The organism is Collibacillus ludicampi (genome assembly GCF_023705585.1).
Classification (GTDB): domain Bacteria; phylum Bacillota; class Bacilli; order Tumebacillales; family BOQE01; genus Collibacillus; species Collibacillus ludicampi.
The window spans coordinates 57672-173014 of the sequence record NZ_BOQE01000001.1; the positions used below are offsets into that span (position 1 = coordinate 57672).

At 46.8% G+C, this 115343-nt stretch carries 123 protein-coding genes, 3 pseudogenes, 2 riboswitches and 1 other annotated feature (2 of these 129 cut by a window edge); of the genes and pseudogenes, 16 read left to right on the forward strand and 110 right to left on the reverse strand.

The features are described from left to right. The 4 genes from DNHGIG_RS00315 to DNHGIG_RS00330 all read right to left on the reverse strand — a co-directional run. Positions 1-60 carry the 5' end (the start) of a hypothetical protein gene (locus DNHGIG_RS00315; RefSeq protein ID WP_282197790.1) on the reverse strand. Its footprint begins 267 nt before the window's first position, so only the first 60 of its 327 coding nucleotides appear in the window; its start codon is at positions 58-60; the stop codon falls past the left edge of the window. 13 nt (positions 61-73) lie between these two features. Further along, positions 74-298 (reverse strand): helix-turn-helix domain-containing protein, encoded by a 225-nt coding sequence (locus tag DNHGIG_RS00320; RefSeq protein ID WP_282197791.1) that lies wholly within the window; start codon positions 296-298, stop codon positions 74-76. A 244-nt stretch (positions 299-542) separates the two neighbouring features. Further along, positions 543-1316: a sigma-70 family RNA polymerase sigma factor gene (locus DNHGIG_RS00325; protein WP_282197792.1), complete on the reverse strand. Its 774-nt coding sequence runs from the start codon at positions 1314-1316 to the stop codon at positions 543-545. 91 nt (positions 1317-1407) lie between these two features. Further along, complete coding sequence (locus DNHGIG_RS00330) at positions 1408-1662, reverse strand: hypothetical protein (RefSeq protein ID WP_282197793.1); 255 nt, start codon at positions 1660-1662, stop codon at positions 1408-1410. Between the two features lie 169 nt (positions 1663-1831). Here DNHGIG_RS00330 and DNHGIG_RS00335 point away from each other — a divergent pair, with 169 nt between their 5' ends. Beyond that, positions 1832-2443 carry a hypothetical protein gene (locus tag DNHGIG_RS00335; RefSeq protein ID WP_282197794.1) on the forward strand — a complete coding sequence of 204 codons (612 nt, stop codon included), beginning with the start codon at positions 1832-1834 and terminating at the stop codon, positions 2441-2443. A 205-nt stretch (positions 2444-2648) separates the two neighbouring features. On the opposite strand, the gene DNHGIG_RS00340 is transcribed toward DNHGIG_RS00335, so the two are convergent. Beyond that, entirely contained in the window at positions 2649-2804 is a 156-nt protein-coding gene (locus DNHGIG_RS00340) for a hypothetical protein (protein ID WP_282197795.1), read from the reverse strand. Between the two features lie 431 nt (positions 2805-3235). On the opposite strand from DNHGIG_RS00340, the gene DNHGIG_RS00345 reads away from it, so the two are divergent. Continuing rightward, the gene (locus DNHGIG_RS00345) at positions 3236-4204 is read left to right on the forward strand and encodes a site-specific integrase (protein ID WP_282197796.1); all 969 of its coding nucleotides are present in this window, start codon (positions 3236-3238) and stop codon (positions 4202-4204) included. Between the two features lie 1042 nt (positions 4205-5246). Further along, on the forward strand, positions 5247-5678 hold the full coding sequence (locus DNHGIG_RS00350) for a helix-turn-helix domain-containing protein (RefSeq protein ID WP_282197797.1): 432 nt from the start codon (positions 5247-5249) through the stop codon (positions 5676-5678). Between the two features lie 63 nt (positions 5679-5741). Here DNHGIG_RS00350 and DNHGIG_RS00355 read toward each other — a convergent pair whose 3' ends face one another. Together DNHGIG_RS00355 and DNHGIG_RS00360 are read right to left on the reverse strand one after the other, a co-directional pair. Next, positions 5742-6731 (reverse strand): hypothetical protein, encoded by a 990-nt coding sequence (locus tag DNHGIG_RS00355; RefSeq protein ID WP_282197798.1) that lies wholly within the window; start codon positions 6729-6731, stop codon positions 5742-5744. 122 nt (positions 6732-6853) lie between these two features. Then, a complete protein-coding gene (locus DNHGIG_RS00360) occupies positions 6854-7066 on the reverse strand; it encodes a helix-turn-helix domain-containing protein (protein WP_282197799.1) in 213 nt (70 codons plus the stop codon). 186 nt (positions 7067-7252) lie between these two features. On the opposite strand from DNHGIG_RS00360, the gene DNHGIG_RS00365 reads away from it, so the two are divergent. The 6 genes from DNHGIG_RS00365 to DNHGIG_RS00390 all read left to right on the forward strand — a co-directional run bounded on the left by DNHGIG_RS00365 (position 7253) and on the right by DNHGIG_RS00390 (position 10343). Then, a complete protein-coding gene (locus tag DNHGIG_RS00365; RefSeq protein WP_282197800.1) occupies positions 7253-7474 on the forward strand; it encodes a hypothetical protein in 222 nt (73 codons plus the stop codon). A 15-nt stretch (positions 7475-7489) separates the two neighbouring features. Beyond that, positions 7490-7720, forward strand: coding sequence for a hypothetical protein (locus DNHGIG_RS00370; protein WP_282197801.1), 231 nt, complete (start codon positions 7490-7492; stop codon positions 7718-7720). A gap of 74 nt (positions 7721-7794) precedes the next feature. After that, complete coding sequence (locus DNHGIG_RS00375) at positions 7795-7965, forward strand: hypothetical protein (RefSeq protein ID WP_282197802.1); 171 nt, start codon at positions 7795-7797, stop codon at positions 7963-7965. A gap of 198 nt (positions 7966-8163) precedes the next feature. Next, complete coding sequence (locus tag DNHGIG_RS00380) at positions 8164-8985, forward strand: hypothetical protein (protein WP_282197803.1); 822 nt, start codon at positions 8164-8166, stop codon at positions 8983-8985. A 156-nt stretch (positions 8986-9141) separates the two neighbouring features. Continuing rightward, complete coding sequence (locus tag DNHGIG_RS00385) at positions 9142-9351, forward strand: hypothetical protein (RefSeq protein ID WP_282197804.1); 210 nt, start codon at positions 9142-9144, stop codon at positions 9349-9351. Between the two features lie 647 nt (positions 9352-9998). After that, on the forward strand, positions 9999-10343 hold the full coding sequence (locus DNHGIG_RS00390) for a hypothetical protein (RefSeq protein WP_282197805.1): 345 nt from the start codon (positions 9999-10001) through the stop codon (positions 10341-10343). A gap of 133 nt (positions 10344-10476) precedes the next feature. Here DNHGIG_RS00390 and DNHGIG_RS00395 read toward each other — a convergent pair whose 3' ends face one another. The 32 genes from DNHGIG_RS00395 to spoIIIAA all read right to left on the reverse strand — a co-directional run bounded on the left by DNHGIG_RS00395 (position 10477) and on the right by spoIIIAA (position 38109). Further along, the gene (locus DNHGIG_RS00395; RefSeq protein ID WP_282197806.1) at positions 10477-12693 is read right to left on the reverse strand and encodes a type IV secretory system conjugative DNA transfer family protein; all 2217 of its coding nucleotides are present in this window, start codon (positions 12691-12693) and stop codon (positions 10477-10479) included. 5 nt (positions 12694-12698) lie between these two features. Continuing rightward, positions 12699-13064 carry a hypothetical protein gene (locus tag DNHGIG_RS00400; RefSeq protein WP_282197807.1) on the reverse strand — a complete coding sequence of 122 codons (366 nt, stop codon included), beginning with the start codon at positions 13062-13064 and terminating at the stop codon, positions 12699-12701. 250 nt (positions 13065-13314) lie between these two features. After that, a complete protein-coding gene (locus DNHGIG_RS00405; RefSeq protein ID WP_282197808.1) occupies positions 13315-13542 on the reverse strand; it encodes a hypothetical protein in 228 nt (75 codons plus the stop codon). 161 nt (positions 13543-13703) lie between these two features. Then, on the reverse strand, positions 13704-13895 hold the full coding sequence (locus DNHGIG_RS00410) for a helix-turn-helix transcriptional regulator (RefSeq protein ID WP_282197809.1): 192 nt from the start codon (positions 13893-13895) through the stop codon (positions 13704-13706). A 309-nt stretch (positions 13896-14204) separates the two neighbouring features. Next, positions 14205-15179 carry a tyrosine-type recombinase/integrase gene (locus tag DNHGIG_RS00415; RefSeq protein WP_282197810.1) on the reverse strand — a complete coding sequence of 325 codons (975 nt, stop codon included), beginning with the start codon at positions 15177-15179 and terminating at the stop codon, positions 14205-14207. Between the two features lie 163 nt (positions 15180-15342). Then, on the reverse strand, positions 15343-16119 hold the full coding sequence (gene spo0A / locus DNHGIG_RS00420; RefSeq protein ID WP_282197811.1) for a sporulation transcription factor Spo0A: 777 nt from the start codon (positions 16117-16119) through the stop codon (positions 15343-15345). Between the two features lie 201 nt (positions 16120-16320). Next, positions 16321-17643 carry a SpoIVB peptidase gene (spoIVB, locus tag DNHGIG_RS00425; protein WP_282197812.1) on the reverse strand — a complete coding sequence of 441 codons (1323 nt, stop codon included), beginning with the start codon at positions 17641-17643 and terminating at the stop codon, positions 16321-16323. 191 nt (positions 17644-17834) lie between these two features. Then, on the reverse strand, positions 17835-19580 hold the full coding sequence (gene recN / locus DNHGIG_RS00430) for a DNA repair protein RecN (protein ID WP_282197813.1): 1746 nt from the start codon (positions 19578-19580) through the stop codon (positions 17835-17837). An 18-nt stretch (positions 19581-19598) separates the two neighbouring features. Continuing rightward, positions 19599-20045 (reverse strand): transcriptional regulator AhrC/ArgR, encoded by a 447-nt coding sequence (ahrC, locus tag DNHGIG_RS00435; RefSeq protein ID WP_282197814.1) that lies wholly within the window; start codon positions 20043-20045, stop codon positions 19599-19601. A 12-nt stretch (positions 20046-20057) separates the two neighbouring features. Beyond that, complete coding sequence (locus DNHGIG_RS00440) at positions 20058-20918, reverse strand: NAD(+)/NADH kinase (RefSeq protein WP_282197815.1); 861 nt, start codon at positions 20916-20918, stop codon at positions 20058-20060. 23 nt (positions 20919-20941) lie between these two features. After that, the gene (locus tag DNHGIG_RS00445) at positions 20942-21793 is read right to left on the reverse strand and encodes a TlyA family RNA methyltransferase (RefSeq protein WP_282197816.1); all 852 of its coding nucleotides are present in this window, start codon (positions 21791-21793) and stop codon (positions 20942-20944) included. An 87-nt stretch (positions 21794-21880) separates the two neighbouring features. Then, positions 21881-23773 carry a 1-deoxy-D-xylulose-5-phosphate synthase gene (gene dxs / locus DNHGIG_RS00450; protein WP_282197817.1) on the reverse strand — a complete coding sequence of 631 codons (1893 nt, stop codon included), beginning with the start codon at positions 23771-23773 and terminating at the stop codon, positions 21881-21883. A gap of 238 nt (positions 23774-24011) precedes the next feature. Beyond that, a complete protein-coding gene (locus DNHGIG_RS00455) occupies positions 24012-24218 on the reverse strand; it encodes a DUF1657 domain-containing protein (RefSeq protein ID WP_282197818.1) in 207 nt (68 codons plus the stop codon). A 62-nt stretch (positions 24219-24280) separates the two neighbouring features. Beyond that, the gene (locus tag DNHGIG_RS00460) at positions 24281-25174 is read right to left on the reverse strand and encodes a polyprenyl synthetase family protein (RefSeq protein ID WP_282197819.1); all 894 of its coding nucleotides are present in this window, start codon (positions 25172-25174) and stop codon (positions 24281-24283) included. Beyond that, positions 25171-25419, reverse strand: a complete 249-nt coding sequence (gene xseB / locus DNHGIG_RS00465; protein ID WP_282197820.1) for an exodeoxyribonuclease VII small subunit — start codon at positions 25417-25419, stop codon at positions 25171-25173. Before xseB ends, DNHGIG_RS00460 begins: the two co-directional genes overlap by 4 nt. Then, complete coding sequence (gene xseA / locus DNHGIG_RS00470) at positions 25403-26773, reverse strand: exodeoxyribonuclease VII large subunit (protein ID WP_282197821.1); 1371 nt, start codon at positions 26771-26773, stop codon at positions 25403-25405. The genes xseB and xseA overlap by 17 nt, the downstream gene beginning before the upstream one ends. A 79-nt stretch (positions 26774-26852) precedes the next feature. Continuing rightward, positions 26853-27875 carry an NAD(P)/FAD-dependent oxidoreductase gene (locus DNHGIG_RS00475; RefSeq protein ID WP_282197822.1) on the reverse strand — a complete coding sequence of 341 codons (1023 nt, stop codon included), beginning with the start codon at positions 27873-27875 and terminating at the stop codon, positions 26853-26855. A 67-nt stretch (positions 27876-27942) separates the two neighbouring features. Then, positions 27943-28923 (reverse strand): Kae1-like domain-containing protein, encoded by a 981-nt coding sequence (locus tag DNHGIG_RS00480; protein WP_282197823.1) that lies wholly within the window; start codon positions 28921-28923, stop codon positions 27943-27945. Then, a complete protein-coding gene (gene nusB, locus DNHGIG_RS00485) occupies positions 28920-29342 on the reverse strand; it encodes a transcription antitermination factor NusB (RefSeq protein ID WP_282197824.1) in 423 nt (140 codons plus the stop codon). The genes DNHGIG_RS00480 and nusB overlap by 4 nt, the downstream gene beginning before the upstream one ends. Before the next feature lie 130 nt (positions 29343-29472). Next, the gene (locus DNHGIG_RS00490; protein ID WP_282197825.1) at positions 29473-29706 is read right to left on the reverse strand and encodes a DUF2273 domain-containing protein; all 234 of its coding nucleotides are present in this window, start codon (positions 29704-29706) and stop codon (positions 29473-29475) included. Between the two features lies 1 nt (position 29707). After that, on the reverse strand, positions 29708-30253 hold the full coding sequence (amaP, locus tag DNHGIG_RS00495; protein ID WP_282197826.1) for an alkaline shock response membrane anchor protein AmaP: 546 nt from the start codon (positions 30251-30253) through the stop codon (positions 29708-29710). Between the two features lie 51 nt (positions 30254-30304). After that, positions 30305-30715, reverse strand: coding sequence for an Asp23/Gls24 family envelope stress response protein (locus tag DNHGIG_RS00500; protein WP_282197827.1), 411 nt, complete (start codon positions 30713-30715; stop codon positions 30305-30307). A gap of 128 nt (positions 30716-30843) precedes the next feature. Further along, positions 30844-32184: an acetyl-CoA carboxylase biotin carboxylase subunit gene (accC, locus tag DNHGIG_RS00505; protein WP_282197828.1), complete on the reverse strand. Its 1341-nt coding sequence runs from the start codon at positions 32182-32184 to the stop codon at positions 30844-30846. Between the two features lie 18 nt (positions 32185-32202). Further along, positions 32203-32730, reverse strand: a complete 528-nt coding sequence (gene accB / locus DNHGIG_RS00510) for an acetyl-CoA carboxylase biotin carboxyl carrier protein (RefSeq protein ID WP_282197829.1) — start codon at positions 32728-32730, stop codon at positions 32203-32205. Between the two features lie 188 nt (positions 32731-32918). Next, positions 32919-33512, reverse strand: a complete 594-nt coding sequence (locus DNHGIG_RS00515) for a SpoIIIAH-like family protein (protein WP_282197830.1) — start codon at positions 33510-33512, stop codon at positions 32919-32921. 29 nt (positions 33513-33541) lie between these two features. Further along, positions 33542-34111 carry a stage III sporulation protein AG gene (gene spoIIIAG / locus DNHGIG_RS00520; protein ID WP_282197831.1) on the reverse strand — a complete coding sequence of 190 codons (570 nt, stop codon included), beginning with the start codon at positions 34109-34111 and terminating at the stop codon, positions 33542-33544. 19 nt (positions 34112-34130) lie between these two features. Next, positions 34131-34775 (reverse strand): stage III sporulation protein AF, encoded by a 645-nt coding sequence (gene spoIIIAF, locus DNHGIG_RS00525; protein ID WP_282197832.1) that lies wholly within the window; start codon positions 34773-34775, stop codon positions 34131-34133. A gap of 4 nt (positions 34776-34779) precedes the next feature. After that, positions 34780-35955, reverse strand: a complete 1176-nt coding sequence (gene spoIIIAE, locus DNHGIG_RS00530; RefSeq protein WP_282197833.1) for a stage III sporulation protein AE — start codon at positions 35953-35955, stop codon at positions 34780-34782. 16 nt (positions 35956-35971) lie between these two features. Then, positions 35972-36358 (reverse strand): stage III sporulation protein AD, encoded by a 387-nt coding sequence (spoIIIAD, locus tag DNHGIG_RS00535; protein ID WP_282197834.1) that lies wholly within the window; start codon positions 36356-36358, stop codon positions 35972-35974. A 25-nt stretch (positions 36359-36383) separates the two neighbouring features. Further along, the gene (spoIIIAC, locus tag DNHGIG_RS00540; protein ID WP_282197835.1) at positions 36384-36590 is read right to left on the reverse strand and encodes a stage III sporulation protein AC; all 207 of its coding nucleotides are present in this window, start codon (positions 36588-36590) and stop codon (positions 36384-36386) included. An 11-nt stretch (positions 36591-36601) separates the two neighbouring features. Continuing rightward, positions 36602-37120, reverse strand: coding sequence for a stage III sporulation protein SpoIIIAB (gene spoIIIAB, locus DNHGIG_RS00545; protein WP_282197836.1), 519 nt, complete (start codon positions 37118-37120; stop codon positions 36602-36604). Continuing rightward, the gene (gene spoIIIAA / locus DNHGIG_RS00550) at positions 37117-38109 is read right to left on the reverse strand and encodes a stage III sporulation protein AA (protein WP_282197837.1); all 993 of its coding nucleotides are present in this window, start codon (positions 38107-38109) and stop codon (positions 37117-37119) included. The genes spoIIIAB and spoIIIAA overlap by 4 nt, the downstream gene beginning before the upstream one ends. Before the next feature lie 221 nt (positions 38110-38330). On the opposite strand from spoIIIAA, the gene DNHGIG_RS00555 reads away from it, so the two are divergent. Then, positions 38331-38474: a hypothetical protein gene (locus DNHGIG_RS00555; protein WP_282197838.1), complete on the forward strand. Its 144-nt coding sequence runs from the start codon at positions 38331-38333 to the stop codon at positions 38472-38474. 54 nt (positions 38475-38528) lie between these two features. On the opposite strand, the gene DNHGIG_RS00560 is transcribed toward DNHGIG_RS00555, so the two are convergent. The 5 genes and pseudogenes from DNHGIG_RS00560 to aroQ all read right to left on the reverse strand — a co-directional run bounded on the left by DNHGIG_RS00560 (position 38529) and on the right by aroQ (position 41927). Further along, on the reverse strand, positions 38529-38978 hold the full coding sequence (locus DNHGIG_RS00560; RefSeq protein ID WP_282197839.1) for a CD1247 N-terminal domain-containing protein: 450 nt from the start codon (positions 38976-38978) through the stop codon (positions 38529-38531). Positions 38979-39047: 69 nt separating this feature from the next. After that, positions 39048-39323: a YqhV family protein gene (locus tag DNHGIG_RS00565; protein WP_282197840.1), complete on the reverse strand. Its 276-nt coding sequence runs from the start codon at positions 39321-39323 to the stop codon at positions 39048-39050. Between the two features lie 423 nt (positions 39324-39746). After that, positions 39747-40304: an elongation factor P gene (efp, locus tag DNHGIG_RS00570; RefSeq protein WP_282197841.1), complete on the reverse strand. Its 558-nt coding sequence runs from the start codon at positions 40302-40304 to the stop codon at positions 39747-39749. A 69-nt stretch (positions 40305-40373) separates the two neighbouring features. Further along, positions 40374-41447: pseudogene (locus DNHGIG_RS00575) on the reverse strand (M24 family metallopeptidase). Positions 41448-41471: 24 nt separating this feature from the next. Beyond that, the gene (aroQ, locus tag DNHGIG_RS00580) at positions 41472-41927 is read right to left on the reverse strand and encodes a type II 3-dehydroquinate dehydratase (protein ID WP_282197842.1); all 456 of its coding nucleotides are present in this window, start codon (positions 41925-41927) and stop codon (positions 41472-41474) included. 148 nt (positions 41928-42075) lie between these two features. Between aroQ and DNHGIG_RS00585 the strand changes: the two genes are divergently transcribed. Beyond that, on the forward strand, positions 42076-42699 hold the full coding sequence (locus tag DNHGIG_RS00585; RefSeq protein WP_282197843.1) for a histidine phosphatase family protein: 624 nt from the start codon (positions 42076-42078) through the stop codon (positions 42697-42699). A 122-nt stretch (positions 42700-42821) separates the two neighbouring features. Here the strand turns inward: DNHGIG_RS00585 and gcvPB are convergent, their stop codons facing one another. From gcvPB to gcvT, 3 genes are read right to left on the reverse strand one after another with little or no spacing between them, the layout of a single operon-like run. Continuing rightward, the gene (gcvPB, locus tag DNHGIG_RS00590; RefSeq protein ID WP_282197844.1) at positions 42822-44288 is read right to left on the reverse strand and encodes an aminomethyl-transferring glycine dehydrogenase subunit GcvPB; all 1467 of its coding nucleotides are present in this window, start codon (positions 44286-44288) and stop codon (positions 42822-42824) included. Then, positions 44285-45634 carry an aminomethyl-transferring glycine dehydrogenase subunit GcvPA gene (gene gcvPA / locus DNHGIG_RS00595; RefSeq protein ID WP_282197845.1) on the reverse strand — a complete coding sequence of 450 codons (1350 nt, stop codon included), beginning with the start codon at positions 45632-45634 and terminating at the stop codon, positions 44285-44287. Before gcvPA ends, gcvPB begins: the two co-directional genes overlap by 4 nt. A 24-nt stretch (positions 45635-45658) precedes the next feature. After that, positions 45659-46756, reverse strand: coding sequence for a glycine cleavage system aminomethyltransferase GcvT (gcvT, locus tag DNHGIG_RS00600; protein ID WP_282197846.1), 1098 nt, complete (start codon positions 46754-46756; stop codon positions 45659-45661). A 148-nt stretch (positions 46757-46904) separates the two neighbouring features. Then, positions 46905-47010: riboswitch (glycine riboswitch) on the reverse strand. A gap of 3 nt (positions 47011-47013) precedes the next feature. After that, positions 47014-47113, reverse strand: a riboswitch (glycine riboswitch). Positions 47114-47209: 96 nt separating this feature from the next. Between gcvT and DNHGIG_RS00605 the strand changes: the two genes are divergently transcribed. Beyond that, positions 47210-48973 (forward strand): DEAD/DEAH box helicase, encoded by a 1764-nt coding sequence (locus tag DNHGIG_RS00605; protein WP_282197847.1) that lies wholly within the window; start codon positions 47210-47212, stop codon positions 48971-48973. Further along, on the forward strand, positions 48970-49782 hold the full coding sequence (locus DNHGIG_RS00610) for a YqhG family protein (RefSeq protein ID WP_282197848.1): 813 nt from the start codon (positions 48970-48972) through the stop codon (positions 49780-49782). The genes DNHGIG_RS00605 and DNHGIG_RS00610 overlap by 4 nt, the downstream gene beginning before the upstream one ends. 314 nt (positions 49783-50096) lie before the next feature. Here the strand turns inward: DNHGIG_RS00610 and thrB are convergent, their stop codons facing one another. From thrB to DNHGIG_RS00635, 5 genes are all read right to left on the reverse strand, one after another. Beyond that, positions 50097-50999, reverse strand: coding sequence for a homoserine kinase (gene thrB / locus DNHGIG_RS00615; protein ID WP_282197849.1), 903 nt, complete (start codon positions 50997-50999; stop codon positions 50097-50099). Positions 51000-51193: 194 nt separating this feature from the next. Continuing rightward, a complete protein-coding gene (thrC, locus tag DNHGIG_RS00620; RefSeq protein ID WP_282197850.1) occupies positions 51194-52243 on the reverse strand; it encodes a threonine synthase in 1050 nt (349 codons plus the stop codon). Positions 52244-52272: 29 nt separating this feature from the next. Beyond that, positions 52273-52719: an ACT domain-containing protein gene (locus DNHGIG_RS00625; protein ID WP_282197851.1), complete on the reverse strand. Its 447-nt coding sequence runs from the start codon at positions 52717-52719 to the stop codon at positions 52273-52275. Between the two features lie 238 nt (positions 52720-52957). Further along, positions 52958-54886, reverse strand: coding sequence for an asparagine synthase (glutamine-hydrolyzing) (gene asnB, locus DNHGIG_RS00630; RefSeq protein ID WP_282197852.1), 1929 nt, complete (start codon positions 54884-54886; stop codon positions 52958-52960). 603 nt (positions 54887-55489) lie between these two features. Further along, on the reverse strand, positions 55490-56002 hold the full coding sequence (locus DNHGIG_RS00635; protein ID WP_282197853.1) for a shikimate kinase: 513 nt from the start codon (positions 56000-56002) through the stop codon (positions 55490-55492). Positions 56003-56121: 119 nt separating this feature from the next. On the opposite strand from DNHGIG_RS00635, the gene DNHGIG_RS00640 reads away from it, so the two are divergent. Then, positions 56122-56463, forward strand: coding sequence for a DUF2512 family protein (locus DNHGIG_RS00640; protein WP_282197854.1), 342 nt, complete (start codon positions 56122-56124; stop codon positions 56461-56463). Positions 56464-56570: 107 nt separating this feature from the next. Here DNHGIG_RS00640 and DNHGIG_RS00645 read toward each other — a convergent pair whose 3' ends face one another. The 41 genes and pseudogenes from DNHGIG_RS00645 to DNHGIG_RS00845 all read right to left on the reverse strand — a co-directional run bounded on the left by DNHGIG_RS00645 (position 56571) and on the right by DNHGIG_RS00845 (position 95467). Next, positions 56571-56996 carry a hypothetical protein gene (locus DNHGIG_RS00645; RefSeq protein ID WP_282197855.1) on the reverse strand — a complete coding sequence of 142 codons (426 nt, stop codon included), beginning with the start codon at positions 56994-56996 and terminating at the stop codon, positions 56571-56573. A 27-nt stretch (positions 56997-57023) separates the two neighbouring features. Beyond that, entirely contained in the window at positions 57024-57503 is a 480-nt protein-coding gene (locus tag DNHGIG_RS00650) for a prepilin-type N-terminal cleavage/methylation domain-containing protein (protein WP_282197856.1), read from the reverse strand. Next, positions 57469-57732, reverse strand: a complete 264-nt coding sequence (locus DNHGIG_RS00655) for a hypothetical protein (RefSeq protein WP_282197857.1) — start codon at positions 57730-57732, stop codon at positions 57469-57471. Before DNHGIG_RS00655 ends, DNHGIG_RS00650 begins: the two co-directional genes overlap by 35 nt. A 9-nt stretch (positions 57733-57741) precedes the next feature. Then, positions 57742-57813 (reverse strand): annotated as a pseudogene (locus DNHGIG_RS20890) (prepilin-type N-terminal cleavage/methylation domain-containing protein); the annotation flags it as partial. Next, the gene (locus DNHGIG_RS00660; RefSeq protein ID WP_282197858.1) at positions 57810-58262 is read right to left on the reverse strand and encodes a type II secretion system protein; all 453 of its coding nucleotides are present in this window, start codon (positions 58260-58262) and stop codon (positions 57810-57812) included. The pseudogene DNHGIG_RS20890 and the gene DNHGIG_RS00660, both read right to left, overlap by 4 nt. A 3-nt stretch (positions 58263-58265) precedes the next feature. Beyond that, positions 58266-58646 (reverse strand): competence type IV pilus major pilin ComGC, encoded by a 381-nt coding sequence (locus DNHGIG_RS00665; RefSeq protein ID WP_282197859.1) that lies wholly within the window; start codon positions 58644-58646, stop codon positions 58266-58268. A 14-nt stretch (positions 58647-58660) separates the two neighbouring features. Beyond that, positions 58661-59650 (reverse strand): type II secretion system F family protein, encoded by a 990-nt coding sequence (locus DNHGIG_RS00670; protein WP_282197860.1) that lies wholly within the window; start codon positions 59648-59650, stop codon positions 58661-58663. Then, positions 59538-60734: a GspE/PulE family protein gene (locus DNHGIG_RS00675; RefSeq protein WP_282197861.1), complete on the reverse strand. Its 1197-nt coding sequence runs from the start codon at positions 60732-60734 to the stop codon at positions 59538-59540. The genes DNHGIG_RS00670 and DNHGIG_RS00675 overlap by 113 nt, the downstream gene beginning before the upstream one ends. Before the next feature lie 245 nt (positions 60735-60979). Further along, entirely contained in the window at positions 60980-62269 is a 1290-nt protein-coding gene (gene obgE / locus DNHGIG_RS00680; protein WP_282197862.1) for a GTPase ObgE, read from the reverse strand. 3 nt (positions 62270-62272) lie between these two features. Next, positions 62273-63142 (reverse strand): Spo0B domain-containing protein, encoded by an 870-nt coding sequence (locus tag DNHGIG_RS00685; protein WP_282197863.1) that lies wholly within the window; start codon positions 63140-63142, stop codon positions 62273-62275. A 204-nt stretch (positions 63143-63346) separates the two neighbouring features. Next, positions 63347-63652, reverse strand: coding sequence for a 50S ribosomal protein L27 (gene rpmA, locus DNHGIG_RS00690; protein WP_282197864.1), 306 nt, complete (start codon positions 63650-63652; stop codon positions 63347-63349). Further along, on the reverse strand, positions 63649-63999 hold the full coding sequence (locus DNHGIG_RS00695) for a ribosomal-processing cysteine protease Prp (protein WP_282197865.1): 351 nt from the start codon (positions 63997-63999) through the stop codon (positions 63649-63651). Before DNHGIG_RS00695 ends, rpmA begins: the two co-directional genes overlap by 4 nt. Continuing rightward, positions 63999-64310, reverse strand: a complete 312-nt coding sequence (gene rplU, locus DNHGIG_RS00700; RefSeq protein WP_282197866.1) for a 50S ribosomal protein L21 — start codon at positions 64308-64310, stop codon at positions 63999-64001. The genes DNHGIG_RS00695 and rplU overlap by 1 nt, the downstream gene beginning before the upstream one ends. A gap of 180 nt (positions 64311-64490) precedes the next feature. Next, complete coding sequence (locus DNHGIG_RS00705; RefSeq protein WP_282197867.1) at positions 64491-66188, reverse strand: Rne/Rng family ribonuclease; 1698 nt, start codon at positions 66186-66188, stop codon at positions 64491-64493. A gap of 157 nt (positions 66189-66345) precedes the next feature. Continuing rightward, a complete protein-coding gene (locus DNHGIG_RS00710) occupies positions 66346-67239 on the reverse strand; it encodes a site-2 protease family protein (protein WP_282197868.1) in 894 nt (297 codons plus the stop codon). Then, a complete protein-coding gene (locus tag DNHGIG_RS00715; protein ID WP_282197869.1) occupies positions 67236-68138 on the reverse strand; it encodes a M23 family metallopeptidase in 903 nt (300 codons plus the stop codon). Before DNHGIG_RS00715 ends, DNHGIG_RS00710 begins: the two co-directional genes overlap by 4 nt. A gap of 122 nt (positions 68139-68260) precedes the next feature. Further along, the gene (minD, locus tag DNHGIG_RS00720; RefSeq protein ID WP_282197870.1) at positions 68261-69058 is read right to left on the reverse strand and encodes a septum site-determining protein MinD; all 798 of its coding nucleotides are present in this window, start codon (positions 69056-69058) and stop codon (positions 68261-68263) included. Positions 69059-69096: 38 nt separating this feature from the next. Next, positions 69097-69780, reverse strand: a complete 684-nt coding sequence (gene minC, locus DNHGIG_RS00725) for a septum site-determining protein MinC (RefSeq protein WP_282197871.1) — start codon at positions 69778-69780, stop codon at positions 69097-69099. Positions 69781-69916: 136 nt separating this feature from the next. Beyond that, on the reverse strand, positions 69917-71869 hold the full coding sequence (gene mrdA, locus DNHGIG_RS00730) for a penicillin-binding protein 2 (RefSeq protein ID WP_282197872.1): 1953 nt from the start codon (positions 71867-71869) through the stop codon (positions 69917-69919). Beyond that, positions 71866-72375 (reverse strand): rod shape-determining protein MreD, encoded by a 510-nt coding sequence (mreD, locus tag DNHGIG_RS00735; protein WP_282197873.1) that lies wholly within the window; start codon positions 72373-72375, stop codon positions 71866-71868. The genes mrdA and mreD overlap by 4 nt, the downstream gene beginning before the upstream one ends. 15 nt (positions 72376-72390) lie before the next feature. Further along, positions 72391-73242 (reverse strand): rod shape-determining protein MreC, encoded by an 852-nt coding sequence (gene mreC / locus DNHGIG_RS00740; RefSeq protein WP_282197874.1) that lies wholly within the window; start codon positions 73240-73242, stop codon positions 72391-72393. A 24-nt stretch (positions 73243-73266) separates the two neighbouring features. Further along, positions 73267-74310 carry a rod shape-determining protein gene (locus DNHGIG_RS00745; protein WP_282197875.1) on the reverse strand — a complete coding sequence of 348 codons (1044 nt, stop codon included), beginning with the start codon at positions 74308-74310 and terminating at the stop codon, positions 73267-73269. Between the two features lie 62 nt (positions 74311-74372). Then, positions 74373-75071: a RadC family protein gene (gene radC, locus DNHGIG_RS00750; RefSeq protein WP_282197876.1), complete on the reverse strand. Its 699-nt coding sequence runs from the start codon at positions 75069-75071 to the stop codon at positions 74373-74375. A gap of 14 nt (positions 75072-75085) precedes the next feature. Then, positions 75086-75682 (reverse strand): Maf family protein, encoded by a 597-nt coding sequence (locus DNHGIG_RS00755; RefSeq protein WP_439647758.1) that lies wholly within the window; start codon positions 75680-75682, stop codon positions 75086-75088. Positions 75683-76047: 365 nt separating this feature from the next. Further along, positions 76048-77028 (reverse strand): hypothetical protein, encoded by a 981-nt coding sequence (locus tag DNHGIG_RS00760; RefSeq protein ID WP_282197877.1) that lies wholly within the window; start codon positions 77026-77028, stop codon positions 76048-76050. A gap of 153 nt (positions 77029-77181) precedes the next feature. Further along, positions 77182-78234, reverse strand: a complete 1053-nt coding sequence (locus DNHGIG_RS00765; RefSeq protein ID WP_282197878.1) for a type IV pilus twitching motility protein PilT — start codon at positions 78232-78234, stop codon at positions 77182-77184. Positions 78235-78656: 422 nt separating this feature from the next. Continuing rightward, positions 78657-80312, reverse strand: a complete 1656-nt coding sequence (locus DNHGIG_RS00770; RefSeq protein ID WP_282197879.1) for a GspE/PulE family protein — start codon at positions 80310-80312, stop codon at positions 78657-78659. Positions 80313-80327: 15 nt separating this feature from the next. Then, positions 80328-81113, reverse strand: coding sequence for a hypothetical protein (locus DNHGIG_RS00775; protein WP_282197880.1), 786 nt, complete (start codon positions 81111-81113; stop codon positions 80328-80330). Positions 81114-81138: 25 nt separating this feature from the next. Further along, positions 81139-82038 (reverse strand): PilN family protein, encoded by a 900-nt coding sequence (locus DNHGIG_RS00780; protein WP_282197881.1) that lies wholly within the window; start codon positions 82036-82038, stop codon positions 81139-81141. Then, positions 82028-83155: a type IV pilus biogenesis protein PilM gene (gene pilM / locus DNHGIG_RS00785; RefSeq protein WP_282197882.1), complete on the reverse strand. Its 1128-nt coding sequence runs from the start codon at positions 83153-83155 to the stop codon at positions 82028-82030. Before pilM ends, DNHGIG_RS00780 begins: the two co-directional genes overlap by 11 nt. Before the next feature lie 69 nt (positions 83156-83224). After that, positions 83225-84589: a polymer-forming cytoskeletal protein gene (locus DNHGIG_RS00790; protein WP_282197883.1), complete on the reverse strand. Its 1365-nt coding sequence runs from the start codon at positions 84587-84589 to the stop codon at positions 83225-83227. A gap of 36 nt (positions 84590-84625) precedes the next feature. Further along, on the reverse strand, positions 84626-85219 hold the full coding sequence (locus tag DNHGIG_RS00795) for a prepilin-type N-terminal cleavage/methylation domain-containing protein (RefSeq protein ID WP_282197884.1): 594 nt from the start codon (positions 85217-85219) through the stop codon (positions 84626-84628). Positions 85220-85234: 15 nt separating this feature from the next. After that, positions 85235-85723: a type IV pilus modification PilV family protein gene (locus tag DNHGIG_RS00800; RefSeq protein WP_282197885.1), complete on the reverse strand. Its 489-nt coding sequence runs from the start codon at positions 85721-85723 to the stop codon at positions 85235-85237. A 12-nt stretch (positions 85724-85735) separates the two neighbouring features. Next, positions 85736-86508 (reverse strand): annotated as a pseudogene (locus DNHGIG_RS00810) (prepilin peptidase). A gap of 62 nt (positions 86509-86570) precedes the next feature. Continuing rightward, positions 86571-87092 (reverse strand): competence type IV pilus major pilin ComGC, encoded by a 522-nt coding sequence (locus DNHGIG_RS00815; RefSeq protein ID WP_282197888.1) that lies wholly within the window; start codon positions 87090-87092, stop codon positions 86571-86573. Between the two features lie 59 nt (positions 87093-87151). Further along, complete coding sequence (locus DNHGIG_RS00820) at positions 87152-88378, reverse strand: type II secretion system F family protein (protein WP_282197889.1); 1227 nt, start codon at positions 88376-88378, stop codon at positions 87152-87154. A 180-nt stretch (positions 88379-88558) separates the two neighbouring features. Then, positions 88559-89536 carry a resuscitation-promoting factor gene (locus tag DNHGIG_RS00825; RefSeq protein ID WP_282197890.1) on the reverse strand — a complete coding sequence of 326 codons (978 nt, stop codon included), beginning with the start codon at positions 89534-89536 and terminating at the stop codon, positions 88559-88561. A 266-nt stretch (positions 89537-89802) separates the two neighbouring features. Next, positions 89803-90162, reverse strand: a complete 360-nt coding sequence (locus DNHGIG_RS00830; RefSeq protein ID WP_282197891.1) for a response regulator — start codon at positions 90160-90162, stop codon at positions 89803-89805. 161 nt (positions 90163-90323) lie between these two features. After that, positions 90324-91712 carry a bifunctional folylpolyglutamate synthase/dihydrofolate synthase gene (locus tag DNHGIG_RS00835; RefSeq protein ID WP_282197892.1) on the reverse strand — a complete coding sequence of 463 codons (1389 nt, stop codon included), beginning with the start codon at positions 91710-91712 and terminating at the stop codon, positions 90324-90326. A 245-nt stretch (positions 91713-91957) separates the two neighbouring features. Beyond that, positions 91958-94633: a valine--tRNA ligase gene (locus DNHGIG_RS00840; RefSeq protein WP_282197893.1), complete on the reverse strand. Its 2676-nt coding sequence runs from the start codon at positions 94631-94633 to the stop codon at positions 91958-91960. Positions 94634-94664: 31 nt separating this feature from the next. Next, positions 94665-94898: a binding site (T-box leader), on the reverse strand. Between the two features lie 65 nt (positions 94899-94963). Then, a complete protein-coding gene (locus DNHGIG_RS00845) occupies positions 94964-95467 on the reverse strand; it encodes a hypothetical protein (RefSeq protein ID WP_282197894.1) in 504 nt (167 codons plus the stop codon). Between the two features lie 218 nt (positions 95468-95685). On the opposite strand from DNHGIG_RS00845, the gene DNHGIG_RS00850 reads away from it, so the two are divergent. Next, positions 95686-95850, forward strand: a complete 165-nt coding sequence (locus DNHGIG_RS00850) for a hypothetical protein (protein ID WP_282197895.1) — start codon at positions 95686-95688, stop codon at positions 95848-95850. Between the two features lie 11 nt (positions 95851-95861). Here DNHGIG_RS00850 and DNHGIG_RS00855 read toward each other — a convergent pair whose 3' ends face one another. The 14 genes from DNHGIG_RS00855 to hemA form a co-directional block, all read right to left on the reverse strand. Continuing rightward, the gene (locus tag DNHGIG_RS00855) at positions 95862-97199 is read right to left on the reverse strand and encodes a CotS family spore coat protein (RefSeq protein WP_282197896.1); all 1338 of its coding nucleotides are present in this window, start codon (positions 97197-97199) and stop codon (positions 95862-95864) included. 11 nt (positions 97200-97210) lie between these two features. Further along, positions 97211-98284, reverse strand: a complete 1074-nt coding sequence (locus tag DNHGIG_RS00860; protein WP_282197897.1) for a mannose-1-phosphate guanylyltransferase — start codon at positions 98282-98284, stop codon at positions 97211-97213. Between the two features lie 20 nt (positions 98285-98304). Continuing rightward, positions 98305-99303, reverse strand: a complete 999-nt coding sequence (locus DNHGIG_RS00865) for a YutH/CotS family kinase-like spore coat protein (protein ID WP_282197898.1) — start codon at positions 99301-99303, stop codon at positions 98305-98307. Positions 99304-99381: 78 nt separating this feature from the next. Further along, positions 99382-101265: a LysM peptidoglycan-binding domain-containing protein gene (locus DNHGIG_RS00870; RefSeq protein ID WP_282197899.1), complete on the reverse strand. Its 1884-nt coding sequence runs from the start codon at positions 101263-101265 to the stop codon at positions 99382-99384. Positions 101266-101337: 72 nt separating this feature from the next. Continuing rightward, positions 101338-102456 carry a glycosyltransferase family 4 protein gene (locus DNHGIG_RS00875; RefSeq protein WP_282197900.1) on the reverse strand — a complete coding sequence of 373 codons (1119 nt, stop codon included), beginning with the start codon at positions 102454-102456 and terminating at the stop codon, positions 101338-101340. Positions 102457-102475: 19 nt separating this feature from the next. Then, positions 102476-103528 (reverse strand): CotS family spore coat protein, encoded by a 1053-nt coding sequence (locus tag DNHGIG_RS00880; RefSeq protein ID WP_282197901.1) that lies wholly within the window; start codon positions 103526-103528, stop codon positions 102476-102478. A gap of 12 nt (positions 103529-103540) precedes the next feature. Further along, positions 103541-104572, reverse strand: a complete 1032-nt coding sequence (locus DNHGIG_RS00885; protein ID WP_282197902.1) for a CotS family spore coat protein — start codon at positions 104570-104572, stop codon at positions 103541-103543. Between the two features lie 213 nt (positions 104573-104785). Further along, a complete protein-coding gene (gene hemL, locus DNHGIG_RS00890) occupies positions 104786-106075 on the reverse strand; it encodes a glutamate-1-semialdehyde 2,1-aminomutase (protein ID WP_282197903.1) in 1290 nt (429 codons plus the stop codon). A 21-nt stretch (positions 106076-106096) separates the two neighbouring features. Beyond that, complete coding sequence (hemB, locus tag DNHGIG_RS00895; protein WP_282197904.1) at positions 106097-107074, reverse strand: porphobilinogen synthase; 978 nt, start codon at positions 107072-107074, stop codon at positions 106097-106099. Then, positions 107055-108617 carry a uroporphyrinogen-III C-methyltransferase gene (cobA, locus tag DNHGIG_RS00900; RefSeq protein WP_282197905.1) on the reverse strand — a complete coding sequence of 521 codons (1563 nt, stop codon included), beginning with the start codon at positions 108615-108617 and terminating at the stop codon, positions 107055-107057. The genes hemB and cobA overlap by 20 nt, the downstream gene beginning before the upstream one ends. Positions 108618-108620: 3 nt before the next feature. After that, the gene (gene hemC, locus DNHGIG_RS00905) at positions 108621-109538 is read right to left on the reverse strand and encodes a hydroxymethylbilane synthase (RefSeq protein WP_282197906.1); all 918 of its coding nucleotides are present in this window, start codon (positions 109536-109538) and stop codon (positions 108621-108623) included. Then, positions 109535-110182 carry a precorrin-2 dehydrogenase/sirohydrochlorin ferrochelatase family protein gene (locus DNHGIG_RS00910; RefSeq protein WP_282197907.1) on the reverse strand — a complete coding sequence of 216 codons (648 nt, stop codon included), beginning with the start codon at positions 110180-110182 and terminating at the stop codon, positions 109535-109537. The genes hemC and DNHGIG_RS00910 overlap by 4 nt, the downstream gene beginning before the upstream one ends. A gap of 72 nt (positions 110183-110254) precedes the next feature. Continuing rightward, positions 110255-111079: a cytochrome C assembly family protein gene (locus DNHGIG_RS00915; protein ID WP_282197908.1), complete on the reverse strand. Its 825-nt coding sequence runs from the start codon at positions 111077-111079 to the stop codon at positions 110255-110257. Continuing rightward, entirely contained in the window at positions 111040-112479 is a 1440-nt protein-coding gene (gene hemA, locus DNHGIG_RS00920) for a glutamyl-tRNA reductase (protein WP_282197909.1), read from the reverse strand. Before hemA ends, DNHGIG_RS00915 begins: the two co-directional genes overlap by 40 nt. 347 nt (positions 112480-112826) lie before the next feature. Here hemA and DNHGIG_RS00925 point away from each other — a divergent pair, with 347 nt between their 5' ends. After that, complete coding sequence (locus DNHGIG_RS00925; RefSeq protein WP_282197910.1) at positions 112827-113744, forward strand: DMT family transporter; 918 nt, start codon at positions 112827-112829, stop codon at positions 113742-113744. Between the two features lie 43 nt (positions 113745-113787). Here DNHGIG_RS00925 and DNHGIG_RS00930 read toward each other — a convergent pair whose 3' ends face one another. The 3 genes from DNHGIG_RS00930 to lon form a co-directional block, all read right to left on the reverse strand. After that, positions 113788-114447: a DUF4097 family beta strand repeat-containing protein gene (locus tag DNHGIG_RS00930; protein ID WP_439647718.1), complete on the reverse strand. Its 660-nt coding sequence runs from the start codon at positions 114445-114447 to the stop codon at positions 113788-113790. Positions 114448-114604: 157 nt separating this feature from the next. After that, the gene (yihA, locus tag DNHGIG_RS00935) at positions 114605-115231 is read right to left on the reverse strand and encodes a ribosome biogenesis GTP-binding protein YihA/YsxC (RefSeq protein WP_282197912.1); all 627 of its coding nucleotides are present in this window, start codon (positions 115229-115231) and stop codon (positions 114605-114607) included. Continuing rightward, on the reverse strand, positions 115231-115343 hold the 3' end of the coding sequence (gene lon, locus DNHGIG_RS00940; RefSeq protein WP_282197913.1) for an endopeptidase La. Its footprint extends 2206 nt past the window's final position; 113 of the gene's 2319 nt are visible here — the last part of the coding sequence; its start codon lies off the right edge, out of view; it ends in the stop codon at positions 115231-115233. Before lon ends, yihA begins: the two co-directional genes overlap by 1 nt.

Sequence of the window (115343 nt, forward strand, 5' to 3'; positions counted from 1 at the left end):
GTCTGCAGTTTCAATGAGCTTTTTGAGCAATTGTTTTTGTGCAAATTCCTTATCAGTCATAATCATCTCTCCTTTAATTCGAAATAGTTGAATAATCATGTTGCCAATCCATAGCAGCGTCGATAAAGTCAATGTAAAACTTCAAAAATCGACGGCGTGCTTCTTCACTCATACGACGTTCCCCTGTTTCGATCATCGCAACGTAACTGTGACTGTATCCAACCGCTTTCGCAAATTCACGAACGCTTATTCCAAGCATCTGTCTGAGAAAGCGAAAGGTTTCTGGCTGGATTTGCATTTGAATCACCCCCTTTCAAGATGTAGACAGTGTTAACAAACCTCCGAAAAAATAAGAGCCCGCGTTGACGAGACGCGACCCTATTTTCCGTATATAGACAAGCTACATACGACAAAGAGAAAGGTATGGAGTGGTAGCGCATGGATGACCTGCGCCTATATATTAGTCCACTTATTCGCGCTAAAACCAACCTATATTTAATAAAATTTTTTATTATACCATAATTAACATATAATATAAAGTATCAATTTAATATTTTGGACATTTTTCTTATCGCTGCATCAGTGTTTTTACGTACTGCCTCGTCACTCACTCCCAATTTCTTTGCAATATCAACAAACGTGTAATCGTGCAGATAGTGCAATTCCAGACACAGACGTTGCTTTACGGTTAGTTGTTGAAGTGCGTTCCGAATATCGATCAGGATATCCAGAGCAACATGATCACCGCGCCAGATAGCTCTGTAATTGAGTTCGTCATAGTGTTCGAGTACGATGACGATTGATTCACATGAATATTTCTCTATCGAGCGAGGATCAATTGATGAATAGTTGAATTTAAACAATCCCATTCGTTGCGCATACGCAGGAACTAATTTTTCATCGTCTTCATCGTCATAGTTCATTTCATCGTCATCAGGTGATTCTAGAGGGCTACTTATGTATCGTGGGTTGTAAGGATATATTGTTTCATACATACGCTCTTCTTGACGTATAGTTTGGTACGCGTTCTTTTGACCGAGCTTTCTAGGATTTCTACTACCAGCGTAGTTGTAATCAAGCACCTCATATAGTACATCGAGCCAATATCGTGGCGGCCATACCTTAACCTTGTAATCGATAAACGCTTGATCCCATGCGTCGATTAATGTCTCAATCATACGCTTACGTTCGCGGAGTGGCACAGGATTATTCTGTTTTTTGCGTTCCACGACCATTTTTCGCATTGTTGTAACGTAACGCCTGAATTGTACTCTTGCTTGCTCATAACCTTTTGAAAATACGTATTCCTGAGCCACAGTTTCACCTTCCTTTTACTTAACTTTTTGTTTTTTGTATTTTTTGATTTTTTCGTTTGCTATTTTTACAGACTCAAAGAAAGCATCAAAATCAGGGGGGGTTTTTTAAGAAGCAATTTATGGCCAACTGTTTTGCACGCCCCCTTATACCTGGTCGTACAACTTTTTCACCGCCGCAATATTCAATGAGCTGGTGATATATCTTTTGACATTCAGGATCTTTGAATGCTTTTTTTCTTCGTTCTAAGTCCTCTATAGTTTTTTGACGGCAATATTCGTAATAAGCCATTTGCTTTTCGAGTTGTTTAAACTGCTCCTCGATTTGATTAAAACGTATGTTTGACATTAACGTTACCGCCTTTCCCTTCGAATTTTTTCGTATCATGTCCCTGTCTTTATACTATATCAATAATATCATTTAGTCAATAATATATTTTGATATAATTGATAGGTGTTTATTATCGTGATATAGTTTGGTACAATAGATATAAAACCTAAACGGGAGTGTATAATACATGGCAGGTAATCCAGGCGGCCCTCGTGTAGATTGGACGGAAGAAGAGTTTGACCGTTTGGCCGAAGTGGTGCTTGAAACGGTCGCTTCTGGCGGTACAGTAACGGAGGCGTGTGAAAAGTTCTCTGAGGAGAGTAAGGGATTGAGATCGGTGGCCAGTTGCCGACTAAAGTGGAACACGATTCTCAGTGAGAAATACGCAGCACAATACGAAATCGCAAAAGCACAAGGCGCTCAAGCACGAGCGAATCGTACATTAGAAGAATGCAGACGTATTAAAGTCAATCGCAGCTTGCCTATCGTAACGAGACAACAAAAAGATGATCCTGATGAACCGATCCGAATGACTCAGCGGGAATTGATTCGCTTCTTGCGCAACGTTGAGATCGTCGATTCGAATGCAGAACGGCTACAGAAACAATTGGACGAGGTTACACGGGAACGTGATGAATTAAAACAGCAATTGGAAAAGTTGCAGCGTGAATATGAAGAAGTTAAGGCCGAACGTGACAAGTTCTTGGAGGTATTCAATATTGCGCGGAAAAATGCGGCGGGAATCAATGACGATGAGCGAAAACTGTTGAGAATCAACAAGCACGGAGTAGTTGAATGAGCACAAAAAAGCCGACTTCATGAGTCGGTTGTTTTCTTTTCCTCATCTCCATCGTTACGCTTATCGCTCTTCAATTTGCGTGCATAATCCAATGTTCGAATAACCATTTATTTTCCATACATAGTTCATCGAATTGATTTATCACTTCCAGATGTTTCTATTATCTTAAAATCATGTGATTTTCTTCCCCGTATAGCCACATCTTTCAACTCCTAATGAATTTATCTCTAGTTTCATATTTTTCATATAATTCTATCATTATTTTTAATACGTATTCCAACGCACGTCGTTTTTTGTTTTCATCTCGCGGTTTATCGCTTTTCCCAATCGTAATAATAAATTCGTCATTTTCTGCAACCATCCGTCATCCCTCCCGTTTCATCGAGTCTTTCAAAAATATATAATAATAAAAATAGTATATACTATATGTTGGTGGGTCGAAAATTGGTAAGCGCAAAATAAGTTTGATGGTATTATTTTCCATAAAAGATTTCTGAACTATATTTTAGAACGCAGATGGCTTTGTACGGGCCTGTGAGCGCGAAAATCAATTTTTTTCTAAAGTTTGCTCTTTCACATCGGTATGATCGGCATAAGCGGGACGATATGGATAAGCTATAGGGACGATGATGGACAGTCCACGTCAAAATGAAACGAACACACCTGTTACCTTCTTTTCGATGAATCGATTGGTAAAATTTTATTGATATTTCCATCATTTCACCGTACAATATAACCAGAAATTACGTCCGATAATTAAAAGGTATCGGACATAATGATGGGGTGATCGGGATGGAAATTGCATTGAAACAAACGAACGCTGTCACGATGGAACGTGTTGAGCAATTGATTCAAAAGGCCAATGAATATACAAGAAAATCGAAATCAGACAATACGATCAAAGCGTATCAATCCGATTGGGCGCATTTCACCGCTTGGTGCGAACAGTATGGCCAGGAATCATTGCCAGCTTCACCCGAGACCGTAATGCTCTACATTACTACACTGGCCGATGAAGGATATAAAACAAGTACCATTAACCGTCGGATATCATCCATCTCGAAAGCCCATCAATCGGCAGGTTATAAATCCCCCACACGAAATGAAAAGGTACGTGAGCTATGGAACGGTATCAAACGCACACACGGAACGGCACAACAAGCCAAAAAAGCTGCTGTTATTGATGATGTGCGGCGTATGGTTGATACATTAGGCGACACAACCCTAGACATTCGTGATCGTGCGTTATTACTCATTGGTTTCGCCGGTGCGTTACGTCGTAGTGAATTGGTGACATTGAACGTGGAGGATATTCAGATCACAGACGATGGATTGACAATCACGATTCGCAAAAGCAAGACAGACCAGGAAGGAGAAGGGCGTAAAATAGGCATACCGTACGGATCATGCAGAGAAACATGTCCGGTACGTTCTTATATGAAGTGGGTAGAAGTATCCGGAATCAAATCCGGTGCAGTATTTCGTGGAGTCACTAAAGGTGGAAACGTTAAAGATGAACGATTGAGCGATAAAGGCGTCGCACGTGTGGTGAAACGTTGTGCGGAGGCAGCTGGATTAGACCCTGCCCAATACGCCGGTCATAGTTTGCGTAGTGGATTCGCTACAACCGCAGCACGTGCAGGCGCTAGTGATCGTGCTATTATGCGACAAACGGGACATAAGAGCCGTGTCATGGTGGATCGATACATCCAGGAAGGTTCTCTATTCCGTGATAATGCGGCGGCGAAAATAGGATTGTGATACAATAGACTCGTGTACCCTATACGTCCTAACCCATAGAAGGCGTGATCGAGTGGTCACGTCTCTTTTCTTGCGTGGAGTGGATGCGAAACAGTGATATTTATATTACTCTTTAGTATGACTACGACGAAATCCCAGCCAACGCAAGCGCAATTTTGATTGATAAAGTGATTACTTACGTCGCCTTGGCTTTCATAAAAAGCGCCTATTCCATATACAGCCATAAAATCATTCCTTCCATTGAAATTATGAGTTTATTATAATAATTACGATTTGCATTGACAATGTTCACCAATTTATCACTTGTCCATTTGCTAGGGCGTGTGTCGAAGGTATTACCATGTTGGGAATACCTGTACGTGAAGTAGATGCGAAAGTTTCTGCGCAACCGTCCGAGCGGGCGGCGAACTTAGACTTTTGGACAGTTTTGTCCAACCTCACTCCACATTGGGCTTCGTACTTCACGCCCCCCTATCCACTACACACAATCCTATTACGCCAGCGTAACGTGTCATCTCCTATAATCCGCGCTACATCAACGATCAACGTATGCGTGTATTCTTTTACTCAATGATGAGTAAAACTCTCCTCCTTCAAGAAGGAGACTTTCTCCTATTCTCGTTCAATTGGACACTCAATCACGAAATCCCAATAGTGACGCGGTTTTTCGGGTTTTGCGCTTCGTTAAATGTCCAACGATGTCCAATCATATACTATTAATATATTAACTATTTACGATGATACACGCTTTATTGATTTGTAGGCGTTGCGTGTATGGGTGTATATGTATTTATATGTAGTACTTTTTTATCATAGTAAAGCATTAAAGTATATCGCATATATTACCATATTGTAACATTCTCTAATGCTTACTATATTGTGCATCAGATACTTACTATAGTATACTTTAGATGACTACTATAGTGTGCAACGTATCCCTTTTATAGTAATCATAAACTATACTCATACAACTAGACTCATAACTATACGCAATTTACTATTCGTCGCGCTATCGCTCGACGTTGATAAGGAGTCGTACACAATGTCGAATAAATCTACGATTGAAGAGTTGAAGAATGAATATGCCGAATGGAAATTTCAATCGCTGGAGCAATCGAATGAGAAAGCTAACGGTATCGGTTTTGGTGCGATATTCAACGGTTTTGCAAAATACTTACCTGATCTAACGGGCGCAGATTTAAAGGTTTTTATTACATTGTTGTTACGTGCTCACAACAATTATGGACACACTACAGTAACCACAGAAACAATAACGGAAGATACAGGATTGAGCAAAAGCGCCGTTGACGGAGCAATTAAACATTTAACGGAACTTGGTTTGATCAAACGTTTCCGTCGTGGATTGAGTCAATCATCTATCACAATTTTACGTCCATATGATCCATCGTGGGATCGATTGAAAAAGAAAACCAATCCACCAGCAGAAATCGAAAACGATGATGAAATAAATTAAAAAGGTGCCATTCAATTGGCACCGGTTTTCCTCGTTCCCCAAAACAATCAGCATATATCCCCTTTAACTCTTCTCTGATAGCTTCATGATTTCTGCTCTTATAGATTTCTTAACGATATGTTCTAGAACAATGTAAGCACCTTTACATAATTTTATTTCATCGTTTAATTCAGAACCATGAATTATCGGGTTTCGGATCGCATACAAGCAGAACATAAAGTTTTGGGCCGTTTTTACTTTATCTACAGATTGAATGCTTTTCGAAAGCTCATCTGAGATAGGAAAATTATCCCACAGCGTTAGCTTTGAACTTATAAGATTAAATATTATGGTATCTTTCTTCTGCACAAGTGAGTCGACATAATCTACAATAAATGGATTGCGCGCAAAATTTTTAATAGTTTGTCTTTCTGTCGTCTTTTTGTATAAATTATATATCGCATTTAAAGCTGTCCATAATAAACGGTATTTAGAAATAACTTCATATATCAGAAACCCATCAGTATGCCCAACTTGCTGCGCTCCTATTAACCAAAAAAAGGAGCGTTGAATTGCTGAAATGCGTTCGTGGTTTTTCTGTTGTAGCGTTGCACGATCAAGTTTTATCACGAGATGAATTAGATTCTTACTGAAATCGTTTAAGTCCAATTTTAATGGATTTTGTGGGTGTTCGCCGCACTTAACTTTCTTTTCTTTAAGAACTTGCACGTCAATATGATTAAGCCCTCTATAAGTAATTAAATTAATTGAAGGCTCAAAATATGGAAGAAAGGGTAATTTATCTTGGCTAGAGTTTGTTATGGCTAAAGTATTACGAATCATCGGTATTAAATGCGAGTGTATAAAAGTTTCACCGAGAAATAAATCATCAAGTTGATTTAGTTCTACGGTTACGCTCCCCTTTACATGGGTTTGATTCCGGGTGGGCATAAATTCTATATAATCAAGTTTTGCATTTTTAAAGTGAATTTGACTTACAATTTCAGGATTCAGATGCCCCTCCATCTCACATCCTGTAACATCAAATGAAAATTCTAAGGTATACGATTTCATTGATGATATTCCCTGAGTCATTTGCTTGTCACCGCTTCCCCTCGATACATTAGCTCTTCAATATCCGTGATAACTAAACTTTTGCCTCCTGGACGAAATGATAACGATTGATCGTATTTTCGTTAATTTTGTTTTCTAGCTTTTACATGCTGAATCACGTCTTGTATCTCACATTCCAGCACTGTACATATATCATCTAAGACCTTCATTGATACCGGTTCATCCTTGGCGATCTTAGCAATAGTTGCTGAAGATGCCCCTATCATCCTTTTCAATTCTGTTCGGCTTATCCCCTTTTTGTGTAATGTTGCGGCCAATGGAGCGTATGAAAACATATAATCAACCCCTCATTTGTCAATTTCCATCAATACAATATCATAAACATTTAGTTTAACAAAGTAAACATATGTTCGCAATAATAAACTTTTTGCTTGACTAGCATAATTAACAAGTTGTATCATATGTTTAGAAATCTAAACCAAATGTTTATAAAACTGAACGACTTATGGGGGTGTGCGTGGATGATTCGGGTGAACGACGAATGGGTCGGACAAGCAGAACCTAATCTTCGCAGAGACGACAAACTAGATCGATGTGTGGAGCTTGCATCTATTTTGGTGGACTCGTATAACACATACCTTGAACTAGCCGCTGATTGCGATGACGACGACTCTGTTTTACACGTGAAGAGACTTGTTGAGCGTATTGCGAAAACCGTAGGTCGCGCGACTACAGCCATATAAGAAGGAGTGGTGATAATGAACATTCACTACAATGACGAGCTGATTCAACCAATTAGACAAGCCGATCCTGATTTGCGTAACGATACGAGATTGCTTCATTATGCCGAATTGGCCGAACTTTTCGTCCAGACATTTGAGGTGTATTATGAACTCGCGGCAGATAGAAATGTGTCAGATACTCACATCCAAAACACAAAAAATTTGGTGCGCTTCATTGGTAATATGTTGTCAGGAATTGATATATGATGAATCATTGTATTATGCACTATTCCCACCCAAAAAGTTCCCGAATTGATTCAACAACTGAGGTGATTGTCGATATGAGACAGAAGGAATGTGAGTTTATCATCCTTGTTGAAAAAAGAGAGACAAAAAACGGTGAACTTTCGCAAGAGACAAAAGAAGCTTTGGAACGTACTTATAACCTGATTACTTACTTATACAACAAATACGGACATAAATACTCTCAAACTGGTGTTGAGGATATGTAATAATATCATGTAGGCAAAAACAACCACTCGCATACCAAACGTGAGTGGTTTATTTGTGGCTCCAATAAAGTGTTATTATATAGAAACAACGACAATTTTTTTAAATAACAGAATGAAAAATATTGTATAATATCCATAAGTATCTAACTTATCTGTTTGTTATTTTATTTCTCTACATATTATAAGGAGATGGTTGCTATGAGAAAATGGGGTAAGGTAGGAACAGGAATCGTCATTACTACAATTGTTATGAGTATGACAGGTTGCGGGGGAAGTAGCGCAACAACTAGTTCCTCAAATGTTCCAAAAGTTACGGAAACAAATAAGGCTCAATTCTTACAGGATGCGGATAAGTTTAAGGGTGCTGACGCCACATTGCAAGGCAAAGTGTTTATCGGTACTAAGAATATTGGTGATATGACCGCTTTTCAAATGCAAGTTGATAATCATAATGTCGTCGTAAATCTTAACGGACAAAACGCGGATATCAAGGAAAATGACTTTGTAGAAGTAACTGGAAGAGTGCAGGGTGTGATGGAAGGCACTAATGCATTTGGTGCAAAAATCTCTGCTCCGGTGATACAGCTTGAATCTGTGAAGAAGATCGATCCTTTAAGTGTATTATCACCGACAATCAAAAGTCTTCAAGTCGATAAAACGTTGGATCAGCACGGTCTAAGTTTAACCGTTAATAAAATCGATTTTGCAAAGGATGAACAAAGAGTATATATAACAATCAAGAACGGTACCCAGAATAAAGCTTATTTTTTCGTATTTGAAGCTAAAGCAGTTCAGGATGGACAGCAATTAGATTCGAAGATTAGTGATCATGTAATTGATGCCAAAGAAACGTACAAGGAGATTCCAAGCGATCTGCTGCCAGGCGTATCGGCAAATGGCGTAATAGTGTTTAAAGGACTTTCTCCTGATAAACCATTTAAACTAACTCTCAGCGCACATACCGATGATTTCGAAACTAATTTTAATCCGTACACTTTTGATATACCTGTAGCGAAATAAAAAACAAACCACGTCACATTCGGCGTGGTTTTTAATGTTCCCGCAATGATTGTGTGTTTGTATTTTTATAAATAAACTGTTAAAGTTTTATGCTCCACAAAATTCTCCAACATTTTACAAATTCCGCATGTATCCTAAGTATTAGGAGGTGAATATATGAGAACAAAATTATGGGAAAATTATAATCTATTATTCCTTTTCACGAACGATCCTTCGCTAATGCAGAAGATAGAAACAGAATATCCAGAGTTTAAAGAATTTGCGTTGTACAAAATTAAAGGATTGATTCGTGCTCGCCAATATATTGTTCCGAAACACATGAAGGAAATAGCTGAGCAATTGGTAAATATCAACGTTATACAATGACCACTCTCCTGAGTGGTTTTTGTTTATTTGTAAATCGGATTACATACTTATTCCGCATTTGTCATTTACACTGTACACATATCACCCTTACCCCATTGCACACTGGGCAACATGTTTCATTCTACCCCCTGCTGCGCGGTCATCACGACTGCGCTTTTTTTACGATAATAGGGCTGTAAATAGGTGTTAAACAGTAGAGACACGCATTTATAGCGTGCCTCTGATGATGTGAAGAGCGGAGAGAGTTGTTGTTGAACTGTCGTCGCCAAACTTATTGTAGTTGATGAATGTATAGCCTACATTGACTATCTGTTAAGAATTATTAACTGATAGATGTGAATAACAAATGTTGTGTAAAAAAATGGCCGCTCACATATCATCGTGAGCGGTTGAATTGTTAAGGAGGTTGAGGCGGGGGCCGTATAGCTGTGCTTACCCGCACTTCCGTCATACCAGATTTAATTGTAACAACTAATAATTTAATTTATGTTAAACAAATGTGAGTTTTATATTAACTCTTGTATATCTTTCACAATCGTAATAGGCACAATCAACCCACCATCGTAACAGTTTTTGTGTCGGACATGCATTTCAAAAAGTTTATTCCATATTCTTTAACCAAAAAAACTTTAAGGGAGATGGGGGATATGGTAACATCCATTACTCTTGTAGGAGGAGCCATTTTTGGGGTAACAATCTATGGATTGGTTCGTACGTCCATACGATATCGTTTACGACAAGCTCTATTCCAATCCGGTGTATATCATGATCATAGAAAAAGGACTGGGAAAAATGAGATCAAAGAATGCTCTATTAAATCTATTTTAAAAACTCCCGATGGGTACGATGTAACTTTACTTTTCCCAGTAGGTTTATCAGTTAAAAAGCTTATCGACAAACTGGATGTAATTGAAATGGCTGTGAACGGAAGGATTGATAAAAATAAAATTACTGTGGATGGAAGATATGTACGGATATTAATTGAATATTAAATTAAGTACAATTTTCTTACACGATAACTAATTTCATATAGCATATCGATCACCCTCACCGTATTGTTTTTCCTTCTTTGATATACAAGTAAATGTGTTATCGTAAAAAAAAGACCCTCCTAAAGAAGGTCGTTCACTCTATTGCGCTTGGCGGTGGCGTCATTTTAGCCATGAACGGCGTCACTGTCACTCCGCCTGCTCTTATTACATTGATCGCATAATGTCTTGGCGTTTTCATTGCCTCTTCAACCGTGAATGGTGCAATCTCTTCAGCAAGATCACGGAGGATATTTTTACTCGTTGTATATATGTGATAATGTGGCCCCGCTGCTTTGATCGTTTCCGTTAGTTTGCGCGGTACTTGATCCCATAGGTGGAACATCCATATAAGTCCGAGTCGCCATTTCCTTGTCTCTACGGCCATTCGTTCCCAACGTGCCGAACAACTTTTGAATTGGTGTGGCTCATCCATGATTACGAAACATGGCGCCTGTTCTTCTTCTGGGCGTGCAAACATCGCCAATTCAATCTTAGCCATGAGGAAGTCCACGAGTATATCAACCGCTTCAGCACCAAGCCCGTCAATGCCTCCTTTTGGCACGTGAATACGGACATGATATCCGCCCGTTAGCCATTTGCGAAAATCCAACGACTCCCCAACCTCTAAGCATTCACGTAAGTAATCGTCGCCTTGTAGCATATCCAGCCGATTCAACACAGGTTCCATAACTTTACCTTTCATGCCTGGACTTAGCTTTTCATACGTTTCCCATTCGCTCGCTATGTCGGTTCTATCTTTTTCTTTGAGTCGTTTGATCATGTCTTCTCTATACTCCTCACTACGGAACATGTCAAAAATATCACTCAATGTTCCACCGAGTACTCCTACTGTTTTACCTGCTAATCGGATATATCGTGATGTTTCGACACCTGCATCAGCGCTATGCAAGTTGAAGAAATTTAATACTTCACCCGCCAATCTGTTAGCTGCACGTTTACCTAACATCCCTTCTATCCAATCAAGTCGATATGCCTTTTCGCCGAACTTCAAGTGAATTATTTTATCATCTGGTACTCCACGACGTTTTGCTCCTATTTCAATTTCTGCACCGAGTTCGTCTTTTGCCACATCGATACTAATCACAGAGAATCCGTGTGCTATCGCTTGAGCGCCAAAATTGCCACCAAATCCGCGTGTTTTACCCGTTCCCATGCCCCCTATAACTATTCGCGGCAAACACAATTCATCATGGTCGTGGATCGGGATATACACTGACTCCGATTCGCCTCTAAATGTATGTTCACCAATTTGGATTCCACCGCTTAACACGCTTACAGGTAAATCACTTTCGCGATGCTGAACACTTGATAATCCATATTCCTCTTGTAATTGCCCGGTTGGAAGTTGCAATAATCTCGCTACTTCAGGTATGGACAAGTAATCAGCGTTTATTTTTAACCGTGGCGGTTTCCTATTCACGACTGACAGCCACCATTTAGACATATTTTTGATCGGTTTAGCTAGGAATCCATTATCCTTATCCAAGTCACGAAACGCAGTAGATAATGCGTTTAAAATCACCTCTCGCCTGCCTGGATCGTGCGACATTGACGCGACTCGAATCGTTACATCAAATGCAGCATACTTCGTTTTTTGTAGCGTCGCAGATGAAAGCGTTCTGTCGAGGTACAATTTCGATGGTAGATCAACCGGTTCAGGTTCAATTTCTTTGCCTGTTATGATTTCGGCCACTAATGCTGAAGTGTGCAATGCGATTCCAGCGCCAAACTTAGCTATACCTTCGGCTATTGATCGTCCATCGACACCTATCCTTTTCGGCTGCCCTCCATCTTTCAACTTGTCGTATGCTGCTTTCGCTCCTTCGCTCCAATCCTTGTCTGCTTGAACGAGTATCATTTGGATTAATCCGCGTTCACCTTCTTGTAACATGCGCAATGTTTCTAAAATAGTCGATATAGGTGCCAGAGAGCGTCGATCAACATGAATGGCATACATGTAATGTTCCCGTAAATGTAAGTCTGCACCTGAAATATTCGACAACCAGTCGTTCAACGGATCATGCTCTATGTCTTCTGTTGTTACACGTGGCCAGGTCGTATTGATATGCTGCTCAACAATTGTTCTCGTGTGCGACGGAGTATGCAACATTACTTCTGCTTTATTTGGCGCTAAATGCCATTCCAATACAACATAATTCTGGGGTGCCACATCGATACGCCAACCGGTGCGATTCATACGTTCAATGAGAGGTTTATATAACGAGTGCAAGCCAGTAGCAAATGATTCAACGTCAGCATTTGTTAAACGTCTGTCCGGTATCAGTCGCAAACCAATTAATTCATGCTGCGTCCTACGTCTCCCACTATTGACATTATCCCTGGAACCAATTGCATCCCGATGTATCCGATTGCCGACCATTTGATCATGTTGATTCCTCGATGACGTTGCCCAACTGTGATCAGCAGCATTCCCCCCGCCATCGACATGAAACACACTGGATAGCTGAGGGCTTGAATGATATGAATCAGTGGATCGAAAGCGTGGATGATTCTGTCGGTCGTTACTGCTTGTGCTGGAATCGACGGAAGCACTGTTGACGCCGCCACAGCCATAGGAAGAAGCGATGACGGCTTTTTGTACTTTGGGTGTACATCACCTACGAAGAAAGCGTTCCAGTCTAAGACTTCCATTTTTCTCATGACATTCACCTCGCATAGTGCTTTGGAATTTGAAACATACTGGAAATGTAAAAAGGAGGAGACGACATGCCTGCACTCGTTGTAATTGGAAAAGTTATGTTCTGGGGTGGAGCTGCGTTACTCGGAGCAAAAATTTTGGTTGATGTATTAACCTGACACGCATCTTTTCAGACTGACACGCATAGGCTGATACCATCCCATCAGCCATTGAGCGATACTACACCCTTCGGTTCAGAGGGGTGTTTTTATTTTATTTGTTCGGTTGTTGAGGTGATTGATATGTTATTGCGTTCGATTGATTAAATGTTTGTTGTAATGACTGCTGTTGTGCTGCACGCATTCGTTGGAGTTCTGCTGCGAGGAAGCGTTTAACGAGTTTACTGAAGTTCGTCTTCGTTACGATTTGTTCGTACATGGCACGTTGCTCGGGATCATCCAGCTTAAAAATGATCGTTTTTCTTACCTCTCCGTAAGTCATCTAATCATCCCCCTACACGATTGTTCGATTGTGCATGCTTTAGATGGTTAAACATTTGTTATGTGTGTGCTGAAATGTTCGATTGATTGTTTGATGGTAAATATGTATTTTCGCATAACCTAAAAATGCGTGTCCAAATAAAAAAATCCGCTGGTAGCGGATTATTCTTCCTGCCAAATATCTTCAACTTTCAAATCTAGAACTTTTGCTATTCGTATTGCCGTGGGTAAAGTAGGTAAACTTTCACCACGAACAATTTGACTCATTGCGGATGTCGATAGCCCAACCCTTTCGCATAACCACTTTTGCTTAATTTTTCTTTCCGCAAGTATCACAGGTAATTTACACTTCACGGTTCCCCACCTCACGAATTGATTCGCTGTAAAGGTGGGTATTATCCTGCTTGAAAAGCAAAAAAATACCGCCAAGACGGCGGTCATATTTGATAATTGGCGTGGATATGATCTATAGTGATTCCTGTCTTACATGTATCACCACTCTTGCGTCAATAGAAAATGATACAACATGTGATGAGCAGAAATATATCTTTGAGCAGATTCATTAATTGAGAGCAGAGCGAGAGTCATTCCAATATCAAAAGACATGTTTAGCATAATTAGTCATTGTCCCATATTTTTGTAAGTAGCATGGTACACACCCCTTTATATATCCATAAAAGCAAGTGGACTGTGTTTTTGATACTTTTTGCCCACTTCTTCATCCGTAAAATCAAGATAAGCTTTTTGTGTAACCTCAACGGATGAATGTCCCATGATTCTTGAAAGCGTGAACCAATCTCCACCATTCAAGATATAATACTTGGCGAAATTATTCCTTAGTAAATGCGGGTGAATATCAACACCCACACTTTTCCCTGCATCCCTTAATGCTTTCTCGTAATTTCTGATTTCCAGTTGAGTCCCTTTTGTGGTTGGAAAAAGCCACTGACTATCCGAATATCGATCTTTATATTTGAGCCATGATTTCAACTCTCTCGCCATTTTAGGTGAAAAGTACACGTAACGCTGTTGTTTATTCTTTGGATTGACAACCAAAATACTCCTATGTTCAAAGTCGATATGCTCTGGAAGGATACTCAAACATTCACTTACTCGTAATCCAGTATCTAATAGTAAACGTGTTATCTGGAAATTTCTATAACCATGAAATGTTGTCTTATCAAAAGCATCTAACACTTTTTTAAAATCCTCTGGCGAAAGTGTTTTCTTCATCTTTCTTTCCACTTTCACATTCTCCACTTTTTCAGCAGGATTCTTTTTTATTTCTTGTTCAACATCATGCAGATAATTAAAAAATACTTTGATGTTACGGATGTAGTTTGCAATTGTCGTATCTGAAATTTTCTTGCCATAATCTGTTCTGTTTTGCGGATGATTAAATTGCTCTTTACTTGGATCAACAGAAACGCTATACTTTCCTCTTTCTTTTAGATACTTGATGTAATGTCGGATATGACCTGATTGCACCTTTTCAACTTCCGTTATTTGGTGTTCTCGTTCTAAATAAACCGCAAACAATCTCAGTGATTGCTCATAACTTGCAAGTGTTTTTTTCGACAAATTCTTTGAAGTACAGTACAACATAAAATTTTCAATCTGAAATTCAATGTCAGTCATAATAAAAAACACCCCTTATCAGTTGGTTTCTTTGAACCCAATGAATAAGGAGTGTTAGTTGGTGTCTATACCAGAAATTTATGGGCATAAAAAGAAATTAGTTGGCAAAATTGTTCTGGATGTTAATTTCACCCAATCCTCAAATCCCTTGCCACGTATGGCCTCACGAAATCTTCGCCTCGATCCTCAACTTATCCGCCACCATGGCAATAAATTCCGAATTAGTAGGTTTGCTCTTGCCGATGTTTACCGTGTAACCGAATACGGCACGGATGGCTTCGACATTCCCCCGGCCCCAAGCCACTTCGATTGCATGTCGAATCGCTCGTTCGACCCGAGATGGTGTTGTGTTATATTTTTCTGCGATTTTCGGATAGAGAACTTTCGTGATGGAACCAAGTATTTCAACATCCTTGTATACCATACTAATCGCTTCCCGCAGATAATGATAACCTTTGATATGGGCGGGGACCCCGATCTCATGGATCACGTTCGTGATGGATGCATCGACGTTCTTGCCACGTGTCATAATGACCGGTTTGGGGCCTCCGGAAGAAAGGCCCGGTGTACGAACCAGCTGCCGAATTCGATTCGCGAGGATGTCCATGTCAAACGGCTTCAAGATATAATAGGCGGCTCCCAGTTCGAGGGCTTTCTTGGTGATGTTATCTTGTCCGAATGCTGTGAGCATGATCACTTTGGGTTCGGGGGTGAGATTCATGCTTTGAATCTTCTCAAGAACACCGATACCGTCAAGTACAGGCATGATGATATCCAAAATGATGACATCAGGCTGATGATTCGTCAATTGCTCGATGACTTCGTTCCCGTTATGCGCAATACCTACGACTTCCATGTCACGTTGTTCGACGATAAACTCCTTCAATAAATCGGTGAATTCGCGGTTATCATCCGCAATTAAAACCTTAATTTGGCGCATCTGACGTCCTCCTATATTTTCCGAACAGAATTCACGAAAATTCTAGAAAAGATTTCGACATCAGTCTTATTTTTTCCTTCCAGATCTTACGTAAAATAATCTGACTTCTTTCTACATTCTTTGCTATATTGTTCCTCGTGATTTGTCGAATAAAATTTGATAAAAAAACGCCCGTAGTGGGCGTTTTGAGATGCATCTTATTTACGATGCTTTCATCAGAGAGGAGGTTTTCGTTTGTATCCCTGCTTCATTTAGCATCCATTCGATAAATACACCATACCCTTGCGTAGGATCGTTCACGAAAACATGAGTCACCGCTCCGACCAGTTTTCCATCCTGAATGATTGGACTACCGCTCATCCCTTGAATGATCCCTCCTGTCTTTTCTAGAAGACGAGGGTCTGTCACTTTGATTACCATACTTTTGATCGCAGGAAACTTTTGTTTCATGACGTTTGTGATTTGAATATCGAATTCTTCAACTTTCTGCCCTTCGACCACCGTTAAGATTTTGGCAGGTCCTTCCTTCACTTGTTCCGCCAAGGCGATCGGTAACACTTTTGTGATTCTCGCATTCTCCGGCATCTTGTTCATCTTCCCAAAGACCCCAAAATCGCTATTTTTCGTGATCGAACCGAGAACTCGGTCTTCATCCACAAATATTCCCCGTTTTTCACCCGGCTGTCCGCTTTCCCCTTTGTCGATCGATGTGACACTGGAATGGACAATCTCACCATCACTCACCCTTATGGGTTGTCCCGTATCCACATCGGTTATTACGTGACCAAGAGCCCCGAATATACGGTTTTTGGGGTCATAAAAGGTGAGAGTTCCCACTCCTGCCGCACGGTCGCGGATATAAAGACCGATACGGTACATGTCCGTTCCTTTCTCTTTGACCGGTCTGACGCGAAGGGCAATCTGTTGTTTGGAACGCATCACTTTCATTTCAAGATCACGATTATCTTTCCCCGCCTTATTAATTAATGCAGCCGCCTGCTCTGATGACTTAATCTTGATTCCATCGATTGCAGTGATGACATCTCCAATTTTGATACCGTCTTTTTCCCCTGGGGAATAACGTTGTTCCCCAACCGTCACTTGATTATAACCCACTACCATGATTCCGTCCGATGTAAGTTTGACTCCAATGGATTGACCACCAGGGATGACTTCTAATTCGGGAACGACATCGACGTGAACAGATTTTAGAGGAATAAGGCCGAATAAATTCACTTTCACATCTGCTTGTCCTTGCGAGACCGAATCAATGAGGATCGGTTGTTTGAGATTAAACGCAACTTTCGACTGCTGAGTTCCATGTACCGTCGCAACCTGGACATTACTCGTGGTTACGGTTGCCGTAACCGGGAGCCCAAGATCGATGGCGGCGCTCTGGCCTTCGAGAATCCTCATGTTTGCAGGAATGCTGGCTAGCTGACGAATTGGAGTAAACCACCAGATGACGAGAAACGACATCGCAATGAATAGGCCCACAAACTGTTTAAAACGGTACTTTGTCACGTGTGCGCTCCCCTTTCCCGTTCTACACCTCCGTAAGGCGATTTACGTTCAGGTACTACAGAGACTCGTGTTAGTAATGTGACCTCAAATTTGCGCTTTTATGCTGTATAAAAAAGCCTTCCATCGAAATCGTTCGTTAAAAAAAGGACCTTGGCAAGGTCCCGTCCCTGTCTCTATTTAGCATTTTATCCTTATCCCGTCTTCACTAACCGTGCAAGACGAAGCATTTCTTCAGCCGCTTTTCGAGTGGTGTCTGTCAGTTCCGGACCGGATAACATGCGCGCTAACTCTTCGATCCGCTCCTCTTCACTCAAGCAGGTAACTTCGGTATACGTTCTCTGTCCTGTCTGATGTTTAACGATTTGATAATGTGTGTCGGCCATACAAGCGACCTGCGGCAAATGGGTCACGCAGATCACCTGTTTGGTTTCGGATACGATCGATAATTTTTCCGCGACCGCTTGTGCCGCCCGTCCAGAAATACCGGTATCCACTTCATCAAAAACAAGCGTCTGGACGCCAGCCACATCGGACAGAAGGGTTGTAAGGGCGAGCATCGTTCGGGAGAGCTCTCCGCCAGAAGCAATCTTTGCGAGGGGACGCAGGGGTTCACCAATATTGGGGGAAAATAAAAATTCGATCCGGTCAATACCCGTCTCCGAAACATGCACCCAACGGTTGCCCACACAAATGCCATCTGCATCTGAAAATTCCTGAAAGTGTATGGCAAATTGGGTTTTTGGCATCATCAGATTTGTCAATTCGCCCATGACAAGCTCGGATAGGTCTTCCGCAACCTCTTTCCGTTTTTCCGACAATAACAGCGCTTTCTCCGCCAACTGTTTCCCGATCTTCTCCAATTCCTGCTGAAGCTTGACGATATGCTCTTCATGGTTTTCGAGCTCATAGAGTTCCGTTCGAATCTTTTCGGCGTATTGTAAGATCGCTTCCACGTTTTCCCCGTATTTTTTCTGCAAGCGGGAAAGTAGAGCAATCCGTTCTTCCAATTCTCTTAAACGTGCTGGGTTACTCTCCACCGTATCGCGATAGGAACGCAGGTCGTGCGCTGCCTCTTCTAATTGGTAACCGGCTGTTTTAATCAGTTCGACGATCGGAGCCAAGGATGCATCATATCGTTCGGCAGTCTCCAAATCTTGCAGGACTCGGTACAACAGATCCAGGATTGAATGTTGCCGTTCGCTTCCTTGATACAATACAGCGTAAGCATTTGCTGCGGAAGCATACAGTTTCTCGGCATGGGCTAACATTCGCCTTTCTTCTTCTAACCGTACATCTTCCCCCGGTGTAAACCCCGCTGCATCGATTTCATCCATTTGAAAGCGGAGAATGTCGATGCGTTGCATCCGTTCCTTCTCACCGAGTTGGGCATCGCGTAAAACGCGGCGGGCATCGTTAAATCTGTGGTATAAGTCACTGACTTCTCGCCGAAGTGCCGAGATTTCGGAACCGCCGAACGCATCCAGCAAATCCAATTGATCTTCTACACGCAATAGAGACTGGTTTTCATGCTGACCGACGATATCCAAAAGCCGCTTTCCTATTTGGCGCAACATCTGTACGGTAACGATGCGTCCGTTGACCCGACAGACATTTTTCCCTGACGCGCTCACTTCACGCGTAACAACTAAAGTATCGTCTTCATTCCACTCGAAACCCATATCGTTGAATAATTGCAACCATGCGTCCCGATTTTGGTCAATGATGAAAAGAGCCTCAATGATCGCTTTTTCCGCGCCTTGCCTTACCATCTCGGAAGAGGCTCGTCCACCCACAATCAATCCTAATGCGTCCAGGATGATCGATTTACCCGCTCCCGTTTCTCCCGTCAGAATCGTGAGTCCACTGTCAAACGTCAGACGGACTTCTTCAATCAAAGCGAAATTACGGATGAATAACTCCTGTAACAAAGTCACCACCCCGCTTTTTGTCTCCCCTCAAATAAAAGACAAAAAACGATTCACAATATCAGACGCCCGCTCGGATGAACGACTAATAATGAGAATCGTATCATCTCCACAAATGGTACCTAGTATATCGTTCCAATCCATTGCGTCGATCAATGCACCGACTGCATGAGCGTTTCCGGGAAGTGTCTTCATTACGATCAGATTCTCAGCACGGTCGATCGATACGAAGCTATCAATCAGCAATCTTCTTAATTTCGCTTCCGGGTTATAGGTTGGTTCTGCGGGCAGCGCATACTTATAACGACCGTCTGTTGTAGGCACTTTAACGAGATGCAATTCTTTGATATCACGCGAGATCGTCGCTTGTGTCACTTGAAATCCTGCTTCGCGTAGCAACTCCACCAGTTCCTCTTGTGTTTCAATGTCACGCGTGGAAACAAGTTCCCGGATTTTGAGCAACCGTTGTCCTTTCATTCTGCACCTTCCTTACATATCAAGTGGCTCACGTAATTTTTTGCGGAGAACGTCAAAGAATTCCCGTTCCTTCCATTTGATGAGAGTCGTTTCGTACTTAGCTTTTTTGACAATAACCGTATCATTACGCGATAGTGTGAATCCGATCTGTCCGTCAACAGACACTCCTATATCGTGATGGGAAGCGGATACTTCAACGCGCACCACCTGCTCACCCGAAATCACGATCGGTCGCGTACTTAGGCGATGCGGACAAATAGGCGTCAACAAAATCACTTGCATATGCGGAGAAACGATCGGCCCGCCGCAAGAAAGCGAATATGCGGTAGAACCGGTAGGAGATGAAATGATTAAGCCATCGCCCGAATAGGTTTCCACATACATATCATCGACGAAAATACGCAATGTCACCATTCGTCCGAATGAGCGTTTGGCGATGCCGATATCATTTAAACCAATGGCCGATTGAATGATGCGACCTTCTCTCTCTATGCTTGTTTCCAACATCATGCGTTTCTCCAACGCAAAATCCCCATTAAGAACACGGCAAACAGCTTTTTTCAAATCATCAGGTTCGGCTTCAGAAAGAAAACCGAGATTTCCTACATTAATCCCCAACATAGGCAAACCGAAAGGTGCCAAGCGGCGAGCCATACCGAGCAATGTTCCATCGCCACCGAGCACGAATACAAGATCTACTTTACCCGGGAATTGCTCAATATGTAAAGCGCGGTCCTTCCGATCAACGAGGTCAGCTACATCCGCATCCACATAGACGCTCGCCCCTTGTTCTTCAATCAAGCGTATCAATTCCTTCGTGACAGGGATCGCCTTCGGTTTTGCTTGGTTCACTGCCAATCCGATCGTCTTCATGATGACCCCTTCCCATTATCCTCTTACCCTTCCGATTCACATGAAAGCGTTTGTTCGTTTCTCAAGCTTTGATGCGAAACAGTAACCGTCCGCTCGATTTGTTCCCGTAGTGATTCTCCTTGAAATCCCGATGTCGCCGATCCTTCCAGATGAGCGAGAAATTCGATATTCCCATCTCCGCCGGTAATCGGGGAATATGTGATGCCGCGCACTTGAAATCCTTCCCGGATGGCCGCTTCCAATACGGATTGCAGGACTTCTTTGTGCACTTCCGGGTCACGCACGATCCCGTTCTTACCCACTTTCTCTCGCCCCGCTTCAAATTGGGGTTTAATCAAAGTAATCAATATCCCATCAGGCTTTAAAATCTCACGAATCACGGGGAAAAGGATACGTACAGAGATAAAAGATACGTCCATCACGGCGGCATCCGGTCGTTCACCTTTGAGATCCTCCACTTTCAAGTAGCGAAAATTCGTGCGTTCCATGACAACCACGCGAGGATCTTGACGCAATTTCCATGCGAGTTGGCCATAACCCACATCGACTGCATACACGAGTTTGGCTCCGTTCTGTAATGCGCAATCGGTGAATCCGCCTGTGGAAGCACCGATGTCGATAACCACTTTCTCTCGAAGTGTAATGGGAAACGTGTTGAGCGCCTTCTCGAGTTTGAGCCCTCCCCGCGAGACGTAAGGATGCACCTCGCCTTTCACTTCGATATTCGCATCCACATGGAATTTCGTACCCGCTTTATCGACTCGTTCGCCATTCACTCGAACCAGTCCAGCCATGACAGCCGCTTTCGCCCGTTCACGTGAAGTAAAAAATCCTTTCTCGACTAACAAGACATCCAAACGTTCTTTTGTGCGCATATGCTCTCCTGCTCTTATCATTTGGTACTGGTTGAACGTATGCTTTCCGTTCTCGCAGCGCGGTGATCGTCTCGCCTCACGGAGAGTTCACGCCCGCTGTCGTTTACGAGGGGTGATCATTTTTACCTCTTCAACAATGCGCTCCGCCGTTACGCCTACCGACTCCAACAATTGATTGACGGAGCCGTGTTCAATAAACCGATCCGGCAATCCGATGGGACAGAGATCGATCCCGTGAATTCCGTTTTGCGCATAAAATTCAAGGATGGCTCCCCCCATGCCTCCTGATACAACCGCTTCTTCGACAGTGACGATCCGATAGCCGCGAGCAGCGATCTCCAGAAGTAATTCAGAATCTAACGGTTTAACAAAGCGCATGTTCACGAGCATGGGACGTATCCCTTCGGCCGCCAGAAGATCGATTGCACGTTCCGACAGTTCGATCATACCCGGTCCCAATGCAAGTATGGCGACCGGGTCATTTCCTTCACGAAGAATCTCTGCTTTACCAATCGGAATGGTTCGAAATGCTTCATCCATAGAAACGCCTCGCCCTTCACCGCGCGGATATCTGACCGCTACTGGTCCCGGTTGTTGAAGGGCCGTATATATCATATGTCTCAATTCGTTTTCGTCCTTGGGCATCATAATCGTCATATTCGGAACTGCGCGCAAGAACGAAATATCAAACACACCTTGATGTGTCTCACCATCCGCCCCCACAAGTCCCGCACGGTCGATAGCAAATACAACAGGCAAATTCTGGATGCAAATATCGTGAATGACCTGATCGTATGCGCGTTGCAAAAACGTCGAATAGACCGCGAAGACAGGACGCATGCCCGCACAAGCTAATCCCGCCGCAAATGTGGCTGCATGCTGTTCCGCTATTCCCACATCAAAGAATCGGTCGGGAAATTCCACAGCAAATTTACTCAGACCGGTACCGCTTGGCATAGCCGCAGTGATCGCAACGATTCGCTCATCTTCTTTCGCGAGTGTTCTCAGCGTGTCGCCGAACACATTGCTGTATTGAGGAGCTTTAGCCACTACTTTCGGTGCTTGTCCCGTCTCAATATTGAACGGATTCACCCCGTGAAATTTATCCGGCGCCTCTTCGGCAACAGCGTAACCTTTACCTTTTTTCGTGATCACATGCAACAAAACAGGTCCTTTAACCTGTTTCGCTTGTTCAAGCATCTCAAGCAATAACGGAATGTTGTGTCCGTCGATCGGTCCGAGATAAGTAAAACCGATCTCTTCAAAGAGCATCCCGGGTACCATCAGATATTTGACCGAATCTTTCACGCGTTCCAATGCTTTCGCCACTCGGTCTCCGATGGAAGGAACCTTGTGCAAAAGATTCGCCACTTCCGATTTTACGCTCTTATAGTGAGAATGGTTTCTCAGTTTCGCCAAGTAATTCGACATCGCACCCACATTGGGTGCGATCGACATTTCATTATCGTTCAGGACGACGATGACATCGGTTCCCATATGACCGATATGGTTCATCGCTTCAAAAGCCATACCGCCAGTCATGGCCCCATCGCCAATGACCGCGACAACATGATATTGTTCCCCTTTGAGGTCACGCGCCATCGCATATCCTGCCGCCGCAGAAATCGAGGTAGCCGCGTGACCGACATCAAACATATCATGCTCGCTTTCTTTTCGTTTTGGGAAACCGGATAATCCTTTGTATTTGCGCAAAGTGGGAAAAAGTTCCTTACGTCCCGTTAATATTTTGTGTACATACGCCTGATGGCCCACATCCCAGATCAATTTGTCTTTCGGAGAATCAAACACGTGATGGAGTGCGATCGTCAGCTCCACGACACCCAGATTTGGGCCAAAATGACCGCCTGTTACCGAGATCGTCTCGATCAAAAACTGACGAATCTCATCAGCCAGTCGTTTTAACTCTTGGACCGACATCCTTTTGATATCAGAGGGGCTATTGACATTTTCCAGCAACATGCATGTACCGCCTCTTTCAAGTTTTTAGTTATATTAACCAGATACTATATGTGTCCATTCATTATGTAATCGCCCTTCCCTTAAAGGGCGTCCACCGTTGAATACGCTGAACATGTCACAAGGACGTTATACTATATGATATCACAGTGTTCGACAAGATCCAATGTTTGACTAACGATTTGGATGGACCGGAAATAAAAGAGTACCTGAAAATCAGGTACTCTCGGTTGAGGGATCCTTACTGCTGCCGATATTGCGGCTCTTGTTGTTGGATGTAATTCAATCTTGCTTTCAGTGTCATCACGGTGTTCTCCATCGTTTGTGCCAACTGATTATACATTTGCTTGGCTTGCGGATCGACCGTATCCAGTGCAAATGATTTGAGATTTGCCATGACACTTTCCGCAGAAGCAATCGTTTGCTGCATCTTGGTTCCAACTGTCATAGGATCACCTCCATATATAGTTTGTACAGGAGGTATACGCTCACGCCTGTTAAATTATGGGCTCAGGATTCCCGGCCCATCAAATAATCAGCGATCGAATGAAGGATGGTCGTATCGTAGGGCAATGTCTTAAGTGCCTCATGTGCCTCATCTGTCAATTGGTTAACCTTTTGTTGCGATTCGCTCAACCCAAACAAGCTCACATACGTCGATTTGTCATGTGCGAGATCAGAACCCACCTTTTTTCCCAGCTTTTCCGTATCTCCCACGATATCCAGGATGTCGTCACGAATCTGGAACGCCAGACCCATGCGCCATGCATAGCGACTGAGAGCAGATAGCGTCTCTTCTGTCGCACCGGCAAAAAGCCCACCCATGCGCACTGCCGCATGGATTAAGGCGCCTGTTTTATGCTTATGGATAAAAGCCAGCATGTTTTCATCCGCTTTTTTCCCTTCATGCAGCAGATCGGCCACCTGACCGCCGACCATGCCATAGACGCCGGCACCGTAAGCCAATTCACGGATGATCTGGAGCAGACGCGTTTCGCCGCCCGCAGGCATCTTGGTTTCCGCCAATACTTGGAAAGCGAGCGTCAATAATCCATCCCCGGCCAAAATCGCGATCGCATCCCCGTAAATCTTGTGATTGGTCGGTTTTCCACGACGAAAATCGTCATTGTCCATCGCCGGGAGATCATCATGGATCAACGAATAGGTATGAATGAGCTCAGTGGCGCAAGCGACAGGAAGACCGTCGTGGATATCTCCACCCAATGTCTCGATCACGGCGAGGGTGAGAATCGGCCGCAATCGTTTTCCACCGGCGAATACACTATATCGCATGGACTCGAACAGGATATCCGGATATTGGCCGGATGCAGGCAGATAACGTTCGAGAGCCTGTTCTACCAACTGCGCACGCGTTTTCATGTATTCCCTGCAATCAAATGTCATCTTTCGTCCTCCGGATTGAATGGTTTTTTCAGAAACTCTCCATTCTCCTTTACGAGCATCTCGATTTTCTGCTCTGCCTGATCGAGCTTATCGCGGCAGATTTTTGCCATTTTCATGCCTTCTTGAAAATTTTCGATCGCCTTCTCAAGAGGCAGTTCACCTGACTCAAGATCGCGAACGATCTGCTCTAAGCGTTCGAGCGCACTTTCAAACGTTACATCTTCTTGTTCATTTCTCAGAGTCATTCACTGCTTCCTCCAATCCCCAAACATGACAATCCACATGACCATCATGAAGTCTGACCTGAACCAAGTCTCCCAATTGTACATCATGCAAACTGCGAATCAATTTTCGTTCCTTTCCGTCCTGCCGATAAACAAGTGCATATCCACGCTTCATGACGAGAAGCGGGCTGTAGGCTTGCATTTTATCCAATAAACGCTCATAGCAGTGATTTTCTTTTTCCAATTGCGCTGCCATAACGGTTTGTAAGCGGCCGGCTGCAAACTGCAGTTGTTGTTCCATCCGTTTCAGCCGTTCTACAGGTGAGACTGCTTGCAAACGTCCCGTCCATTCTGCGAGTTTGCGTGCGCGTGAGCCTGTGAGCCTTGTGAGTCTGAGTTCTAACTCATTTTCCAAATGATCGACCCACTGTCTCTTTTGAGCGATCGTTTGTTTCGGCCGCAAGAATACGGTCGACTGTTCGATTCTTTCCAAGCGTCTCTTGGATTCGCGAATGGTTCCGATCATTGCGTTCGTCAAACGTTCTTCCAATTGATATACATGGCGTGTCAATTCACCCAAATGAGGAACAGCCAGTTCAGCGGCGGCAGTAGGGGTTGCAGCACGAACGTCCGCCACGAAATCGGCGATCGTAAAATCCGTTTCATGACCGACGGCAGAGATAACAGGGATTTTCGAGGCAAATATGGCCCGTGCGACAACCTCTTCGTTAAACGCCCAGAGTTCTTCAAGTGAACCCCCTCCGCGGCCAACGATAAGGACATCCACCTCTGCCAAAGCGTTCATTGTTTGAATGGCGAGCGCGATTGACGGTGCCGCTTCCGGTCCTTGTACCAGCACGGGATGAAGAATTACGTGAGCCACAGGATACCGCCTACGGATCGTCGTAATAATATCACGGACGGCCGCCCCCGTCGGCGAGGTAATGACACCGATCGTTCGCGGAAACGCAGGGAGCGGTCGCTTGCGTTCGGGCGCAAACAATCCTTCCTGTTCAAGCCGCTCTTTCAGCTGCTGAAACGCCAGATACAGGGCTCCCAAACCGTCGGGTTGCATTTCCTCCACGTAAAATTGATACTGCCCGTCTCTTTCGAACACCGACACATAACCTCTGACAATGACTTTCATCCCGTCTTTGGGAAGAAAAGTAAGGGAACGATTCGCGCTTTTGAACATGATCGATTTCAAACGGCTGCCGCTATCCTTTAATGTGAAATACATATGTCCGCTCGAATGATGAGTGAAATTCGAAATCTCACCGCGCACCCAACAATCCCGCAATCGATCATCTTGATCAAACATCATTTTGATATAACGAGTAACGTCAGATACCGTCAGAATCGTTTGCTGCTCCATGATCTACCTCCCGCCTGCCTCCTGTAGAAACGGCAAAAAGTTCACGCCAATCGATTGACGTGAACTCCGTCCCCACGCATTAATGCTTGCCGCCAAACCCTGAGGAACTGTGTCCCGGATGCAGCTTCGAATTGGGATCCAAGTAAATCTTCGCGTTGTTAATGGCGGTAGGCGCTTCACCAAATCCGGTAGCGATCAGTTTCAGTTTGCCCGGATACGTGACGATATCTCCTGCAGCATAGACGCCGGGAATATTCGTTTCCATCTTTGTATTCACAACGATGGAATTATTTTCGATTTCCAATCCCCATTCGAGAATAGGTCCCAAGGATGCGGAGAATCCGAGCGCACCGATTACGGCATCCACCTCGATCCATTCCTCCGTTTTTTCCTTCGAGTTGACCAACAATCCCTTTTGGAGCTTACCTTCTCCTTCGACTGCTTTCAATTCCGTGAAGACTTTCACATCAACAGTCGAAGCCAAAATTTTGTTCACGCTGTCTTCGTGTGCGCGAAAACGGTCGCTGCGGTGGATCAATGTCACTTTTTTCGCGATTCCTTCAAGCATCATCGCATAGTCGAACGCGGAATCCCCACCGCCGACGATCAAGACGTGTTTTCCTGCATAATTTTCTTTATTTTCAATAAAATACGCGATGCCTTTGCCGTCTTCAAACAATTCCGCACCGGCAGCTGGCAATCGGCGAGGGGTAAACGCCCCGATTCCCGCTGTGATGAGTACCGCGCGAGAATAATGTACGGTCGTGTTTGTCGTCAGGCGAAAGGTACCATCCTCCTGTTTGACCAACCCCGACACTTTTTCATTCAAACATACGGTGGGATTATATTGCAGGGCTTGTTCCTTCAGTCCTGCCACAAGATCCTTTGCAAGAACCTTCGGAAAACCTGCCACGTCGTAAATGTATTTCTCGGGATACAATTCAGCCAGTTGCCCTCCCAACTGAGGCAAGCTATCGATCAATTTTACCGACATGTTTCGTACACCCGCATAGAATGTCGCGAACAATCCCGCCGGTCCTCCACCGATAATCGTAATGTCGTATACGTTCTCGTCACGTTTCAATGCAAGCTCATCGGCCATGGAACGGTCTCCTTTCTCCAACCCTTTGCAGAAAACTCATACTCTGCTCCATTATACTATAGCCCAGTTAATCTACCAAATCTTTTATAGAGTTTGAACATACTCTTAGAGACAAAAGCCCCAACCTGGCGACCCCGAAAGCATTATCCGTCGAATATTGCGGTTCGGCAAAATAGAGCTTCGCTTTAACTGCCGGGTGTTCCATTCTCTGGCGGAGACGAGCACGAATAAAACCGTTAGCGGCAACCCCACCGACAATGAGGATATGGTTCAATCTCGTTTCCGACATAGCGCGGAGCAGAACTTTTTCCAAAGCCTTCGCTATACATTTCTCTACCGCACGCGCGATCGACGCTCGATCCACTCCTTGTTCGATGAGACGCAGGGCAGCAGAAGCCGGCCCGGAAAAGGAGAGATCGTATCCGCGGACAGACACAGGCAGAGACACGGATGCACTTTCTTTCCCTTGATGAGCGAGCATCGCCAATTTCTCTAGGTGAGGTCCCGAAGGGAACGGAAGCCCGAGAGCCACTCCCACACGATCAACGAATTGACCCGCGTGCAGATCGCTCGATGATCCCAGTTCTTCGATGATATAACCGGAAACCAGGCGTTTCACACGCAGCAGGTCAGTGGTTCCCCCTGAGATGTGGACAGCCAGAAACTCATTCGCCTCAACGTTTCCCGCCGAGCCTTCTCCTGCAGATATATGTCCTTCTTGATGAGTCGTGCGGAAAAGAGGTACATCACGGGAAGCGGCGATCGCACGGGCTACACTTTCACCCGCCAAGAAGACAGGCATATAGGAACCCTCAAGCGGACGCGGCTTTACGGAGACCGCAACTCCGGACAAATGGTTGATCGGCCCAATCTCTTCGAGAAGTTTCGGTAAATTTTTTATATGTTGAAACAATGCGGCCGATTGTTGCAGTCCTCTCCCCCCTTCTTTCACGGACAACAACATTCGACCTTCTTTGCGAATGGAACCTTCCGAATCTATGAGACAAACTGAGGTCGTATAATTGCTCGTATCGATACCCAAGATCATTCGTTCGTTTGACTCCCTTTCAAGATATCGAGATCACGAATGATTTTCCCCAATACACCATTTACGAATTTACCCGATTCGGGGGTAGAGAACGCTTTGGCTAATTCAACCGCTTCGTTGATCACTACACTGACTGGAACATCCGTTTCATGCAGCAACTCATATACGGCTAAGCGTAAAACGTTCCGGTCAACGGAAGCCATTCTGTCCAATTCCCACCCTGAAGCATACTGCCCGATGACCGCATCGATCCGCTTCAAATTTGCCTCCGTACCCATAACAAGTTTACGCAGAAATGAAAGATCTTTTAATCCACCGTCTTCCGTCACGTGTCTGATAGCCTCTTCCACCGGCACATCTGCCATGTCGATCTGATATAAACTCTGTAACGCTTTCTCCCTAGCAACTCTTCGACTCACACAATCCACTCCTTTTCAGAGGTTCTTAAAAAGAAATCATTTCAAATCATCTCATGAATACTCATCCGTTTGGCAAGATTGATTGACATTAGTCTACCCTCATCGCAAAAGAAACCACCGTTCCGGTGGTTTAATCACGCGATTTATTTGGCATGATTCGATCGATGACATCCCGCCAATCTTCATTCACTTCGAACATGCGTCCCAATGAATAACCGAGCAAAACAAATCCCAAGAATACAATCGTCTTCCAAAAGCCAACGATCAAATATAAAAGTCCAAACACTCCTCCGAGAAGTGCGCCCAGAAACCGTCGATCCGCCGATAGCAGCCATAAACCGATCTTCCCCAACGTCTCTTTCATGCTACTCCAACCTCGACTGCCGCGTTCCCTGAGCGACAGGTCTCTTTGCTATATCCTCAACATATACGCGCACTTCTTCCACATTCGTGCCGGAAGTTTCTTCAACATAATGTTTCACTTTCGTTTGTAACGTCTCCGTCAAAACGGGAATATCCAGATCGGGATCACATGCCATTTTCATAGCGACGCGTATGCCATGCTCCGTTTTATGTACCTTCGTTTTCAGATCGTGAACGCCACGAATTCCGCGAGCAGCCCGTACAGCCAGACTTTCAAGCGTTGTCAGCGAGATGCGGATGTCTCCGCAATCGGTCGTACGTATGATCGCTTCCGGTTCACGCCGTCTTCTCCGCCCGCTGCGTATCAGCAAGAAACGCACGGAAATAAGGAACAGCAAAAGGGAGACCCCTATGGCTATTGCCGTGCCATCAGCGCCGAAAACCAGAGGAAAGACGTTAAAACCGATCGCTTGTATAAAGACGAGTAGCGAGATAAACGCGACGATACACGCATAAAAGAAAAGTAAGATTCGGTCCGGGATCGTCACTGCTTGTCCCCCCTAAGTAGACTATACCCCCTGCTCTGAGGGGGAGAAAAGTCACCGTACGCGTGTAGGCGTTTGATTATGTTCTTCTTCCTTTTCTTCATTCTTGAAAGTGACACCCAAAATATGCACGTTCACTTCCACGACTTCGAGACCCGTCATGCTCTCAATCGCTTTTTTCACATTCTCCTGGATCTCCGTGGCTACGTCGGGGATTCTTACGCCATACTCAACGACGATGGAAACATCCACAGCACACTGTTTTTGTCCAACTTCCACTTTGACCCCTTTGGAAAGGTTCTTTCTGCCTAAGAGTTCAGCGATCCCGCCAACGACTCCACCGCTCATTCCCGCAACCCCCCGTACCTCGGTCGCCGCGAGACCGGCTATAATCTCGATAACCTCGTTTGCAATGCGAACTTGCCCAATTTCCGTCATATCCATGTCCATATCCATATTATTCATAATTGCCAGCCTCCTTGTCTCTACGCACTGGTACCATGAGTATACCAAAATCATGGTTTTATGACAAATTTAACAGACTACTTCCTAAAAAAAAGGGTGACCTATTTTACAGATCACCCTTTTTCATGCTAGATCTTATAGATTTCAAGGAATTTCGTATTGACATCCCCAGATACAAATGCAGGATGTTCCAACACTTTCAGATGAAATGGAATGGTCGTTTTAATTCCTTCTATTTGAAATTCGGATAATGCCCGCTTCATCCTTGCGATCGCTTCTTCGCGGGTTGCTCCCCAAACGATCAATTTCGCGATCATGGAATCATAGAAAGGTGTAACCTTATAACCAGGGTATGCGGCAGAGTCAACACGTACCCCAAATCCTCCTGGAGGTAAATAAGACGTGATTGTTCCGGGAGATGGCATGAAATTCTTTTCAGGATCTTCCGCATTAATACGGCATTCGATCGCCCATCCGTTCAACTTCACGTCCTCTTGTGTAAACGATAATTTCTCTCCGGCGGCGACACGGATCTGCTCTTGTATGAGATCAAAACCGGTTACCCATTCGGTAACAGGATGTTCGACCTGAATCCGGGTATTCATCTCCATAAAATAAAAATTCCCGTGCTTATCATAGAGAAACTCGACTGTACCCGCACCGGAATAGCCAACGGCACGTGCAGCCGCGACAGCCGCTTCCCCCATCTGTTTACGTTTCTCAGGTGTCAGAGCCGGCGAAGGCGCCTCTTCAATCAACTTCTGGTGACGGCGCTGGACGGAACAATCCCGCTCTCCCAAATATACCACATTGCCGTAATTGTCCGCCATGATCTGAATTTCAACATGGCGAGGTTCCTCGACGTACTTCTCCAGGTAAACGCCCGCGTTACCGAAATTGGCTTCTGCTTCCACTTGCGCGATTTGAATCGACTTTTCCAATTCTTCCGGATTATTTGCGACGCGCATCCCTTTTCCGCCGCCGCCAGCCGTCGCTTTGATGATCACCGGATAGCCGATCGTCTCAGCAACGCTTAGTGCCTCTCCCACGTCATCGATAAGACCTTCCGTTCCCGGTACGATCGGCACATTCGCTTTGCGCATCGTCTCCTTGGCAACAGACTTGTCCCCCATTTTCTCGATTGCTTCTGGCGAAGGACCGATGAAGGTGATTCCGCAGGAAGCGCAAATATCGGCGAAGTCGGAATTTTCGGCAAGAAACCCATATCCAGGGTGGATTGCTTCCGCACCTGTGAGCATGGCGGTCGAGATGATGTTGGGGATATTCAAATAACTTTGTTTTCCGGCAGTCGGTCCCACACAATAGGCCTCATCTGCAAGTTTTACATGTAATGCCTCACGATCCGCCTCAGAGTAAATCGCTACGGTTTGAATGCCCAATTCCTTGCACGCGCGAATCACACGCACAGCTATCTCGCCGCGGTTCGCAATGAGTATTTTCTTAAACACCTTTTGTCCCCCGTTTCCTTACTCTGGTTTCACCAGGAACATCGGCTGTCCATATTCGACAAGTTGGCCATTCTCCACAAGAATGTCAACGATCTCTCCGCGAACTTCAGCTTCAATTTCGTTCATCAGTTTCATTGCCTCGACGATGCATACCACGGTTCTCTCAGTAACTTTATCACCCACTTGAACGTAGGGAGGTGCATCGGGTGCTGGAGCACGATAAAAAGTTCCTACCATAGGAGAAACGATTTTTACAAAGCTCGAGTCTTCCACATCACCTTTTTTGACAGGTGCCTTCTCCGGCGTCCCCTCTTTTTTGACTTCTGGCGCTTCATACTGCACCGGTGCAGGAGCGGGTGCAGCAGGAACTGGAGTCATCGTTGCTACTGCCGGCTGCTGGATCGCGGGTGATGAAACCGCTTGCAGACCTGCGACTTCTGATTTTCTTATGGTCAACTTTGTGCCTGCCGATTCCACGTTCAATTCCGCGATGCTTGTTTCATCAAGTAAGCGGATCAACTCTCGAATCTCGTTCAATTTGAACATAATCTATATGTACCTCCTTTACTCGCTAAAAAAACATTATAACATTGTAAGTATACCATACCTTTTCTTTATTTCCACTCGCATCCCATTTTAAAAGTACGTGTGCAATAAGAAAAAACAAACAGAGACAAGCCGTTCTATGAAAAAACAGACATAAAAAATAAAGTGGCCCGTACGGGCCGGTATTTTTAAGGATGATAGGAGACGATCACATTGGAATTGGGAACATTTAATTGCGATTTGACGATCGACATAATTTTCACGACTTGATTGGGATTCAGATCTTGCGCTTGCACTGTCACTTTGTAGATGCCGGTATCCTCTTTCGAAACAATCGCATCCGGGAATCCTTCCGCCTTGATCTGTTCGACGATCGCATCTTGTTTGTCGGAGAGGGTCTGCAGTTCTTCCATTTGTTTCTGCGCTTTTGCCGCCTCTTCCGCAGACGTTTTGTTATTGGCAATCTTATCTTGTAACTCGGCGATCTGTTCCGATAGACGCTTCTTCTCTTGCAATTCGGCAGACGCAAAGTAATCGGAAGGCGCGTTCGTTTGTTCCTGATTATCCTTTGCGGATGGTTCCTCTTTTTTGCCCGCGTTCGTGTTGTCTGTACTCTTTTTCGCTACATCATCTTTTTTCATATCAGGTTTATCTGTCTGTGTGACCGTATCTTTCGCGGTTGTCGGTACAGGTTGAATATTTTGCCCCACCGTGTAATAACCGATCAACATCAGGGAAAGAATCATCATGGTAGAAAGCCATACCGTTTGTCTGTTCGCCATACGAATACCTCCTTGATTTTTTAAAACATTCATTTCTTAGGCTGGATCGAGATTTTAAATGCGGGAACATCGAGGACACGCTGTATGGCATCCAAGATCGCCAATTGCACGCGTGGATTCTCGGCTCCTTTGGCCATTACAAGCACACCGCGAACATGCGGCTTGACCCTTTTCACGACGACTGGATGGTCTCCATCCCCATCTTTAGTGATAAGAATCTGGTTATTTTCATTCATTTGTGTGGTGACTCGCGTTCCCCCTTGCTTATCTGTCTCATTCGTGGTTGTTTTGTTGTTCTGATCATTCGTCGCATACAGTACCTCCTCTGTTGAGTCGAGATTCACCATAACACTGACATCGGATACTCCCTGCAACTGGTTAAGCATTTCAGTGAGTCGGGTTTCATACATCTTTTCAAAATCATGAGTCGAAGGTTGATCAGTGCTGACTGTTGGGTGGGCAGGGTCTACAGCTTGAGGAGATGTTTTATTCTGGTTCGTTGGAAACAGCGATCCTCCAAATAGCAGGAACACTCCTAATAGACCGAGTACCCACAGCCATTTCGGCTTCCTGGAAAGAGACTTCCAATCGAAAGGCATCTCGTATTCATCCCCTCTATTACGCCTGCTCCCAATGGATCTCTATGCTTGATTTCGGGATTTGTAAATCGGCGGATATTTCTGATAGGATTTGATTGTTCCATTCCATCATCTCCGGAGTGATACTCGTCTCATTCTCTTGCCGTTTGTTCTCACCGACTTCGACATGAACCGGATCGATCGGTTTAACGGCAGAAACGCTGTCTGAATCTTTCTTCGTACGGATCACAAGTTTCACACCTTGAATCTCAGGAACATGTTCAGGGTCCCCTTGTTTCTGAGCGACTTTCAAGGAAACGTCTGTGACCGTTACGGCATACTGTTTCTCGACTTGCTCTTTGATCGATGTGCAGATGTGGTTTTTCCACTCTTCTTCGGCTAAAGTTCGTTGTTCCTGTTGTAAAGAATTTCCCTCCTGAAGAATCTTCTCTAAATTTAGATTTTGTGTTCCATGCTTCGACGAAGGAAATTCGAGCGCATCCAGCGAAAACGAACGGGAAAACAAGGCGGTAATCGGTGAAAGCATCGTAAGGATGATCAAGAATCCCATGACCATTTTGACATAACGTTGCATCGTCCCGTTCGGCAGAAGCAAATCGAGTAATACGGCGAGTAAAACCACGAGTATAACTTTCTTTAACCAGAGACTGATCATCGCCACCATGCGCTCACCTCATCATGACCGTCAAGTTGCCTGAAATAATGATGATCGTCACGGCCAGGAAGAACATCAAACCTACAGTAGCCAAAGCGGCGAATACCAGAATCAGTGTCTTTCCGATCGTGGAAAGACAAGAGATGATCGGCGAATGACCGAGCGGCTGCATGACCGCTGCTGATAGATTAAAAATCATCGCAAGAGAGATGATTTTAATCGCCGGGAAAGCGGCCATGAGCAACAAAATCACCATCCCAGCGATCCCCACTGAATTTTTGATAAGCAAGCTCGCACCAACGACCGTATCTGCCGCATCGGCAAACATTTTTCCAACGACGGGAATGAATGTGGAAGAAGCGTATTTTGCTGCACGTATAGAAACACCGTCAGCAATCGCACCTGCAGCCCCTTGAACGGACATCACCCCCAAAAAGACAGAGAAAAACAGCCCCAAGAGTCCAATGGCAGTGGTTCGCAGGAAACCTGCCAATTCTGTCACTTTGTAGCGTTCCGACAAGGTCGAGACGATCGTTAATACAGCGGAAAAAAAGACGAGTGGAAAGATGAAATAGTAGATAAGATCGGCAATGGAGTCGACCGTAAAAACAATCAATGGGTGCATCATCGCCACCGCATGAAACGATCCGAGACTTGCGAGCAATGCCAGTACCATAGGAATACTTGCCATCATAAAATCGACCATGTTCCCGATTGCGTTCTTGGCATATCCAGTAGCCGTCAAAAAAGATTGTACCGCCAAGACGATCAAAACCATGTAGATCACCGCATAAGCGATTTTGGACACGTTCTGTCGTTCGAATGCGCTGTGTATGGTTTCCAGAATGGCCGCCAATACAGTCAACACGAGAATCGTGCCGAGAAGCTTTGAGTTTACAAACACCTCGTGGAAAAAAAATTTGATCAAACCTGTAAGAACCCCCTGCAGTGTAAATCCTTCCGCTTTGATCGCATCGATCAAACGAGGAGTATCATGTACTGGCATAAATGTTCCATATTGTTCCACGAGATCCCGCCAAAACTTATCCAAACCGCTGGTATCCAGATTCTGGACAGCTTTATCAACAAGCCCTTGGCTCGTCCCTCCCCCCTCCGCATAAACAGGAAAGGAAACCGTGAAGAGGAACATGAACAAGAGAAAGAAGGAGAAGATCCATCGTTGCTTCAAAAAATTCGTCCTCCTCTCACGGCAGTACCCGCAAAATGGTCTCAATAATCACCTGGATGATCGGTATGGCCAGTACAAGAATGAGAATTTTTCCCGCAAGTTCGATCTTTGCGGCGATCGCACCTTCTCCCGCGTCGCGCACGACCTGTGAACCGAACTCTGTGATATACGCAATACCTATGATCTTGAGAATTATGGAGAGGTACAACACATCGACATTCGCTTGTATGGCTAACTTTTGGATCACACTTAGAATCGCCTGTATTTTATCGAGCAGGAGAAGAAAGATGACCGCCCCCACCAAGATCGAGATGGTAAATGCGATTTGGGGCGTTTTCTGTTTGATTACGATGATGAGAATCGTGGCGATGAGCCCGAATCCCACAATCTGGACGATTTCCACGACTGATCACTTCCTGTTCCAACCGCTATTGAATTAAAAAGACGGATCGTATCTTCGTGAATAGGTCATCCAGATAGGAAACCACCATGATTAAAATCACGATAAATCCTGTTAATGTCGCCAATTGAGCAAATTCTTCTTTGCCGTAGTGTTTGAACAGTGTTGTAAGCACGGCTGCAATGATTCCCACGCCTGCGATTTGAAAAATGGCATGAATTCCGTTTATGCCCATTCCGCTTCCTCCTAATACAACAGGATCACGACAGCGATTCCAAGAAGGGCTCCCATGTAACGCCACATGCGTCCAAGGCGCATGCTCTCGTCTCTCGCTTCCTCTTCTTCGGCAGATAAACTACTACACGCGAGCGCGATATGTTTGATCTGATCTTCCCTGTCGGAGATGCCGAGCGTCTCTCCGAATTGAATCAATATCTCGATATCCTGTTTACGGAGATGAAGCCGTGGCATCCATTCATGAAGCACATCACGAAAAACCTCGGAGACTGGCCTACCGTCACCCTCCGTGATGTGCCGGGATAGAGCGAGAAACATCAAACGCATTTCTCCCGTAAACCTATCAGCGATCCGCCTGAACGCTTGGGGCAGTGGCGTTGCCCCATACAGGATTTCCGTCTCTAACATGCGCAGGGCAGTGATCAGTTGATGCAATTCGCGCGGCCGTTCATGATAGCGGTGAGCCTGACGCAGACCCATACCCGTCGCCGCGAGAATGACCAGAATCGCACCTACTGCTTTGATCATGAAGGTACGGCCTCCCGTACGTGAATACGCCCGCCTTGTCCGTCGTAAACGGCTTCAATGGTTCCAGGACCGGATCGTCTCGACAAAACGATATAACGGGAAAAGGCGCCGGCTTGAAACAATTCCCGTATGGCCGGGCGTTTGCGCACCTCTTGCAGCCCAAATCCGTGTGCGGTCGTAATGACGTGAACACCCGCATGGACCGCTTCGAGGATCGCTTCGCAGTCTTCCATGCGCCCGATTTCATCGGTGATCAGCAGTTGAGGTGACATCGAGCGAATCATCATTAACATCCCTTCTGCCTTTGGACAGGCATCCAGTACATCAGTACGAGAACCCACATCATGCTGCGGTACACCGTGAACACATCCTGCCAATTCCGAGCGTTCATCCACGATTCCAACTTTCATACCCTTCATGTTCGCATGCAGTGTCCCGTTGGAAATCTGCCGTGCAAGATCGCGTAACAACGTGGTTTTCCCACATTGAGGAGGCGAAATCAATAAGGTATTAAAAACGCGAGAAGTGGTCGGATCAATGACAAATTCCTTCAATCGGTTGGCAGCGCCGATGATTTCCCTTGCAATACGGATGTTAAAAGCGGCAATCTCTTTTAAGGTTCGTACTTGTCCTTCTTTTGAAAGCACCGCCCTTCCCGTGATGCCGATGCGATGACCACCCGTCACTGTGATATAGCCGCGACGCAATTCCTCCTCCAACGCATACAATGAAGAGCGAGTCACCAAATGAAGCGTTTGACGGATATCTTCTTCGTGCACGATTACGCTTCGTGCAGCATCCTTTTGCAAACCGCCCCGCTCATCCAGATATGCATCTTGTGAAGCATAATAGATTTGCAGAGCCTTCCCTTGCCGTAAGCGAATCTCCTCAAGCGATGAAAGCACACGCGTGGGAGCGCGTGTAACAACCTCCCTCAGGCGGGGAGACAAGAGCGGGTAAATCTGTTCCTCCAGTCTCCGATCCGGCATGTAAAACCCCCCTCGTGTTCCTCCAATCGTTACTCCATACATATGGGACAGGGGTGGGTATTATACCAATTTCTCCGCAAAAAAGAGAGTTCTTTATGTGTTCATGTTGTTGCTAGATTTCCGATGCGAATTTTTATCTCAGGTGACGGAAACAAGGTGAACTCTTTTTTGTGTACGTGCATGTAATAAAGTGTGGGAAAGGTTTTAAAGGAGGGGAATTTATGGAAAGAGGAGTTCATCCGATCATCAAATGGCTTGTCGTGTTTCTCATTCTTTTCCTTCTGGTGATGCTTCTGGTATTTTCATTTTCCCGATCAAAGCAACCAGTCGCGAAGCCTGCTCTAAGACCGGTCTATTATTACTAGATGAAAAGAGGGCAGAACCCTTGGAAACATAGGAGATGCCCTCTTTCTGTCCTATCATTCTTCGCCTACAACTGCGGGTGAGGAGTCGTTCACAAGAATCGTCTCATGGCATTCGGGACATAACACTTCCACGACGTCTTCATCGGCAAAAATGTCTTTATCCACATATACGCTCTCTTTACAATTAGGACAAGTCATATCGACACAATCGATGGCGCTATATTCATCCGTGTGATCATTCCAGCCGTCATGCTCTGCAAAATCATCATCTTCATCATAATCATCATAAAAATCGTCTTCCAGATCGCTCAGATCCTCATCCACCGCAGCCACATATTCTTCAAGATCGTCTTGTGAGCTGTGCAGCCGTTCCATCGCCATGACCATTTCATCTAATATTTCAAGCATCCCATGAATGATACGTCCTTCTGGCGATGCTTGGCTCACATTAAGCCCTTCAGAAAGGCCCCGTAAATAGGCAAGGCGTTCCTTGATGCGATTCATGCAAATTCTCCTCCTTCATTCTGGGAACATTCTGTAGTATGTTCCAGAGAGGAGGTTCACATTCCATCCCTATCCTCGTACTCCCCACAAAATCAAACCTACCCCCGCCATCACGAGCACCCTTCGCCATAATTCTAGCTTTTCTGCGAGCCCGATGAGTCCCAGGGTTGTGACCAGGATTAAAACGGTGGGCCCTACGAGCGATAGAACCGCATTGACCATTAACGCCCGTTCCACAGTACCAAAATAGAGCATGAGAAAGGCCGCCAACACTTCGATCGTACCCGATAAGAAACGTAGGCCCGCCATCCCCCACACGACGTGATCCACCATATTTCGAAACATCGTAAGTCCTCCTTGTCCCGAGTCTCCTTTTACAAGCTATGCAGGAAACGCGGGAGGTAGTCCCCTATTCATCGTCTTCATGTAGACAGACAGTGCTTGGGTGGATGTATCGCTTTGCGCTTGGGTTCGATGAAGGTCGTCCCGCCCGGATTCTAAACATAGGTTGCGGAACGACCTTCAACTCACCTCTGCGCTGCAAAGCGATATCATCCACCCAAAAGCCACTCAGTTTATTGTGTAAGCCTCAAACTTCTCTTCCCGTTCGAGAAACTTTACATCCTCTGTTGGCGCTGCTCACGGTATGTGTGCCTGTAAAGTATTTACCCCTTAACGACCAATGATGGCACCGCTTGCTGCAGGGGGCACCTAATAAAAAGAAACCCTGTCGCACTTGGCAACAGGGTTTCATGATGGCATCCATCCTTATGCACGGGAGACATATTCACCTGAACGCGTATCGATGATCAGACGGTCACCCACATTGATAAACAAGGGAACCTGAACGACATAACCCGTTTCGAGTGTGGCCGGTTTGGAACCGCCCGTCGCTGTGTCGCCGCGAATCCCCGGATCGGTTTCTACCACTTCGAGTTCAACGGTATTCGGAAGTTCGACACCGATCGCTGCTCCTTCATACATGACAACAAAACAGTTCATGTTCTCTTTCAAAAACTGCAGTTCATACTCCAATTGCGCTTTGGGAACATTGATTTGTTCAAACGTCTCCGTATCCATAAACGTGTACATTTCGCCGTCATTGTAGAGATACTGCATCTCACGGGTTTCCACGCGTGCACGCGGAACTTTCTCGCCTGCACGGAATGTCATTTCTTTCACGACACCGGTTTTTACATTCTTCAATTTGGTGCGAACAAACGCGGCTCCTTTTCCGGGTTTTACATGCAGGAATTCAACCACGCGCCAAATCTCACCATCGTATTCAATCGTTACGCCCGGACGAAAATCGTTACTTGAAATCATGAAATTTTTTCCTCCTCATACAATCTCGTGAATCTTACTTCTTAGTAGCTTCGGACAGGAAAGTGAATCCTATTCGAGAATCAACAGTTCCTTTGGTGAATGTGTCAGCAATTCGATTCCGTTTTCTGTGATGACGACATCATCTTCGATTCGGACGCCGCCTACATTCGGGATGTAGATTCCCGGTTCGACGGTTACCACCATTCCGGGTTCCAGCGGATCTTCAGAGAGTTTAGACAAGCGCGGCTCTTCATGAATAGCCAAGCCGATCCCATGACCCAAACTATGCCCGAAATGATCACCATATCCTTTAGCCTCAATCAAATCGCGCGAAAGTGCATCCGCTTCCTTGCCACTCATCCCCGGTTTGATATGGGCGAGCGCATGTTTTTGCGACTCCAGCACGATCTCATAGATCTCTTTCAAGCGTTCATCACGAGGATTTCCCAATGATACGGTGCGAGTGAGATCCGAACAATACCCTTTGTAGTAAGCCCCAAAGTCTAGCGTGACGAAGTCACCTTTTTCCAGAACCTTGTCGCTGGCTACCCCATGAGGTAAGCTCGAACTAACGCCTGATGCAACGATCGTATCAAAAGAGGAACCAGTCGCCCCGTTTTTGCGCATGAATATTTCCATTTCCAACGCGACTTCACGTTCCGTAACTCCTGGCAGCTAATAATGAAGAATGTGCGAAAACGTCGCATCCGCGATTTTGGCAGCTTCCCGTATGATCTCAATTTCGGAAGGGTCTTTCAAGCGGCGCAACCGTTCCACAAGTCCGGACGTTGGCACGAATTGCACGTGTTCCAAAAGATCCAGTACCTGTTTGTAGGTTGAAAATGTCACTTGGTCCTGTTCAAAGCCGAGTGATTGTACCCCCAACTCATGAACGAGTTTGACGATATCATCAAATGGCTTAGAGCCATGTTTCACGATGCGAAAATCAGGCGCTTGTGTGCCCGCTTGCTCCATATAACGAAAATCAGTGAATAAAACCGCTTCCTCACGTGTGATGACCAAATATCCGGAAGAACCCGTGAACCCGCTGAGGTAACGCCGATTTTCCGGAGAACATACGAGCAACGCATCAATCCCCGCTTCATCCAATCGATTTCGCAGGCGCGAAAGCCGCTGTTCCATACCCTCACCCTTCTTCCAGCAAGTTTATGTATGCAAGATGTTTTTTTCTCGAAAATGAGCGACGAGTGCTTGAAGAGCCAGTTGGTAACCGATTACGCCAAGGCCGACAATCTGTCCGAGAACGACAGGAGCGATGAATGATCTGTGCCGGAATTCCTCGCGTGCGTGGATATTTGAAAGATGCACTTCGATTGCTGGAATACAAACAGACGATAACGCATCCCGAATGGCGATGCTGTAATGGGTATATGCACCGGGATTGATGATGATTCCGTCGATTTCGCCCATCGCTTGATGAATACGATCGATGATCGCACCTTCATGATTGGATTGGAAACACTCGATTTCAACCCCAAACTTTTTCGCTTGTTCGGCCAACTCCTGATGGATGTCATCCAATGTTGCGCTTCCATAAATTTCAGGTTCGCGCATCCCCAGGAGATTAAGATTCGGGCCCTGTATTACTAACACTTTCGCCAAAGGAATTCATTCCTTCCCAGAAAAATTCCTTTGACATTGTAACATATCCGCAAGGCGTTGAGTAGGGTTATCGCACAGAATATGACACCTACACACAGCGGGCGTGCTATAATACCTTTAATAGGAATCGTTTGATAGAGGTGAAAAGATGCAAAAGACGGAAATTTGTCTTGTTCGACACGGCGAAACCCCATGGAACAAGGAAACACGCCTGCAAGGTTCGCAGGATATCGCGCTTTCCCCTCTCGGTATTTTGCAAGCGAAAACGGTGGCCGAGCGTCTCCGAAACGAATCATGGCACGCCATTTATTCCAGTGATCTCACCCGTGCGTATGATACCGCTAAATATATTCGCAGCGCCGTTGGTCTTTCGATCCCACATCACGTGGATAAGCGATTGAGAGAAAGGCACTACGGCACTCTTGAGGGTATGACGCGTGCAGAAATCCTGCAGCTATACCCTGATTTTCATTTACCTGACGATGAAGTCGTCATACCGGGTGTAGAAACACACGCAGATTTGCGTCAACGAGTATACCAAGCCATTCATGAGGTCGCAACCTTGCATCGGGGCAAAAGGATCATCATCGTCTCACACGGCGGTTCGATCCATGCATTTCTGTATAAAATAACAGGCCGACTTCCGGAACGCATCGGCAATACAGCGATCACAAGAATTACATGGGAAGACGGAAAATGGTATACGCACAGTATCAATGATACTTCGCATTTAGAAAATATGGAAATTCCTTCAACACAAAGAGATCGTTGATAAAAAATCCGAAAGAGTCTTCCGGTCGAGAATCGTTCATGGATACATGCATATCATTCAAGTTTGAATGGGGGTACCATCTGGTATTAAAAGGTACCCCCATTTTCATACCCTTTCCTAAATTACTCTTCCGATTTACGATAACGCAGGATCGGATTTCTTGCAGCGGAAGTTTCATCCAAACGATTAACCACCGTATGATATGGCGCATGTTTCACTTTCTCCGGTTCGCGTTCCGCTTCTTCCGCAATTTGAATCATCGCTTGTATGAAAGCTTCAAGAGTTTCTACATTCTCCGTTTCTGTCGGTTCGATCATGATTGCCTCTTCTACGGACAGCGGGAAATAGATGGTTGGCGGATGAAAACCGAAATCCAGCAAACGCTTCGCAATATCAAGCGTCTTGACACCGTTTTGTTTCTGCCGTTTGCCGGAAAGAACAAACTCATGTTTGCACACGCGATCATACGGAAGATCGTAATAGGGTTGCAGTCTGCGCATCATGTAGTTTGCATTCAAGACCGCATCTTCCGCCACTCGTTTCAATCCGTCGGGTCCCATCGTGCGAATATAGGCGTACGCACGTACAAGAATCCCGAAATTGCCGTAGAATCCTTTTACCTTTCCGATCGTTTGCGGCCGATCATAATTAAGCACGTATTTACCGTCTCTGTATTCGATGATCGGTACGGGCAAGAAAGGAACCAAATTGCTTTTCACACCCACAGGCCCTGCCCCCGGTCCTCCACCGCCATGTGGCGTGGAAAACGTCTTATGCAAGTTTAAGTGAACCACATCGAATCCCATGTCCCCCGGACGCGCATGACCTAAAATCGCATTCGCGTTCGCACCGTCGTAGTAGAGAAGGCCCCCTGCATCATGCACAATTCGTGCGATCTCTTCGATATTTTCTTCAAACAAACCTAGTGTCGAAGGATTGGTGAGCATGAGAGCTGCCGTATCCGGACCTACCGCACGCCGCAGAGCCTCAAGGTCAACACCACCTTGCTCGTTCGACTTGATCGTAACCGTTTTGAATCCGGCGATCGCAGCCGAAGCCGGATTGGTTCCGTGCGCCGAATCGGGCACGATCACCGTTGTCCGCTTCTCTCCTCGTGACTCATGGTAAGCCCGAATCATCAGAAGCCCCGTCCATTCCCCGTGCGCACCGGCTGCCGGTTGCAAGGATACTTGATCCATTCCCGTGATCTCTTCGAGTTCCTTTTGCAGATGATACATCAGTTCGAGCGCACCTTGGATGGTCTCTACATCTTGATAGGGGTGTATGGAAGCGAACCCGCTCAAACGAGCCATCTTTTCGTTCCGCTTCGGATTATATTTCATCGTACAGGATCCGAGAGGATAGAAACCCGAATCAACCCCATGATTACGCGTGGACAATTCCGTGTAATGGCGAATCAGATCAATCTCGCTGACTTCCGGAAGTTCCGCTTTTTTCTCACGCAAACATGACCCAGGTATCAGTGCAGACAGATCTTCTTCCGGAACGTCACACGCGGGCAGGCTGTACGCGGCCCGGTTTGGTCGCGAAAGTTCAAAGATCAACGCTTGGTCTTTTTCCTGTCTCATATCATTTCCTCCAGTCGTTCCGCCAGCATGTCGATATCGTCTTTCGTGCGAACCTCCGTTACGGCAAACAGCATCGCATCTTTATATTCAGGGTAGTCCCGTCCAAGATCATACCCGCCGATAATACCCGCAGCGAGCAATTCCTTATTCACCGTCTTCGGTTCCACTGGCAACTTGAGGGCAAACTCGTTAAAGAACGGTGCTGAAAACAAAGGTTCCACTCCTTTGACGGAGGCCAGGCGTTTTTGCGCGTAGTGCGCTTTTTGCAGATTCAATTTTGCGACTTCCTGGAACCCTTCTTTGCCCATATACGCCATATAGACTGTCGCCGCGATCGCATTAAGCGCCTGGTTTGAGCAGATATTGGAGGATGCCTTCTCGCGGCGGATGTGTTGTTCCCTTGCCTGCAATGTGAGTACGAACGCGCGTCGTCCATCCAAGTCTCTCGTTTGACCGACAACCCTGCCGGGGATGCGTCTCACATGTTCCGTCCTCGTTGCGAGGAAACCGAGATATGGGCCGCCAAATGAAAGGGGATTGCCCAGGCTCTGTCCTTCTCCGACCACGATGTCCGCACCGAGCGCGCCTGGAGCTTCAAGGATCCCCAAAGCGATCGGGTTCACCACCGCGATGAACAAAGCTTTCTTTGCATGCGCGAGTTCGGCGTACGTTTGGATGTCCTCGATGGAACCGAAGAAGTTCGGATATTGTACGATGACGCCGGCTACATCATCGCTTAATTTCGCTTCAAAATCTTTTGTATCCGTAAGTCCGTTCTCGATATCCACTTCAACCACTTCGATTTTTTGTCCGTATGCGTACGTGTTTAGAACCGCTCGGTATTCGGGATGAACGGCACGGGAAACGAGCAACTTCGTACGTCTCGTAGCGGAGCAAGCCATAATGCCCGCTTCCGCCATCGCCGTCGGGCCGTCATACATAGATGCATTGGAAACATCCATTCCGGTCAATTCACATATCATCGTTTGGAATTCAAAGATGGCTTGCAGATTTCCTTGGGAAATCTCCGGTTGATAAGGGGTATAGGCCGTGTAAAATTCCGAACGGCTGATGATCGCATCCACGACCGCAGGGATATGATGCTGATAAGCACCCGCACCCAGGAAACTGATATACTCATCCACGTTTGCGTTTTTTCCCGCAAGCCTTGCCATGTTGCGATTCAGTTCGACTTCAGACCACGCAGCAGGAATGTTTAATTCGCGGTTGAAGCGGATGGAAGAGGGGATATCCGCGAATAACTCATCCACTGATTCGATCCCCAAAAAATCCAGCATCCGTTTACGATCTTGTTCCGTATTGGGAATATAGCTGAACGATTTCACCTGATAACCTCCCGATAGTTCCGTCTATTTCTTCCGTTTGTAAAAAGGTGTGGGAACAATGACCGCTTTCACCTTTTTATTACGGATGAGAATATCAATCTCATTGCCGATTTGCGCATGTTCGGCCGCAACGATAGCCAAACCAATATTCTTTTTGAGGGTGGGTGAGAACGTCCCCGAGGTGACCTCACCGATACGTTTTCCTTCGACCTGTACTTCATAATGAGTGCGGGGAATTCCGCGTTCGATCATTTCAAAACCGACCAGTTTTCGCGGAGCTCCTTCCTCTTTTTGCTTGGCCAACACATCCCGGCCAATGAAATCTCCCTTATCCAATTTCACAAAGAATCCTAATCCTGCCTCGATAGGTGTGATCGTCTCATTAATTTCCTGGCCATAAAGAGGCAACCGCGCTTCAAACCGTAAGGTATCGCGTGCCCCTAGTCCTACGGGAACGATGCCTTCCTCCTTGCCTGCTTCTAATATCTTTTGCCAAAGGTCGATCGCCAAGTCTTTATCCACATATAGTTCAAAGCCGTCTTCTCCCGTATATCCGGTGCGCGATACGAGAGCGGGGATCCCGGCGACAGGAACGTTCTGCCTGAACCAGTAATATTTGATGTCCGTTAAATGGATATCGGTCAGTTTTTGCAAAATTTTCTCGGCCAATGGGCCTTGTAAAGCCAGTTGTGCCACTTGAGAAGAAATGTTGCTGATTTCTACATCTCCAAACGAATGCTTCAGCATCCAATCGTAATCTTTCTCGATATTTGCTGCATTGACGACGATCAAATAATCGTTTTCGTCCCGTTTGTAAACAAGCAGGTCGTCTACGCAACCACCGTTGTCATAGCACATGGGAGAGTAGAGCGCTTGATTGACGGAAAGCTTCGATGCGTCGTTCGTGATCCACTTCTGGATATTCGCGAGCGCATCATTCCCCTTAACCGTGATTTCCCCCATATGGGAAACATCAAATAAACCGGCACGAGTACGAACCGCTTCGTGCTCTTCTAAAATACTGGTGTATTGTACGGGCAGTTCCCATCCCCCAAAATCAATCGTCTTTCCCCCATACTCTTTGTAAACAGGAAATAGGGGAGTACGTTTCAGTTCTGCCATGGTGTTACCTCCTTTTCTTTACTTTCGGGCTTTGCGGCCAAATTTTTTCTCTTTCATTCCCGGTCTGATTGATCCCCTTTTTAACACGCTCTAGTATCACCAAAGAACAAAAAAAAGAGACAATCAGGGTATATTCCCTAATTGTCTCCTCTGTCCTGTAACCTGAGAGTTCTCCTTCCTACATACGCTAACAGAAGTTGATCATCTTCGTAGGAAGGTTGCCCCTTTGGTGGCTGTAACAGCGCTCTCCAGAGTTACGTCCCATCACGGTACTTTTGCCTGAGAGATTCGTGAAAGTTGGGTGGCTTCCACTTGCTCCTTCGGCGTCGCAAACGCGCTCTCTCCCGTGATGATCATCCGCACATGTATGTATTCATGAATTTTGCAAATACTAATTCGACACGTTAAGACAGGATTCCTCCTTTTCTTGCAAAAATTTTGAGGTGAGTAACGATGATGACTTCTTCTACAAATTCTATGCAGTCAGAACGTCTTACGCGCCTGATCGGAGATATTCCTTGGATATGGGACGAAAACCTATTTCATCGATTTCTAGAACGGGCAGAAACAAAAACATGGGATCACTGGGAGCTGTTCAAATTGGCATATGAGGCGGAACTGACACAAGTATCCCCCAGTTTCGATGAATTGTTATGCCTGGAACACCTCCCCGCAATCATTCCCTACCCTCATCAGATTGCAACAGCCAAACAAGTACTGAATGAACTCCACGGACGCGCCATTCTCGCCGATGAAGTGGGTTTAGGCAAAACGATTGAAGCGGGTCTCATTTTAAAAGAATACATGATTCGCGGTCTTGTAAAAAAAGCGTTGATCCTGACCCCAGCATCCCTCGTCTTGCAATGGACACGCGAGTTGAATGAAAAATTTAATATTCGTGCATTCGCACAACGTAACGAATGGTCATGGAATACATACGATGTGGTCGTCGCATCGATCGATACGACCAAACGGGAGCCCCATCGAAAACATGTGCTTGAACAAAACTGGGATATGCTCATCGTCGATGAAGCGCATAAACTTAAAAATCGCAAGTCGAAAAATTGGGAGATCGTAAACCAGATCCACAAGAAATATTTGCTATTGTTAACAGCCACCCCCGTGCAAAACGACCTGAAAGAACTGTACAATCTGATCAATTTGCTAAAACCTGGCCAACTTGGATCCGTTCAACAGTTCAAATCATCTTTTGTGGAGGAAAAGCGGAAACCTAAAAATTCACAAGCATTTAAGCAAGCACTTTCCGAAGTGATGATTCGCAACAAACGATCCGAAGGCGGGGTTTTCTTCACGAAACGGCATGTGCAAGCGATTCCGCTGGAATTGTCTGAACAAGAGCGACAACTCTATGAAAAAGTTTCCCGCTTTGTGAAAGAAGAATATGTAAAGCGCCGAACAGCACGCGGGAACGTACTTCCTCTGATCACCTTGCAGAGGGAAATTTGCTCTTCACCTTACGCGGCTCTAAACACGTTAGAAAAAATGTATAAGGACGAGTTGACAACTATTGAGCTTAAACGGGAAATCGAAGAACTCTACAGCCTATGCGAATCAATCCCCTTGGATCAATATACGAAAGGACAATACGCTGTTGAACTGGTCAAAAAACTCGGTGACAAAGTCATCATTTTCACCGAGTACCGTGCAACTCAGGATTATCTGATGTATATGCTCGACCAATCGGGAATTGGCGCAACCCCTTTTCGCGGCGGATTCAAACGCGGGAAAAAGGACTGGATGAAAGACCTCTTCCAAAAGAGAACCCAAGTCCTCGTGGCTACAGAAGCGGGTGGTGAAGGGATCAACCTTCAATTTTGCAACCAGATTATCAATTTTGATCTCCCCTGGAACCCGATGCGGGTGGAACAACGCATCGGACGCGTTCACCGGCTCGGGCAAACGCGCGACGTGTTTGTATATAATTTCGCTACGAAAGGAACGATTGAAGAGTATATCGTCGATTTGTTACAGGAAAAAATTCGTATGTTCGAGCTCGTCATCGGCGAGCTGGATATGATCATAGGAAAAACGAAAACAGCAAAAACACTGGAGATGGACATTATGGATTTACTGGTCAATGCTCGTTCGAGCGACGAATTACAAAGTAAATTCGACTCCCTGGGTCAAACATTGTTGGCGGCGCATCAACGATTGATCCACGAAAAGATACAGGGGGAGGACATATCGATAACATGAACAAACAGCAACTTCAGGATTTCTGTCATCGTTACTTTGCCGCGACCGGGTGCAACATCCTCCATGAAGAGCCGGAGTTTATCCAGGTCGAGCTCACCATCGATATCGACAAGGAACTGACGGATCGCCCTTATTATTGGCTGTGGGTCGAAGCAACAGGCGAAGAAGTAAAACCTACCGTACTCAATCTTGCGTTTTCTTCCAACAAACAAGTGGAGGGAATCGAATCGGCCGAACTGGTTGTCCTTGGTTCTTACCGCTTGAATCAATTATTCGAATCGGCAAAAAAACGGGGACAGTTCACCTTGCAATACCATTCGGTTCGGGATGGTGAACTCGAACCCTACTTCGTCATCAGCGGAAAACTTTCGTTTCTGGCTGACCGTCGCTGTGATGAAATCATCTCTTACGGAATCAATATGATAAACGGCGAGCGAGTTCCTCGTTTCTTTCCGTCCATCATGCATCTCCCCATGTCGCCGCAACCACCTGAAGGATGCCACATAAAAGAGGTTCGTTTATCCTTTCGGGAGGCATGGGAAAAGTTCCTCGAAGCAACCGCAGAGAAACTCGGTGCGCATAACCATGAATGGGCGGAAGAAGCGGAAGAACATCTGAAGCAGGAGATCGAACAACTGGAAACGTATTACGGATCCTTGCTGATCGACAATGAAGAAGAGGCGACCGTCATTACTGCGGAAAAAGAGCTACGCCTGGCTGAGTTAAAATGGCGGTACCAGCCGCGCGTCGAATTCGTTCCTTTTCATATTGGGTTGATATATTTGCGAAAGCAAGATGTTATAGCTTGAAAATTAGTGCTTGGGTGGGTGTATCGCTTTGCAACTTGGGTTCGGCATAAGTATCTTGAAAACAAGTGCTTGGGTGGGTGTATCGCTTTGCGTTTGGGTTCGATGAAGGTCGTCCCGCTCGGATTCTCAACAGAAGTTGCGGAACGACCTTCAACTCACCTCTGCGCCGCAAAGCGATTACACCCACCCAATAGCTACTTAGTTGCTTGTGGTAGCCTTAAAGCACTCTTTTCGTAAAAGAAACTAATCATTAACTGATGGTACCTCTTGATACATGGCACTATTTTGAAAATTAGCGCGAAATTTTTCTTCCCTTATGAATGCAGTACTTGTGCTCCGTTCTTTTCCGGGAAGAGTTGAAGCACGCGTGCCGTCACTCCCGCGTTTTGAAAAGCTGCGCGCATGGCGTGTCCTACATGTTCATATCCGCTTGTACAGAACGCGATCAATGAGGGACCCGATCCTGACAAAGCCACCGATAAGGCACCCGCTCCTTTCGCGGCGGCAAAAGCCTCTTCCATACCCGGTATGAGCTTCCTCCGATAAGGTTCGTGTAGCCGATCCTGCATCACCGAACTGAAGAGCGTTAAATCCCCTTCTGCAAGTGCAGATACCAGGAGTGCCACACAATTCACATTGTGAACCGCATCTTTGAAAGCAACACTGGCAGGAAGGGCTCGGCGACTCGCGAGTGTAGATAGTTGAAAATCAGGGGTCACAACTACACAGCGAAGGCCTTCTGGAGGATTAAACCTTTTCACATATGTTTTTCCTCCCACGACTCCGGAGACTACAACCCCCCCCAACAAAGCGGGGGCTACGTTGTCCGGATGGCCCTCCAGTTGAACAGCCATCTCTATCAACTGAGATTCTGTCAACAAGTTTCCACACAACGCATTGGCTCCCAGCAATCCTCCCACGATAGCCGTAGCGGAACTGCCCAGTCCGCGCGTTACAGGAATTTCATTGTGAATATGAATGCGTACGCCGCGCATACGAATACCAATCCGTTCATACACCATCTGGATCGCTTGATATACCGAGTTATTCGTGGCACGGGGAACAAGATCTTTTCCTTCCCCGGACACTTCGATTTTTACACCGCCTGTCCAAGGTTCCACTTCGATTTCGTTATAAAGGGATAACGCCATCCCTAGCGTATCGAAACCAGGCCCCAGATTGGCAGTCGTCGCCGGTACTTTCACTCGTACCCGCATGGTATCTCCCCTTCTTTGTTTACTCCGGCATTTGCTACAACTTTGAACTTTAGCGATTGGATGAAATGCCTCTTTTTGAGAAAGCGAGAGATCCTTCAATCTTGCTTTCCTCATCACTTGATGCATACGTCAGATCTCTCACACTTCCATGAGGAATTCGTTCTCTGCTGGCATCGCACACTCGGTAAAGGGAATTACCCAAAAATCGCTTTGACGACAGACTGCCCGTCCGCAGAGACTCGTTTTGGCTCCACTTTCATTCCATACGTGAGCGCATTGTCAGGATCTTTCAGTCCGTTGCCTGTCAAAATACAAACGACTTGATCGTTTTCACTGAAATAGCCGCTTTTTGCCAACTTTAACATTCCAGCGACCGATGCGGCGGAACCCGGTTCACAGAAAACACCTTCTTGTGCGATCAAACGATAAGCATGTAAAATCTCTTCATCCGAAACCATATCAATGGTTCCGCCTGATTCTTCGGCAGCGGTAACCGCTCCCTGCCAGCTTGCAGGGTTACCGATCCGGATCGCAGTCGCTACCGTTTCAGGATGGGGAATCGGCTTTCCTTTAACGATCGCCGCCGCACCTTCCGCCTCGAAGCCGAGCATCTTGGGTAATTTACCGGCACGACGACGCTGTCTGTATTCCTTAAATCCTTTCCAGTATGCAGTGATATTCCCCGCATTTCCGACAGGGATCGCCAAATACGCCGGCGCCTCGCCAAGGGCGTCAATCACTTCGTACGCACCTGTTTTCTGACCTTCGATTCGATATGGGTTCACGGAATTTACAAGGGTAACGGGATGAGTCTTGGAAATTTCTCTCACAATGTGTAATGCTTCGTCAAAATTCCCATCTATCTGAATAATCTCCGCACCATACATCACCGCTTGCGCCAATTTGCCTGCTGCAACTTTACCGTGCGGAATGACGACGATCGCCTTCATCCCTGCCCTCGCGGCATAAGCGGCAGCAGCAGCCGACGTATTGCCTGTTGAGGCACAAATCAGAACCTCCGCTCCCTCTTCTTTCGCTTTGGAAACAGCCATTGCCATGCCCCGATCCTTAAAAGAACCGGTCGGGTTTAAACCTTCGTATTTGAGATAGACTTCGACACCTGCTTCTTTACTGAGTCGCGGAGCGTGATACAGGGGCGTGTTCCCTTCGAACAATGTAACGATTGGCGTCTCCGGACCAATCGGCAAAAATTCACGATATTCTTCCAAAATTCCTCTCCACATATTATCTTCTCTCCTTTTATCTTAAAAAGTTAGCTGTAACCCACAACCTCCGCTTTGCGCACTCCAACAATCGATTGCAATCGATCCAACATTTCGTCGACAGATCCTTCCATGTGAAAAACATCCACAGTTGCTGTTACATGTGCTGCATGGCTCATCGGTATTCCTTGGTTGATCGTAATAATGTTGCAACCCATTTTTGCCATTTCATTAAGAACGGTTGATAAGATTCCTTGCCGGTGTTCAAGGATCAACGACAGTGTCAACAAACGTTCCCGTCCTGTTTCTTCATACAAATATACGAGATCTCTGTATTTATAAAACGCACTGCGTGAAAGCCCGACGAGATTGACCGCATCGTAGATGGTTTGCACCTCTCCACGTGCAAGCATATCTTTGACTTGAACCGTTTTGACCATCGCTTCCGGCATAATCTCTTCCGCAACAAGGTAAAACCGTCGACGACGTTTTGTCATAAAAATATCTCACCTTTGTGTTCACTGAATACGGATTTGCATCTCTATTTAGGAGACAGTATAACATGCTGTCCCATCGATGACAATAAAGAAAACTTACGTTCATTCACGTTTGAAAATAACATTGTATTTTCGAGCTTCCAACTGTATTTCTTGAACAGTTTGATTTGATAAAGAAAAACCGCTCATCTTAAGGGAAAAGAAACCCCTCTATGTCTCACACAGAGGGGAAAACTTGTTACGCACGCACAGCGAGCGCTTCATTGTTTCTTTTTCGTCTCAATTCCACGTTGGGACTTACCTCCGCCGGGAACGTCAAAGCTTGTTCCACGTAGATCCGGTGCCACAACATAAACACTAAAATCGTCCAAACTTTGCGTGCATTGTCACGGACACCCATCTTATGATCATCAAGCAATTGCAAGATGTACGATTTATTGAGAAGGTGATCCACAGGGCTCTCTTGAATCAATTCTTTCGCCCACTGATAATGCTCGTTCCGCAACCAATGGCGTGTAGGCACTGGAAATCCGAGTTTCGGACGTTCCGCTACAGCCTTGGGTAAAATGTCTTTCACAGCTTCACGCAATACATACTTGGTCGTACCGTTCATCATCCGGTAAGCCATCGGGATTTTCGATGCGAACGCAAAAACCTCTTTGTCGAGAAAGGGGACACGTAATTCCAATGAATTGGCCATGGTCATTTTGTCCGCTTTCATCAAGATGTCTCCGGTCAACCACGTATGGAAATCGATATACTGCATTTTTGTCACATCATCATAATGAGAAACTCTGTCATAATAGGGTTTCGTGATGTCCATCGGTCTGCGAATACCGAGCGCTTCCGGGTTAAATTTCACGAATTCCTCTTTCATTGCCTCACCGAAAATGAACGCATTCCCGACGTGTCGCTCTTGCACGGTCTTCGAGCCGCGAATGAGAAAGGAACGTCCTTTCATCCCCTCCGGAAGGTGCTCAGCCAACATTCCTAAGGATCGTCTGATCGAAGGAGGAATGTAATCAAACATCCTCAAGGATAAAGGCTCTCGATAGATCGTATATCCTCCAAACACTTCATCCGCACCTTCACCTGAAAGTACCACCGTGACATAGCGGCTCGCAAGTTCCGCCACAAAATATAAGGCGATAGCCGATGGATCAGCCACTGGTTCATCCTGTAAGTAAATTAACCGCGGTACAGCATCTAAATACTCCTTGGCTGTAACGATCGTGTCCCGATGCTCCGTTCCCAGGAGTCTGGCTGTCTCCCGCGCGTATTCAATCTCGCTTTGTCCACCTGCACCTTCAAAGCCGACGGTGAACGTCTTCACTTGTTCCAATTCTTTCAAAAGGGCCACGATCGTTGAAGAATCAACACCCGATGAGAGAAAAGCGCCGCGGGGAACATCGGAATTCATATGCATCTTCACAGAATTCCGCAGAATTTCCTTCGTACCTTCAATATAGTATTCGAGAGAATGTTCCTCAGGGACAAACTGTACTTCCCAGTACCGCTGCAAGGAAATCTTACCGTCCTTAATGATCGCATAATGAGCGGCGGGCACTTTATAAATATTCTTAAACATCGTTAACGGATCGGGCGCATATTGGAATGTTAAGTAATTCCAAAATGCTTCCAACCCAACTTCGCGCTCCACACCGGGAACCACAAGCAAACTTTTGATTTCCGATCCAAAAGCGATCGCATCCGCCGTTTCCGTGTAATAAAGAGGTTTGATTCCGAAGTGATCCCTTGCGACGTACACGAGATTTTTTCGCTTATCATGGATCGCAAAGGCGAACATACCACGCAAATCTTTGACACAATCTACCCCTTTTTCCTCATACAGATGCACGATCACTTCTGTGTCGCTTTCCGTGGCAAATTTGTGTCCCCGTTCGATCAGCCACTTGCGAATTTCCTTATAATTATAAATTTCTCCATTGAAAACGATCCAAACTGAACCATCTTCATTGCTTAACGGCTGATGTCCCCCATCCAAATCGATGATCGACAAGCGGCGGAATCCTAGGCCTACGTTCGCATCAAAATGAAGACCGCTGTCATCCGGACCGCGGTGTATGATCATGTCGGTCATCCGTTCCAACGTCATTTGTTCAACAGGATGACCGTTCTTCATCACTATTCCTGCTATTCCGCACATCTATGAAAAACCTCTTTTCTACGTTGAAAATGTGTAGTTTGGCGGGCGTATGCTTTGCGTTCGCGCTCCGTGGAGGTCGTTTCAGCGGGTATATGCATTGCGCTTATGCTCCGTGAAGGTCGTCTCGCATGGAATCATAATCAGATGTTGCGAGACGACCTTCAAAGTCGCTATTACGCGCAATGCATATACCCTTTTACATCCGAAAGGAAGCGAGACGACCTCCAAAGTCGCTGTCTCACGCAAAGCAGTACGCCCACCCAATGTCACTTTTCATCTTCTGATGGCGCCGTCGCTAGCGGCATGGAGGGCTACGTTGAAAATTAGTTGCTTGGGTGGATGTATCGCTTTGCGCTTGGGTTCGCTGCGCCACAAAGCGATACACCTACCCAAAAGCCACTCCGTTGCTTGTGCCAGACTTCATCCTCTTCTCCACACAAGAAACTTTTCATTCTCAGATTCCGATTGCGGCATGAGTGGCTATCTCGAGAATATGGTGTCAAGCAAACAACCGTTATGATGCAACGGTGCCTCGAAAACGGAATGGGCGATTCCTTTTTCAGAACGCAACACTCTTCAGTGTAGCGGGTTCATTGGTGCTCGTCAACGAAGAGGAACATTAGGTGCGCGAAGAATTTGCTCGACAATCTCTCTAACGGTAAGCGTAGTCGTATCTATAATCAGATCTGCTTGATCATAAAGCCCTGCCCGTTCCCGCAAAAGCCTATGTACTTGCTCAGTCAATTCCCCTTGTTGCAAGAGAGGACGATCCGATTGATTCCTGACCCGTTCAATGATCGCTTCAGGGGTTGCATGCAAAGAAATGATGAACCCGTTTTTCCGCATATGACACAGATTCTCCCGGCGCAGGACGGCCCCACCGCCAGTTGTTACCACTTGATTGTCATTCCTGGCAACATCTGCGATCACCTGACTTTCGAGTTCACGGTAGTAAGCTTCTCCTTGACTCGCAAAAATTTCCGGAATCGAACGTTTTTCTCTTCTTACAATCTCCTGATCTGTATCGATAAACTTCCAACCGATTCGTTCTGTGAGCGCTCTTCCCACTGTGGATTTTCCTGTTCCCATAAAACCGATGAAAAAAATATTGGCCACGCCCAACAAGGCCCCCTTCCTATATATCATCGTAACACACGCGAGAAGTTTGTCCAACGTGAGATGAATAACAGTGTTATTACGTATGAAAAATAATACAAGAAATGGAGTGATTGATGATGAACGGATGGATCAAAATCTTCTCCTTTTCCCTTTTTCTCTGGATGGCCGATAGAGTAAGTCCGCAGATTACATATCCCTCCTATTTGCCCTTACTCGCAACCGCATTCGTCCTCACTTGTACAGGATTGATCGCTGATCGCCTAATTGTTCCCGCCTTGGGAAATATCCCTTCTACCCTCTTAGGGCTTGTCGGAATCTCCCTAATCATATGGGGTGTCGCATGGCTTTGGCCCGGCGTACATGTTCCACTTCTGTACGCTTTTTTGATTTCACTTCCGATGGGGATCATAGAATTCATCCTTCATCGTTATGTGTCCCCGAAGACAGTAAAGATGTGAGAGGCCTGAAACCATGCGGTTTGATACCTCTATCGCTTCGTGCACCGAATAGGTGTTCTGCGACCATCGCTTGCAAGATGGGAATTTTACAAGAAAAGAGGGATCTCTCATCCCTCTTTCCAACTCAGTACCTTTTTCGTGTTCGTATCATAAATGACTTCAATCGTACGTCGGACTTTCACACCGATACGTCCTTCGGCTGACAGTTTCATCAGTTGCTTGTCTAAAGCCTGAACCGTTAACGAATAGGTTCCACCACCAAAAGGGATATTGGTAAAACCGGCCCTCCAAGCAGCATTCCTATTTAATTCTCCGATCGCCCGCATGATCGCGGCTTCCGCGAGCCAATTTCCCTGGCTAATTTGCCGGTGGGCCAAAGCAGTCCGGTATTGACTCGTCGCAGAAATGAACATCGTCGAGGCAATCCAAACGCCAAGCATTGTGAGAAACAGTGTGAGTAAAAGAACGGAACCTCTTTCTCTTTCATTTCGGGGAAATCTTCTGTTCGCGATTTCCGTTGACTTGCTGTTCATTCTTATACGCTCACAATCCATCTCTCCTCAATATCCCCCCCTTCCTGCCACGAATCCATGCCATGTGAGCGTCACACCGCCTACACTCGTTTGCATCAAGATGGTAACTCCCTTCCTGCTAGAATCTACTGTGAAGCTAAGTGATACCACGTCATTAGCGATAACGGAAGCCCCCACGCCGTTTACTTGACGCAAGATCTGATTCGATGCGTTACACCGATAGGTGATCTGATCACCCGTTCCGTTATAAAAATTGAGTTCCTTTCCGTTCGACGAAACGGTGAAAAGTTTTCCGTCGTGGATTTCACTGCGCATAAAATAAAACCCTTGCCACGCCTGTACATCTGTTTCCGTCCGTGCAAATTGCATCGATGCGAGATGGGCGAAGTGTCGGTTCCAAATGAGGACAGATGGTACGAGAATGGACATGACTACGAGCGCGATCAACGTTTCGATAAGCGTTAATCCGCTCTCATCGTGCAGACAACGTATAGAGGCTGACTTCATGGTTCGTTCCCCTCTCCGTCCAGGTAACGGTCACCACTACTTGTGTTCCTAAGTCCTGGAGCTTCAACTCAACTTTCCCGTGATAGATAATACCTGAATCCGATACGTCAAACTCTTGCGGAGTAAGTGACGTGATGCGGTATCTTTCCAATATCTCATCGGCTATAGCTGTTGCTCTCTCAATCTGACCAGCCATTCGGTTCATCCTGTAAATGGAGCTTAAGAGCATCACGCCTCCTCCTAAAAAAGATCCCATAACGACAAGTGCCAGCATGCACTCGAGTAAACTGAATCCACAATCCCCTCTCATTTCTTTGCTACCCCCGTTACAGCTACTCTTCCCGTATGCATGTAGATTACGATCGTGGTTCGATCCCCGTACGCATTCACAAGCGGAATCGTTCCACTGGTCGTCACATGACCCGTACCATCAAAACGAACGTGATTGTACGGTAACTGCGAGTACCCGTATGGATAGAAAATCCCTTTCGGATATTCCACACTGCGTACACGTGTGACTCCTTCATAGACCGCATAACGGGGATCAAAAATGGCAAAGCGTATCTCATGATAATCGCTGTGTGCCATCGCGAAAGCTTGTGATTCACGAAGATCTGCAACAATCCTCTGAGTGACCGATTGCAACTGCCAGTACGCCTCGATACGACGAATCCCGGGGAGTGCGATTGTAAGTATGCTTGAAAAGATCACGAGTACAAGCAACATTTCAAGCAATGTAAATCCTTTTTCACTCTTCATTTTCTAGTCACCGAGTTCGCCATGAACACTGCACTTCACAGTCACACTGGATCCGTCGTCCGATGTCGTAATTTCATACGTTCCCCCTGCAGGTTCAGTGGGGATCGATTGCAAATAATGCTTGTTTTTTAATTCTGTCAATATTTCTGCAGAACTGCCGGATGGATAATGTCCATGCTCTAGATAATAATCTTCGAGTACGGCACGAATAAGACGTTGGTTCGCTTCACAGGATGTCTTCTGCGCTCGTTCGCCCGAACCCCGCAGATGGGGCATCGCAACCGCCGAGATTACAGAAATGATAAAAAGTGAAATCAACAATTCAATGAGCGTAAATCCCGATGCACGAAGCGGTTTTTTATTCATCTTGTTCGATTTCATCATTTTTCTCATTCCTTTCATCGAATCGATTGAACCAATTCAACCATTGGCAGTATCATGGCGAGTGTGATCACCCCGATCACACCCCCGAGAAACAAAAGCATGCTTGGCTCCAGCAACTGTATGAACCGCTTGCTTTTGTTACGCAATTCTTGCGATAACTCCCCGGCTACATATTCACAGGCTGCGGACAAATCGCCGGTGGCTTCGGCAATCTCAATCGCCAGCAAGACTCTGATATCAACCCATGGTTGTGCCGATAGCGCTTCGGACAGTGTACTTCCCGCAAGTATTTTCGCCCGTATATGTTCGACCGTTTGACGCTCATAAGGTAACAAAGAGACATCGGCCATTCGTTGCAAAACGTCTAAGATTGGCAATCCTGACGAAAGCAGCAGAGACAGGTTTTCAACCAAACGATAAGAAAATACAACCCGGTAGATGTCTTTGATAAACGGAAGAAAAAGGATTTTTGCGATTGTTTGTTTCATCATGCGAGGAAGTTTTCGGCGAGAAAAGAATAACAGCAGAAGAACGGTGAACGATGAGAATACAAACCATGGAAGTATGGCGCGAATTGAACCCGCCCACCGAAACAGTCGCTGTGTATCTTCCGGCAGCGGAAAACCCATTTGCAAATAGAGGACTTCAAATTGAGGCAGTATCACATACAGCAGAAAGAACGCTGTCACAATCGAGGCAATACATACGAGCAATGGATAGAAGGAAGCATTCCAAACATCCCGTCGAAAGGAAAGTTTCGCTTCATAATGATCGCTCAATCGATAAAAGCTTTTCGCTAAATCTCCATTCGCCTCCCCTACAACGACCAGTGAATAGACAAGTAAAGGAAAGCCTTCAGCCAAAAAAAGTTGGGATAGCGGACTCCCCCTTTCAATCCCCAGAATCAATTTGTCGAATAATTTCCGTTCCGCTTTGCCACATTGTTTCTTCATTAAACGAAGACCGGCAGTCAACGGATACCCACAGCTCGTTAGTCCAGCCATCCGCGAACAAAAGCGCGCGAGCCAACGCTCGTTCCTCCATCGTTGACGTAACTGTGCCATGTTCGTCTCCCCCGTATAACCATTCGGGCGATTCAAACGAAAAATTCATGCTTCTTTCACGTTTGAGTCCCTCAACAAACTGGGTGCTGAGTTCATCATTCATGACAGTTAAATGAAAAACTCCGCGTCTTCCCTGTAGACCTGTTCCATGACAAGTGGAACATAGACGTTCATTGCCCGATCCCTTACAGTATTCACATCGAACGCCCACCAATTTTTGTGAAAGAATACCGATTACACCGGCACTGACTAATTTGGGAGAAATGCCAAATTCGACAAGCCGGAGAAAAGCCCCTCTTGCGTCCATCGTATGTAATGTGCTTAATACCAAGTGACCTGTCAGCGATGCACGCACAGCAATTTCTGCCGTCTCTTCATCCCTTATTTCACCGACCATAATCACATTCGGATCTTGTCTGAGCACGGCACGCAACCCTCGTGCGAATGTCAAGCCCGCTCTGTCATTGATCTGTACTTGCGAAACACCGGGCACTCGCGATTCGATTGGATCCTCCAAACTGGTCACACTGACCCGGGTTTTCACGAGATGGCGAAGCATCGCATATAATGTTGTCGTTTTGCCGGAACCGGTCGCCCCAGTGACTAAGAGTAGTCCTTGTGGAGCTTCGAGTAGCCAAAGGAGCCTTTCAAGATCTTTCTCTTCCATTCCCAGTTCTCCTAGTTCATGAATCTGTGACTGATATCGCAGGAGGCGCATCACGACTTTCTCCCCGTACAATGTAGGCAATGTGGATACGCGTATATCCACATCCATGCCACCCGCTCCTAGATGAAAGCTTCCATCTTGCGGCAGTCTTCGCTCCGCAATATCAATCCCTGCCAATACTTTGATTCTTTGAACCACCCCCGTATCACAAGATGGAATGTCAGCCATAAAGACTAATTGTCCATCAATGCGAAACCTGACCTGATAGCCTTCCTCAAAAGGTTCCATGTGAATATCACTGGCATTTTTCGCAAGTGCAAGTTGTAGGGTTTGCTCCACCCACTCGGCAGCATTCATCGTCACATCTCTCCTTCCTCTGAAAGCATTTGTGTATAGAATTGAGATTCTCGGTTTAATAAAAAAATCCTTCTTAAAAATATAAAAAATAAGTTGTTAATATATATTTTTTATTTTTAAAATAAATTTCCTCTTAACAAGAAGGTCTAAAAACTCTGATCGTTCCACAGTTCATCTTATCTTTAAAAATCTATGAAAAAAGGCGTGAAAGAGCTTTACTCGCACGCTCTTCCGACGCCTTCTGCCTATTCGACAAAATCAAATTCATAATCACCGATGCGAATCGTATCACCGTCTTCTGCCCCGCGTTTACGCAGTTCATCATCGACCCCCATCGCTTTCATAATCCGTTGGAAACGTTTGACCGCATCATATTGTTCGAAGTTTGTCATTTTCACAAGCTTTTCAATTTTTGCCGAATGAATGACAAACACGTCATTGTCTCTTGTGATCGTGAACGAATCATCTTCGTCTTCGAGACGATACACTTTTCGTTCCTGTTGTTCCTCCACTTCGGTGAGCGCATCCTCCTGTACAAGAGGGATTGTATCAAGCAAATCGGCCACTGCATACATCAGTTCTTGTACTCCTTGACGCGTAACACCGGAAATCGGATAAATCGGGATATCTTCCTTTAATTTTTCCCGGAATTCACGAAGATTTTCTTCGGCACCAGGTACATCCATTTTATTTGCCGCAATGATCACCGGAAGTTTTCCCAATCTCTCGTTATATTGGGTTAACTCGTTCGTGATCGTGACGAAATCTTCATATGGATCACGCCCTTCTGTAGCGGCTATGTCGACCACATGGACGATCACTCTTGTTCGTTCCGCGTGACGCAAGAACTGATGGCCAAGACCATGGCCTTCATGCGCCCCCTCAATCAATCCAGGGAGATCGGCCATAACAAAGCTGCGTCCGTCACCAACATCCACGACACCGAGATTTGGAGTTAAAGTTGTAAAATGGTAAGCTCCGATTTTCGGGCGGGCCGAAGAAACAACGGAGAGCAACGTGGATTTTCCGACGCTCGGGAAACCAACTAATCCAACATCCGCCAAAACTTTCAATTCCAACTGAATCCATCGTTCTTCTCCCGGCTCTCCTTTTTCCGCAATTTCCGGAGCCTTATTGGCCGGGGTAGCAAACCGCGTGTTGCCGCGACCCCCGCGACCGCCATGAGCGACAACTAAACGTTGTCCGTGACGAACCAAATCACCGAGAAACTCTCCGCTTTCCGCATCGATTACCGTAGTGCCTGGGGGAACGCGCACAACGAGATCTTCAGCGTTTCTCCCATGTTGATTCTTGGGCTTTCCGTGCTCACCGCGATCCGCTTTAAAATGGCGTTGATACTTAAAATCAAGCAGTGTTCGTAATCCTTCATCAACGACGAGAACGACGTCTCCTCCGCAACCACCGTCTCCTCCCGCCGGTCCTCCTTCCGGAACATATTTCTCGCGGCGAAACGATACGATGCCGTTTCCGCCGTCTCCACCTTTCACATACACTCTAGCTGTATCGACAAACATTCCTCATGTTCCTTTCCTATATGTCTCTCTTGATATTGTGAGGTCTTCGAGCTTATTCTTTCCGTTCAAGCGATCTGCAGTATTTTCCTTGATCCATTTGGGAAGACGCAATCCCTTCTTGCTATAGGAGAGATGAAAGGTCAACTGATAACCGTCTGCTACCGGATCCGAAGCTTCAAAGACCAATCCCTGTCCCGTGACGATCGATATGACTTCATCGACATATTCGTCAGTTATAGATTCTCCAGAAACATGAAGTCCTATTGAAAATCCTTCCACACCCCGTTGAAGAATCGAGAAGCTCCAATTGACAGGTTTGCCTCGCCGATTCGCCAATTCCCCACCTCCGGCACAGATCTCAAAAAATGTATCGGCTAACTCTGACTCGACGACAAAGGGGAGGTCTTCACCTGTGAATCCGAGTGCTTGCACGTCGATCTGCAGCAGCGGATAGCGCAATGTGGCCTCCATTACACGATAGGCAACCAGTGGGCTCGGGAGACTTCCGATTTTGGCATGTTTGCGCGCTTCTTCTACACATGTGCGTATCGGGTCGGCCATCCGTTCATATTTTTTCATTTGCATATAACCTTGTACCAATTGGATGTGGTTTAACCAATCATGGCGGTATTGCGACATCATTCGCAACGTCTCTTCCCGTTGTTCACGCAATTCCATTTCCCTCATCGCCGCTTGCCGCAATGGCAACCACCAGCAACAATAGACTCCTTGTATGAGAACAAATGCACAAGGAATGGCCATTACCCAAAACGGGAGTGCATATGTGAACCCAATGGCTATTATGCTGAAAAGGATCATGCAAGTCAAAGCAAGCAAAACTTTCCTATCGGTTGATCGTTGAGACATCTTCATGTACGAATTCACTTCCGTTACCTAAATTACTCCAATAAATTCCTTTCGACAACTCCATAGAAGATTCCTTTTTACAAATCTCAATTTTGATACCCGGAAAGTATAAATTGTGGTTTGTTCTTTTAACCACAATTTATACTTTACTAGTTGCAAAAAAAAGCAGTCCAGCCCCATCGCTGAACTGCTCTCGTGTCATTCCTACACTTACGCTTGGACCGCCGCTTCTTGTACCTCTACAGGATAAACGGAAACGCGCTTCTTGTCACGTCCCATTCGTTCAAAAGCGACACGGCCAGCAACTTTGGCAAAGAGAGTGTCATCACCGCCCTTGCCAACGTTCAAACCGGGATAGATCTTCGTTCCACGCTGACGAACCAAAATCGACCCAGCCGTTACGATTTGACCGTCTTGGCGCTTCACACCAAGGCGCTTCGAAATCGAATCACGTCCGTTCTTTGTAGAACCTACCCCTTTTTTCGATGCGAACTGTTGAAGGTTTAATTGGATCATGTATCTCCACCTCCTTTGTTCGGAAACTTATCGATGACACGAAGATGCTTCGGAAATTCTTCCGCCCAAGAACGAATACCATAAATCATGCTCTCAAGCAATAATTGCACCTTGTCATCCAGATCCCCAGACAATTCAGGGACATCCGATTCTATAAGCCCGTCCTTGCTGATCGCAGGCAAACGAACACCGAGCAACGCCTCAGGAGCATTCACTCCGTTTTGGACAAGACTCGATATCGCCGCACACAATAGATCCTGTCCGTGCTGAGCGAAATCGGCATGTCCACGAACGGAAAAATGACGAATTCGCCCCCTGTGATCACGACGCACATGTACCTGAATCATTACGCGTTAATCTTTTCGATCTGAACTTTGGTGTACGGTTGACGATGACCTTGCTTTTTGCGGGAATTCTTTTTCGCTTTATATTTGAAGACAATGATCTTCTTCGCTTTCCCGTGGCCAACCACTTTCGCAGAAACGGAAGCGCCCGCGATTGTCGGCGAACCAACGATCACACCGTCTTCCTTAGCAACAAGCAAAACTTTGTCGAAGTTAACGCTTGCGCCTTCTTCCGCAGCGAGTTTCTCAATAACAAGAACGTCGCCTTCTTGTACTTTGTACTGTTTACCACCGGTTTCAAGAATTGCGTACACAGATCGCACCTCCTTCACCCAAACTCGCTAGCACCAGGTACCTTAAACGGATTTCCAGACCCGTGCCAAGCGGTTACAGCAAGCGATCGTTCGCATACTACAATGAATGGCGAACATTCTTTACCTAATGCCTAAAAATACGCTTACCTACGATATCCTAACATAGCAAGATAAAAGTTGTCAATGTATGTTTTCTTCGTCCACGAGGGTTGCTTTCGCGTATGTACGAAAAACTTGCCTCACTTTGACAATCACTTTTTGACCTACGTACCTTCCTCCGTTGCTAACGTTTAGTATAAAACCTTCGATCCGAGCAATGCCGTCTCGCGGGGTGTGTTCATGTGGCTCTTCCACATAGACACGCAGGACTTGACCCGGGTAAACAGGAGTTGCCCATTTTTCAATTTCTCCAAGCGAATCTTCCAAAATGCGATAGTCAATAAGAGACAACTCGCTTCTGCCTTTCACATAAATCTTCTTCCCGACTGCCTTCTCCAACTGTATCAGGTTGTCTCCCCCGGGGCCAATCAATTTCGCGGCTACCGATGGATGCGCTTCGATCAAGAAGGCTGCTTTGTCGTTTTGACCGGATATTTCTTTCAACTCGCGTTCAATGCGAATCGCGATCGTTTCTTCTGTGTACGTTTTACCCGTACCTTCACAACTTGGACACGGTTTTCTCAAGATTTCGTCCAAGCTCTGGCGATTTTTCTTTCGGGTCATTTCCAAAAGCCCGAGTTGTGTCCATCCAAAAAGCTGAGTACGTGTGCGATCCCGTTTTAGTTGAAATTCCAATTCCGCGAGAACTTGTTTTCGATGCTCTTCTTGCGGCATATCGATGAAATCGATGATGATCATCCCTCCGATATCCCGCAAGCGGATTTGGCGCGCAATCTCGCGAGCAGCTTCCAGATTGATCTTCAGTACCGTTTCTTCAAGAGAAGTCGTTCCAACAAACTTCCCGGTATTCACATCGATCGCTGTCAACGCCTCCATTGCGTCGATCACAATATAGCCACCCGATTTCAGCCATACCTTGCGTCTGAGGGATCGTTCAATCTCTCCCTCAATCTGGTAACGTTTAAAAATCGGTTCACTTCCTTCATACAATTGCACACGTTCTTTTAGATGTGGCGCCACATGGGTGAGCAGATCGCATACGGAATCGTAACAGGCTTTCCTGTCGACAATGAAGGAGTCCGTGTCTTCCGTAAATAAATCCCGAACCGATCGCGCAAGAAGGTTAAGATCTTGATACAGCAAACAAGGAGCCGTCAGTGTTTGACTTTGTCGCAACACATGCTGCCACACCCCTTTCAGGAACTTGTAGTCCTGTTCTATTTGTTCCACGGATACGTCTTGTGCCGCCGTCCTCACGATGATCCCGGCTTCCGAAAGACGAATCTTGTCGACGATTCTCTTCAGTCTCTCTCGCTCCGTCTCATCCACAATCCTTCTGGACACCCCTACGTAATCGGAATAAGGCATAACAACAGTGTATCGTCCGGCAAGAGCGATCTGTGTAGTCACTCGTGCCCCCTTCGTTCCCGTGGGTTCTTTTTCAATCTGAACGATGATCTCCTGTCCTTTCCGCAAGATATCAGTGATCTCCTTTTTTTGATCCACCTCTTTTTCGCTGGACAGAAGGAATCCTGGTAGTGCATCATCCCTGTACAAAAACGCGTTTTTCCCCGTTCCTATATCGATAAATGCCGCTTGCATCCCAGGCAGCACATTTTCCACTCGTCCCTTGTAAATGTTACCAAGAAAACGATGACAGACGGATCTTTGGACATAAAGTTCCATCAATCGTCCCTCTTCCAGAAGGGCCACTCTCATTTCTTTCGCATCATCATTCACAATGATTTTTCGCTGCATCTTTCCACCTCCTTCCACCGGCCAGTCATGTCGTAACGCGACTCTCGTACGGATACCTTCCCGTCAGTATCTCTTTCGTTCGCTTGCTTCCACTCCCCAACCATTTCGACAAAGAATCTTGATTCCCTTTTTCAAGCGATCGGACGCTTTCCACTCCTTATTTCACCCGATACGATAAATGATCACGAATTGTGCTCATAACACCGCCACCGACCATAAAATCGTTTAACAATTCTTCTTCCGCAATCACATCGATCACCCGCTTCTCACCATCTACCACATACAGCATATGATAGGCGTCAGGTGTAAACTCATCCAGCACTTGTCTTACAGACATATCAGGATTGACGACGAGACTTCGCACCGGCAGGGGATTTCGAATCATACTCCTTCGCTTGGTATCGAGAAATCGAACCGTATCGTAACGCAATTGCCTTTTCAACTGCCATGCGGAGAAAAATAAAAAAACCCCGAGAGTTATCAAACCTACATTCACTTGGCCGATCCAAAGCGAAGCGACCCCAAGAATCATCAAGAACAGCGAAATTACGAACGCCATACGAAGCGCCACCTCCGAAGCCATTCTGAATCCGAGATTCCGCGACAGAGCGGCCCGTAAAATCCGCCCTCCATCGAGTGGAAATGCTGGTAACATGTTAAAGAAAGCAAGCACGAGATTTCCTTTTACAATGGAAGACGTAAAATTCTCCGAAAACACACCGGCATGTAATAAGAGTATAGCGAAACCGATCATTAAAAAATTGAATAACGGTCCAGCCACCGCAATGGACGCTTCGTGACGCGGATTCCATCCCATTCTTCCATGTTCCAACTTTGCTACCCCACCGAATGGGAGAATTTCCATCTCTTTAATTTTATATCCATAAGCGTTCGCAACAAACACATGTCCCAGTTCGTGAACGATGATAATGGAAAACAACAGGAGCAGGTCGGCCCACATGCCTGTGAGAACTGCCGCGATGAGAAGGAGAACAAAAAGGGGATGAATGCGAATCTTCATCCCTTTTGGTTTCCACTTGACATATTTCATTGGGATCCACCTCGTGAAGAAGCGTCGAGAATCTGCTTAGGATCGACAAATTGTTGATCCTTCATATACCCGAAAAGCAAACCGGCCTCTTCTTTTTTTTCAAGTTGTCCGATCACTTGTCCCGCGTCTACCCATTCATTCTGTTTCACAGTCACTTGTCCCAAATGACCGTATAACGTCTTTCCAGTTTGCTCCCCGTGATTGATGATCACATACTGGCCATACTCGTTGTTTTTATCCACTTTTTCTACAATTCCCTGTGCGGATGCTTTGACGTTCTCATTCGCTTTACCTGCCAACTCAATGACGGGACGTTGCCTTGCATCAAACACATTCTTGGCTTTCGCATCGGGGAGAGGCATCACAAACGTCACATTGGAGGTCGTCGATTTTGACGAATTGAAAACAGGGAGAGCAATTTTATCGGCGACGTGTTCCCGATACCAAGCACCTAGCGAAGAGATCATATAGTCTTTTTGTAAGGAAGCAGTGATCACCTGTTTCGTCCGATCCGCAAACGGATGATCCGTTTTGAAAGCAACCACGACCAACAAGAGGAGCAGAAGCGCCCCAGCCGTTTGCCAGAATATCACGGGCGTTTGCTCTTCCTCTTCCTCCTCTTCATAGCGATAGGGAGTGCGGCGGTACCCGAATCGATCATTTCTACCTCCGTAAGCAGGTCTTACGTAAGGAGATCCCCATCTCCTTTCCACCTCAAACGGACGAGGCGGAAAATACGGACGAAAGGGCTGTTGTGTCTCTGCCTCTTCTTCATGCTCACGAAATCCGTTGAATATAGAAGAAGGTTCATCTTCCTCCATTCGATCGGGTTTTGGCCAAGATTCCACAACAATCTTGTCTTCTTTCGATTTGAACCTCCAAGGTTTCTTAAATTCCATCGTCAAGATCCCCCTTGTCCCCTCTCATGCTACATACCTATGTAAACAGGGACGGGCTTATGACTCTTCACGGAAAGCAAAAAAGCGAGGGCATAATCCCTCGCATCGCTCTCCCATTCCACTTATTTCCCGAAACCGATGAGACGCTTGATCCGACTGAAAAATCCTCGCTCTTCCTGAAGAACCATCAAAGGGACAGAATCTCCCATAATCCGTCGGGCAATATTGCGGTACGCCATAGACGCCTTGCTGTTCGGATTGAGGACAGCCGGCTCACCCCGATTTGCACATGATATGACCCATTCATCATCGGGTACAACACCAAGCAGATCGATCGCCAGAACAGCGACAATCTCATCGATGTCCAGCATATCCCCATGCCTAACCATATGTGGCTTGATCCGGTTAATGACCAGTTTCGGACCATGGATCTTCGCCCCCTCCAGCAAACCGATGACACGATCCGCATCCCGTACAGCCGCGTTCTCAGGTGTGGTGACAACAATCGCTTTCTCCGCCCCGGCGATGGCAATCTTGAACCCTTGCTCGATGCCCGCAGGACAATCGATCACAACATAATCGAACTTTTGTTTCAATTCGTCGACAATTTTACGTACCGTTTCCGGTGATAAAGCTGATTTATCTTTCGTTTGTGATGCGGGCAACAAATAGAGGTGTTCAAAGCGTTTATCTTTGATCAACGCTTGCTCCAAACGGCATTGCCCGGTGACAACGTCGACGATATCATAAATAATTCGATTCTCGAGACCCATGATCACATCCAGGTTACGCAATCCGATATCTGTATCCACCAAACACACTTTTTTCCCTGACAAGGCAAGCGCTGTACCAATATTGGCACTCGTGGTCGATTTACCCACTCCACCTTTGCCAGATGTGATAACGATAGCCTCTCCCATCAGGTCATCCCCTTTTTCTAGCAATCGATTGAAACGGATCAATCGCGTGTACGAATCATATGTAAATACTGCATTTTTTCTACAGCCATTTGCCCCTCCTTGAGATACGCGAATTCCATCTCCGTCGCTTCATATGCCGATCGGTCTTCCGTATCGGGCGCACGAGATATCACACGGCCAATGCGCAACTGGCTCGGTTGAAAATATACGGCTGCAATGATCGCATTTTCATCACCTGTACACCCCGCGTGTGCGACGCCGCGTAATGTACCCATTATATATACATTTCCGGTAGCCATTACGAGGCCACCCGGATTCACATCTCCAATAACGACAATGTCCCCTTGATGCGATACCACTTGACCGGAGCGAACCGTTCCACGATAGATAAGAGGAGGGGACTCTTCCATTTCATAAAAATGTTTCTCATGAGACGAATGAAACGCCTGGATAATCAAATTGCCGCGAGCGGATAACACCTTGCGAACGGATTCCTTCTGCTCTGGAGTGAGTTCACGCTTTCCCGTAAGAACCGTGACGCGGATCAAAGGACCGACCAGAAACTGTCCATGTGATCCAGCGATTTTCCGTTCAAGGTCATGAAGAATGTCTTCGAAGGGACATTGATCATGAAGGATGAAGACTAATCCATCGCGTATCCCTTTTATTGTTACGGGCGGTTTCATTGTGGGCGGAAGTTCCCACACCATTCGATTCCCCATAATGGTCCCCCTGTTCAATTCCACATACGTCCAGTAATAATTCGTCATGCGGGCACTTTTTTCCTTCCCCGAGCGGTAGAGAAGCTACAAAAAGATCCGCCGCAAATGCAGGCGGATCATATGACAGCATACTCATTTATTTGGATACGTGAAAAAAGGCATCCATCATCTTGCGCGCAATCGGAAGTGTGGAATCAGTACCGCTGCCTCCTCCCGGTACACAGATGGCAAAAGCGATTTGCGGATGATCGTACGGCGCGTATCCGACGATCCAGGAGTTTTCAAACCCTTTGACAGATGTCTCTGATGTCCCTGTCTTGGCTGCCACCGCGTAAGGGGCACCGACAAACGCCGAATAAGCAGTACCGTATGATTTAATTACGTCATCGCGCATTCCTTCGCGCACCACTTGCAAATCGTTCGGGTTGATCGGGACCGTATTCAATACCTTCGGGTCGTTCCGAAAGACAACATTCCCGTTCGGATCCCTTATCTCTTTTACGACATGTGGTTCCATCCTTTTCCCGCCGTTCGCGAGAACACTCACATATTGGGCCAATTCGATCGGCGTATACGATTCATGTTGGCCGATCGCCGTATATGCAAGATCTGCCAAATACTGTGCGTCTGCCATGAATCCCGTTTGTTCGCCCGGCAGATCGATCCCTGTCTTAACCCCTAGTCCAAATTGCTTAAAGTACGTATCAAACGTATGAATGGCTGCGGGGAGATCATGCTGTAACCAATAGTTCACATCTTTCGGCGGTGTCGGAAGCCACCCGCCCAACCGAAGAGCGACCTGGAACATGTAAACGTTACTCGAAACCGCCAACGCTTTTCGGGGATCCAGTGCCCCCAATCCCCCGTGATCCCATGAATAAATATAGTTTGGCTGACCACTTGGCGTCCATCCGACTTGCAAACGTCCCGCATCATAGAATACCGTGTCCGAGTTTATCACGCCATTTTTCAAGCCAAGCAAAACGGTTCCCATCTTCACCGTGGAACCCGGAGGGACAGGAAACTGAATCGCACGATTCATTTCAGCGGGAATAAACTTTTGATAATTTGCGTCGCTGATTCCGCCCACCCAGTCATTCGGGTTGTAAGGCGGATAACTTGCCAACGCCAGGACTTCTCCGGTGTTTGGATTCATCGCGACCGCCATCGCATTGTCAATGCGCCTGCGATTAGCATTGAGCCATTTCACCTGATCTTCGAGAGCCTTTTCGGTGACCTGTTGCAAATTCGCATCGATATTCAGATACACATCATCGCCGCGAACCGGCTTCACTTCATCGTAGAGCTTGATCGGCTGATTGAACATGTTCACTTCGACTTTGAGCGAACCGTCCTTGCCGCGTAAATAATCCTCGTATTGGCGCTCTACGCCAGACAGACCTACGGTCGCATCGTTGCGGTATCCCTTTTCCTTATATTTTTCATACTCTTCTTTGGGAATCCCACCGAGATAGCCGAGGACGTGAGATGCCAAGGTTCCTTTCACATAATCGCGGATCGGCTCTACGACAACGTTCACGCCGGGAAGTTCATTCTGATGCTCCTTCACAAATGCGACCTCTTTATCGTTCGCTTTTGTTACGATGCGCCGGGGCGTCGATATCGGTAAACTCGGCGTATCTCCGATTTTCATCTCTTTGATCGATGTTTCGGGAATTCCCATTTGCTCAAGCATATCTTTAGGAACATCCATGTCCTTCAACAATTCGATCGGCGATTTTCCGACGACAGGGGACAAGAGATCCGCGATGTGTTTCACGACTTTCGCCGGATCCTGCCTGTATTGTTTACGGTCGAGCAATGTAAATGTGATCGTGAAGGACGGTTTATTCGTCACCAACAATTGGTTATTGCGGTCGTAGATGAAACCGCGCGGTGCCGGAACCGGCAATGTATCAAAGCGGTTCGACTCCGCTTTCGCCCGGTATTTCTCCCCATCCTTGAGTTGAACATAACTCAAGCGAACAATCAAAATGGACAGAGCGAGAAAAACAACGGTAAACAACAGATTCAGCCGTCTCGTGATACCGGATTTTTTTTCATCTTCCATGGAAATCCCTTCTTTCAAAGTTCCTCCTCCACGAATGTTCTCCCGGTTCGCAATGGCAGATACTTGCTTGCCGGAACGTACAGAAACAGAGTGACAATCCCGTTCATGATCATCATGCGTATCGATTCAACAAGAACAATCGAAATATCTGCTTTTTTTTGGGCAAACAAGACAGAAATGCCATAGGTGACAAAGTTGTAGACAGCCGTAAAAGCAATGACTGTCAATACAACCAACACCAAGTGACGTCGCAAAAACAAACGAAAAGTCGAACCGGAGAAATAACCGACCAAACCCATTGTAAACATGTCCATACCGATGAACGTGCCGTAGACAATATCTCGGACCAATCCGATCAATACGCCAAGGATTAGTGCCAAAGAAGGCCCGCGAAACAAAGCGATCAACATGATGGTGACGATAGCCAATTGTGGATGGAAGAAGTTGAGAGGCGGGATACTAAAAACGGTCGATTCGATGATCGTCAGACCCATAAGTAGAATAAAAAGTATCGATGGATGCATTGGTCGCGAAACCTCCTACTTGCCACTTTCGGGAGCATCCACACGCTCGACGACCATCACTTCTTCCAGATGGTTGATATCAGCAGCAGGTTTAATTTTTGCGATTTTTGTCAAGCCTGTTTCATCGAAGGACACATCCGTGACTTCACCGATGAGGAGACCTTTTGGAAACATATCCGAAAGCCCGGAAGTAACCACTTTCTGTCCTTTTTGAATGTTCGCATCGCGATCAATCAGGCTCATTTCGACCGTCCCTGGAGTTGAACCCCCAGTTACGATGCCAAACGCCCTGTTATTGCCGTTTTGTACGAGCGCCGAAATCCCCACTTTCTCCGTGTCTGTACTCAGAAGCACTTTCGAACTGAATGACTCGACTTCTATCACTCGGCCGATCAGACCGCCTTCAGTTGTTACCACAGCCATATTTTTTTGGATGCCGTCTTTTTGACCCTTGTCTATCGTGATCGTTGAATTCCATTCATTCGGGCTGTGACCTGTGACATTGGCCACCCACGTACGATAAGAATCCGCTTTTTCCTTGAAGGAAAGCGCCTCGCGCAAACGGGCGTTCTCCGCTTCCAATTCATTGACCTTAACCTGCAAACCCTGATATTTTGCTAGACTTTCCTTGAGTTGCTCATTCTCCTGATAGACATCCTTCAGCTTACGAATATCCTCAAATAAGCCCGCTGTCTTGAGAGCGGGCTTATTGATGAGGTTTTGTATCCAGGAGAAAGTGTCGACAAGAAATTGCTCAGGCCATGTGGCTGATTCCCGCTCTTTAATGGTTACAGAAACCAGCATAGTCAGCAAGATCAGGCTCACTAGCAATACTAGGAGCCTTTTCGTATTGAATAAACGCGACACCCGCACCCCACATCCTTTACCTCGTTATCGCGAGCGCTTCTTCTTCGCCAACGAGTAGCCAGGTTTATTCTTAAACAAATGAATGTTATCCAAAGCTTTGCCTGTTCCGATCGCCACACAATCAAGCGGATTTTCTGCAACGAGCACAGGCATCCCCGTTTCGCGGGAAAGCAGACGGTCCAAGTTGCGCAACAAGGCGCCTCCACCCGTCAGAACAATGCCGCGATCCATAATATCGGCTGCCAATTCCGGCGGGGATTTCTCCAAGGTGATTTTCACGGCTTCTACAATGGAATTGACTGTATCGGCAAGCGCTTCAGCGATTTCCTGCGCAGAAATCTTTAATGTTTTCGGGAGTCCGGTTACAAGATCGCGTCCACGAATATCCATGGTTTCATTCTGCTCACCCGGTTCTGCCGATCCGATCGTTACTTTCAACTCTTCGGCCGTGCGTTCCCCGATCATGAGGTTGTATGCTTTCTTGATGTATTGAATGATCGCTTCGTCCATCTCATCTCCGGCAACACGAATGGAACGGCTCGTGACGATCCCTCCAAGAGAAATGATCGCCACTTCCGCAGTCCCTCCACCGATATCCACAACCATTGAGCCTGTAGGTTCTCCGACAGGAAGTCCTGCACCGATCGCCGCCGCCATCGGTTCTTCAATCGTGTGCGCTTCTTTCGCGCCCGCTTGCAACGTAGCATCTTCAACGGCTCGCTTCTCAACCGCCGTGATTCCGGACGGAACACATACCATGACGCGGGGACGCCCCGTCAAGATCGATTTCTGACGCATCGCCTGACGGATAAAATGGCGCAACATGGTAGCCGTCGTATCAAAATCGGCGATGACACCATCTTTCATCGGTCGTACCGCAACGATATTTCCGGGAGTTCTCCCAATCATCTGCTTCGCCTGTTCGCCAACCGCTTCAATTGCACCCGTATCCGTGCGGATCGCGACAACCGACGGTTCACGAACAATGATCCCTTTCCCTTTTACATACACCAATGTGTTTGCCGTACCCAGGTCAATTCCCATATCTCGCGTAAATGACTTGAACATATTCCGCTTTACTCCCTTCACTCCGTAAGACTCCGGTTACACCTTCGTCATATTTTGAACCTCTACATATGCCCTTGTTCTTTTAAGCTGATATATCGATGGTCTCCGATCACCACATGATCGAGAACTTCAATACCGAGGATTCGTCCGGCTTCCAACAGTCTTCTTGTGACTTCTAGATCCTCGCGGCTGGGTGTCGGGTCACCGCTCGGATGATTATGTGCACAGATAATCGAGGCCGCGCTGCGTTTTAGAGCGGGTTTAAAAACCTCCCGCGGATGAACAATCGAAGCGTTCAAAGAACCGATGGATATCGTTTCTTCAGCAATCACCCGGTTCTTTGTGTCCAGTATGAGAACCACGAAATGTTCTTGTGTCTGAAAACGAAGCCTGTCCATCAAAAGGTCAGCTACGTCCTGCGGACAACGGATGACGTCCATCCGCTCTTTCTTATGACGGGCGATGCGACGCCCCAACTCAATGGCAGCCAACAGCTGCACTGCTTTCGCCGGACCAATCCCGGGTACAGCCATAAGCTCTTCGATCTTAACGTCAACAAGTGACCGTATACCATTAAACCGCGCAAGAATTTGCTCTGCCAAATCAAGAACGGAACATCCACCGGTTCCTGTTCTTAAAAGAATCGCTAATAGCTCCTGATTGCTCAATGATTCTGCCCCTACCTGCATCATCCGTTCACGCGGTCTTTCATCAACCGGTACATCGCGAACAAGCAACCGCTCTTTGCGCGGTGACTCCATGGATTGAGCCCCCTTTACGTGCCAAGCACATCGATATCGAATGTTGAGAGCATCGAAGCGAGTAGCGACAGCGGCAAACCGACCACCGTAAAATAATCGCCCTGAATGGAATCAATCAGAATGGCACCGATTCCCTGTATCGCATACGAACCCGCTTTGTCCATGGGTTCGCCCGTCGACACATAGCGTTCGATCTCGCTTGCGGAAAGCGAACGCATCTTAACATCGGTCCGGCTGTAAGCGATCCGTTTCTCTGACGTCTTCGCATCGATGATTGCAATTCCGGAATATACCGAATGTGTACGCCCTTGCAATCGACTCAACATCCGTATCGCGTCTTGAACGTCGGTGGGTTTGCCCAATACTTCGTCATCAATGACAACGATCGTATCAGCCCCGATGACAAGACCGTACTTTAAAGACTTCGCCACATCATGCGCTTTTCTGTACGCTAACTCCTGAACAAGCGCGGGCGGGTCCATTTCTTCATCGACGGTCTCGTCTACATGGGACACGATCACATCGAAAGAAAGTCCAATCCCCGCCAGTAATTCGCGCCTGCGCGGCGACCCGGAAGCCAGAACAATCCTTCGTTCATTCACACATATCACCAATCCCTGAGATATGGTCAGAATCACCAGAATTAGTTTGGCCTGTAGTTGTGTTTCATATTTCACAAAGATACCCTGCATTATGATACCTTTTTCAGAGAATCCTGTCCACAGCATCGAAATATCTCTGATTTTGTCGATAATTCGCCATAATCTACACTTCCTCCTTCTAATCATTTTTCAAAGCTTTGTGAACAATTTTTGACATCAGACATCTAAATAAAGCTCATCTGAAAGTGAAACCAACGTTAACGAACGAACCGTTCTTAAAAAATGTGCAGTTGGAAACTTTCAAATGAGCCTTTTCCAAGAAGCGACACAATGATTGGATGCGCCGATCGTACGGTAAGGAGACTCGTTTCCATTCACTGTGGAGATATTAAAGAGGAGGAAAGAGTTTCGTAATCGATATAGAAAGCGGCAAGGGATGTATCAACATTCCAAATATTTACATCCTTATCAACGAGCATGCTTGCTTCCATCACCCGTTTTTGCATGTCTTCGAGAATTTTTGCCTCCGCCTGTTTGTTCGCTTTCTGCAACAAGCTATAAGCAGCTTGATACTTGCTCGCGAGCGCATTTGCATTTTGTTTGGCCTCTTGCAACGATTTTTGTTCCACAGGCGTTTGCAATGTTGCGGTTAACAAATGTTCTGCAACCGGCAGAATTTCTTTCACGTATGACGCAACCGCGCTTGCCTCTGTATCGTTGAGACCTGTAATGACCCCTTTACGAGCAGGGATCTCCATGTTTTTTCCGTAATAATTCACACTCGCTCCCTTCAGGCGATCGGCAACCGTTTGGCCCTGTTCTTTATTGAGAGCGATTCCTGCGAGGAGGGAAGTGGGATTCGTGCCTCTTGTTACCGTCTGAATTCCCTTTGCTTCAAGTTCCTCTTGTGCTTTCTTTGCTGCGAGAGCCTCGTTGTATACCCCTACTTGGTAGATATACAAGGAAGCGGCAGGTAACTCGGCTTGTCCGCTCCCTCCAGGCTTTGTGGAAGAAGGTATTGTTGTGACCGTAGGGCCCGCTTTACCCCCGGCAAACAGAAATAACACGCCAAAACCGAGAAGCACGCCCGTTACACTGGCGAGAAGCAGAGGCTTCCAGATGAAACCAAGAAACTGCTTCAAAGATAGAGTTTCATGCGTATAGCTTGTCCGTTGCCATTTTCTCTTGTTACTTCTCCACCCTCTGTCATGCAAATGTTTTTTATGTCGGTGATGAAGCGGTCCATCCTGTTCATCCGGAAAACGGGGCTTGGGAGGTTGTTGAAAAGCATCCGAATTCTCTCCAAGTTGCTTGTCAGGATTAGAAAACGTGATGGTCATACGCGATTTGTTCATATTCTCGCCCCCTCATCTCTCAATCGGTCAGTAGTATATTCTATGTTTTTGGCGATAGAGGTATGACCGGCGAGAAGTTCGAATGATCCTGAATGATCATATCGGAATGACCGAAAGAACATAAATATAAAAAGGCTTACTTAAAAACACTTACTAGGAAATATTCATGGACAACCGCCATTCCATCATCAGAGGTTCTGCCTCTTCCGGATCGATCTTTCCTTCCGAAATCAAACGACGCAGATCTTGTTCCATCGTTTGCATCCCGAAGCGAGCACCTGTTTGCATTGCGCTCTTGATCTGGTGAACCTTACCAGAACGAATCATATTGGCAACCGCAGGTGTGTTGACCAAAACTTCCACAGCAGCCACACGGCCTGTGCCGCTCTTGTGTCTGAGCAGGCGCTGAGCGTAAATGGCTGTGAGTACGCTGGCCAATTGAAAACGAATTTGCAATTGCTGTTCAGGAGGAAATACATCGATGATACGATCGATCGTCTGTGCCGCGTCGAATGTATGCAATGTAGCGAACACAAGATGTCCCGTTTCCGCGGCTGTGATCGCCGTCGCGATCGTTTCCAAATCGCGCATTTCGCCAACAAGTATGACATCAGGATCCTCACGCAGGGCGGAACGGAGACCGGTGGAAAAGGTGGCTGTATCCAGCCCGATCTCTCGTTGTACAACGATGCTTTTTCGATGGGTGTGTAAATATTCGATCGGATCCTCAAGGGTGATGATATGTCGCTCCACGGTTCGATTGATTTGATCGATCATCGCCGCTAACGAGGTCGACTTGCCGCTGCCCGTCGGACCGGTAACAAGGATGAGACCTTGTGGCGTTTTCAAAATATCTTTCGTTATGGGAGGCAATCCGAGGCTTTCGAGAGGCGGGATACCGAAAGGAATGGTACGGAACGCCATGGCCACCGTTCCCCTTTGACGGAACACATTTACACGGAAACGCGCCAATCCCGGGATCGCATACGCAAAATCATATTCTCCTTTTTCTGTAAACACCCGCCACGCGTCATCACTCATGATTCCACGCGCAAGTTGATTACAGTCATCAACATTGAGGGGCTGGTATTCTAAAGGAACGAGCTGCCCATCAATCCGCACGTAAGGAGGAATACCTACTGTTATATGCACATCGGACGCTTTTCTCGCAACTGTTTCGCGCAAAATCGCTTCGAGACTATCCATGGATATCCCTACTTTCCTGCGAAGATTGTAAATAATTTTGAAAACTAAGTTCATGGGTAAAAAAGCTCATATAACTATTATATGGAATTTTATCCATTTAGGGGATTCCAATTTAAAACCAGTGCTTGGGTGGGTGGTATCGCTTTGCGCTTGGGTTCGATGAAGGTCGGCCCGCCCAGATTCTAATTATAGGTTGCGGAACGACCTTCCACTCACCTCTGCGCTGCAAAGCGATACCACCCACCCAAAAGTCACTCCGTTTTTGTAGCGGCCTCAAACTTCTCTTTCTGTATATGAAACTTTTCTTCCTCTGGTGGTGCCGATTGCGACATAGGTGGCTACTTTAAAATCTGTGGTTTGCGAGCATACGTTTCTCTATCGCACTCTATGAAGATGGATCGCCTTCGTGGGCATATGTCTTTTTACTCCGAAAGGATCACTTGCCGCAATACTTCATCGAATGTAGTAAGTCCTTGAATCACTTTGCCCATTCCATCGGCAAGCATGTTTCTATACCCATGTTTCTCAGCCCACTCTCGATAGACATCGGCTGGCTTATTCTCTCTGACAAAGTTGCGGATCTGCCCATCAACAGGTAGCAACTCATGTATGGCCAGGCGTCCCCGATATCCCGTTTGGTGACAGGTTCTGCATCCGCGTCCGCGCCACAGTTTTCCTGCCGATAATCCACATTCCTCCAATAGAGCGGTTTCGTACGGTGACGGCACATACTCTTCACGACATTGCGTACAGATTTTACGAACCAGCCGTTGTGCCACCACTCCTCGCAAGGTGGAGGCTATCAAATATGGCTCGATTCCCATATCGATAAGTCTTGTGATCGTGCTGGGGGCATCATTCGTATGCAAAGTGGAGAGAACCAAATGACCAGTCAAAGCGGCTCTAAAGGCTATTTCGGCAGTTTCTTGGTCGCGAATTTCCCCGATCATGATGATGTTCGGATCTTCACGCAGAATGGAACGCAAGCCGGCAGCAAATGTGAGCCCCGCAGCCGGGTTCACCTGTACCTGGTTGATGCCGTCCAGTTGATATTCCACAGGATCTTCGATCGTGATCAGGTTTTTCTGTTCGCTGTTCAGTTTCTGCAGGGCTGCATAGAGCGTAGACGATTTTCCGCTGCCGGTAGGCCCGGTAACCAAAATGATGCCATGGGCTGACTCAATCATATCCTTAAATAATTGAAGGTTCTTTTCGGAAAAGCCGAGTTGCTCCACCTGTAAAAGATTCTGCTTGTCCAGAATACGAAGAACGACTTTTTCTCCGAAGATGGTAGGCAGTGTAGCCACACGCAGATCGATCATACGTCCACGTACCTGCAACTGAATCCGCCCGTCCTGCGGCAAACGGCGTTCCGCAATATTCAGGCTCGCCATGATTTTGATACGGGCGGTCAAGACCGATTGCAAATGTTTCGGTAACCGCATTTGCGTGTGCAACTCCCCGTCAATCCGAAAGCGCACGACCACTTCCGTGCGCTGGGCATCGATGTGAATATCGCTCGCCCTCTCTTCCACCGCCTGTTCAATCAATTGGTTCACCATGCGCACGATCGGCGCATCGTCGGAACGCACTTGCTCTTCGGTCATCTCATCGACCGATACATCTTTCAAAACTTCCGTTAACGAGTGTTGAAATCCGTAATATTTTTCAATTGCCTGATCGAGACTGCTTCTCGTCGCGATGACGGGATCAATCGACATTCCAACTGTCATGCGGATATCATCGATCGCGAAGTAGTCCAAAGGGTCTGCCATCGCCAAAGTCAATCGGTTCCCCCGTTTTTTTAAAGGCATGACTTTATAACGGCGGGCCAATTCCTCCGGAACCAAATCGATGACCTCTTTTTCAATTAAAAAATTTTCCAGTTTAACATGGGGAACACCCAGTTGGAACTCGATGGCTTCAATGAGTTGTTGTTCCGTGATGATCCCTTTTTGCGTCAATAATGTCCCTAAAGGCAAACCTGACTTTTTCTGTTCGAACAGAGCTTCTTCCAGTTGCTCTTCAGTGATCAAACCGTTTTCCAGCAACAAGTCACCCAGTCTTTTGCGAGCCATTATGCTTCCCCCTGTTTACCGCCTTGTACCCTGTAGCGGGAAAGGCCAATCCGTGCTTTCCTTTCCTTTGCCATCCCATGGCGCATGGGAATAGATCGTCACATCGATTTTCAAAGGACTTTTCAGATCGTTCAGATCCCATTCATAATCGTTTACCCACACCAAACGGGGAAGATGTTGCAAACGATCCAGAAAGGCGAGTAACGCATTCTCTCTTCCTAGAACCGAAATCGTCAGTGTCAGACTGTGCAAATCTTTCAGTTCCGTTGGAGGCAGAACCTCGGTTGGAGGAGTTTTATCCTCTTTTGGCCCACCCGGTGACTCGGTCTGTGGTTGACCGGTCAGACCCTGAATGGCCTTCCCCTGCGCTTGCGTTTGTTTCCCATTTTGTAGAATTTGAGAGTTCCCATTTGGTTTGGTCGTTTGGTTTCCTGCAGGAATTCCGGACGGTTTTCCAGCTTGATTTCCCGCCCCCGTCTCCTGATATTCAGAAGGTTCAACCGATGTGATCGTGACGCCCGTCTCCTCGGCCGCCATCGTCAAGTCCGCAAAGAAACGCGGCATCTCCCATTGTTCAGGAATCGCCCGTTGCAAACTTTCCAGATCGAACGTCTTCAACGGTTTAGATGTGCGCTGTTGGAGTTGCATGACGCGTTGATCGGCCGCATCCGCCTCTCGCCTGATTTCTTCTGCCTGCTTCGCGGCTTGATTCTGCAGGTAACCCAATGATCCCCCCGATAAGAGAAAAAGGATGGAAATCGTTAGCCAAATTTTATGAGACTTGGTGAACATGATGGACATGACAAGTATCCTTTCTACATCCTGTTTATCGAGAGAACACAATCTCCAAATCGACGTGATAGGAAGTGATAGAGGTTGAATCCGACGTCCCACCAGCGCCATCTCCAACGCTGTTCCTTGCGTTACCTCCGACCGAGCTATCATATGATGATCCGTATCCGGAATGATTCCCGGGCGACCCGCCGTTGGGATCTGACGGATCTACAAAACTTTTTGGGTCTGTCTTGCTGTTCGGGGAAGAGTTGCCTCCCGTTTGAAGACTCTCATCGGAATCGGCATAGGCCACCTCCGTTCGCCAAGGAACCCAAGAAGTCAGCACTGACCATAAGGATTGCGGCTCTCGACTTTTTATGGCTTGATCTGAGAAAGAAAGAGGTTGTCCATGAGCCGGTTGTTCCCCTTTTGTATCTTGTGTGGAGGAAGGTAACTGTACGTCCTTGGATGGACTCGCATTCTCCTCGCGCTTCACCGATATGACTCGAAGGGAAGCGATTTTTTTGTTGTTTTTTAATTGGTATAGATAGTTTGAAATCGACCGCATATCGGGAAAAAGCGCTTTGATTTCATACCGTCCCTCTCCGTTATAGGAGACCATCTCAAACCTTGCACCGCTAGGCATATAGGAACGCAACAGGCGAATGTCTTCCATAAAGATCGGTCTTTTCCCCGCCCATTGGTTAAACGCATCCACTTGACGCTGCGTTTCGTCATTCTGGCTTATTTTCTGACTTTTGCCGTTCAGACCGGTCAGCAAGCGATTCGCTTGTTGCAAACGCGCTTCAGACAATGAGCGATCTTGTCGAGCCTGCACCCATGCGAATACAAACAAAACGTTGGCAAGCAATAAGAGAAACGTCATAAACATGAGAAAAACTTTCAAATAGACAGGAGCCTTCGACTGGTGAGGAAGGAGATTAATCTGCATCGTTAGTTCCTCCCCGAAGAGCCGCTCCCGCAGCCGCCAGACTGACGATTCGCGCAGGCGTATCCCCCGCCTGCACAACCACGGGATATCGCACGACTTCCACGTTCATATCCAGCCTTTCCACAAGTTGCTGTAAAAGCCGCGGAGCATTGGGAATATCATTTGTCAACCAGATGTGTTGAATCGAAACGTTTCTCAGGTGAAGAGAGTATTGGAAAAAGGAAAGCCAACGTTCAAACTGATAGCTGAGATCAGCCGCAAACGAATCAAGACTGGCCTGATATTCTAACCGATCCAATAAACTCCAAGCATCCAAACCGGAAGAACGTAGTCCTTTAAGATCACGCAGAACCCCTTGTCCCTCATCCCGTTCCTGCGAAAGTGTTACGGCCGCTTCACGCGAATCCACATGATACATAGGCACATAGTCTAGATACTGCTCAGGCGTCAAATCCAGGGATCGGGACATCAGCAAAACGTTTTGATAATAAAAATGGGCTTCTACGCAGGAGGCATCCATTTCGATCACAAGAGTGCCGTGCTCCGGATCTTTGTCGAGAGCTTTCAAAGCGCGCAACAGACTCAAACCTTTCACTTCAACCGCTCCCAAATGCAAATCGGCCTTGCGAAACGATTCCTGAAGGCGATTGATCAGCTCTCCAGGAGCCGCGACAAAAAGAATCGGCACCCCACCTTCTACACCTTCTTCTCCTTGTTGATCCCAGGGGATCTTCGGCGGATAAAAATCAAAATCAAAGATCGGATGGGCAAAAGGGATTCGGATCTCATCCTGAGTACGATATTGCAACAAAGCATACATCTTCTTTCGGTTGACCTTGGGCATCCAAATCATGCGCATGAATATCAGGGAGGTTGGCAAAGAGACAGTAATCCCTTTTCGCGGAAAACCATATTCCTTGAATACCCGCTTCATTTCCAGGGAAAACTGATCCAGATCGAGTACTTGGCCGTTATCGTACACTTCTTTTGCCAATGGTACCTCCACATGAATTTCAATTTCCGGAATCCCTCGTATCTCACGAACCTGTACAATTTCTAGATGATCTCGATAGAGACTGATTCCAACACCCACTGGACGGCGGAAAGAGAATTTCATACAGTAAGCTTCCTCCAGATTGATATTTCAAATAGAACTGAGAACGTTACGTAATGATGAGAACGTTGTTTAATATGAGATGGATTGGATACTCAACGAAGAGGAACCTCTCCCTCCGAATCCGTTGATGGGTACACTGCCATTGGCTATATTAATCGTTGAACCATTTGTAATCGTACCCGTCGAGGCCAGGTGGCCGCCGATCTGGTACTGAACATGGCCTTTCCCGTTATTTTGTCTGGTAAGGTTAACGTTTCCGTCCACCAGGATATCTCCATCCACTTCGAACAAATCACTGTTGCCTTGAAGCGCAATCGTTGTATCCCCATGAACCATAAGCGAGCCCTTGATCGTTGACTCTTTACTGCTATAACTGCCGTTCACAACCACATCCCCGTTTGCCTTCAATGTAATTAAATCATCCCCACCCCCTTTATTTTTCGATGTTTTTGAAACACCACTTGCCGCATACAGGTTTCCCGTTACACTGATCGTACTGCTGCCACTAATCTGACCATTCACGTACAAATTGCCTCCAACCGTCAGCGTTCCGTTTACATTCATATTCCCATTTACATACAAATCACCATCAACAGTTAGCGTTCCGTCCACATTCAAATTCCCATTCACATATAAACTGCCGTTGGTAATCTTTAATGAATTAGGAGGTTGTTTTTTACTACTACTGATAGTGAAATCCCCACTGGTCATCCAATCGCCGGACAGAATGGAACCTTGGGTATAGGTATTTGCATTCGGATGATTTTTTTGAAAGTTGACCATTTCATTGTTCTTGCTAGTTATGATACTATTAACCACATTTATGACTGTAGTGTTTATATCATTCTTTTGTTTAGGATCGAGAGGCGGATCCGCGTAATTGGTAATGGTATCGCTGTTATTTCCGGTTATCGTAACGCCTTTGTATGCAAAAGCCACATTTTTTCCCGATATCATATAAAACGGATCAGCACCCGTTTGATTCTTGAATACGATGTTCATCGTCACAAATGGATTATTGCTGTTTAGAACCGACGCATTCAGAGCCGTCACCTGGATCTGATAGGCGAGTTGGCTCGCCGAGTAGTCCTGCGGACGGGAGACGAGATCAATCTGATATTTTTTCCCTCTGGTCTTCATGTCACTAATAGCCGATTCAAATTGTTTCAGCCAGCTTTTCGCGTCACTGCAGTTAATCGTACTTGTGTCGCCCTGTACTTGCGAATCCAGATAACTGAGCACGTCCGCCACGCCTGCTTCAAGCAGATAATGGTCTTGCACGGCCGTTTGCAACGAGTTGGCCGACCGTTTACTAGCTTGCCATGTAAGAATCATGCTCGAACCAATTATGGCAAGAAGCAACGTCAAAAAGATGGCTAATAAAAGGGCTGTTCCCCTTTCTTTTTTCTTGCCTTTTGAACATTTGTCATTCATGAGAAGCCCCCCAGGTCATCGGGCTCATTTTCCGGATTATGTAACTTGTCGGATCGGTTTGACGCTAAAAGTCGAAGAGAATGATGCGTTCTGTCCATGGTCACTCGTTGTGCAAGTCAGTGTGATCACCAAGAGCGGTGCCTGCTGATCACCGGGATCCATTTGTAACGGAAAAGATACCGTGGAGAAAGATTCTCCATTTTGATCAACGCACTGGTAAGAGAATCCGTGATTCGGATCCAATGTTGTGAATTGTCTATAATTCTTAACAACCGCACCATCCGGAACCTGTTCATTGGCCAGATACACTTGACCATCATTCGGGGTAAATATAAATGTTGTATACCCGCCTGCATTCGTGTCGATCTCCAACGTATAAGCGGTATCTCCGGAACTCAGCGTGATTTGATCAAAAACCACAAGATTGGCGGAAACCAGATTTTTTTCAATCGTTTCCTGAAGCAAACGCACAGGATTTTTGCTCGCGTAACTGTTCGAATTCTTATAGTAACTTTTCAAAAAACCCCAACTGAATGTAGTGATCGCTCCCAGTACCACCACAAGAATGGAAATGGTGGCAAGCATTTCTGTCAAGGTCAGCCCGGATTGTTTACTCCTGATCCTTTTCATGCATTCGATCCCCAATTACCCATTCGTTCTGATTTTCGTGACAAGGGTGAACGGTTGATTGGAGTTGGTTCCAACTCCCGGATATTGGATTTGGACTTTAAGTTCGATCTCATAATTGTTGTCGATTGGCCCTCCCAAATCGGTGCTGTTTGTCGTCACGTAGTAGAAAAAGGGGCTTCCCGGTTTAACCGGTTGCCAGTCTCCCGAACCGGGTGCCGCTTTATTTCCGATCTGCAATTGAGGAATGTCGATGATAACCGCCCCGTTTGAATCCACCAAATGTATCGAATATGTTCCTCCGTTCTTTACTTGCTTGCGCGCATAATCCATGATGATCTCGGCGTAATTTTGCGCACGCGTCAAATTCTCGTCATCTTTGTTTGTTTTGGCCGATGTCCCCATATATGCGATCACTGCCAGTGAAAGAAACGTAAAGATGACGCTTGCCGCAAGCACCTCTATCAATGAGAAGCCATGTTCCCTATTTTTTTTACGCTTGAACATGCAACTCCTCCTCTACCATCTAAAAAGAGAAAGGTAAGCCTCCCAAATGTTCGAACCGAATAGATACACGATCATACCGCCAAGGGAAAGAAAAGGACCGAATGGAATATATCCCTCTTGCGCCATCCCCCTCTTTTTCATGAAAAGGGCCACTGCCAATCCCAGGACCGAGGCAAGAAAGAGGGCCGGTAGAATGTTTGTCAAACCGATGACCGCCCCAATCCCCGCCATCAACTTGACGTCGCCGAGCCCCATCCCTTCCTTGCCAAAGAGATAGGGGCTGATCCAAGCCAAAACCACAAGATCCCCGCCCCCAAAGCTGCCCCAGCCAGAGACCACCAGAAAGGCTCCTCGCGAATCCAGATCCGCATAAGCAATGTGGTGATTATTAATGGATAGGTCAGCCGATCCGGCAGAATCCACTCATGCCAGTCAATGACGGTAAGCGGAATGAGAAAACTGACAAAGAGAAGTCCGACGAGCGTCTCTCCCGACCACCCGTAACGCCAGTAGACAAGCACCCACACTCCCGCCGTGACCGCCTCGACGAGCGGGTATTGCCAAAATATAGGGTTTTGGCAATACCGACATCTCCCTTTCAAAAGAAGCCAACTCAAAACAGGGATGAGATCTAGCATTTGCAACCGTTTTTGGCAGTGCGGGCAATGGGAAGGCGGCGTGACAATGGACTCCTCTCGAGGAACTCGGTACGCCACCACGTTGAGAAACGAGCCGATGATCGCACCAAGAAAGGTGATGTACAGGTATAGAAACACCTCTTTCATCTATAAACACATCCTATATAAAACCCCCCTTTTAGGGGGGATTCATAATGATATATTTCCAATCAGTAGCTACCTTGTAACTGATAGGGGGTACCACTTGAAAGGGTATGACCACTTACTACCGTCAAGGTACCGTTAATTCCTGATTGCGGTCCGTTTTGGACTGTTCCGCCATAATAATAAATTTTGTATACTTCTTGTTGATTACCCCAGGGAGAGGCGGGTGTAGTTTGAAGATATCCCTTTCTCACTAAATCATTACCAGTATCAACATTCATACCGGAACTGGAAGCAATATTTGTTACAGCGCCCGGTCCATTATCAATCAAATACCTTTGAGCCGCATCCAATATCAAGCGACAGTTCGCCTGATCTGTCTTTTGTCGTGAGCTCTCAATCTGACCTGATACGATGACATACCCTAATCCAGATAGGATTGACAAGATCGCAACAACCGCGACCATCTCAATCAGAGTAAAACCCCGTTGGCGCTTTTTCTTCTTGTTCATGTCCGTTGTTGGCATACTGATCAGCCCCTCCCCTCCTTGCATGATTTGTGCGTGGGGTTTGCCTAACCCAAGCATTCTCCTTCCCCCTTTTGAAAAAATATCTGTACTGCCCTCCGGGATCGCACCGCGGGCAGTCATTGTTGTATGAGGTTAATCATCTTCATCATCGGTAGGAAGAGTGAGACGATAATCGTACCGACCGTGCCAGCCAGAAACAGAATCATCAACGGTTCCAATAAGGACGTAAGGCGCGCGGACATCTCGCGCACATCTGTCTCGTAAAAATCTGCAATCTTCTCCAACATATGTTCTAGTGCTCCGGTCTCTTCCCCAATGGCGATCATATTTGTTACCATGGGTGTAAAGAGTTGAGGATACCGCTTAAACGCTACATGGAGAGGTTCGCCTCTGTGCAAATATTCCTGCGCTTCATCGATCGCTTTTTCAAAGAGCTTATTCTTGACGATTTTTTTCGATAATTCAAGACCTTGCAAAATCGGAATGGCACTGGCTACCAGCGTTGAAAACGTACGCGTGAAGCGTGCGATCATACTTTTCTTTATCAATTTCCCGAAGATCGGGATGCGAAGCTTCATGGAGTCCCAAAAAAGGCAGCCACGTTCCGTTCTTAGTAGTGCAAAAGTCCCAAAAAACAGAACGATAATCACACCGAATATATAGTAAAAGCGATGCACCAAAAAATCGCTAATTTGAAGCGTAATCTTTGTTGGAAGGGGTAGTTCCACTCCCTGTTGCAAAAATGTTTGTACAAACATGGGTACAACGTACACGAGGAGAAAGATGCTCACTCCCATTGCGATGATCGATATTGTAATCGGGTAGATCAACGCAGTTATCAATTTCTGAAAGACCATTCTATCCCGTTCAAAGATCGTTGCCACACGGTCGAGCATCGTATCCAAGCGGCCGGAAAACTCCCCCGCAGCTATCATATGTACAAAAACATCATTGAAAACTTTGGGGTTATGTGAAAAAGATTCTTGCAGAGAGTTGCCCTTTCGTACTTCTTCCAGTACATCCCCCAATGTTTTTTTGAGAATCTTATTCTCCGTTTGGTTCATCAAAATCTCAAGGGACTGCGAAACTGTAACACCTGAACGAACCAGCGTGGCGAACTGTCGGCAAAAAGGAGCAAGATCCTGCAATTTAACTCTATTGCTTCTCAGAAATGTTAAACCGCTCTCTCGCTGGAAACGCTGTTCCTTCACAGCCATCAGCTTAATCGGAAAGAGTCCCTGATCACGCAAAGCAACCGCTGCTGCTGTTTGATCAGCGGCTTCGATATATCCTCGAATACTCTTTCCAGATAGGTTGACAGCCTGGTAGCGAAACTGGGCCATCCATGTATGACCCCTTTCTCTTCATCTGGATTTCTATTCAATGGAATAATTAGAGCCGAATACAAAATCCAAGCAGATTTGTTACACTCGTATCTAGAATTTATCATAAAATCTCTTAGATTCCCTGTCAATCTGCTATTTTTTCACAAAAAAAGTCCCCGTTGCAGGGGACATCCTTCCTCATGGTACTATATAAACGGTAACCGTACGACGACCATAACTGACAGCTTCCTCATTCGAATCAAAAGCCAAATCAATCCGATTTCCCTTGATGGCGCCGCCAACATCTGCCGCTACCGCATATCCGTACCCGGGAATATACAGTTTGGTGCCGAGCGGGATCACATTGGGGTCAACAGCCACGACGCCTTTTTGTGCAGGCAGACCACTGGCTGTGCGTCCACCGGGTGACGAGTATGCTGTCGCTGTCATAGTCAGCATTTGGGATGCTTGAAAATTCTCGCCGCTGCGCGAAGCTACAGCGAGAGGACGACTTTTCGTTCCGTATGCGATGACTCGGTTGACCGGTGCTTTCACGACATCACGAGTAACCTGACGATCCACTTCTTGGCCATTTTCATAGATCACCTTCGTCGTTATCCGCGCCAACCCTTCCACACCGGGCGTCAGCTCTTTTTCCTGCCCCTTATAGGAGTCATCATCTGGCTGTCGTTCGGTCTGAAAAGGTACTTTCTCTTCTGCTACGATCACTTGTTCATTTCGGCGTGTGATGGTAATCGTCTGTCCCGGTTTCAGATCAGACTTAAGATCGACATTGATTTTATCGGCCTCGCCTAGTTTCACATTCAATTCTTTCAGCAGATCCTCCACGGTTTCCGCATGAGTGATTATTTTTTTCTTTTCTTGATTCCCGTCTTGGAGAGAGACTTCTTTCGCATGTATGACGACCACTTGTAACCCATTTTGCAGGTATGTATTTCTCGTAGGTTGAACCAAGTCTTGATCTTTTACCTGAATGCCCTTCTGCCTCAGCAGGTCACCGACCGTTCCGAACTTGAATCCGGAAACCTCTTCCTTCTTGTCATCGACAACAAGCGTGATCTTCTTGTATAACCCTGCCGCGGTCGCCCCTCCCGCCAAAGCCACTGAAGCTGCAGCAGTCAGAAGATAGATCGACTTTCGGCTTACCTTTCCCACCAAACCACCTCAACTTCTTGAAAATTTGTGATCATCCCCCAAAAGTCCTAATCTCTTATGGGACTAAGTATAATATGGAGGAACTGGATTGACAATAGGTGAAAATGGTAGACTTTTGTCAAAATTCGTTTAATGATATCTTTCTACACACTGATTGATATGTGATGAAAGAGAAAATTAGTACCACATTCCGTTCAAAAAAAGAAGGCCTTTCCATCAATGGATAGCCCTATTTCCGTAAGGTGAGGTTATTCGAAAGGTACGTCCTAGCGCAAAACGCTTTCTATCGCTTCGATGACGCGTTTGCTGTCAAACGGCTTCACGATGAAGTCTTTCGCCCCCGCTTTTATCGCTTCCACCACCATCGCCTGCTGCCCCATCGCTGAACACATGATCACCTTCGCGTGAGGATCCAATCCAAGGATCCTTTTCAGCCCTTCGATTCCATCCATGTCGGGCATTGTAATATCCATCGTTACCAGATCCGGTTGAATCTCCTGGTATTTACGAACCGCTTCTTCTGCATTGGAAGCTTCCGCGACAACCTCATGCCCGTTGGAAGTAAGTAACTGGCGCAGTAAACTGCGCATAAATGCTGCATCATCCACAATCATAATCCTTGCCATAACCTCATACCCCACTTCCCACATCTTACAATGCCATTATATGTACGAGCGTCCATATTGTCCATAGAGAAGGATGTATTTCCTCAGGCGAAGCCGAACCTGCGGATTCGCCTGATAAGATTTACATGCCATCCAAAAAGCAAATCGTACCTTTTTGACGATTACGTCGATGAAACGGGTTCTCCCCACTGGGCGAGCAAGAAACGTCTCGCTTCCGAAATGGTAAATAAAGAGCCCGTAACCAAAACCACATCGTGCATGCCGGCAAGCGTACAAGCGTGGAGACAAGCATCTGACACATTGCGTTCGATGAGCAGTTGAATGTCTGCGGGAAAAGTTGTGACGGCAGCATGTTCCGCTTCTTCTTGATGAAGAGATGGAGCGTTCTCCAGCAAGCGTTTTATCAATTGCATCACTTGTTCCGCATCGGCACGCCGCGGTGTTTCCGGTTCCGTTACGATGATTGATTTTGCGAGGGAAAGCCACGGTTCAATCAATTCCGGAACCACTTTATCCTCCAAGATGCCGAGTACAACGATCAATCTTTGTCCGTTGAGCAGTTCTTTTAATGATCGGGCCAATGCATGGGCGCCGTGCGGATTGTGGGCACCATCAAGCAGAATGAGAGGTCGCTTTCCGATCTTTTCTAATCTTCCAGGCCATCTCGTTTGCAAGAGAGCTTCAAGTAATGCCTGCCGATCGATGGAGAGAATGCCTTTTGCTTCGAGGACTTCCATAACGGCAAGCGCTACGCTCGCGTTGATACATTGATGTTCACCCAGCATGGATATGGACACATCATTCCATACCCTTTGCAATCCGTTATAAGTAAACCATTGTCCGTCCCAATCATACTTCGTTCTGTGAGAAATGAAGTCCGTGCCATACACATAAATGTCACACTTTTGCTCTTGCGCTTTGTTCATGATCACATGCAATGCTTCTCCGTCAGCCGCCGTAACTACGGGTACCCCCGGCTTTATAATTCCCGCTTTCTCTGCCGCGATCTCGGATACGGTCGAACCGAGGATATGCATATGATCCAATGCCACGTTGGTGATCACCGAGATGAGGGGATGAACGACATTGGTCGCATCCAATCGGCCGCCGAGTCCTGTCTCCCAAACGACCATATCCACTCCTTCCCTCGCAAAAAAGAGGATCGCAAGCAATGTGACCACTTCAAACTCCGTGGGTTCTCCCATGGGTGTCCGGCAAATCGCTTCAATGTGCGGTTTCACCTTTTCAACAAGGAGATGAAGTGTATCTTCATCAATCTCCTTCCCGTTGATGGACATTCGATCGGAAAATTGGGAGATATAAGGAGATGTGTACAAACCTACACGATATCCGCATGCTTGAAGCATCTTCGCGAGATATGCGCATGTGGAACCTTTGCCGTTTGTACCGGCTACATGTACGAAGCGCAAGGAATGGTGCGGATTCCCTAAGCGCTGCAAGATCGCTTCCATTCTCTCGAGTCCGGGCTTGATACCGGTACGACCGTTAAAACGCGGGAAACTGTGAATATACTCCAAAGCTGAGTCCATGTTGATTGCTCCTTGATTTGATTATACAAAAGCCTTCTTTCGAAACACACGAACGGAAGATTGAGCGGATTACAGAGGAAGTGAAACAGATGCAAGCGTGGAAAAACATCTCCACGCCTGCTAACATCAAGATTTTGAGTCGCTATTCACCAGGTTGGTGGGCGTATGCTTTGCGTTCGAGCTTCGTGAACGCCCACCTAAAGACACTTTTCGTCTTTTGATGGCGCCACTTGTGGTATAGGTGGCTACTCTTGCAACTCGGCAATGCGAGCCCGTACTTTATCCCGCTTCTCTTTATAATCCTTTTCTTTCGCCCGCTCGGCTTCAATCACCTCAGCAGGTGCTTTCTGGATAAAACCGGGGTTGGAAAGTTTCTTCTCGACGCGCTCTACCTCGGCATCCAGCTTTTTCAATTCTTTTTGCAGACGGGCGATTTCTGCATCAATATCGATCAGCCCTGCCAGTGGTAAGTAGAGCTCACAACCGGTCAGGATGGATGTGACCGCCTTCTCCGGTACTGGAAGCCCCTCTTCGATCTCTAGTTTTTCCGGATTGCAGAAGCGGCGGATATAGGCTTCATTTATGAGCAAAATCTTTTGTGCGCGTTCGTTCGTCGGCTTGATCATCAGATGAATGGCCCGGCTAGGCGGAACGTTCATTTCCGCCCGGATGTTACGCACAGAACGGATGATATCCATGATCAGCGTCATATCCTGTACGGCCGATTCATTCACGAATGTCTCAGACGCTTTGGGATACGCGGCAACCACGATGGACTCCCCTTCAACAGGGAGATGTTTCCAAATTTCTTCCGTGATAAACGGCATAAACGGGTGCAAGAGGCGGAGCGACTGATCCAACACATATACCAGAACGTTCTGAGTGATCGTTTTCGCTTCCGGATCATCCCCGTACAAGTACAGTTTTGCCAATTCGATATACCAATCGCACAATTCGTTCCAGATAAACTCGTACAATGCTTGCCCCGCACCGCCGAAATCGTATTCGTCCAAACGGCGATTGACGTCTGCGACCGTTTCGTTTAATCGATGCAAAATCCATTGATCGGCGGTACCGAGTTTTTCCCTGTCTCCTATGCCCGTATATTTGAATCGCTCGTCAAGATTCATCAGGACGAAACGGGAAGCGTTCCAAATCTTATTGGCAAAGTTGCGCGCAGCCTCGACTTTTTCCCAATAGAAACGCAAATCATTTCCTGGGCTCGAAGCGGTCATCAGCATGAAACGGAGTGCGTCCGCACCATATTTTTCAATCACGTCGAGTGGATCGACACCGTTCCCTAACGACTTCGACATCTTGCGTCCTTCCGAGTCGCGGATCAATCCGTGAATGAGCACATCGGCGAACGGCTTCTCACCAGTGAATTCAAGTGCAGTGAAGATCATGCGCGCCACCCAGAAGTAAATGATGTCATAACCGGTTACGAGCACATTTGTCGGATAGTAGCGCTTGAGATCTTCCGTTTCATCCGGCCAGCCCATCGTCGAAAACGGCCATAAAGCTGAAGAAAACCAAGTATCCAATACATCCTCGTCCTGGGTCAATGACCGACTTCCGCAGTGCGGACATGACGTCGGATCTTCCATGGCCACGATCGTTTCTCCGCAATCGCCGCAGTACCAAGCGGGAATGCGATGTCCCCACCACAGTTGTCGCGAGATGCACCAGTCGCGAATGTTTTCGATCCAGTGCAAGTAGATTTTCTCGAAACGGTCTGGGACGAAACGAACGCCTTGGCCGGATTTTTGCAAAGCGATCGCTTTTTCGGCAAGCGGCTGCATTTTTACGAACCATTGTGTCGAAAGGATTGGTTCGACCACGGCTCCGCTGCGTTCGCTATGGCCGACCGCATGTTCATGTTCTTCAATCTTAAAGAGGACACCCGCTTCCTGCAGATCCTGAACGATTTTCTTACGACAAGCAAAGCGGTCAAGGCCTTGGTAAGGCCCTGCTTGTTCATTCATGACGCCTTTCTCGTCCATAACAGTAATTTGAGGGAGATTGTGGCGCAAACCGATCTCAAAATCGTTAGGATCATGTGCAGGTGTAATCTTGACAGCCCCTGAACCGAATTCTTTATCCACATACTCATCGGCAACAATCGGGATTTCACGCCCTATGATCGGAAGGATCACCGTCTTCCCAACGAGGTGCTTATAACGCTCATCTTCCGGATGAACAGCCACCGCCGTATCGCCGAGCATCGTTTCCGGACGCGTCGTCGCCACAACGATATGACCACTGCCGTCGGCGAGCGGATAACGCATGTGATACAAAGCACCTTTTATATTCTTGTATTCCACTTCAATATCGGAGAGAGCAGTTCTCGCTTCCGGATCCCAGTTGATGATGCGTTTGCCGCGATAAATCAGACCTTTTTCATACAATGTCACAAAAACGGTGCGAACCGCGCGCGACAACCCCTCATCCATAGTAAATCTCTCGCGATCATAATCGAGGGAGAAGCCCATCTTGCGCCACTGGTCACGAATCGTACCGCCATACTTTTCTTTCCACTCCCAGACTTTCTCCAAAAACTTTTCACGCCCCAGATCGTAACGGCTGATCCCTTCCTGCCGAAGCATCCCCTCAACGCGCGCTTGTGTAGCGATCCCCGCATGATCCATACCGGGCAACCAGAGGGCATCATACCCCTGCATCCGCTTGCGGCGGATCAAAACGTCTTGCAATGTAAAATCAAGCGCGTGCCCCATGTGTAAGACACCGGTAACGTTCGGGGGTGGGATCACGATACTGTAGGGTTGCTTGCTTGGGTCACCTGTGGCATGAAATCTTTTTTTCGCTACCCATTCTTCATATAATCGTTCTTCCACTTGTTTGGGATCATAAACTGTCGGTAAACTTGTTTCCTTCACGGTGATCACAAGAACTCCTTTCATGAATCATTTCATTACAAAAGCCTCTTTCATCCGTAAGGACGAAAGAGGCTTCTTCCGCGGTACCACCTTGCTTCACATGCAAAAACGCACGTACACTTTCAAGAAGATAACGGATTCACCGGCCGTTCTTACTGTATCGGACTCCTTTCAGAACGGCAACTCCGGGACGACGTTCAAGGCTGAACCTCTAAGGAACCTCACAGCCAAGGGTTCCTCTCTCTGCAGAGGCGACCGCGCCTTTACTCCTTCCCTTCCTCGTTCTTCCGCTATTTTACCTGTATCTCATCTTATACAGAAATGACGCTCCCTGTCAAATCAGGAGCCCTGTTTTTACCGTTTGTTTTTCTTTTTGAATTTTTTCTTCGGACGGTTGGCACGCGCTTTCTTCAATTGCTCCTTTCTCGCTTTGCGTTCCGCCTCCTCCTTCGCCTTCTCTTCTTCTATACGCTGTTTCGTGCGGCTGAAAAACCATGTGACGACAACACCGAGGATGAGCTGCAGGGGAATCAGAACGGAAAGCGCCCAATATAAAATTTGTATCCGCTCTTTGTTGGGGAAGGGAGCGAGAATTTGCTCATAACGAACCCCCGCATAGATCGCAATTCCCAAGAGGACACAAATCAACGAGGCGATAAATCCGCTCCAGAATCCTCTGCCGCTCGCTTTCCGTACCGCGATGTACGAGGCGATCATCATACCGAGCGGAATCGTGGTATTATACCACGTATCCCCAAAGAGCGCGATTCCCCCGGCCAAACCGCCGAAAAGTGCCCCGAGACCGAGTGCCCAAGGCCAATGAATCGGGTCTCCGGTACCTAGAGTCTCCTTCGTCACCCACAACCACTCCCTGACTTGTATGTATCTCGCATCCGCGAAGTTCATTATCATTTTCCACGTACTCGCTTATAATCCTTTCATACGGAATGTTTTTAAACAAAAAAAGCGCGCATGTCGCGCTGCGCGTGAATTCATTTCACCCTGTAGGCTTTAGAATCATAGAATATACCACATCGTAAAGATATCAAGCATCCATTGATGAAGGAGTGTTATCCATGGGATTCTTCTATAATTTACTTCGTTTCGTCAAAATCGTCTTGATTACAGCGATGACGATCCTGTTCTTTCGCGCTCTCCTTTTTCCCAACGCGCTGGATATGCTGGTTCTCTTCCTGTTATCATTCGTCTTGCTCGTCATGTTTATCTCGCGCCCCTTGTAGGAAAAGACGTATCAGTCCTTTTGATTGCCGGGACGAATGCGCTCTTCATCCACCCACAAGCCGTTTTGTGTGGATGTTTTCACATTTTCCTCCATTTTTCTCCCACGTTTCTTTTGTTTCTGTACGCGCGTGAGTACTGCCTGTTCCAGAACTTCTTCATACGCTTTTTGTTCTTCTTCGTTTTCCTCAAGTTGCGGTTGTTGCGGCTGTTCCTGCAGGGTATCTTCTTGTTCAGTCTCTTCCGGTGAAGCAAACTCTCCTTCCATTTCTTCAAAATCGGTCTCTTGGGTATAGGTGGGCATGTGTACAGCCAGGTTATATCTGCCGGCCAAATCCCGAATGAAAATATCCCGTCCCGTTTCCGCCTGTAACGCTTTTGTCAACTGCTTACCGTATTTCTCATCACTCCACCCGCGCAACCCTTCGTAATACCAGGAAACGATCTGTACCGGCTTGAGAGGAAATGCCATATACGCAAGTAAAACATGCATCTCCTCCTGACTCAGCGGACGAACACCCTGATAAATATCGAGGATCGATTGACCCACTTCCACATCCCAACTGTATTTCGGCATATATCGGTGCAGAAACGCTCCGATATCACAAACGGGCGGACCGTAGTGACAATGGTCAAAATCGACGATACTCGCCGTTTTTCCGTCAATGAGTACATTTTGTTTTGAAAATGATCCGTGGCAGAGCGTTTTCGCATCCTTCGCGCTTTCCAAAACTTCATGATAGGGAGATGATTGCAACTGTTCCAACGCGTGTTCCATCAATGTGATCAATTGATCTTTTTGTGCGAGAAAGTGTAAGTCAAATGCGGTCTGACTCGCGCGTTCCGTTGCGAATTCTACATAGCTATCGATCTTTGTTCGGTAGGTCGTCAAAGTTGCCAAAAAGTCACCTTTACCTGCATCCACAAACCCGTGTGCTTCATACCCTTTTCCCGCCTGATGAAGTCGGCCCAACATTTCTGTCGCAATGAACAGGTGTTTCGGTTTTTTCAGTTCCGCCTCCCTGCCAGGCAACCAGTCCGTCAAGTAATACAACCCTTGCATAGTAACCACGTACGGATCCGCATATTTCGTACGGATAAAACGCGGAACATGTGAAAAGCGAGGATAGATATATTCCAGTGCCTCAAAGACAAACTTCAATCGGGCTTCCGAAGTGTTCACTCGTTTTAACATACGATACCCGGAACGGGTTTTTAAACGCAAGACACCGCGAACTTGCCGGGCTCGTTCCGGTATCAGATCATACTCGCGAAGAATCTCTGGATCGTAGCCGGCGTCGACAAATTCTTCGTAAATTTCGCGTTCCTCCCATCGTTCCTTTTTTCCCATGTGAATCCCCCTCACAAGAATTCTCGCAAGTCCCGCATATCAATACGCTTCACAAGTTCCTTAATTTCTTGGTCACGCTCCTTATCTGCCACAAGTAATGAGCGGTCGGCCTGGACGATCAACAGATCCCGCACACCGATGGTCGTAATTAACATATCGTCACTCTCGATGATGCTGCCATACGTGTCGATACCGACATGCAAGCCGTTGACAATGTTGCCTTTGTCGTCATGGGGCAGAAAGCGTTCCAAAGAACGCCATGACCCTACATCATCCCAGGCAAAGTCGGCAGGGATGACTGCGACGTTGTCCGCTTTTTCCATCAATCCGTAATCGACAGACACTTTTTCCATGTTGCGATATTCCTCACGAATGACTTCCTGTTCTTGCGGGGTATCCAATGCATCATAGATTCTCGAGAGGCGCGTGTACATCGATGGCATATGTTGGCGAAACGCTTGTAAAAGAGTCGCCACCCGCCAGACAAACATACCCGAGTTCCACAAATACATCCCTGTTTGCAAGAAATGAAGCGCACGTTCAAAGTCCGGTTTTTCTGTAAATTCCTTTGCCTGGTAGATACGATGGACCCCATCTTGCAAGAGCAAACGTCCGATCTGGATATACCCATACCCCGTTTTCGGTTCTGTCGGGCGAATGCCGAAAGTCACCAACATTCTGCTTGTGTGCGCATACTCCGCCGCCCAAGCGAGATAACGCCTGAAATCCTGCTCATTCCCGATAAAATGATCGCTAGGCAAGACAGCCATGACGGCTTGTGGATCGCGTTTGATCAGTTTGACGGCTCCTAAACCGATACCTGCTGCCGTTTCACGGGCTTCAGGTTCGATGATCAGGTTAGTGTCCGCGATATCCGGAAGTTGCTCACGGATTCTCTCCATGTATCTTTCGTTGCCCACCACGTAGATGCAATCTTTGTGGATCAATGGGCGTACACGGCTCACAGTCGTTTGCAAAAGCGATTGATTTCCGAAGATTCGCAAGAACTGTTTCGGATTGCTCACAGAACTTTTCGGCCAAAACCGGCTGCCAACACCTCCGGCTAGAATCAGTGCATATAGCATACAAAACCTCCCGCTGACAGCTATGAGGTTTCATAGCGGAATGCGCCAAGGATAAATGGTTGATTCATTCGCCAACGGTCGACCGCCTGTTGCAACAATCCCACAAATCGATCCTGAGGTCGACTCAGTTGCAAGTAAGCTGTTATAATGCGATATACCGAATGCGGGAAGCTCAAGTATCCTTTTACAATCGCCTTCTCTTCTTCATCCAACTTCCTTACTTCTTCATAGTTTGAGAGAACGGAAGGAATAAAAACCCCTTTTCCTTCTTCCAGGAGGATATGGCAGAACCGCGCGACATCGTATAGCGGCATATCCCCGGCGATCGTATCGAAACTTAAGGTAGCCACTTTCCCTTCACCAGTAATCCGCAAATGTTCAAGGCGATACTCACCAAAACAAATGGAGTTTCGTTCCTGATGCTCCCGAGCTACCGCATCATATCCCCCTTTCTCCAAGGTTTCAATAGATTCGTCCATCACCTCACTCAGCCATGGAGCATAATTCAGGAACACTTCCTGAAAATCATCGCGATTCCCGATCGAATTCCATGAGGAAACGATCGAAGCGACATGATCCCTGCATCTCTTGAACGCTTGAGCCCACGTCCCGTGACGTTGGGGGATACAACGATCCATGTTGAGATCGCCGGCGCATAAAGCAGAATGCAACTCGGCCAAGTTCACCGCGGCCAATCTGAGATCCGACGTGATATACTCGGGTTGTCGCCCCGCCCATTCGTCTGTGAGGGTATACACACGTTCCCCGCTTCGCACGTACGGATCCCCATGCAGTGTGCGAATAAACCGCGGAATCCGGCGGAAACAGTGATTGGCGAGATGTTCTGTCACGGCGAATCTCAATTGGACGGCTTCCATATCCTCATGTTCGTGAAGCCATTTTCCGCCTCGATCCGTATCCACTCGGTATAGGCCTTTTCCGATCGGTTCAATCCCGTTTACTTCTATCTCATAACGTGGTAAAACCGAGCGGGTGATATCATCCATTGCCGCAACCATTGTGCCACCCCCCTCGTTCGTGATGCTACATCCATATGCTTGGAAAAGAGGGAAAAGACCCACATAAAAGAGGCGGCATCAACGCCGCCTGGTGGGAATATAGAGTACCTGTCCCGAATCCAGCTGTTCATGTGACATTCCGTTCGCTCGCATAATCTCTGTAACACTGCAGGAATAGCGTTCTGCCAAGCTGTCCAGATGATCGGTTTCCTGTACAATGCGAAACTTAAGGGTAAACTTATTATCGTCTTTTAAATTCCAACCTTTCCATAATTCGTTTCCATGAACGGCTATGCTGACAGCCGCTGATTTTTCTGTAACGAGCGCATCCTCTTGACCCATGTCCGAAGATTCCGCAATATCTAGTACTGCTATCGTATTCTCATCATTCATGTCATGTTCCGCTTCGATGAGTAGCTCTTCTTCCATATCGTCAGTTTCACTATGTGGGTCTGACGAAACTCCGGACACCTCGCTACCCGCTTTCACTTCCATTACATCCGCAGGCGGTCTTTGCTCTTCATTGGGATGTTTCTCTTGTTCACTCTGAGCAGCTTGTGAAGAAACAGGTTCCCTATGCTTTTCTTCCCCACGCTTTCCTTCTTTCTCTTGTGACCCAGGAGTCATTTCCGCATGCTCCATACGCGCGTGTTTTTCTTTCGGAATCGCTTCTTCCCTCAACGGTTGCGGAATTCCCTGGTTGAATGATTTGGAAGAAATAGGTTCTGTACTCCTTACGGAAGGATCTTCTTCAATCGATCTTCCATCCGTTCGCGTGTCATTGATTGCTTCACCGAAATCACTCGGCGCGGATATTCCGCTCTCTTTCACCTGCCCTTTTGTCAGCGAAGAAAAGCTGATCGGACTTTCCATAAAATCCTTTTTGTTGCCGAAAAATACTTTCATTTCCGGAATATGCTTATGAGGGAGAACAGAACCGATCTTATCATCCGCTACATGTTCAAATTCCGCCACTTCGATGGGTTGTTCATCTTCTTGTGATACAGGCTCAGCGTTTATTTCCCCACCAGAAAATTCTTTCCTCTCGCCGGTTGGACCCTCATTCTCCCCTTCTGGTGAAAAACGATCCCATTCAACAAATGAATCTCTCCATTCAACAGACGTTTCTTCGCTCCGTTTCTTGGAATCGCCCTCCTGTTCCTCGTTATAAGCTCGCGCGGCCCATGGATCTGTCTGAGCGATCAATTGCGGGTCGGGAGTAAAAACCACTTCTTCCTTTTCCTCCGATCGTTCCTCGAAAGAACTCATCATCCACTCATTTTCGTTGTAAGGGACAGCTTCATCACTTTGAGCTTCTTGTCGGTAAAGATTTGAAGGATAGGTTTGCGAAGGAATAAGATCTACATCATCAGAAACATAAGGATCCCTTTGGTTTTCAGCCTGCTCCGTGAAAGATTCGTTCACCTGATCGAGCAATTGATCGAGATCCTGAGCTTGTTTCGGCACATCTTCCTGTTGATCTCCGCAACGAAACACGTATCCTTCACTGCCATTTAATCCATAGATGATCAATTCCGCTTGTACGTACGCCCATCCTGATCGAATGATACGCAAATCCCATTGTCCCACGCGCGCATAAACGTTTAAAAATTTGCTTTCTTGCACTGTGACCGGAACGTGAAGCTGAAAGGGGAGGCGATGGTGAAGGGGAAGGATCTGCTCATCCCCCTTCTTTTCATCCTGCGATTCATCCTGTGATGATACGATGACATCCCCTTGCAAATGTCCGAAAATCTCATCATCTATAGGATGGCTTTCACGCAAGAAGCCTGAAAAAATCAAAGCACCCTCAAGAATATATGAATCATCCTCCCGGTTAAAAGAAATCACTTCTGTCGCTACCGTTGTGTCCTCAATGAATTCATGACCGTGCAAACTTTCTATCGGAATCTGTTGATCGACATTAATGCGAATCACCGGAACACGTTCTGATTCTGCCACGCCACTTCCCTCCTTACGTCGTCATAACGCGTCACTCTCAAATTATGTCCAGGCTCGCATCCTTATGACACTTTATCGCATAAACTCTTCATAAATGGCGAGCGTATCGATCGCCGTCTTTCTCCAGGAGAAAGAACGGGCACGCAGAATGCCTTGTTGTGACAAACGGGCGCGCAGTTCTTCATCCGTCAGCATGCGATACATGGCTTCAGCCAGTGCGAGGCTATGAAGAGGGTCAACCAGCAGAGCCGCCCCTTCACAGATTTCAGGCATCGAAGAGACGTTCGTCGTGATCACTGGAGTACCGCAAGCCATCGCTTCCAAAGGAGGTAAGCCAAAGCCTTCATAAAAGGAAGGGTACACGAAAAGCTCCGCAGCGTTATACAAGTATGGCATATCCATAACCGGTACAAATCCTGTGAAGATGACCCGGTCGGATAAACCAAGGGCTTCCGCTAGCAAAGCAGTATCTTCAAAATCACGCACTTCTTTTCCTACGATCACCAGTTTATACTCTTCAGGGAGATCGCCCAGTAAGTCATAAAAAGCATTGATCAAACCTTTTACGTTTTTGCGCGGAGAAAATCCTCCCACGTAGAGAATATACGGACGTTCGATTCCGTAGTTTTCACGAACGAAGCGTGAAGCTAATCGCTTATCCATCGGCTGATACACGTCTTCCGGAGCTTCCGGGATCACCCGAAGCCGTTCATCGGGGAGTTTAAAGATGCGCTTGATATCTTGCTTCGAATGCTCGGAAACCGTGATGACCCGGTCTGCTTGTTCCATGATTTTCGGCATCTCACTGAGGAAGATTTTCAGGTAACCCCTGCCAACGGTCTCAGGGTATACATAAGGTATGAGGTCATGGACGGTGACAATGAGAGGACAACGTTTTTCGAGCGGAATACCGATTCCGTTTTGCGGTACATGATAGACATCGATCCCTTCATATGACACACGCATCGGGATATGCACTTCTTCCCAGAATTTATCTTTGCTTCTCTCTATAGAGTTAAAAATCTCGTCCTTGGTAGGATCGAGATCTTTAAATTCATCCCCCGGCCAGAAGAACCGATAGTCGTTTTTCCGGTCCACCTGAACCAAGTTCTTTATCAATTGGAAGGTGTATGTTCCGATTCCTGTACCCCGGTACCAGATCGCGCCTCTTGCATCAATCCCTATTTTCATGGTCGCTCTCCTTCCCGAATTATCGTAGAGTCCCTGTCCGTAGTACCAAGTCTGCATTCATTTTGAAATCTTGCAAAAAATCAGCCCTGTTTTCGCGCAACTCGATCCATTTGCGCAAACGTTTTTCTAAAACTTCAGGAGACCTGTTTTTTTCAACGTAATAAAAGTAGCCGGCTTCCCAAAAATCTTGTGGAAAGCGCAACATTCCATAAATGAGATCTGTCTCGCCCTTCATGAGTTTCGAGGACTGATCATACGCACGCAAGATAAACCGGGCTGTCCGTCCGTCCCACCCCGTATGTTTCATGTTGCGCAAGATGAGACTGGCGATATCATGCGCCCGAACATCACAAATCGCGTAATCAAAGTCGATCACCGAGACCGTGTGATTTTCACCGATTAGCACATTATGGTGTGCGTAATCGTGATGGCAGAGTTCACGTTCGTCCCTTGCTTTCTCTGACAACTCTTCATATGGAGACCTTATCAGATGATCGACCGCACACTTCGCCTCGCTGATAAAATATGCGCCTGTCTCTACATACATGCGAGCAAAGAACGAATCTTCTTCTCGTGCATAATCGACAAAACGCTCCATTTCACCGATGCGTTCGACAAAATGATTGATCCACATCCCGTACTGTACTTTACCGGGCGCGTAAGGAGGTACAAATCCTTTGCCTTTGCGATGGAGTTCCGCTAACGCCCGTGTCGCCATCGCTAGATGATCGATGCGTTCATAATCGCTTTCACGCCCCTGTTGCCAACTCATTATGACATAATGAATTCCATCCACTTCTGTGTAACTGTTTCCCTCTTCCGTCCGCACGATCGTAGGGACACTGCGAAATCCATTTTTTTCTAAATGGATCATGGCAGCGATGGAAAACTCCAGATTTGTCTTTCCGAATACAAATCGCTTGAGCACAAAATCTCCCAGATCCGTAAACAAGCGGATCACCTTACGAACAGGTTGTACTTTTTGAACGGGGAGATCATATGCATCGAGAATTTCTTGCGGAAAACCGTTCTCTTCTAATTGTCGGAGAATCGTAGACTTCTCATGGCGCATCCATCTCCCTCCTTAAAGCGTGGATGGATACTTCTGCATGAACATTCTCCATTGTTCAATGTCAGCAACTTCCTGCTTCATCTTCTTCATCGCGTTTTGTGGCGTATATCTTCTTGAGACGAATCCCCGTTCCACAGCACGCCAGTAACGCTGCGGGAAATAAAGAACAGCACGCAACACTTCAAGTTCTCCGTCACATAAAGGTGCAATCGCATGGTAGTCGGACAAGATTGTATGGCCGAGATCGACGTCCCAATGAGAACGCCGCAACATCTTGCGCATGAAACGTGCCAGATCGTGTACGCGCAGTTCAAACGCGCAATAATCAAAATCAATGACTGACATATTCCCATCAGCCGTGAGAATAAAATTGTGGTAAGTGAAATCGCCATGGATGAATCCGCGCAATTTTCTTTCTCTTCCCAATACTTGTGGAAAGTCTGATTGGTGCAAAAGTTTGACACCCGTTTCCGCCATTTCCAGCATCGGTTCGATCGTTTGCATAAACACCTGTTCCATTTCTGTCCATTGGTCGCTCGGTGTTTCCATGATGCGCAATTTTTGTGTCACAAGATCCTGCAGTTCTTTTTCGAATCGTTCTATCCATCCTGCCCATCTCGTTTTGGTCATCGCGTCGATCGTCGGAACGAATCCTCGTGATGCGAGATGGAAACGTGCCATCAATTCGACAGCTTGTTTCAATTCGGCGGGGTCTTCCAAATCGCTCTCGCGCCCTTCGATCCACTCGGTAAGGAAATATCGACCGTCAGCCCCTTCGATAAACGGATGTCCTTCCCGCGTAGGAATAAAGCGAGCGAGATTGGTAAAACCGTTTTTCCATAAATGTTCGGTTGCCTGATATATAAACATTAATTTTTCTTTTGCATGCACAACTTTTTTCAGAGCGTACTCACCTCGATCGGTGGTGAGTTTCCACACGGCACGCACTGGTACGCATTTCTGCACACGAATCCCGTACATCGCCTCGACATCGGCCAGAGGCGGTTGTACTCCTTTCTTGACTGCCTCAACTTTGTTAGCCAAATGGCTCCCTCCTCCGTGAATACCACTGACTGTGGGCATTTCACCCTATCGTATGAAAATCTCAACGAATGTGTGAAGGCATTTGCGCATGAAAGAAAAGAGCTTGGCACGAAGTCCAAGCTCTGTTGCGAAACGACCTCGGAGGCCGCTGTATCACGCAAAGAATGACGCCTCTTCAAAGACAGGCATTCACAAATCGGATGGGAGCACAGCCTATAAAGTTTTCATCGCCTCGCGCGAAGCCTCTAATGTACGATCGATATCCTCGTCGGTGTGAACGGTTGACAAGAAACAAGCTTCCAACTGCGAGGGCGCCAGATAGATCCCACGTTTCAGCATCTCGCGAAAATACTTGGCGTACCGTTCCAAGTCGGATGATTTCGCCGAAGTATAGTCAACAACTTTTTCTCCTGTGAAGAAACAACTGAACATACCGCCGATGTAATTGCTGTAAACGGGGATCCCCAATTCATATCCGGTTTCGTAAAAACCGTCCGCCAGGCGTTTCGCCTTCCGCTCCAGTTCCTCATACAGTCCCTCTTGAGCCAGCAACTTCAATGTCGTGTATCCCGCAATCATGGCCAGTGGATTTCCGGATAACGTCCCCGCCTGGTAGATCGGTCCCGAAGGTGCGATCATCTCCATGATCTCCCTTTTCCCTCCATAAGCACCTACGGGTAAGCCTCCCCCGATGACTTTCCCTAGAGTCGTTAAGTCGGGTTCGATCCTGAAGCGCTCCTGGGCACCCCCATATGCGACGCGAAATCCTGTCATCACCTCGTCGAATATCAGCAACGCGCCGTATTCATGCGTAAGTTTCCTGACGCCTTGCAGATACCCTTCTTCAGGCAGGACGCATCCCATGTTACCGACAACCGGCTCAATGATCACAGCGGCAATATCTTCCCCATATGTTTCAAAAACGAGGTGCAGGGACTCAAGATCATTGAAAGGCACCGTCAGTGTTTGCCCTGCGACTTCCGTCGAGACGCCCGGAGAATCAGGTAGTCCCAATGTGGCAACACCTGATCCCGCTTTGATTAACAAGGAATCCGCATGTCCATGGTAACACCCTTCAAACTTAACGATCTTGCTTCGTCCCGTATAGCCGCGGGACAAACGAAGCGCGCTCATCGTCGCTTCCGTCCCGGAGTTTACCATGCGCACAACTTCCACAGAAGGGACGATCTCTGTCACAAGTCTTGCCATCATCGTTTCAAGCAAGGTGGGAGCACCGAAACTCGTCCCCTTGCCCGCATATTCGGCGATCGCTTGAACCACATCTGGATGTGCGTGACCGACAATCAAAGGTCCCCATGACAAGACATAGTCGATGTACTCGTTCCCGTCGATATCATACAGATACGCCCCTTGTCCGCGCTCGACAAAAACAGGGTCCATTCCTACCGCGCGAAACGCGCGTACCGGAGAATTCACACCCCCAGGTATGAAGTGTTTCGCTTCGAGGTAGGCGTTACGGGAGCGTTCATATCCTTTATGCATGCGCTTCACCCCGTTTACCGACTATTTGCCCAGCCAGCGGGCGACATCTTTGGCGTGATACGTGATGATCAAGTCGGCACCCGCTCGTTTCATGCCTGTGAGCATTTCCAGGACGATTTGTTTCTCGTCGATCCAACCGTTTAAAGCCGCCGCTTTGATCATCGAATATTCTGCAGACACGTTGTAGGCGACGAGGGGCAGATCAAACGTGTCTTTCAAGCGACGGATGACATCCATGTAAGCGAGAGCCGGTTTGACCATGAGAAAATCGGCTCCTTCTTCCACATCGGCAGCTGCTTCACGCAATGCTTCTCGCACATTCGCTGGATCCATCTGGTAGGTCTTGCGATCGCCAAACGAAGGCGCCGAATGAGCCGCATCGCGGAAGGGACCGTAAAAGGCGGAAGCATATTTCACAGAATATGACATGACAGGCACATGGGTAAAGTTTTCTTGGTCAAGAGAACGGCGAATCGCCGCGACACGTCCGTCCATCATATCGGATGGTGCGACGATATCAGCGCCCGCACGCGCATGAGAAACTGCCGTTTTCGCCAGAAGTTCCAATGACGGATCATTGAGGATCTCACCCTCATGAACCACCCCACAATGCCCCATCGGATTGTATGAGCAAAGACAAACATCGGTGATAACGACAAGATTGGGATTCTCTTCTTTGACTACACGGATCGCTTGTTGCACGATGCCGTTCTCCGCATAGGCTTCCGACGAGAGTTCATCTTTGACGGCAGGAATCCCAAATAAGAGGACGGCAGGAATGCCTAACTCCGAAATCTCCTCAATCTCGCGTTTAAGCAAATCGATGGAGAGGTGATAGACACCCGGCATAGATGCAATCTCCTCTTTCACCCCGGTGCCGTGCGTTGCAAATAATGGGTAAATCAAGTCTTTGATATTTAATTCCGTTTCCCTGACCATATCCCGCAGTAGAGCGGAACGGCGCAAACGGCGGAACCGTTTAAATTCGATCGGTAACATGAGCGAGTCCCCCTTTTTTTTCTGGCATCTGGGCGGCGGTATTCGTTAATGCTGCCACCAAACCGTCTATCGTCGCTTCTTTCGCGACGATATCTATGCGCAGTCCTTGTTCCTTTGCCGTATTTGCGGTGACAGGACCGATCGCGGCAATGATAACATCAGCCAACAATTGCTCTAGATCATAACCCTGCAAGGCAGTGAGGAAATTAGTAACTGTTGAAGAACTGGTGAACGTTATCATATGAATTTTCCCTCGTGCCAGCAGATCGGCCACTTCTTGCGCGTGGTCTGTGACCAATTGTGTTTCGTATGCGTCCACTTCCGTCACATCGCACCCTCTCTCACGCAATGCATTCACGAGCGTCTTGCGAGCGATTGACGAGCGTGGAAATAGTATCTTCTGTCCGCTCTCGATTTGTCCTCCGAGTACATCCAACAATCCTTCCTGTCGGAAATCGGCAGGGATCGTTTCGGGAAAGAGGCCTTTTTCCTCTAACTTCTCAGCCGTCTTGGGCCCTACTGCCGCGATGCGGGCACGGATCGCGCGAATATCCTTCTTCAAATGGCGCATACGTTCAAAGAAATACTTTACGCTGTTGACAGACGTGAAGAGGATCCAATCAAACTCGTGCACCCGTCGAATGGCATCATCGAGCGGTTGCAAATTCCGTGGCGGAACGGTTTGAATCACCGGAAACTCATACGGATCGCCGCCCAATTCGTCGATTTGTTCTGAAAGCTCGCTTGCCTGATCACGAGCACGCGTCACGAGCACGCGTTTGCCGAAAAGCGGCTTCTTCTCGTACCACATCAGTTTGTCGCGCAAGGATACGACATGTCCGACCACGATCGTTGCCGGAGCCCGAAAGTTGGTTTCACGCACCCGTTGAACAATATTCTCCAGCGTTCCCACCAATGTTCTTTGCTCGACACGCGTCCCCCAGCGAATAAGCGCAACGGGCGTGGAAGGCGGCTTACCATATTGCATCAAACGATTGACGATACTCTCCAAATTGGCCACACCCATGAGGAAAATGGTCGTGTCGGTCGCCTTGGCAAGTGTTTGCCAGTCGATCGCCGATTCGCCTTTTGTCGGGTCTTCGTGTCCTGCGACGACAGCGAACGAAGGGGAAACCCCGCGGCTCGTTACAGGGATACCTGCATATGCCGGAACGGCAATCGCCGATGTAATGCCAGGCACGATCTCGAATTCGATGCCGTGTTCCGCAAGAAGTTCGGCTTCTTCCCCCACTCGTCCGAAAACGCATGGATCCCCACCTTTCAAGCGTGTGACAATCTTTCCTTCCAACGCTTTATGAACGAGCAGCCAATTGATTTCTTCCTGCGAACGAGTATGCCGATCCGGTTGTTTCCCCACATAGATCAGTTCGCAGTCGGGACGCGCATGACGAAGCAAGCGTGGGGAAGACAATCGATCGTAAACCAAAACGTCCGCTTTCTTAATGCAATCCAAGCCCTTGATTGTGATCAACTTCGGATCTCCGGGGCCAGCACCAACCAAATATACTTTTCCAATACCCAATGCTCATACCTCCCGCGCGGATGCAAGAATCTCCCGTGCTCCTCTCTCCAGAAGCCGCAAAGCAACGTCTCGCCCAACCTTGACAGGATCGCTTCCCTCGCCTGCTTCTTTTATCATGAGCGAACCATCCGGCCGTCCTACGAATCCTGTCAAGCGTACCTGACCGTCCACATACTCGGCATATGCGCCGATCGGTACTTGACAACCGCCGTTCAGAACCCCCAGAAGCACTCGTTCTGCAGTGATCGCCAGACGTGTCGCTTCATGATCAAGCGTCTTGAGAAATTCCCGCATTTCCTCATCATTCGAACGACATTGAATGCCAAGAGCTCCCTGCCCTACGGCTGGCACACAAATATCGATTGATAAACGTTCTGTCGCACGATCCAGCCAGCCCATACGTGCTAACCCCGCCGCCGCCAAAACGATCGCATCAAGATTCTCTTCTTCCAGTTTGCGCAAGCGAGTATCGATGTTGCCTCGTAACGGCACGATTTCGAGGTCGGGTCGTGCCGCTTTCAACTGTGCCCCCCTGCGTAAACTGCTTGTTCCCACCCTGGCCCCTTGCGGCAATTCATGAAAACGATGTCCGTTTTTCGAGATCAGGACATCCCGGGGATCTTCCCTTTCCGTGACCGCGGAGATCATCAGCCCTTCCGGCATTTCCGCGGGCATATCCTTCATACTGTGCACCGCAAAATCGATCTCACCGTTTAAAAGGGCTTGTTCGATCTCTTTGACAAACAACCCTTTTCCTCCTACTTTTGACAACGTGACATCTAAAATACGATCCCCTTTTGTCACGATAGTTTTCGACTCGATTTCTAGAGTTGGGAAACGTGCGTGCAATTGTTCACAAACCCATCCCGTTTGCGTAAGCGCCAAAGCGCTCTTGCGCGTCCCAACGATCAAGCGCCTCATGTCAACTTCTGCCTCCTCATTATCTCTGCAATTCGGCGATCCGCTTCAACAACGTTTCCCTCCCTGATCAACGCGAGGACATCGGAGCGGGCTATCCTGCGAAACACTTCGCGCCGAACGTTTTCATCCGCGACGGTGCTCTTGAGTCGCTTCCGCACCTCTCCCATTTTTTGGAGGTATAATTCATATTCAGGACCAAATTGCGATTCCAGTTCTTCGCGTACGAGCTTCGTAACGGCAGGACTCATGCCGGATGTGGTGATCGCAATGGAAAGCGGCCCACGACGCACGACTGAAGGGACGACGAAGGTGCAACGTTCCGGCAGGTTGGCAACATTGACCCATATTCTATGTTCATCCGCTTCATCGGCCACTGCCTGATTCACGTCGAGGGAATCGGTAGCAGCGATCACCACGGCCGCCTGCTTCACATCCCCTCGGCGATAACGCCTGGCGACATGTGTGACCTGCCCACCGCAAACCAAACGTTGCAAATGCGGGGTCAAATCCGGGGAAATCACACGGACATGTGCACCGCATTCCAACAAGGCGATCACTTTTCGTTCCGCCACCGTTCCCCCGCCGACGACAATACAATCTTTGCCTTGCAAGTTGAGAAACGCAGCATATAAACGTTGCGTCAAAGAAAGGTACCCCTTTCGTAGCTTAAGGTTTCGAATCGGATCCGTTGATCCTCCTGCTTCAGAGCGTTCGTTCTACCAGCGGTGAAAGCCGGAAAAAAACGTGCCGACGAAGAGGTAATTGATCAATACGCCGCTGAATCCCAAAATGTTTAACCATGCCGATTTTCGTCCGACCCATCCCCAAGCAACGCGAAAATACAAATAGAGTCCGTATAAAACAAAAAGAAGCAAAGAAACTAACGGCTTGGGATCGAGAAACAAAAACCGTCCAAATTGAATTTTATACCAAATCGCTCCAAGAATCATCGCGATCAGCAAGAGTGGAAAACCTATTACAATCAGACGGAATGAGAACATATCCAGCTGATCGAGAGCAGGTAAACGGCGAAACAAGGTATTCCACCGTTTCTCTTTTAACAACTTTTCTTGAATCAAGTACATGATCGAAAAAATGGTCGCAATCGCAAACGCCGCATACGAAAGGAAAGCGATCGTAATGTGAATAAATAAGAGATCCCCTTGTAGCTTCACATCGACGGAAGCCGCTCCTTTGCCCGTGAACGTGTCGAGAGCGACGGCGGCGAATCCCACCACATTGGCAAAAAAGGTAAACAGATCAATTTTGTAGAAGAAATTAATCACCAGCGAGAATGTGATCAAGATCCACGAGAAAAAGATCAACGTTTCAAAATGGGTTAACACCGGTAAATAATCGTATTCTTTCATTCGCAAAAGGAAGAAGACCGTTTGCATCAGCCAAACGACCGATAACAGCCCAAAGGCAATACGGTTGATCATGCGTTTATGCTGCAGGAAATCGATGAAATACAGCAAAACCGACAACGCATACGTAACTGTCATCGCATCATAGAGCAGGATGCTGCTCCTTGTTGCCATCGAGATGCCTCCTTTCGCAAGGACAAGTTCGTCACCTTCGTCTCACTCACGACTTTCGTCGCTGCCTCTTCTCTTCCGGCGAAAAGAGCCGTTGCATTTTCATCGTTGTGAGCGAAAGATGGCTCCTCCTCCTGGATCGGTTGCAACCCAAAGATTCGCGCAAAAGCTTCCAAATACAATTCCGAATTTGTTTCGAGCGCCAGCTCTTTTACATGTTGGATAGGTTCGTGCAACAGTTGATTGACGATCAACTTGGTGTGTTTTTCGAGTACCCATTTGTCGCGCTCGGACAAATCCGGCAATTTATTGACCAGACTTTTCATCACCGATCGTTGGATCTGTTCCCCTTTATCCCGCAGTGCGGCAATCAAGGGTATGACCGCTTGCGTATTGAGCCACTGCTTGAACGAAGCCATTTCTTCGCCGATGATATAGCCGATCTTCTCAGCCTCTTTGGCACGCTCCTGCAAGTTGACCGCAATGACCCCTTCCAAATCGTCAATATCATACAGGTATACGTTCGTCAATTTGTTGATCTCAGGATCGAGATCGCGGGGAACTGCGATATCGATGAGAAAGAGCGCACGCCCGCGACGGAGTCTCATGATCTCTGTCAACATGGGTTTGGTTACGATATAGTGATCGGATCCCGTTGAAGAGATCACGATATCCGCCTGTTTGAGTGCCAACCCCAAGTGGCCCATATCGAACGCTTCTCCCCGGAATTTGATTGCCAGTTCTTTCGCCCTCTCAAGAGTGCGGTTCACCACGAGCACGCGCCGCGCTCCGGCACTGTGCAGATGTTTCACGGTCAACTCGCTCATTTTGCCGGCACCGATGATCAGTACCGTCTTATTCGTCAATTCTTCGAAAATCTTTTTGGCCAATTCCACCGCCGCATACGAAACCGAAACGGCGTTTTTCCCGATGTCGGTCTCCGTATGCGCACGTTTGGCAACAGTCACAGCGCGTTTAAACAGGTTATTGAAAATCGCGCCCGTATAACCATTCTGCTGCGCAAACAAAAAACTGTCCCGAACCTGCCCTAAAATCTGTGTCTCTCCCAGAATCATGGAATCCAATCCACATGCTACACGGAACAGATGACGGACAGCGTCTTGATCCACATATGTGTAAATATATGGTGAAAAATCCTCGACACGAACACCCGATATATACTCCAAAAATGATTGAATACTACGTTTACCGTCCGATGGATGATCAACGACCGCATAGACCTCCGTACGGTTACATGTAGAAATAATCACCCGTTCCCGAATCGCCTTCTCCTGAGCCAACAAGTTGATGGATTCTGAAAGGTCGGATGGGGAGAGGCTGAATCGTTCTCTGATTTCCACTGGTGCTGTCCGATAATTTAAACCCACTGCCATAATATTCATTCTGTAATCCACTCCCAATTGATGGGGTTCATCTATAAGAAATATATGTTTGTACATGCCAACGTATTTTTCATTATAACACTAGTGTCAGACAAGAACACCCCACTTGTGTCACATGTTGTCGCAAAAAAAAAGAGACCCTTAACAGGTAAGGGCCCCAAAAAAGGAGAGGAGAAATATGGGTTTCACTACTACTATGTCCCATGGAACTGCCGCTTATACCTGTTTATGCACCCATCCTGAAAAAGTTGCTGGCAACTATCGATGAAAAAATCTGGATGAAATCGGTCGAATCATTTATTATAATGAGTGAAAAACCAGAAAATCACAGAAAGGAGTGCCCTCGATTGGGCAAATCGCTCTTCGCCGATTTGATTCTTTTACTTGTCACCCTCGTTTGGGGCGCCACTTTTGTCATGGTAAAAAATGCGGTCAGTCTTCTCCCGCCTTTCACCTTTAATGCTGTTCGCTTTCTCCTTGCATCCGTCGTTCTTGGCTTGATTGTATGGATCATGAACCGATCCGTTTGGCGTTCATTCAATCGTGATCTTATGAAAGCGGGAATACAGATCGGGATCTGGTTGTTTGCCGGTTACGCTTTTCAGACGTTCGGTCTGATGTATACCACGTCCTCCAAAGCCGGGTTCATCACAGGTTTATCGGTCGTATTGGTGCCGCTTTTTTCGTTTTGGTTATTCCGTCAGAAAATTAGAAAACAGACGATCGCCGGTGTGTGTATAGCAACCGTGGGACTCTCTCTGATTTCCTTCAATAAAGCTGAATCCGTCAACTGTGGGGATCTTCTGGTTCTTCTTTGTGCGTTCTCATTCGCCATGCATATTATCACAGTGAGCCGCTATGCTTCAAAGTTTTCGGCGTTTTTGCTCGGATTTGTGCAAATCACGACCGTCGGAATCTTCAATGCGCTGGCAGCACTCATTTTCGAGAAGTGGCGAATCGTGTTCCAAATGGACATCTTGATGTCTCCTCATGTTCTTTATGCGCTTATGGTGACTTCCGTTTTTGCCACAGCATTCGCCTTTGTCGCTCAAAGCCAGTTTCAGAAATTCACCACCGCGACACGTACCGCCCTGATCTTTTCGATGGAACCGGTCTTTGCGGCGGTCACCGCATACCTGTGGGCCAATGAAATTCTCTCTCCGCAAGCGATTATCGGTTCGTTATGCATCCTCACAGGGATGATTCTAGCCGAGCTCGGCGGAGATGATTCCGGCGGGTCGACTCATGCAACAGAACATGTGTAACGGTTTCCGGCCCGTTGATCGGGCCAGGAAAAACCGCCGAACTTCACGCAAACCAAACGCTGATGTCCCCCTTTTTTGTTTCAAACATGGCACTTCCTTGTGCATGTAACGGATTGTAAGAAAATACATCCCCAGGTTCCTCTTGGTTCATAAAATTGCGACTGCTTTTCCGGTTGCTCTGGATCCGCCCAACATCCGTCTTCGCCATAACGGCAAGTTCGATACCACGGGGGATTTCGACTTGGATATTCCCTATCCTTACACTTGCTTGTAGTTTCTGCATGTCTCGCATCTGCTGAATCGCAATATCCCCGATATGCGTGTGAAAACGACCACAGCCGCGCACCCCTTTCGAAGTGATCCCCCCTTTTTTGACTTCAAGATTTTGCTCTCCAGTGGTGTGAACAAACACATCTCCCTGCTTGTGAGCGATAGTAACAGAAAAACCTAGAGGGACAAAAATATCCAAATCAACAGATTCGCCTTGACTCCATTCGTAATATGGAGGAGTTCGGCTGATCAAACGCAGTGTCTCTCGAATTTCAATCGCATCAATGGGAAATGTTAGCGGTTTTTCATGTTTAAGAAACAGAATGACCTTTTTATCCATATCTGTTTCTCGAACGGCGATATCTCCAGCCGCATGGCTCACCGCTATGCGATTGGCGGTAAGAACAGGAATGATACATTTCCGAGTTTCCATGAATGAAACCTCCCCAAAATATACAACTGTTAAATGGACAGGCTTCCTGAAAGGAACTCTCTTCTTCTGTACTAAACATATGACTCGCGGTGCTCCCATAACATCTGATGTCCCCCATCACGAAGAATATGAAAAGTCTCCCCTATATCAGGGAGACTTAACTGGATTCGGCTTCTTTTTGTTCAACGGGTTCCTCTGTTGTATCTATAAAAGATGTGATAACGTTCCATAATTCTTCTTTTCCTTGCCCGGTTTCTGCAGAAAAAGGAATGAAAGGAACCGATGGATCCATTTGGAGAGCATTACGAATGATTTTCATATGTTTCTGCCATTGACCGCGTGAAATCTTGTCCGCTTTTGTGGCAATAACAACTTTTGGCAATCCGTAATGATTCAGCCATTCATACATGGCGACATCTTCCTTGCTCGGAGCATGTCTGATATCAACGAGTTGGAGAACCAATTTCAGATTCTCCCGTTTTGAAAGATAATGCTCGATCATTTTTGACCATTGCGCTTTGATCGCTTGCGGAACGCGGGCAAATCCGTATCCCGGCAAGTCCACGAAGTAGAATTGTTGGTTGATGTGATAATAGTTCAGCGTTTGCGTTTTCCCCGGTTTCGAAGAAGTGCGTGCAAGGTTGCGACGGTTGAGCATGCGATTGATCAACGAGGATTTGCCAACATTAGAACGCCCCGCCAATGCAATTTCCGGTTGATTCCCCTCGGGGTATTGCTCAGGTTTAACTGCAGAAATGGTAAATTCGGCTGATTTGATTTTCATTATTCTCTCACCAGTGCTTCTTCAAGCACTTGATCCATATGTTGGACAAACACCAATTGCAAATCCTTGCGCACACTTTCCGGAATGTCGTCGACATCTTTTTCGTTATCCG

What these genes read in the sequence shown, in the direction of transcription:
- DNHGIG_RS00320 (WP_282197791.1), bottom strand. Translation starts at nt 298, where the DNA reads ATGCAAATCCAGCCAGAAACCTTTCGCTTTCTCAGACAGATGCTTGGA.
- DNHGIG_RS00330 (WP_282197793.1), bottom strand. Translation starts at nt 1,662, where the DNA reads ATGTCAAACATACGTTTTAATCAAATCGAGGAGCAGTTTAAACAACTC.
- DNHGIG_RS00335 (WP_282197794.1), top strand. Translation starts at nt 1,832, where the DNA reads ATGGCAGGTAATCCAGGCGGCCCTCGTGTAGATTGGACGGAAGAAGAG.
- DNHGIG_RS00340 (WP_282197795.1), bottom strand. Translation starts at nt 2,804, where the DNA reads ATGGTTGCAGAAAATGACGAATTTATTATTACGATTGGGAAAAGCGAT.
- DNHGIG_RS00345 (WP_282197796.1), top strand. Translation starts at nt 3,236, where the DNA reads ATGGAAATTGCATTGAAACAAACGAACGCTGTCACGATGGAACGTGTT.
- DNHGIG_RS00350 (WP_282197797.1), top strand. Translation starts at nt 5,247, where the DNA reads ATGTCGAATAAATCTACGATTGAAGAGTTGAAGAATGAATATGCCGAA.
- DNHGIG_RS00355 (WP_282197798.1), bottom strand. Translation starts at nt 6,731, where the DNA reads ATGAAATCGTATACCTTAGAATTTTCATTTGATGTTACAGGATGTGAG.
- DNHGIG_RS00360 (WP_282197799.1), bottom strand. Translation starts at nt 7,066, where the DNA reads ATGTTTTCATACGCTCCATTGGCCGCAACATTACACAAAAAGGGGATA.
- DNHGIG_RS00365 (WP_282197800.1), top strand. Translation starts at nt 7,253, where the DNA reads ATGATTCGGGTGAACGACGAATGGGTCGGACAAGCAGAACCTAATCTT.
- DNHGIG_RS00370 (WP_282197801.1), top strand. Translation starts at nt 7,490, where the DNA reads ATGAACATTCACTACAATGACGAGCTGATTCAACCAATTAGACAAGCC.
- DNHGIG_RS00375 (WP_282197802.1), top strand. Translation starts at nt 7,795, where the DNA reads ATGAGACAGAAGGAATGTGAGTTTATCATCCTTGTTGAAAAAAGAGAG.
- DNHGIG_RS00380 (WP_282197803.1), top strand. Translation starts at nt 8,164, where the DNA reads ATGAGAAAATGGGGTAAGGTAGGAACAGGAATCGTCATTACTACAATT.
- DNHGIG_RS00385 (WP_282197804.1), top strand. Translation starts at nt 9,142, where the DNA reads ATGAGAACAAAATTATGGGAAAATTATAATCTATTATTCCTTTTCACG.
- DNHGIG_RS00390 (WP_282197805.1), top strand. Translation starts at nt 9,999, where the DNA reads ATGGTAACATCCATTACTCTTGTAGGAGGAGCCATTTTTGGGGTAACA.
- DNHGIG_RS00400 (WP_282197807.1), bottom strand. Translation starts at nt 13,064, where the DNA reads ATGAGAAAAATGGAAGTCTTAGACTGGAACGCTTTCTTCGTAGGTGAT.
- DNHGIG_RS00405 (WP_282197808.1), bottom strand. Translation starts at nt 13,542, where the DNA reads ATGACTTACGGAGAGGTAAGAAAAACGATCATTTTTAAGCTGGATGAT.
- DNHGIG_RS00415 (WP_282197810.1), bottom strand. Translation starts at nt 15,179, where the DNA reads ATGACTGACATTGAATTTCAGATTGAAAATTTTATGTTGTACTGTACT.
- spo0A (WP_282197811.1), bottom strand. Translation starts at nt 16,119, where the DNA reads ATGCGCCAAATTAAGGTTTTAATTGCGGATGATAACCGCGAATTCACC.
- ahrC (WP_282197814.1), bottom strand. Translation starts at nt 20,045, where the DNA reads ATGAAAGGACAACGGTTGCTCAAAATCCGGGAACTTGTTTCCACGCGT.
- DNHGIG_RS00440 (WP_282197815.1), bottom strand. Translation starts at nt 20,918, where the DNA reads ATGAAGACGATCGGATTGGCAGTGAACCAAGCAAAACCGAAGGCGATC.
- DNHGIG_RS00445 (WP_282197816.1), bottom strand. Translation starts at nt 21,793, where the DNA reads ATGCGCACAAAAGAACGTTTGGATGTCTTGTTAGTCGAGAAAGGATTT.
- dxs (WP_282197817.1), bottom strand. Translation starts at nt 23,773, where the DNA reads ATGTTGCTGGAAAATGTCAATAGCCCCTCTGATATCAAAAGGATGTCG.
- DNHGIG_RS00455 (WP_282197818.1), bottom strand. Translation starts at nt 24,218, where the DNA reads ATGACAGTTGGAACCAAGATGCAGCAAACGATTGCTTCTGCGGAAAGT.
- DNHGIG_RS00460 (WP_282197819.1), bottom strand. Translation starts at nt 25,174, where the DNA reads ATGACATTTGATTGCAGGGAATACATGAAAACGCGTGCGCAGTTGGTA.
- xseB (WP_282197820.1), bottom strand. Translation starts at nt 25,419, where the DNA reads ATGACTCTGAGAAATGAACAAGAAGATGTAACGTTTGAAAGTGCGCTC.
- xseA (WP_282197821.1), bottom strand. Translation starts at nt 26,773, where the DNA reads ATGGAGCAGCAAACGATTCTGACGGTATCTGACGTTACTCGTTATATC.
- DNHGIG_RS00475 (WP_282197822.1), bottom strand. Translation starts at nt 27,875, where the DNA reads ATGGCCGATGAGCTTGCATTGAAACGTGACGAGAACGTATACGACATT.
- DNHGIG_RS00480 (WP_282197823.1), bottom strand. Translation starts at nt 28,923, where the DNA reads ATGATCTTGGGTATCGATACGAGCAATTATACGACCTCAGTTTGTCTC.
- DNHGIG_RS00490 (WP_282197825.1), bottom strand. Translation starts at nt 29,706, where the DNA reads ATGAAAGAGACGTTGGGGAAGATCGGTTTATGGCTGCTATCGGCGGAT.
- DNHGIG_RS00500 (WP_282197827.1), bottom strand. Translation starts at nt 30,715, where the DNA reads ATGAATAATATGGATATGGACATGGATATGACGGAAATTGGGCAAGTT.
- accB (WP_282197829.1), bottom strand. Translation starts at nt 32,730, where the DNA reads ATGTTCAAATTGAACGAGATTCGAGAGTTGATCCGCTTACTTGATGAA.
- DNHGIG_RS00515 (WP_282197830.1), bottom strand. Translation starts at nt 33,512, where the DNA reads ATGGCGAACAGACAAACGGTATGGCTTTCTACCATGATGATTCTTTCC.
- spoIIIAG (WP_282197831.1), bottom strand. Translation starts at nt 34,111, where the DNA reads ATGCCTTTCGATTGGAAGTCTCTTTCCAGGAAGCCGAAATGGCTGTGG.
- spoIIIAF (WP_282197832.1), bottom strand. Translation starts at nt 34,775, where the DNA reads ATGGTGGCGATGATCAGTCTCTGGTTAAAGAAAGTTATACTCGTGGTT.
- spoIIIAC (WP_282197835.1), bottom strand. Translation starts at nt 36,590, where the DNA reads ATGGGCATAAACGGAATTCATGCCATTTTTCAAATCGCAGGCGTGGGA.
- spoIIIAB (WP_282197836.1), bottom strand. Translation starts at nt 37,120, where the DNA reads ATGATCAAAGCAGTAGGTGCGATTCTGGTCATTCTCGCGGCGACGGGT.
- spoIIIAA (WP_282197837.1), bottom strand. Translation starts at nt 38,109, where the DNA reads ATGCCGGATCGGAGACTGGAGGAACAGATTTACCCGCTCTTGTCTCCC.
- DNHGIG_RS00555 (WP_282197838.1), top strand. Translation starts at nt 38,331, where the DNA reads ATGGAAAGAGGAGTTCATCCGATCATCAAATGGCTTGTCGTGTTTCTC.
- DNHGIG_RS00560 (WP_282197839.1), bottom strand. Translation starts at nt 38,978, where the DNA reads ATGAATCGCATCAAGGAACGCCTTGCCTATTTACGGGGCCTTTCTGAA.
- DNHGIG_RS00565 (WP_282197840.1), bottom strand. Translation starts at nt 39,323, where the DNA reads ATGTTTCGAAATATGGTGGATCACGTCGTGTGGGGGATGGCGGGCCTA.
- efp (WP_282197841.1), bottom strand. Translation starts at nt 40,304, where the DNA reads ATGATTTCAAGTAACGATTTTCGTCCGGGCGTAACGATTGAATACGAT.
- DNHGIG_RS00585 (WP_282197843.1), top strand. Translation starts at nt 42,076, where the DNA reads ATGCAAAAGACGGAAATTTGTCTTGTTCGACACGGCGAAACCCCATGG.
- gcvPB (WP_282197844.1), bottom strand. Translation starts at nt 44,288, where the DNA reads ATGAGACAGGAAAAAGACCAAGCGTTGATCTTTGAACTTTCGCGACCA.
- gcvT (WP_282197846.1), bottom strand. Translation starts at nt 46,756, where the DNA reads ATGGCAGAACTGAAACGTACTCCCCTATTTCCTGTTTACAAAGAGTAT.
- DNHGIG_RS00605 (WP_282197847.1), top strand. Translation starts at nt 47,210, where the DNA reads ATGATGACTTCTTCTACAAATTCTATGCAGTCAGAACGTCTTACGCGC.
- DNHGIG_RS00610 (WP_282197848.1), top strand. Translation starts at nt 48,970, where the DNA reads ATGAACAAACAGCAACTTCAGGATTTCTGTCATCGTTACTTTGCCGCG.
- thrB (WP_282197849.1), bottom strand. Translation starts at nt 50,999, where the DNA reads ATGCGGGTACGAGTGAAAGTACCGGCGACGACTGCCAATCTGGGGCCT.
- thrC (WP_282197850.1), bottom strand. Translation starts at nt 52,243, where the DNA reads ATGTGGAGAGGAATTTTGGAAGAATATCGTGAATTTTTGCCGATTGGT.
- DNHGIG_RS00625 (WP_282197851.1), bottom strand. Translation starts at nt 52,719, where the DNA reads ATGACAAAACGTCGTCGACGGTTTTACCTTGTTGCGGAAGAGATTATG.
- asnB (WP_282197852.1), bottom strand. Translation starts at nt 54,886, where the DNA reads ATGTGCGGAATAGCAGGAATAGTGATGAAGAACGGTCATCCTGTTGAA.
- DNHGIG_RS00640 (WP_282197854.1), top strand. Translation starts at nt 56,122, where the DNA reads ATGAACGGATGGATCAAAATCTTCTCCTTTTCCCTTTTTCTCTGGATG.
- DNHGIG_RS00645 (WP_282197855.1), bottom strand. Translation starts at nt 56,996, where the DNA reads ATGAACAGCAAGTCAACGGAAATCGCGAACAGAAGATTTCCCCGAAAT.
- DNHGIG_RS00650 (WP_282197856.1), bottom strand. Translation starts at nt 57,503, where the DNA reads ATGAAGTCAGCCTCTATACGTTGTCTGCACGATGAGAGCGGATTAACG.
- DNHGIG_RS00655 (WP_282197857.1), bottom strand. Translation starts at nt 57,732, where the DNA reads ATGCTCTTAAGCTCCATTTACAGGATGAACCGAATGGCTGGTCAGATT.
- DNHGIG_RS00660 (WP_282197858.1), bottom strand. Translation starts at nt 58,262, where the DNA reads ATGAAGAGTGAAAAAGGATTTACATTGCTTGAAATGTTGCTTGTACTC.
- DNHGIG_RS00665 (WP_282197859.1), bottom strand. Translation starts at nt 58,646, where the DNA reads ATGATGAAATCGAACAAGATGAATAAAAAACCGCTTCGTGCATCGGGA.
- DNHGIG_RS00670 (WP_282197860.1), bottom strand. Translation starts at nt 59,650, where the DNA reads ATGGCTGGACTAACGAGCTGTGGGTATCCGTTGACTGCCGGTCTTCGT.
- DNHGIG_RS00675 (WP_282197861.1), bottom strand. Translation starts at nt 60,734, where the DNA reads ATGAATGCTGCCGAGTGGGTGGAGCAAACCCTACAACTTGCACTTGCG.
- obgE (WP_282197862.1), bottom strand. Translation starts at nt 62,269, where the DNA reads ATGTTTGTCGATACAGCTAGAGTGTATGTGAAAGGTGGAGACGGCGGA.
- DNHGIG_RS00685 (WP_282197863.1), bottom strand. Translation starts at nt 63,142, where the DNA reads ATGAAGATGTCTCAACGATCAACCGATAGGAAAGTTTTGCTTGCTTTG.
- rpmA (WP_282197864.1), bottom strand. Translation starts at nt 63,652, where the DNA reads ATGATCCAATTAAACCTTCAACAGTTCGCATCGAAAAAAGGGGTAGGT.
- DNHGIG_RS00695 (WP_282197865.1), bottom strand. Translation starts at nt 63,999, where the DNA reads ATGATTCAGGTACATGTGCGTCGTGATCACAGGGGGCGAATTCGTCAT.
- DNHGIG_RS00705 (WP_282197867.1), bottom strand. Translation starts at nt 66,188, where the DNA reads ATGCAGCGAAAAATCATTGTGAATGATGATGCGAAAGAAATGAGAGTG.
- DNHGIG_RS00710 (WP_282197868.1), bottom strand. Translation starts at nt 67,239, where the DNA reads ATGAAATATGTCAAGTGGAAACCAAAAGGGATGAAGATTCGCATTCAT.
- DNHGIG_RS00715 (WP_282197869.1), bottom strand. Translation starts at nt 68,138, where the DNA reads ATGGAATTTAAGAAACCTTGGAGGTTCAAATCGAAAGAAGACAAGATT.
- minD (WP_282197870.1), bottom strand. Translation starts at nt 69,058, where the DNA reads ATGGGAGAGGCTATCGTTATCACATCTGGCAAAGGTGGAGTGGGTAAA.
- minC (WP_282197871.1), bottom strand. Translation starts at nt 69,780, where the DNA reads ATGGGGAATCGAATGGTGTGGGAACTTCCGCCCACAATGAAACCGCCC.
- mreD (WP_282197873.1), bottom strand. Translation starts at nt 72,375, where the DNA reads ATGCATCCATCGATACTTTTTATTCTACTTATGGGTCTGACGATCATC.
- DNHGIG_RS00745 (WP_282197875.1), bottom strand. Translation starts at nt 74,310, where the DNA reads ATGTTCAAGTCATTTACGCGAGATATGGGAATTGACCTGGGTACGGCA.
- radC (WP_282197876.1), bottom strand. Translation starts at nt 75,071, where the DNA reads ATGGAGTCACCGCGCAAAGAGCGGTTGCTTGTTCGCGATGTACCGGTT.
- DNHGIG_RS00760 (WP_282197877.1), bottom strand. Translation starts at nt 77,028, where the DNA reads ATGAACAAATCGCGTATGACCATCACGTTTTCTAATCCTGACAAGCAA.
- DNHGIG_RS00765 (WP_282197878.1), bottom strand. Translation starts at nt 78,234, where the DNA reads ATGGATAGTCTCGAAGCGATTTTGCGCGAAACAGTTGCGAGAAAAGCG.
- DNHGIG_RS00770 (WP_282197879.1), bottom strand. Translation starts at nt 80,312, where the DNA reads ATGGCTCGCAAAAGACTGGGTGACTTGTTGCTGGAAAACGGTTTGATC.
- DNHGIG_RS00775 (WP_282197880.1), bottom strand. Translation starts at nt 81,113, where the DNA reads ATGTCCATCATGTTCACCAAGTCTCATAAAATTTGGCTAACGATTTCC.
- DNHGIG_RS00780 (WP_282197881.1), bottom strand. Translation starts at nt 82,038, where the DNA reads ATGCAGATTAATCTCCTTCCTCACCAGTCGAAGGCTCCTGTCTATTTG.
- pilM (WP_282197882.1), bottom strand. Translation starts at nt 83,155, where the DNA reads ATGAAATTCTCTTTCCGCCGTCCAGTGGGTGTTGGAATCAGTCTCTAT.
- DNHGIG_RS00790 (WP_282197883.1), bottom strand. Translation starts at nt 84,589, where the DNA reads ATGAATGACAAATGTTCAAAAGGCAAGAAAAAAGAAAGGGGAACAGCC.
- DNHGIG_RS00795 (WP_282197884.1), bottom strand. Translation starts at nt 85,219, where the DNA reads ATGAAAAGGATCAGGAGTAAACAATCCGGGCTGACCTTGACAGAAATG.
- DNHGIG_RS00800 (WP_282197885.1), bottom strand. Translation starts at nt 85,723, where the DNA reads ATGTTCAAGCGTAAAAAAAATAGGGAACATGGCTTCTCATTGATAGAG.
- DNHGIG_RS00815 (WP_282197888.1), bottom strand. Translation starts at nt 87,092, where the DNA reads ATGCTTGGGTTAGGCAAACCCCACGCACAAATCATGCAAGGAGGGGAG.
- DNHGIG_RS00820 (WP_282197889.1), bottom strand. Translation starts at nt 88,378, where the DNA reads ATGGCCCAGTTTCGCTACCAGGCTGTCAACCTATCTGGAAAGAGTATT.
- DNHGIG_RS00830 (WP_282197891.1), bottom strand. Translation starts at nt 90,162, where the DNA reads ATGGCAAGGATTATGATTGTGGATGATGCAGCATTTATGCGCAGTTTA.
- DNHGIG_RS00835 (WP_282197892.1), bottom strand. Translation starts at nt 91,712, where the DNA reads ATGGACTCAGCTTTGGAGTATATTCACAGTTTCCCGCGTTTTAACGGT.
- DNHGIG_RS00840 (WP_282197893.1), bottom strand. Translation starts at nt 94,633, where the DNA reads ATGAAAGGAGTTCTTGTGATCACCGTGAAGGAAACAAGTTTACCGACA.
- DNHGIG_RS00850 (WP_282197895.1), top strand. Translation starts at nt 95,686, where the DNA reads ATGGGATTCTTCTATAATTTACTTCGTTTCGTCAAAATCGTCTTGATT.
- DNHGIG_RS00855 (WP_282197896.1), bottom strand. Translation starts at nt 97,199, where the DNA reads ATGGGAAAAAAGGAACGATGGGAGGAACGCGAAATTTACGAAGAATTT.
- DNHGIG_RS00860 (WP_282197897.1), bottom strand. Translation starts at nt 98,284, where the DNA reads ATGCTATATGCACTGATTCTAGCCGGAGGTGTTGGCAGCCGGTTTTGG.
- DNHGIG_RS00865 (WP_282197898.1), bottom strand. Translation starts at nt 99,303, where the DNA reads ATGGTTGCGGCAATGGATGATATCACCCGCTCGGTTTTACCACGTTAT.
- DNHGIG_RS00875 (WP_282197900.1), bottom strand. Translation starts at nt 102,456, where the DNA reads ATGAAAATAGGGATTGATGCAAGAGGCGCGATCTGGTACCGGGGTACA.
- DNHGIG_RS00880 (WP_282197901.1), bottom strand. Translation starts at nt 103,528, where the DNA reads ATGCGCCATGAGAAGTCTACGATTCTCCGACAATTAGAAGAGAACGGT.
- hemL (WP_282197903.1), bottom strand. Translation starts at nt 106,075, where the DNA reads ATGCATAAAGGATATGAACGCTCCCGTAACGCCTACCTCGAAGCGAAA.
- hemB (WP_282197904.1), bottom strand. Translation starts at nt 107,074, where the DNA reads ATGTTACCGATCGAATTTAAACGGTTCCGCCGTTTGCGCCGTTCCGCT.
- hemC (WP_282197906.1), bottom strand. Translation starts at nt 109,538, where the DNA reads ATGAGGCGCTTGATCGTTGGGACGCGCAAGAGCGCTTTGGCGCTTACG.
- DNHGIG_RS00915 (WP_282197908.1), bottom strand. Translation starts at nt 111,079, where the DNA reads ATGGCAACAAGGAGCAGCATCCTGCTCTATGATGCGATGACAGTTACG.
- hemA (WP_282197909.1), bottom strand. Translation starts at nt 112,479, where the DNA reads ATGAATATTATGGCAGTGGGTTTAAATTATCGGACAGCACCAGTGGAA.
- DNHGIG_RS00930 (WP_439647718.1), bottom strand. Translation starts at nt 114,447, where the DNA reads ATGGAAACTCGGAAATGTATCATTCCTGTTCTTACCGCCAATCGCATA.
- yihA (WP_282197912.1), bottom strand. Translation starts at nt 115,231, where the DNA reads ATGAAAATCAAATCAGCCGAATTTACCATTTCTGCAGTTAAACCTGAG.